This window comes from Streptomyces sp. NPDC058741 (assembly GCF_042746715.1).
Lineage (GTDB): Bacteria > Actinomycetota > Actinomycetes > Streptomycetales > Streptomycetaceae > Streptomyces.
The window spans coordinates 46,114-142,882 of sequence record NZ_JBHYQH010000016.1 but is presented as its reverse complement, the minus strand read 5'-3'; the positions used below and the strand labels follow the sequence as shown (position 1 = coordinate 142,882).

The following is a 96,769-nucleotide window of genomic DNA, read 5'->3' as shown; positions in this document are numbered from 1 at the left end:
GCGCCGGGGCCCGCGGGCCCCGGCGCGCAGGCCCCGCTCCTGGACACACGATGCTGTTGGTCAACCGCATCGGACACGCCGGGCCGGGGCGGGCCTGGACGGGCCGGGGCGGGCCGAGCAGGCCGGAGCAAGCCGACCAGGCCGGAGCAGGCCGGAGCAAGCCGACCAGGCCGGAGCAAGCCGACCAGGCCGGAGCAGGCCGGAGCAAGCCGGAGCAAGCCGGAGCAAGCCGACCAGGCCGGAGCAAGCCGGAGCAGGCCGGAGCAGGCCGACCAGGCCGGAGCAAGCCGGAGCAAGCCGGAGCAAGCCGGAGCAAGCCGACCAGGCCGAGCAAGCCGGAGCAGGCCGGAGCAGGCCGGAGCAGGCCGAGGCGGCTTTCCGCGCGGGGGCCTCACGGGCGCGGGAGCCCGTGGAGACTCCCCCGTTCCGCTCGCGCGTGTGCTGCGGCTTGCCTTGTCCGCACGTGCCCGGCCGTGACACTCGTGCCCGCCGTCCTCCCTCACCCGAACGGCCCTTCTCGCTGGTGGTGGGCCGGTCCGGGTGGTGCCGTAAGAGCACCGACCCGATCTTGGACAGCCGCGCCCGCCGGCCCGCCCGCCCGCCAGGAGGCACCCCGATGACCCACCCTCCGGCCGCCCGTGCCCTCCTCGTCTCCGTGCTGTCCGTGGCCGGTCTGCTGACCACCGCCGGATGTTCCCTCGACGACGGGCCGCGTCCCCGGTGGTTCTCGGCGTCCGCGTCCGCCACCGCCTCCGCCGCGTCGCCGGCGGCCGAGCAGCCGCCCGGCTCCGGGTCCGCCCTGACCCAGGCGCAGGCCCGGGCGGCGCTGATCACCGAGGCCGACCTGGGAGAGCCGTGGGGCCCGACACAGGGCGCGCGGACCTGGCGGGACGGCCTGCTCAAGGCGACCACCGAGGACCCCGAGTGCCAGCGGCTGCTCGACACCCTCTACACGGAGGAACTCTTCGGCGCCCCCCGGGGCCCGCAGGCAACGACCGGGTTCGACGCCGCCGACGCCGACGTCCAGCTGCACTACCAGGTGGCCGCCCACCCCCGTGCCGACGTCGACCGCGGTCTCGACTGGCTGGAGTCGCTGCCGGGCCGATGCGGCCGGTTCACGGCCGCGACCACCCGCGGCGGCGTCCAGGAGGTCCGGGTGGACGCGATGCCGTTGCCGCCCGTGGGCGACGCCCGCCGGGCCCTGCGGGTCACGCTGGCCGGCGAGACGGAGGACGGGGAGCTGACGTACCTGACGGTGGACCTCGCCGGCGTGCGCGTCGCGGAGGAGGCCATCACCCTCACCCACGCGGGCCTGGACGAGGTGTACGCCGAGGTCACGCAGCAGGTCGTGGGCATGGGGGCGGAGCGCCTGGCGGAGATCGGGGACCAGGGCAGGAAGCAGGTCTGAGGGGGCCGCGCGGCGGGGGGTCAGTCCCGGTCGAAACGCTTGCGGTGGGCGATCACGTCGCGCGCCACGTCCATGGCCGTGCCGCCCCGTGCGAAGGCCTCGCCCCGCAGCCGCGCGAGCGCGTCCTCGGAGCCGATGCCGAGCTGCGCCATGATCATGCCGACCGCCTGGTAGACCTCGTCGTGGTCGGCCGCGAGACCGCTCAGCCAGGGTTCTCCGTCCTGTGTCCCCGGCTCGTCCCCCCGGGGCAGGGCCATCAGGGCCATCGTCATGACCCGGGCCACGAACCCGGCCACGTGCAGCTGGCCGTCGGTGAGCCCGCCCGGGCTGTCGCGGTACAGGTCGAGCGTGCCGACGCACACCGAGTCGTTTCCGAGCGGCACCGCGTACACCGCCCGGATCCCGGCCGCCGTCGCCTGCTGGGCGAAGACGGGCCAGCGGCCCGCGTCCCGGCCCGTCGTCAGGTCGCAGGCGAGCACGGGCGCCCCGGCCTCCAGCGCGCTCTGGCAGGGCCCGTCGCCCAGCGTCGCCTGGATGTGCGCCAGGTGCGCGGCCTCCGCACTGCTCGCGCTCAGCTGCACGGGCATGCCCTCGCTGCGCAGCGACACGCTCGCGCCGGTCACCGGCAGCAGTTCGACCGCCACCTCGCACAGCCGTCCGGGCACCTCGTCGGGCTCGGCACCGCGCACCCCGTGGGCGATCACGTCGGCGGCCCTGGCACGGGCCCGGGCCAGCTCACCGCCCGGGAAGTGGTGGGGCCCGGGGCCCTCACCGGATGCCCCTGGGGGGTCGTCCCTGGGCCGCACGGCAACCGCCTCCTCCGACTCACAACGGCCCGCACGGTCGACGAGACTCCGGACCGGGCCGTGACCCGCCCGGCATCACGCAGGACGCCTGCCGGCAGCACACCTGGAACAACGCCCGGCACTCGCATCGCGCCACGGGCCCTCGAGAACGTGGCCCGACTACCCGTTGCCGCAGCGGCAAAACCCGGTGAAGACCCCCACGAGCCGGAGTCGCTCGCGGCGCACTTCGGCGTCGTCCGGCAGCGGGCGCACCACGCGCTGGACGACGCGCGCGTGCTCGCGGAGGCGCCCCCGGGGCGGGCGTCCGCGCTTCCCGCACGGGCTGTCCGGCTGCTCCGCGGGCCGGACGGAGGCGGGGTTCCGGCGGGGGCCGTCCCGCAACGCTGTGCGGGGGTCGTGTCCGTCCCGTACGGCTGTGCGAGGGCCGTGCCTCCTCACAGTGGGGGCTGTGCGGGCGCGGGCCCCAGGGTCGTCGTGCCGGGGGCCGTGCGGTGCCCGAGGCCCGTCCGGTAGGCGTCCAGGGCCGCCTCCACCCGGCCGGTCCGCCGCAGCAGGTCGCCCAGCAGCCGGCACAGGTCGGCCAGGTCGCCGGCCGCCCCGGCGCGCTCCAGCAGGCTCAGGGCGCGGACGCAGTGCTCCTCGGCGTCCTCGGTGCGGCGGGCGTCCTCGGCGATGACGCCGAGCAGCCGGTGCGCGGCCGCCGAGTGGACGGCGCCGCGCTCGGAGGACAGGTGCCCGAGGACGTCGTGCAGCAGGGCCGCGGCCTCGTCCGACCGGCCGCGCCGGTGCAGCACGTCGGCCAGTTCCACGGCGACCTGGCTGCTGTAGAGGGCGGCGCGCCGGGCGGACAGCATGCCGAGGGCCTCCCGCAGCTCCGCCTCGGCCTGCTCCAGCCGGCCGTCCTGGGCGTACACGTAGCCGCGCATCCAGTGGCAGTTGGCGAGTTCCGTGCGGATCTGCAGGCCCCGGTACAGCTCGGCCGCCTTGGCCAGCGAGGCGTCGGCCTCGGCGAAGCGGCCGTCGGCGACCAGGGTGCGGGCGACGGACCGGTGCATCCGGGCGACCAGGGCCGGGTCGCCGGACTGCGGGGCGAGGGCCAGGGCGAACTCGGCGGCCTGGGCGGCCCGGGCGTGGGCGCCCATGTCCATGTACGGGCCGATGGCGCTGGCGTAGAGCAGCAGCAGGGCGTCGGGGTCGTGGAGGCCGCCGCGGTTCAGTTCGTCGAGGGTGGACTCCAGCAGGTAGACGGCGTAGCGGAGTTCACCGGCGAGGTAGTGCGCGACGGCCCGGCCGCGCAGCGCCGGTACGCGGGCGGGCAGGGGCGCCTCGGCGAGACAGGCCTCGGCCCGCTCGAAGTACTGCCGGCCCGCGACCAGCTCGCCCGTCTCCAGGGCGCACTCGCCGAGCCCGAGGAGCGCGGCCGACCGCTCGGCGGCCAGGCCGTGCGCCTCGGCCTCGGTGAGCAGTGCGGCGTACTGCTCCGCCGCCGCCTCGCTCTCGCCGACCGCCAGCGTCCGCCGCGCCTCGGTCAGCCGCAGCCGCACCTCGGTGACGAGCCGCGCCGAACGCCCGGTCGCCAGCTCGTCGAAGGCGACGCCGAGCCGCTGCGCGAGATGCCGCAGGGCGTCGTCGGAGGGCCGCACGCGGCCGGACTCCAACGTGGAGATGTACGCCGGGGTGTAGACGGGTTCCGCCAACTGCCGCTGCGTCAGTCCGCGTTCCGCACGCAGCCGCTGCACCCGGCGGCCGATGGTCCCCGGATCGTCCCGCTCCCCCACGCCAACTCCCCCTGTTCCTCTTGCCGTTCGGCAGCTACAGCTCCTAGGTTAAACGGAGTGTTGAGCGCTGTGACCGCGGACGCTCGACATCCGCCGCCATCGTCACCGCCGCTGTTGCGGGGTCGCCGTGCTCGGACGCACACGCACCGCCGAGCGGTACGCCCGGAGCCTGACCGCCGCCCTCGTCGCCGTGGCGACGCTGCTGCCGGAGGCCAACGCGGGGCCGGCGCGGGCGGAGGAGCCGCGGCACGAGGAGCGGACGGTCGCCGACGCCCGCTGAGCACACCGCCGCGGCGGCTTGCGCGCGGGCCCGTCAGCGGTGACCGGGGCTCAACCGGACAGGACGCGTCTCAGCGCCTCGTCGAGACGCCGCGCGATCTCCGCGTCGGTCGGGCGGGGCCGGTCCGCGGGCCGGGCGCCGTACAGCGCGTCGAGTTCCGTGGTGAGGGTCTGGGTGACGGCCCCGTAGGCCGGGGTGCGGGGGCGCTGCACCGCCTCACGCAGAGCCGGGAGCAGGATGTCGCGGGAGTAGCTGAGCCCGTTGGCGAGCCGGTCGGGTGCCCTGCGGTCGGCGCTCTCCTCGTCCGGCGAGGCCGACGGGCTCGCCGAGTAGGCGGCGGCGTGCCGGCACTGCGGGGTGCCGGCGGGGTCCCCGTAGGCGGAGGTGCGCGTCGCGGCGAACCCTGCGCGCAGCAGGCAGCGCTCGCTGTCCGGATCGGTCAGGAACGCGATCAGCTCGGCGGCCTTGGCGGCCCGCGCGTCCGACGTCGACGAGGTGATCGCGAGGTTCTGCCCGCCGAGCACCGCCGTGCCGGGCAGCCGGGTCACGCCGAGGTCGTCCCCGAAGGTCCCGTACAGGCTCGGGTAGACGTACGGCCAGTGCCGCAGGAAGGTCGTGCGGCCCTCCGAGAAGGCGCTGAGCGCCTCCGCCTCACGGGACCGGTAGGCGTCCTTGAGGGTGTACGGCGAGACCGTGCGCTCGCGCAGTTCGGTCACGCCCGCCGTCAGCTCGGTCACGTCCGTGGCGTACGCGCCGTGCTCGTCGGTCAGCTCGAAGTCCGGCACGGCCGAGGCGAACGCCTCGATCGCGTTGACCGTACGGCCCTCGTAGGCGGCGAGCTGGGTGGTCCAGCCCGCCTCGTGCTCCCGGCCGACCAGGTCGAACAGGTCCTGCAGCTCGGCCCGGCCGACGCCCTCGCGCAGGTCCGTCCGGGCCGCGCCGGCGGCCCGCAGGTGGTCCTTGCGGTAGTAGAGCAGGCCCGCGTCGCTGTTGAAGGGCACCGCGTAGCGCTCGTCCTCCCAGTACGACGTCCTGTCGACGGACGGGACGAGGTCCTCGGGGGACTCCACCGCCGCGTCGGTCAGCGGGCGGATCAGGCCGGCGGCGGCGAACTCGGGAACCCAGGTGACGTCCAGGTTCACCACGTCGTAGGAGGCGCTGCCGGACTGCAGGGCGCCGAGCAGCTGGCTGCGCTGCTGGTCGGCGGAGCCGGGGAGCTCGACCAGCCGGGCCTGGTAGCCGTGCCCGCCCTCCTTGGCGTTCCAGGCGTCGATGAGCTGCTGCCGGATGCCGTTCTTGCCGGTGACGTCCTGGCCGCTGGCCACCACGATCCGGGACGAACCGTCGGCGGCGGTCGGCTGCTCCCGGTCCTCGCCCCCGGTACAGGCGGCCAGGGCCAGCAGCGACAGCGCGGCGGCCGCGAGGCGGCGGGTCAGCGCACGGGCTCCGCTCATTCCTCCCCCGTCCCGGTCCGGGCGACCTCGTCGTGCAGGGCGGGCACGAGGTCGTCCGCGGCGTCCAGGCAGCGGCCCCCCGCGGCCTCGGCGACGAGCGTGCCCGGCCGGTTCCTGTCGCAGCCGCCGCTGTTCAGCGTGACCATCGCCACGGGCACACCCGACTCCTTCGCCCGCTCCACCACCTCGTCGAGGTTGCCGCCGGCCAGCCGGGTGTCGTCCTCGCCGTCGGTGAGGTACACGATCAGCTGCGGCCGCTCGTCGTCGCTGCCGCGCTTCCGCAGGAACTCCAGGGCGTCCGGCAGGGCGGCGTGCGGATCGGCCTCCGCGTCCCGTACCTCGGCCTCCGCCAGGGCGCGTTGCGCCTCGGGGAGCCTGTGCGTGCCGAAGGGCAGCAGCTCGGTGTGCGTACGGCGGCCCGTGCCGTGCAGCGCCCACACCCCGTACTCGTCCTCTCCGCCCAGGCCCGTCAGGGTCCGCTCGAGCACGCCCGGACCGCCGCCGGGGCCGTCCCACCGGCCGGCCATCGAGCCGGAGCTGTCGAGGAGGAACAGCACCCGGCCCGGTCCGTGGGCGTTGCCGTAGCGCTTCAGGACGGACTCCAGGCGGGCCGGGTCGGCGGACTCGACGGGCAGCACGGACGCGGTGAGGCCCTCGGGCACCGGGTCCGCGTCGATGAGGTCCCGGGCGCCGGACGGGGACCTGAAGCCCTGTTCGCCGAGCACCGCGCGGCCCTCCTCGCCGGTCAGCCAGGTGCGGAACCGCTCGGCCTCCGCGTCACGGGCCTGGAGGTCCCGGTCGCCGTCCTCCCAGCGCACCCGGACGAACGTCGGCTCCAGACCGGGGACGTCGCCGGGGTAGACGGCGGTGCGCGGGGCGCGGTCGGCCGGGTGGCAGCCGACACCGCTCCTGAGCAGGAACTCCGGGACCAGCGCCGCGCTGCGGTCGTCCACGGCGTCGTCGGCGGGCAGCGCGCACAGCAGCGCGACGGCCGAGGGCTCGGGCCGTCCGGCCCGCGTGAGCGCCTGCTCGGCACGGCCCGCGTCGGCGTCGTCGCCGTACAGTCCGGTCGTCGCCAGCAGCGCCGAGCCGGTGAGCGCGGGGTCGGGCCGGTGCACTTCGGCCCCGGGCCGCGCCGACTCGAAGGCGGCGACCAGCTCGGACAGCGACGGCCCGGTGGGCTTCACACGCGTGGCGAGGCGCTCCGGCACGGCCAGCACGACCGGCGAGTACGCGAACGGCCCGGCGTCCGTCTCCAGCCGGGCGAAGACGCGGTTCTGCCGGGCCGCGGCGGCCCGTGCCCGTTCGGCGGCCGCGCGGGTGGCGGGGATCCACACGTCCGGCTGCGGGCCGATGTCCCGCTGCGGGTTGTCGTCCTCCCGCGGCTGCTGCCAGGCGTCGGTCCGCTCGCCCAGCGCTGTCACGACGCCGGCGGCCCCCGAGCCGTACACGGTGATGCCGCCGCGCCGGCAGCCGTCGCCGTCCAGGTTGTCCTGGGAGACGACGTAGGCGTCCGCGGCCCGGCGCATCGCCGGCTCCAGATCGGGATCGGTCAGCACCCGTAACTCCAGCGACGGCCCGCAGGGCGCCGTGTCGCCGATCAGCGCGAAGAGGCCGTAGCCCCCGGCCCCGGTGGCGAGCAGGGCCAGCAGCGCGCTGAGCACGAGACTCCCGAGCCGTTCCATGACGACCCGGACGCGGGCGAGCAGGTGGAGCCAGGGGTGGGAGTGCGAGTGGGGGTGGGCGTCCGGGGGGCGGGACGGCGCGGTCGGGGTGGCCGTGCCGGGGGCGGTGGTCGGGGTGGTCTTACCCGGAGTGATGGTCGGGGTGGTCTTACCCGGAGTGGTGGTCTTTGCGGGCGTGTTGGCCTTGCCGGGCGTGCCGGGCGTCGTGGTTGTGTCCGGCGCGGTGGCCTTGCCGGACGTGCCGGGCGTCGTGGTTGTGTCCGGCGCGGTGGCCTTGCCGGACGTGCCGGGCGTCGTGGTTGTGTCCGGCGCGGTGGCCTTGCCGGACCTGCCGGGCGTCGTGGTTGTGCTCGGCGCGGGCCCGGACCCGTTCACGGAGTCGGACCCGTTCACGGAGTCGGACCCGTTCCGGTCGGGCGTCGCCCCCGGTGTCTCGTCCGGACCCGTGCCCGGGGCCGTCCCGGAGCGCTGCCGCACCGGCCCCGCCCCCAGCAGGACGTCCGCGTCCGGGTCCCATGGCGGCGCCAGGGCCTGGGGCAACTGGTCGTCGTCGTCCTCCGCCTTGTAGCGCGCGTCGGCCATCCGCTGCTTCACGGCGCGATACAGCCGGGACAGGCCCACCTCGCCGCCGGCGTTCAGAACGGCCGCCACCTCGCGGGTGAACGGCGTGGCCTCGTCCGCGTCGCCGCCCAGGATGCAGCGGTTGGGCTGCACGCTCATCAGCAGCAGGATCTTCCGCTTGGCGCTCAGCGGGGCGTCGAAGCGGTGCCAGATCTCGGCCGCGTTGCCCGCGTAGCAGCAGTCGAGGATCACCAGGATCATCTCGGCCCGGCACTCGGCGACGCACAGTTCCCCGAGCACCTGCGCGAAGCTCACCGCACCCGGCAGTTCGCCCGCGACGACCCGCGCGGTGCGCATCTGCAGGTGCAGGGTGCGGCCGGACGTGGACGTGACGGCGTGCCCGGCGAAGTAGAGCAGCAGCAGCCCCTCGGTCTCGCGGACGGCAAGGCTGAGCGCCCCGTTGAACTCCTCGGCGGACGGCGACGCCAGCTGCCTGACCTCGCCCGCGCCGAACATCCCGCCCCGGTGCAGCGCGTCGGCCAGCACCTTGCGGTTGTACCGGACGGCGGGCAGCTGCCCGGTCACACCCTGCGGGTCCGGTGCCGTGTGGTCGTACTCGGACACGCCGACCAGCAGCGCCCGGTTCGCTGTGCCGCGCGGATCGAAGCGGCCCACCGGACTACGCCTCGTCGGAGTCCAGCGGGCGAATCTCGGAGTCGGGTTCGCCGCCCTGCAGCCGGCGGCGGTTGTTCTTCCACGTCTTCAGCGCGCGGTTGGTGTACTCGGTCAGCGCCGCGACCGTCGCGACATCGCTGAGCAGTTCGAGCACCAGCTCCAGGTCGGGCCCCAGCCGCCCCGGGGGCCCGTCGGTCCTGGTGCGCTCCTCGATGCGCAGATGCGGGCCGGCGAGCAGTTCAGCGAGCGGTTTGTCCCGCTCCAGCCACGTCTTCAGCGCTCTGACATCGTTTACCGTCGCGTCGGCGCCCAGCCGCACGCGTACGCCTGAGACAGCCACATGGTCCCCCTCTGCCATACCCGACATCATGACACCGTGTCAGTCTCCGCGGCAGCCCCTTGACATGACCCGCGCGAGCGACCGCACGCGCCCTTCACCCCAGGAGCACACGGCGCACGCGTGCACACCGGCGGAGCCGACCGGTGGGTGGGCCGGCGGCGCGCATCGATGGGCGGACCGATGGGGCAGGCCGACGGCGCGGACCAATGGCGCGGACCAATGGCGCGGACCGACGGGGCAGGCCGACGGCGCGGACCAATGGCGCGGACCGACGGCGCGGACCGGGTCAGCCCTGGGTCTGCAACTGGCTCTGCAACTGCCGCAACTGGCGCTGCACATGGTCGAGCGCGCCCTCGCGCCGCCCGGGCACCCGCTCCCGCAACGCGGCCAGCGCGGCCCCCAGCTCCCGGGCCCGCGAGGGGTCGTGGACCTGGCCCCACTGGTGGTGGGCGCGGTCCACCGCGGCCTCCACGGCCGGGGAGTCCGGCGCCTGCCCGGCGCCCAGGCGGACGGTGGCCACCGTCAGCCAGGTGTGGCAGCTGCGTGCCGCGTCCCCGGCGAACATCGCCACGTCGGCCCGGACCTCTGCCCAGTGCAGGGCCTCCTCGGAGGCGGGCCCGTGCGCGGCGGCGGCCGCCTGCTCGTGCCGGGCGGCGAGCGCGTCGGCGTCGGCGTGGCGGCCGGACTGGACGGCGGCGGTGAGGGCGGCGTGCGGGTCACCGGCGGACGGGCCGGGCGTGCTCAGCACGAGGTCGGTGCCCGCGCTCTCCGGGGCGATCCGGGCGAGCGCCTGCTGGTGCAACTGGTCGGCGGGCGGCCGGAATCCGCTGCGCAGGATGGTGGCGACGGCCTTCATGTACGCGGGTGCCGCGACCCTGCGCCGGGAGGGCGGGGGCGCGACGCGACCGTGCACGGCGTTGCCGCGCCCCGCGTCCAGCGGGGTGCTCCGCAGCAGCTGCCAGGTCTCGGCGTCGGCGTGCAGGTCGAGCAGGAGGGTGGTGGCCCCGGCCGGTCTGAGCCGCAGCTCCTCCCGGAACCAGTGCCAGGGGAACGCCGTGTAGCGGGCGGTGGAGGGCGTGGTGCGGGCCAGCGCGAGGTGCGGCAGGCGTTGCCTGCGGTCCAGCTGGAGCTGACCGGTGACGTACACGGTGAGCGGGCCCGGGGCGGCCGCGGCGGCGCGCAGCCGGGTGAGGACGGCCTGCGGCTCCAGCGGGTCGGCGAGTTCGACGACGTTCGCGGTGTCCGTGCCGGACAGCACCGCGGGCGGCACGGCCGCCAGGACGGGGAGCACGGAGGCGGCGTCCACGAGGCGCCCCTTGCCCACCGGCGAGGCCGCCAGCAGCAGCACGGTTCCGGGCATCGTCCCTCCCCCTGTGGCGATCACGTACGGCAGCACCGTAACTGCTGCGGCTGCAAAGGGGGGCATCAGGACCGCAAACGTCCGCCTTCGGGTGCTTCGCCCGCCGTGCCGGGCGCGGGCCGGCGCCGGACGGCGAACACCGTGGTGTCGTCGACGAGGTGCCCGCCGCAGTGCCGCAGCGTGCCGTCCCGTACGAGGGCGGCGAGGCGGGCCGGTTCGGCGGTGCCCGGGTCGGCGGCGAGGGCACGGGCCACGTCCTCGGCGAGCGGGTAGAACGCCCCGCCGCCGTCCCGGGCCTCCGTCACGCCGTCGCTGACCATCAGCAGCGTCTCGTCGGCGGCGACCCGCAGCCTGCGGACCGCGGGTGGGCCGGCCGGGCCGGAGACGAGGTCGCCGAAGCCGAGCGGCAGCCGGACCTCGACCGGCAGGGCGCGGACCCCGCCCGGCCCCACCGCGAGGGGCGGCTCGTGCCCGAACACCATGACGTCCACGGCCTCCCGCTCGTCGTCGGGGAAGCCGAGCAGGACGGCCGTGGCGAACCGGTCTCCGTCCGGGCGGCCCAGGGCGACCGTGTGCCCGCGGTGCCGGATCATCCGCGTCTCCAGCCGCTCGGCGACGGTCGTGAGGCGGGCCTCGTGGTACCCGGCCTCCCGGAACGTGCCGAGCAGCGCGGCCGCCGCCTCCACCGCGCCCAGGCCCTTGCCCTGCACGTCCCCGACCAGGACGCGGGTGCCGTGCGGGCCGGGCTGGATGTCGTAGAAGTCGCCGCCGACGCGGGCGAGGGCGTCGGCGGGCAGGTAGACACCGGCGTGGTCGAGGCCGCCCCAGCCCGGCGGCAGGGGACGCAGCACGGTGCGGCGGATGGTGTCGGTGACGTCGGCCATGTGCAGCATGCGGCGCTCGTCGCGCACCCGGACCGCGCAGGCCAGGGTGGCGAGGATCCCGCCGACGGCGACCAGCACGAAGTCGGGGAGCCCGGACTGGTACTCGTGCGGCCAGGAACTGTCCGCGAGGGCGTAGGCGAGGAGCGACAGGCCCGCGAAGGCGGCCGTCACCGCCACCCCGCAGAGCGCCGCGGCGATACCGGGCACCAGCACGATCCAGGAGAGCATGCGGAACTTGCCGGTGGTGGGGTAGTCGGCCACCACGATGGTGACGAGCAGCAGCAGCGGCGGCACCCAGGACACGCTGCGTCCCGCCACCCGCAGCGACTCCTGTCGCCTTACGACGTCCCGGTCGCCGGTCCCGGCGGGGTACCGGTCGAGCGGTTCGTACTCCCCGCGGTGGCGTCTCACGGCCCCAGAGAAACACGGTCCCGCGCGGGCCGCATCCGGTTGTGCGCGCACGGCCGACTTGCCCGCGGCCGTCCCCCGGTGTGCCCTGGAGAGCAGGGGCAGGAGAGAGAGGAGAGCTCTCATGGCTCATGCGGCACCCTCCTCACGCAAGATGCTGGTGCAGCGCCGCCGGCCCGACGTCTTCAGCGCGCGCACCCACGCGGTCATGAAGGTCGCCCTGCCCGTCTGCGCGGGGCTCGTCTACGGCTACTGGGCAGCGGCCAACCGGCGCTACGGCGGGCCCATCACCGGCTGGAACCTGCTGTTCGGCTTCGTCACAGCGCTGGTCTTCGCCGTGGCGTTCGCCGCCGTCTGGCAACTCGGGCCACGCCTGGGCCGCGAACTGCACGCGGCGGCCTGGTTCGTCCTCGCCGGCAGCGCGACCGGCTTCCTCTACAGCCAGACCAACGCGTCCGTGTACAGCTCCGCCGGCCTGGGCCTGGTCGTGGGGGCGGCTGTGATGCTGATGACGTTCTACCGCTACTACACCCACGAGGACGCGACCGGCCGCCCCCTCGGATGACCGGGCCCGGCACCGGCACCGGCACCGGGCCCGGACGAGCGGCACCACAAGGGCAACCACAAGGGCGCCACAAGGGCACCGCAGCCGCCCTGCCGGCACGGCGGCGCACAGCACGCGCTCCCGGCCGCCCACCCGGGCTCCGGGCGGGCACCACCGCACGGGCACCACCGCAACAGCACCGTCGCCGCCCTGCCCATCCACCGCTGCGCACAGCACACGCTCCCGGCCGCCCGCACCCAGACGGTGGCGCCCGGGCTGCCGGGATGCGCGCGGAGGAGAGACGACACGACGACGCCCCGGGCCGGACTGCCGGGGCTCGCACGGCCACCGGCCTGCGCCGCAGCCCGTTGTCCCCGGCTGCGATCAGCTCCGGCACCACCGCGCGGACCGCCCGCCGCCGACGAGGACGGCGATGCCCGGACGCATGGCCGAGCCCAAGCCCCATGACCAAGCCCAAGCCCCATGACCATGACCAAGCCCACGCCCAAGCCCACGCCCCACGGCCAAGCCACGCCCACGCCCACGCCCCACGACCAAGCCCCATGACCAAGCCCACGCCCCACGCCCAAGCCCCACGACCAAGCCACGCCCACGCCCAAGCCCCATGACCATGACCAAGCCCACGCCCAAGCCCCATGACCAAGCCCAAGCCCCATGACCATGACCAAGCCCACGCCCAAGCCCCATGACCAAGCCCACGCCCCACGCCCACGCCCCACGGCCAAGCCACGCCCACGCCCACGCCCCACGACCAAGCCCCATGACCAAGCCCACGCCCCACGCCCACGCCCACGCCCCACGGCCAAGCCACGCCCACGCCCAAGCCCCACGCCCCACGACCACGCCCACGGCCACGCCCCACGCCCCACGACCACGACCACGACCACGCCCCACGACCACGGCCCGGCCGCCCGGGTCCCGCCAGGCGGCCGGGGCACGGGTGGCCGTCGTCCGAGGCGTGGCCCGGGGCGGCGGGCCGGCTCCCTTCCCCGCTCCCCGTGCCACCTGTTCGGGCGAGCCCTCCACCGGAGGGCGCATCCCCATGACCGGGTCGTTTGCGCAGGTGGGATGGTCGGCAGGGGGGGCGGGGAGGGCCGGGCGGCGTCGTTGCGCTCGCGCGTCGGCCCGGCGGCGCCTTGTCTGGAAGGGTGTCCGAGCGCGAAACGGCGCCCGCATCCCGGACGGCGCCCTCACGGCTGCGGAACGTCCTGTCGGTCGTTCTGCCGGTCCTGGCGTGCCTGCTCCTGCCGCTCGGGGTGCTGGCGTCCTGGGCGGCGTACGGGCTGACCGACACCGGCCGCTACGTCCGCACGATGGCACCGCTCTCCACCGACCCGGACGTGCGGGAGGGGGTCGCGGACGCCCTCGCGGACGGTGTCCTGCGCGAGGCCGGACCCGAGCTCGGCGGTGGCGCCCTGCACGGTGCCGCCGGGGCCTTCGTCCAGGACGCGGCCCGCTCGTTCACACGGACCGAGGTGTTCCGCACCGCCTGGGACACGGCGAACGGGGCCGTCCACGCCGCCGTGCTGCGCGCCCTGCGCGACGACGGCGACCGCGCGGCACCCGTCACCGTCGACCTCGCCCCGGTCACCGACCGGGTCAAACGCCGGCTCGCCCACGACCACGTGCCGTTCGCCCACCGCATCCCGGTCACGCACACCCGCGTCGAGGTGCTCCCGGCCGAGGACGTGCACCGACTGCGCAAGGGGTACCACGTGCTGGACACCGCCGCCTTCTGGCTGCCGATCACCGCGGCCGTCCTGGCCGCCGCCGGGATCGGCGTCGCCGCGTGCCGCCGCCGCGCGGTCACCGCCCTCGGCCTCGGCACGGCCCTGGGCGGCGGCCTGCTCGCCCTCGCCGTCGCCGCCGGCCGCCGCCTCACCCTCGCCGACCTGCCCGGCACCCTGCACCGCCCGGCCGCCGGCGCGGTCTACGACGCCCTGACGGCCACCCTGCGCACGGTGTCCTGGGGGCTGTTCGCGCTCGGCCTCACGGTGGCGCTCGTCGCGTGGCTCACGGGCCCCCGCGGTCCCCGGCCCGCCGCTCGGCGACCCGCGCGAGGGTCCGCAGCGCCCGTCGCAGATCCGGCTCCGGAGCCGACGCGAGCCCCAGTCTGACCGCGTCCGGCGTGTGCCCGGGCGCCACGGCGAAGGCCGGGCCGGGCGTGACGGCGATGCGGTGCGCCGCCGCGGCGCCGTGAAGGAGCCGGCGCGCCACGGGGCGGGCAGCTCCCACCAGGCGAGGCAGGCGTGCGGATAGGACCGTACGGCGAAGCCCCCGAGCTCCTCGACGAGGATCCGCTGCCGCCGGGCCGCGTCGGCCCGCTTGTCCGCCACCAACCGCGCCACAGTGCCCTCCGCGGCCCACCGCACGGCCGCCTCCAGCGCGAACCGCCCCGCGTTCCAGCCGCCCGAGCGCACCGCGTCGGCCACCGCCGCGGCCCGGGGCGGCGGCACGACGAGGAAGCCCGCGGTCAGGCCTAGGGCGACCCGCTTGGACAGCCCGTCGACGACATGGGTCAGGGCCGGGGCGAGCGCGGCGAGCGGGTCACCGGACGGGTGCAGGAACGACCAGACGCGGTCCTCCACCACCGGCAGGTCCAGCCCGCGCACCAGCCGCGCGAGGTCCAGCAGCCGCGGACCGCCGGTCGTCAGGGACGTCGGGTTGTGCAGCGTCCGGGACCTCTCCCGGGACTACCCGCACCGCCGGGCCGCCGAGGGCCGTGGCCCGGAGGGCTCCGTCGTCCTCAGCCGCTTCCCGCTGCGCCCCGCGCCCGGCGTCACCGCCGCCCTGGGCATGCCTGCGGCGGTCGCCGACGTCGACGGACACCCGGTACGGCCGCAACTCGCCCACCCCATGCCCCCGCTGCCCGGCCAGGTGGACCTGTGGAAACGCGAACTGGGCGCGTTGCGCGACGCTGCCCGCGCCGACCGCGGCGCCCCGCTCGTGATGGCCGGCGACTCCAACGCCTCGCAGGACCACGCCGCCTTCGGGCGCATCCTCGACACCGGGCTGTACGACGCCGCCCGCCTCGCCGGCGTCGACCGCACGGCGACCTGGCCGGCACGGACCGCCCCGACGTTCGGTGCGCAGATCGACCACGTCCTGGTGTCGGAGCACTTCGCCGCGGACCGCGCCCGCACCCTGGACCTGGCGGACACGGACCACCGGGCGGTGGTCACGGACCTGACGCTGCACGAGGGCCGGTGACCCGGTCGGGAACCCGACACACACCGGTGCGGCCGCCCTGCGAGGAGCGGCCGCACCGGTGTGGGGGATCAGGTGGGGATCGGGGGGATCCGGGGGGATCCGGGGGGATCCAGAAGGATCCGGAAGCAATCGGCTTACCGGCGGCCGGACTTCTCCAGCGCCTTCTCCATCGCCGCCGCGAAACCGTTGGCCCACAGCTGGTTGACACGGGAGCGCTCGGTGGCGTTCGGGTAGGCGTTGGTGCAGGACGTGCCGGGCCCGCCCCCGGACATCAGCTCGCTGCACGGACCCGTGTAGTGGTCGGGCAGGCCGAGGACGTGACCGGTCTCGTGGGCGGTGACCCGCGTGGAGTCGTACTGCTGGTTCTGCGCGTAGTCGAGGAAGATGTAGCCGCTGCCGTGCCCGTCGGTCGAGGCGTACGAGCCGCGGGAGTCGTTGCCCTCCCAGTAGGTGAAGTCCGCCGACGACGCGGAGCCCGACTGGAGCTTCACGTTCGACACCGAGCTGTTCCAGATCTGTGCGCTGCGCGCTATCTGCGTGCTGAACGAGGGCGCCCGGGAGGCGTTGTAGACGACGGTGACGGCCGCGGTGGACGTGGGGTTCGCGGCCCGCTTCTCGGCGACGGACTTCAGGACGGCCTGGAAGAACGCCTCGCTGGCGTCGGACTCGGCCTGCTGGGTCGACGGGGCGACGAACCCGGCGTGCGCGGCCGGGGACGCCGGGACCGGGGACGCCGCGGCGGGAACCGCCGTACCGAGGCCGGCCGTTGCCAGGCCGAGACCGAGAACCGCCAGGGCGGACAGGGGCTTTCGCATCGAGGACTCCTAGGTGGGGGGATGAGTCGTCACCGGTGAGTCTCGATGCCCGAGCGGCGCCTGTGATGATGGCAACCGGGGATAGGGCAGAGCTATCGCCGGCCCCCTTCATGACCTTCGGCGGTGTTTTGTACGGCTGGTTAAAGCCGCGCTCCCGCCATAGCCTCACGAACCATGGAGCTCGAGGTGAGGCACCTCCGCGTGCTGTGCGCCATAGCCGACACCGGCAGTCTGCACCGCGCTGCCCGGCAACTGGGCGTCGCCCAGCCGTCGTTGAGCACGCAGCTGCGTCGCATCGAGCAGGAGCTCGGCGGCCGGCTGTTCCTGCGCACGCGCACCGGCTGCCGGCCCACCCCAATGGGCCGGCTGGTGCTGCACCGCGCCCGGCCGCTCCTGGCCGACATGCACGTGCTGGTGGTCGAGGCGAGGGCGGCGGCCGGCGGCACGGGCCTGCGCATCGGCTCGACCGCGAGCAAGGCCCTGCCGGGCTGGCTGCGCCGTCTGCGCGCCGACGGCAGGGAGCCCACCCTCCACATGAACGTCTCCGCCAACGCCCTGCTCCGCATGGTCGTCGACGGCCAGCTCGACGTCGCGTTCGTGCACGAGGTGGAGGGCTGCCCGCTGCGCGTCCCCGCGGACCTACGGCTGCGGGTCCTGCTGGAACGGGAGCCGCAGTTCGTGTCCCTGCCCGCCGACCATCCGGCGGCCGCGCGAGCCGAGGTGGACCTGCGCGACCTGGCCGGCGACCGCTGGATGATCGACCCGACCGTGGACGGCGAATGGGACGCCGTGCAGCGGATGTTCCGCACCGCCGGGGTCAGCCCCCACGTGCTGCAGGGCGACTACCACACCGCCGACGCCCTGGTCGCGACCGGCGAGGTCGTCACCGTGTGCCAGCCGACCCGCACGCCCCGGCCCGACATGGCGGTCCGCCGCCTCAAGGGCGATCCGCTCGGCGTACGGCTGCTCGTCGCGGCGCGCACCGAGACCGACCTGGACGGCGTCTACCCCGCGCTGGAGGAGGCGTACCGGGAAGCGGCCCGGCAGGCACCGGCGTACCGGGAGTGGCTGGACCGGCAGCGGCCGGCACCCGGTGGCCCGCACGCACCACCGGGCCCGGCCCTGCCCTGACTCCACCGGGCCCGGCCCCCGTGACGGCCTGCGCGAGGCTCAGACGCCGATGTCGCGCCCGTCCGCACGCCACACGGCCACGACGGCCGGACGGACGTAGGTGCCCGGCCCGTCGGGCCAGGTGCTGGCCGGCTGCTCCACGGACGCGCCGTCGACCTCGCCCGGGTGCTGCACCGCGACGAGCACGCGCCGGTCCTGGACGATCGGGCCGCAGGTCTCGGCGCCCGTCGGCACGGTCAGGAACTGCTTCAGCTCACCGCGCCGCTCCCCCCGCGTCGCCACGCCGAACAGGCCGTCGTGCGAGCCGAGCTGGGAGCCGTCGGTGGAGATCCACAGGTTGCCGTACGGGTCGAAGGCGACGTTGTCGGGGCACGAGATGGGGCTGACGCCGTCCTTCGGGAACCCGGCGAAGTAGGTCGCCGGGTCCTCCGGGTCACCGGCGACGAGGAACAGCGACCAGGCGAACCGCGTGCTCTCCGGCCGGTTCCACCGCTCGGTCAGCTCCAGCACGTGCCCGTGCTTGTTGGCGTGGCGCGGATTGGCCTCGTCGGCCTTGGCGTTGGAGCCGACGCCGCGGTTGGAGTTGTTGGTGAGGGCGACGTACACCTTGCCGGTCACCGGGTTGGGCTCGATGTCCTCGGGCCGGTCCATCTTGGTGGCGCCGACCTTGTCACCGGCGAGGCGCGTGAAGACGAACACCTCCTCGGCGCTCATCCCCTCCACGTGCGAGACGGCTCCCTTCGCGGTGGCCGTGGCCAGCGGGATCCACTCGCCGCTGCCGTCGAACTCGCCGTCGTCCGGGAGCTTGCCCGTGCCGTCGATCTCGATGGCCGGGGAGTCACCGGTGAGCCTGGCGACGTACAGGGTGCCCTCGTCGAGGAGCGAGAGGTTGTGCTCGCGCACCGCACGGGAGGTGCCGTGCCTCATCCGCTTGCTGCCGACGAACTTGTAGAAGTAGTCGAACCGCTCGTCGTCACCGGAGTACACGACGGGCCGCCCGTCGTGCGTCAGCCGCACGGTCGCCGCCTCGTGCTTGAAGCGTCCGAGGGCGGTGTGCTTGCGGGGCGTGGAGTCCGGGTCGTACGGGTCGAACTCCACCACGTACCCGAACCGGTGCACCTCGTTGGGTTCCTGGGCGACGTCGAACCGCTTGTCGAACCGCTCCCACTTCCGCTCGGTCGCCCCGGACCCGATCCCGTACCGCTTGTCGGTGGGCCGGCTGCCGTGGGCGAAGTACTGGTTGAAGTTCTCCTCGCCGTGCAGGGTCGTGCCCCACGGGGTGACACCGCCGGAGCAGTTGTTGAGGGTGCCGAGCACCTTGGTGCCGCCGGGGTCGGCGGAGGTCCGCACGAGGCCGGACCCGGCGACGGGCCCGGTGAGCCGGAACTCGGTGGTGGCGGTGACCCGCCGGTTCAGCTGGTGCCGGGACACGGCGGTGAGCTTCCCGGTCCTCCGGTCGCCCTCCACCACCACGGCCGACAGCCCGTGCGCGGCCCAGGCGATCTCGACCTGCTCGCGCGTGGGCTCGGCGGCGTCGTACCCGCGGAACATCAGCATCTCGTCGGTGTACTCGTGGTTGGCCACGAGCAGCTGCCGGCCGCGCTCCCCGGGGAGCGGGAGCAGGGCGAGGAAGTCGCAGTTGTACCCGAACTGCCCGGCCTGGGCCTTGGCCGTCTGCTTCTCCGGGTCGAAGGCGGGCGCACCGCGCAGGATGGGCTCGCCCCAGCGGATGACGACGTTCTGCCGGTAGCCGTCCGGCACGGTGACGGCGTCGGCGGTGTTGGGGGCGACGGGGGCGAAGCGCAGTCCGCGGGCGCCCCGGTGGGCGCGCCGCGCGGCCCCGGGAGCGGCGGCAGCGGCGCCCGTCGCGGCACCGGCCTGCGGCGCCCGGGCGACACCCACGGCACCCGCGCCCGCGGCGGCCACGGTCACGACGGCCGCGGCCCGCATCATCGACCGCCGGCTGAGGGCACCGGCGATCACGTCACCGACGTACTCGTTGGAGCTGGTGTTGGGCACCTCGTGGAAGCAGGCGTCCCCACAGCGGAAACGACAGGTCATGGCGGACCGCCCACCAGGGTGCGAACCGGACGGCGTTCCGATCAACGGCAGCAGCTTGCGCACTTTGCTCTCTCCTTGGATGCCCTGAGTCACAGCGCGACCGTAGGGGCACATATGTGCGGGAGCCGGGCGCCCCGGTGAACAAGGAGTGAACCCGGGGCTGCCGTACGGCGGTTGACCCGGTTCAGCAGGCGGACATCTGTGCAGGCCGGATGTGGCTCTTGACAGGGTGAGTCCCGCACACCCGACCCTGCCCAAGATCGCCCGAGAGGGCCGCTAACCTTACGTGTCCGTCCTGGCCAGGGATTGACGGGCTTCAACTCACGCGAAGGGTTGCGCGCACATGGGCATTCTCACTCGGTTGCGGAACGCGTTCGGCCGGTCCCGCAAGTCACGAACCGTCGAGGCGGAGAGTGCGGCTCGGACGACGACGGCCGAGGACCCGTCGACGACGGAACAGCCGAAGTCGACGGCGCCGGAGGAGACCTCGGCCGCCGTGGAGTCGACGGCGACGGCCGGTGGAGCGACGGCGGCGGGCGGAGCGGCGTCCGCGGGCGGATCGAAGTCGACCGGCGCGGACACCGCCGCCCGGCGGACGTCGACGGCCCCCGCGGCGGACCGGAAGGTCCCGCCCCCCTCCCCGGAACCGAACCCCACCCCGACGGCCGGCGTCCCCGAACCCCGCGAGGCACACGACCTCGTATCGGCGGCGTTCGACAACGTGACGGTCCCTCGCCCGACGCGGTCGACGGAGACGACGGTGGAGCCGCCGGAGCCGACGGAGCCGACGGTGGCGGAGGAGCCGACGGTGGCTGACAAGCCGACCGTGGCCGAGAAGCCGACCGTGGCTGACAACCCGACCGTGGCCGAGAACCCTGCGGCGGAGGAGCCGGAGATCGCCGAGCAGCCCGTAGCCGAGCAGCCCGTAGCCGAGAAGCCGACCGTGGCTGACAAGCCGACGGTGGCCGAGGAGCCGACCGTGGCTGACAACCCGGCCGTGGCCGAGCAGCCCGTGGCCGAGGAATCGGCCGTGGCTGACAAGCCGACCGTGGCCGAGAACCCTGCGGCGGAGGAGCCGGAGATCGCCGAGCAGCCCGTGGCCGAGAAGCCGACCGTGGCTGACAAGCCGGCCGTGGCTGACAACCCGACCGTGGCCGAGAACCCTGCGGCGGAGGAGCCGGAGATCGCCGAGCAGCCCGTGGCCGAGGAGCCGACCGTGGCTGACAACCCGGCCGTGGCCGAGCAGCCCGTGGCCGAGGAATCGGCCGTGGCCGAGAAGCCGGCCGTGGCCGAGAAGCCGACCGTGGCTGACAACCCGACCGTGGCCGAGAACCCTGCGGCGGAGGAGCCGGAGATCGCCGAGCAGCCCGTGGCCGAGGAGCAGCGGGACGAAGACGAGGTGCCGGTTGCCGAGGAGAAGGCAGCGGAGGCGGAAAAGCCGGCGGCCGCAGAGCCGACGGTGACGGAAGAGCCCGAGAAGCCCGAGGCGGCCGCCGAGGCCGAGGCCGTCACGGCCGAGAAGACAAAAGCCGAGCCGGAGCCGAAGACGACGCAGGAGCCGGAGCCCGAGCCGAAGGCAACGCAGGAGCCCGAGCCGAAGGCAACGCAGGAGCCCGAGCCGAAGGCAACGCCCGAGACCGAGCCGAAGGCAACGCCCGAGACCGAGCCGAAGGCAACGCCCGAGCCCGAGCCGAAGGCAACGCCCGAGCCCGAGCCCGAGGCGGCTGACCCCACCTCCGACCCCGACCCGGAACCCACAACCGCACCCGCATCCGCACTCGCACCCGCCGACGGCGACGGCGACCCGGCCCCACAGGGGCCACCCGCACCCGCCGACGAAAGCCGCACGGGTGGTGCGGGTGGGAACAACCCGGCCGAAAGCGAAGCCGAGCCCGAGACCGAGCCCGAGCCGACACCCGAGCCGACACCCGAGAGCGACGCCGCGCCCGCCCTCCCCCTCACCAAGGTCAAGTCCCGCGCCCCCGGCCTCACCACCGCCTACAAGGCCGCCGCCACCGCCCTCAAGACCCATGACCTCACCGGCACCCGCGCCAAGGTCTACCTCGTCCTCGACCGCTCCGCCTCCATGCGCCCGTACTACAAGGACGGCTCCGCCCAGGCCCTCGCCGAGCAGACCCTCGCCCTCGCGGCCCACCTGGACCCCGAGGCCACGGTCCCGGTCGTCTTCTTCTCCACGGAACTCGACGGCACCGGCGAGATCACCCTCACCGACCACGAGAACAAGATCGACGAACTGCACGCCGGCCTCGGCCGCATGGGCCGCACCAGCTACCACGCCGCCGTGGAAGCCGTCCTCGCCCACCACGACAAGACGACGGCAGCGACCGGTACCCCCACCACCCCCGCCACCCCCGCCCTCGTGGTCTTCCAGACCGACGGCGCCCCCGACGCCAAGACCCCCGCCACCCAGGCCCTCACCAACGCCGCCGAGACACACCCCGCCGTCTTCTTCTCCTTCGTCGCCTTCGGCGACCCGGAGAACAAGGCCTTCGACTACCTCCGCAAGCTCAGGACCCCCAACACGTCCCACTTCCTCGCCGGCGAGACCCCCCGCGAGCTCACGGACAAGGAGCTCTACGAGGGCGTCCTGGCGAACTGGCGCCCCTGACCCCCCGCACCACCCGACGGCCACCCGACGCCGCCCGCTCCCACCGCGTAGAAACGGGAGGCGGGCGGCGTACCCGTGTCAGCTACGATTTCAAGGTTCCGTAGACGACCGAGACCACGAGATCGTCACTCCGCGTAGCGACTTGGGAGCAGCCCGCGATGGCTCGACACCTCATCACCAGCGCCCTTCCGTACATCAACGGGATCAAGCACCTGGGCAACATGGTGGGGTCCATGCTCCCGGCCGACGTGTACTCCCGCTACCTCCGCCAGCGGGGCCACGAGGTGCTCTACATCTGCGCGACGGACGAGCACGGCACCCCCGCGGAGCTCGCCGCCAAGGAGCAGGGCGTGCCCGTGGACGCGTTCTGCACCGAGGCGCACCACCAGCAGAAGGCGATCTACGACGGCTTCAACCTGGCCTTCGACTACTTCGGCCGCAGCTCCTCCCCGCAGAACCGCGAGATCACGCAGGAGATCGCGCGCGAGCTCAAGGCGAACGGCTTCATCGAGGAGCGCTCGATCCGCCAGGTGTACTCGAACGCCGACGGCCGTTTCCTGCCCGACCGCTACATCATCGGCACCTGCCCGCACTGCGGCTACGACAAGGCCCGCGGCGACCAGTGCGAGAACTGCACCCGCGTCCTGGACCCGACGGACCTGATCGACCCCCGCTCGGCGATCAGCGGCAGCAGCGACCTGGAGGTCCGCGAGACCAAGCACCTCTTCCTCCTGCAGTCGGCCCTGGCGGGCGAGGTCGAGGCGTGGGTCGACGAGCGGGCCGACAACTGGCCCGTCCTCGCCTCCTCCATCGCCCGCAAGTGGCTCACCGAGGGCCTGCACGACCGCGCGATCACCCGTGACCTGGACTGGGGCGTCCCGGTCCCCGCCGACACGTGGCCGGACCTCGCCGCCGAGGGCAAGGTCTTCTACGTCTGGTTCGACGCGCCGATCGAGTACATCGGCGCGACGAAGGAGTGGGCGGACCAGGACCCGGAGAACCGTGACTGGCGCTCCTGGTGGTGGGAGGCGGACGCGGACGTCCACTACACGCAGTTCATGGGCAAGGACAACGTCCCCTTCCACAGCGTGATGTTCCCGGCGACCCTGCTGGGCACCCGCGCCCCCTGGAAGAAGGTCGACGTCATCAAGGCCTTCAACTGGCTGAACTACTACGGCGGCAAGTTCTCCACCTCGCAGCGCCGCGGCGTCTTCACCCACGACGCCCTGGAGATCCTCCCCGCCGACTACTGGCGCTACTTCATGATGGCCAACGCCCCCGAGTCGGACGACTCGTCCTTCACCTGGGAGCACTTCACCGCCACGGTGAACAAGGACCTGGCCGACACCCTGGGCAACTTCGTCAACCGCGTCCTGTCCTTCTCCCGCAAGCGCTTCGGCGACGAGGTGCCGGCGGGTGCCGAGCCGGGCGAGGCGGAGGCGAAGCTGGGCGAGGAGATCGCCCGGCTGCTCGCGGAGTACGAGTCCCAGATGGAGACCATCCAGTTCCGCAAGGCGGCGGCAGCCCTGCGTGCGCTGTGGTCGGCGGGCAACTCCTACCTGGAGGAGAAGGCCCCCTGGCTGGAGATCAAGACCGACCCCGAGGGCGCGGCCCTCACCCTCCGTACGGCGATGAACCTGATCCACCTCTACGCGGTGCTCTCCGAGCCGTTCATCCCGACCTCGGCGAAGACGATGCGCGAGGTGTTCTCCCTGGAGAACGACACGGCGCGCTGGGTCACGGCCGAGGAGGCGAAGTCGCTGGACTCCGTCCCGGCGGGCACGCCGTTCACCATCCCGCCCGTCCTGTTCGCCAAGCTCACGGATGACGACCTGGAGTCCTACAAGGAGCGCTTCGGCGGCGAGCCCGCGTAGTCACGGGCGTGACCCGCGACCCTCCGGCACCGCGCTCTGCCCCCGGTTCTCACCGGGGGCAGAGCGCGTTCCGCTGATCCCCGAAAGAGTGAACGCCTTCCCTCCGCCGGAAATGCGGCTCTCTGCTCGGTTCCATGGCCCTCATGGTCTCGTCAGCCCATGAGGGCAAGCACCGGATCCGGGCTGGAGAAGCTGAGACGACAGGGCTCCCTCTCCCTCCGGGACATGGCCCGCATCCGGGCCAGGATGGACAAGCGGCCCGACGACGAGCACGAGGACGAGGAATGGGCCCGGGGCTACACCGCCGGATACACGGCGGCATGGGCCGGGGCGGTGCTGCGGCTCCTGGACATGCGGGACATCGCTGTCCCCAAGGAGGTCTTCCGGCCCCTTCACGTGTGTCCGGACCCGGACACCCTCACTCGTTGCTTCGACCGCGCCATCACGGTGGACACACAGGAGTAACTGTTCACCGCCGAGCCCGGGCACGCCCGGCCCGCCGGCTCCTGAGCCGCTGCGGACCACTACCGCTGCGGCCCGGGGCCGGTCGCGGGGGATCCGCTCGATCGGGGTGCGCAGGGTGCGTTCGACCGGGACACTCATGGCACCACACATGAGGGAGACAACGATGGCACTGTTCGGCAACGCGCACACCGTGAGTCCGCAGTCGGCCCAGCAGGACTACGCCCGCCTCCTCGGCCACGGCGAACAGGTGCACGCCGCGTTCCTGCTGATCCGCGACACGATCCTGTTCACCGACCGGCGTCTGATCCTGGTCGACAAGCAGGGCATCACCGGCAAGAAGGTGGAGTACCACTCGGTGCCCTACCGCAGCATCACCCACTTCTCGGTGGAAACGGCGGGCACCTTCGACCTCGACGCCGAGCTGAAGATCTGGATCTCCGGCACCCCGGCCCCGATCGAGAAGACCTTCACCAAGGGCGTCGACATCTACGAAGTCCAGGCCATCCTGACCCAGTTCGTGGCACGCTGAGCACTTCGGCCGCTCCCTTTCAGTGGGTGGTGCAGCCATATCACCATCCCCCTTCCACCCGGTCTCTTACGATCGCAGCAGCAGTGTGTTCAGCGAGGCTGGGGGACGAGAACGGTGGCGCACGTCATGCAGGCGACGGAAGTTGAGGCTTCGCCCAGCTCACCTGTGCCGGCCCCGGGGCAACGAGTGACCGTACGCAACCGCCCCTGGGTGGTGACCGACGTCCTCCGCTCGACCGCCGCGAGCGATGATCCCGCCCGGGCTGCGGAAGCCGCTCCCAGCCACCTGATCACCCTCTCCTCGCTGGAAAGCGACGGCCGGGACGAGGAACTGCGGGTGGTCTGGGAGCTGGAACAGGCCACCGACGTCCACGATCAGTACGAACTGCCGTCGCCGAAGAGCGGCTTCGACGACCCCGGCCGTCTGGACGCCTTCCTGGACGCGGTGCGCTGGGGAGCCATCGCCTCCGCCGACAAGACGGCCCTCCAGGCGCCGTTCCGCTCGGGCGTCGAGATCCAGGACTACCAGCTGGACCCGGTGGTCCGCGCCCTGTCCATGCCCCGCACGAACCTGCTGATCGCGGACGACGTCGGTCTGGGCAAGACGGTCGAGGCCGGTCTGGTGATGCAGGAGCTGATGCTGCGCCACCGCGCCCGCTCCATGCTGATCGTCTGCCCCGCCGGCCTGACCCTTCAGTGGCGGGACGAGATGCGGGACAAGTTCGGCCTGGACTTCCGGATCGTCAACACCAGGATGTTGCGTGACCTGCGCCGATCGGCCGGGCTGTACGCCAACCCCTGGACCCACCACCCGCGTCTGATCGTCTCGATCGACTGGCTGAAGCGCGAGCGCCCGCTGCGGATGCTTCGGGAGCTGCTGCCACCCGTGCCGGAGTACCCGCGCGCCTTCGACCTGCTGGTCGTGGACGAGGTGCACACGTGCGCGCCCTCGGGCACCGGAAAGTACGCCGTGGACTCGCAGCGCACCCGAGCCGTGAAGCTGCTCGCGCCACACTGCGAGCACCGCCTCTTCCTCTCCGCGACCCCGCACAACGGCTACCTGGAGTCCTTCACCGCGCTCCTGGAACTCCTCGACGACCACCGGTTCGCCCGCGGCGTCAAGCCCTCCGAGGAGCAGCTGCGCCGGGTGATGGTGCGCCGCATGAAGTCGGACCTGCCACCGCTGTGGAACGGCAAGCCCCGCTTCCCCCGCCGGGTGCCGCACGCGCTGGAGGTCGACTACAGCGACGCGGCGCGGGAGGCGTACGCGAAGCTGGCGGCCTACGCGCGCTCGCGCCGTGACGGCCAGGGGGACGGGAAGGCCGGCCGGACGGCCGCCGACTTCGTGACGACCCTCCTGAAGAAGCGCTTCCTGTCGTCGCCGAAGGCGTTCGCGGAGACGATCAGCACCCATCTGAAGACCATGACGTCCCGCCCGACCCGGCCCGTGGAAGAACCGGCCCCGAGTGTCCGGGTGCTGCGTCCCCTGATCGACGGCGTCGAGGAGGCCGAGGAGGAGAACGAGCAGGAGCAGGCCGAGGCGGCGGCACGCGCCCTGACCGCCGCCCGCCAGGCCATGCGCCCCCTCACGGACCACGAGCACAAGCTGCTCAAGGAACTCGACGCCTGGGCCGTGGACGCCGGGAAGCGGCCGGACGCCAAGTTCGCCCGCTTCCGGGAGTGGCTGGACGAGATCGTCTGTCCCGACGGCCCGCTGGGCGACTGGAAGCCGAAGCGGGTGATCGTCTTCACCGAGTACCGCGACACCCAGCGCTGGCTGTACGGACAGCTCATCGCCGCCGGTTATCCGGCGGAGCGGATCGCGCAGCTCTACGGAGGCCAGGACCAGGACGAGCGGGAGCAGGTCAAGCAGGTCTTCCAGGAGAGCCCCGACCTGTCCCCGGTCCGGATCCTGCTCGGCACCGACGCGGCCAGCGAGGGCATCAACCTCCAGGCGCACTGCCACCGGGTGCTGCACTGGGAGATCCCGTGGAACCCCAACCGCCTCGAACAGCGCAACGGCCGTGTGGACCGGCACGGGCAGAAGGCCGACCAGGTCGACGTCTACCACTTCGTGCCGCGCGGCTGGCAGGGTTTCGACCCGGCCCACGACCACCACACGGACTCCGGCTATGACGACGGCGCCCTGGAGGACGAGCTGCACTTCCTCGCCGTCGCCGCCCGCAAGACCGAACGCATCCGTGAGGACCTGGGCAGCGCGGGCGAGGTGATCGCCGCGCAGGTCGAGCAGAAGATGCTGGGCCGGCGTTCGAACTGGACCACCGCGGACGCCGAGATCACCAAGCGGTCCGGCAAGGCCGTCCTCAAGGTCGAGCGCGACCTCGCCCGCGACCTGGAGCGCCTGGTCGACGCCCTCACGGACAGCCGCCACCAGCTCCACCTGACCCCGGAGACCGTCGAACGGGTCGTCCGCACGGGCCTGCTGCTGGCGCACCGCAAGGACCTGACCGAGGTCCCCGATCCCAAGCCGGAGCGCGGCGCCCGCTGCTTCCGGCTGCCCGAGCTGCCCGGCGCCTGGGCGCGCGCCCGCAACGACGGCCTGCGCCACCCGCTCACCGGCACGGAGCGCCCCGTCGTCTTCGACGAGGCGGAGACCCGCGACCGCACGGACGTGGTCCACATGCACCTGGGGCACCGCCTGGTGCAGATGTGCCTGCGGCTGCTGCGGGCCGAGCTGTGGTCGAGCGGCCCGGGGGCGCACCTGTCCCGGGTGACGGCCCGGGTGGTGCCGGACGGGGTGCTGCGACAGCCCGCTGTGGTCGCGCACGGCCGCGTGGTCATCACCGGCAGCGGCGGCACGCGGCTGCACGAGGAGGTCATCACGGCGGGCGGGCTGATCGAGGGTGGCAAGTTCGCCGCGGCGAAGATGGAGGACGTCGACGGGTGGCTGGCCGAGACCACGGAGGAACTGCCGGCCGAGGGAGTGCTCACCGAGCTGACCGGCCTCTGGGACCACTTGGAGGAGCGCCTGGCCCGCGCTCTGAACAACCGGGCGAACCGGCGCTTCCGCTCACTTGAGACAATGCTCGCCGAACGCTGTGAGCAGGAGGTCGAGGGCATGCGCGCGGTCCTGGAGGACCTCGGTCGCTCGATCCGGGCGCGTCTCGACGACACCGGGCACTGGCAGCAGGAGTCGCTCTTCGACATCGACGACGAGCGCCGCCAGCTGCGTGCCGACCGCGAGGCGCTCCTGGAGCGGCTGCGGAGGCTGCCGCAGGTGACGGAGACGGAGACCGCCGCGCTGCGCCGCCGCTGGTCCGATCCCTCGCCCCGCTGGTTCCCGGTCGCCGTGACCTTCCTCGTCCCCCGCTCCCTCTCCGCCACCGCCCGCCAGGAGAACCGCTGATGCCGACCGCCGCCCGCACCGCCGGGAAGGTCCCGCCGAAGGGCTCGGTCCCGACCCCCGCCCAGCAGCACGAGGACTGGCTGCGGCTGCTGCGGCCCGACGGCCCGTTCGTCTCGCTGCCGGTGCTGGTCAATGTGTTCCCGCAGGGCCTGGACACGATCCCTCCGGAGACGTGGGCGAGGCTGCGGCAGGCCTGGGCGGAGGTGCAGGAGGACCCGGCGCTGCTGCGGTCCGCCTGGGAGACGTTCGTGCTGGCGGAGCTGCTGGGCTGGCGGGCGCCCGGCCTGCGCGAGGGCGCGGCGATCCCCGAGTCGCTGCGGGCCGGCGCGAACACGCCCGACGCGGTCCTGGTCGGCCCCGGCCGGTCCGGCGGCCTGGCCCCGCGCGCCCTGTTCTTCCGCACGGACGACTGGGAGGGCCCGCTCAACCGCCCGCGCGGCGAGCAGCCGGGCCTCGCCGACCGCGCGGCCGAGCTGTGCCGTGCCCGCGAGGTGCCGCTCGCCCTGCTGACGAACGGCCGCGAGTGGGCCCTGGTCCACGCCCGCCCGAAGGAAGCGACGACGATCGCCGTCTTCGACGCGGACCTGTGGACCGAGGAACCGATCCTCGCCCGCGCCTTCACCAGCCTGCTCACCGCGGGCCGCGCGGTCCGCCCGCCGCTGGACGCCGACGGCAAGCCGACCGACTCGACGGCGGGCCTGTTCGCCCGCACCGCCGAGGCCCAGTCCGAGGTCACCGACACCCTCGGCCGCCAGGTGCGCGAGGCGGTGTCCCTGCTGGTGGCGGAGCTGTCCCGGCTGGACAGGGAGTCGGGCGGCGAACTGCTGCGGGGCGTCCCGGCCAGGCAGGTCTACGAGGGCGCGCTCACCGTGATGATGCGCCTCGTCTTCCTCCTCTACGCCGAGGAGCAGCGCCTGCTGCCCTCCGGGGACGAGCTGTACGACGCCTCGTACGCCGTCGGCCCCCTCCACGACGAGCTGGCGAAGGCGCAGAGCCTGCACGGCGACGAGCTGGGCGACCGGGTGGAGGCGACCTGGCCACGGCTGCTCGCCGTGTTCGCCGCGATCCACGGCGGCAGCACGCACGACCAGCTCTGGATCCCGCCCTACGGCGGCTCGCTCTTCGACCCGTCCCGCTTCCCCTGGCTGGTCCCGGCCAAGGTGACGGACCGGGTGGTGTACGAGATCCTCGACGCCCTCCTCACTCTGCGCGCACGCAAGGGCTTCAAGGGCAAGGAGCGCCTGTCGTACAAGGGCCTGGACGTCGAGCAGATCGGCCACGTCTACGAAGGTCTGCTGGAGTACGGCTGCCACTGGGCGGAGGAGCCGTACGTCGGGGTCTCCTTCGGCCGGGACCGCAAGTACGAGGCGGTGCTGCCGCTGGCCCGCCTGGAGGAGTGGGAGGCGGCCGGAACGCTCGCCGAGCAGGTGGCGGCGGCGTCCGGTACGAAGCCGGCCACGGTGGCGGCGGCCCAGGCCAAGTCCGGCACGGTGACGGTCGAGCTGGAGACGGCGTGCGGCAGCGACACGGCCCTCGTCGAACGGGCGGTCGCCTTCTCCGGCCTGTACGGCACGGACCTGCGCGGTGAGCCGAAGGTGTGGCCGGAGGGCTCGGTCATCGTGGTCCGCTCCGGCAACCGGCGGGACACCGGCACGCACTACACGCCGAAGGCGCTGGCGGAGGAGGTCGTGGAGCACACCCTCGCTCCGCTGTGCTTCTCGCCCGGCCCGGCGGAGGGCGCGGAGCCCGGCGTCTGGCGGCCGAAGAAGGCCGAGGAGCTGCTGAAGCTGCGGGTGCTGGACCCGGCGATGGGTTCCGGGGCGTTCCTGGTGTCGGCGTGCCGGTACCTGGCGGACCGGGTGGTGGAGGCGTGGCTCCGTGAGCCGGAGCTTCCGCAGGAGATCGCCAAGGACGTGAACCGGGACGACCACGAGCAACTGCACCAGATCGCACGGCGGTTGGTGGCCGACCAGTGCCTGTACGGCGTCGACCGCGACCCCATGGCCGTGGAGCTGGCCAAGCTGTCGCTGTGGCTGGTGACGCTGGCGAAGGGCCGGCCGTTCTCGTTCCTGGACCATGCGCTGCGGTGCGGGGACTCGCTGATCGGATGCCTCACCGCTGACCAGATTGAGGCTTTCCATCTCGTACCAAACGACGGGCATAGACTCAACTCTCGTCTCTCCGGCGAAATCGACAAGGTCATCGGCTCCCTGCTGTCACGGGCCGCAGAGCTGCGTCGGGACATCGAAGGCCACCAGGTACTCGACATCCGCGATGTTCGAGAGAAGGCCTCGAAGCTCGCAGAAGCCGACGCTCTGACCGAACGGCTGCGCCTCGCTGCTGATGCGGTCGTTGGCGCGAAATTGTCTACAGCAGTGACCAGGTCAGAAGATGCCTACAGCGACCGGCTGGCTTCCGTTGCAGATCTGGTCGGTAAGGCGCTGCGAGGGGAGGGAGAATCAGAAGCGGAAGCTCGGAGAATAATCGACAGTTGGCTCCTCGCCTCCAACAACGGTACGCGTACCAGTCCCCTGCAGCCGCTGCACTGGCCGCTCGAGTTCCCGGAAATTATGGCCGACCTCGCTGGAGGAGGGCATGGATTCGACGCCATAGTAGGCAACCCACCCTTTATCGGCGGAACTGAGATCAGCGGCCGCATCGGCAAAGACAGCTTGAGCTACATCGGGCAGGTCGTCTCCGATGGCTTCACCTCTGGGGGACGCGCCGACCTATGCACATATTTCCTGTTGCGCAACTTGCGCTTGACCCAACAGGGACGCATCGGGCTCATCCTCGTCAATACAATCGCCCAGGGCGATTCGCACGACGTTGGCCTTGCGAGGGTAGCCGAATATGGCGGCAATCTTGTCCGAGCGGTCAAATCCCATCCTTGGCCCGGCCAGGCAAGCGTTTCTGTTTCACTCGTATGGCTAAGTAAGAACACAAGCCGCGAGCGGATAATTCTCGACGGCACGGAAGTTTCAGCTATCACTTCTAGCTTGACAAGGCCTTCTCGTGTCGCCGGACGGCCTTACTCCTTGAGGACGTTCTCTGGGCAGGTCTCGCAGGGATGCAAGACCACCGGCACCGGATTCCTGCTCGAACCACGCGAGGCGCAAGCCTTGATTACCAAAGACCCTCGGAACGCCGAGGTAATTCGGCCCTACCTAATCAACGACGAGGTGAATAATCAGCCAGATTCTGCTGCACTCCGCTGGACAATCGATTTCGACGAAATGAGTGAGGACGAGGCGCGTACTTATCCCGACGTTTTCGCCATCCTAGAGGAACGAGTACGACCCGTACGCCAGCGAAAAAAGGCTGACGGCAGCTTCCAGTTGCGCAACCCGCTGCCTCAACGATGGTGGCTCTATGGAGACAACCGTACAGCTATGCGCAAAGCAATCGCCGGACATGATCGGGTGCTGGTGATCGGCCTGCACAGCAAATACGGCCTCCCAAGCATTGTGCCAGCCGGGCAAGTTTACTCCAACTCCTTGGCGGTCTTTCACACGCCCGATCAATCAGCCATGCTCGCACTTCTAACCAGCACGTGGCATTTCAACTGGTGGACAGTGAAGGGCGAATCAACGCTGGAAACCCGCCTCCGTTACACCCCGTCGGACGGGTTCGACACATTCCCCCAACCGGCGCTCACAAACCGCATTCGCAGTGTCGGTGAGGAGCTGCAGACGCACAGACGCCATGCCCAACTCTCGCGGACACCGCAGCTCGGCATGACTGATCTCTACAACGAATTCCATAACCCAGCGAACCATGATGCAGATATTCAGCGACTGCGAGAGATCCATGTCGAAATCGACTTGACGGTTATGGAGTCGTACCTGGCCCACCCATTGGTCGCGCGTCTAGGGTGGACACCGCTGAACTTGAACCGCGACTTCCACGAGACACCTCAGGGCCTACGTTGGAGCGTTGATCCCCGTATCAAAATGGAGATGAACGATCGCCTACTTGAGCTCAATCACGCCGCCTATGCCGACGAAGTGCAACGAGGTCTCCACAACAAGAAAACAGCAAAGAGCAGGAGGTCAGCAAGCCGTGACAACACCTCAAGTTCCACACTTTTCTGACTGAGTTGCAAGAACGCCTCGACGGCCCTAACCGCTGTCCATTGATTGCGCGGAGAACTGGGGCCGTTACGTCTCCGATGTGAGCACTTCGCCATGGAAAGTGTTCAGAGCAACACGCGTGTAACGCGCCAAGCGACAGCAGGCACGGGACGCGCCGGTTGCGAGTCAGCTCCTGGACGCGTACGCCACAAAATTCGCCCACGCCTCCGGCGCGAGGGTGAGGCGGCGGCTGGCGTCCCGGTACTTGGAGTCGCGGATGTGGATGGTGCCGGGGGTGGTGGCGACCTCGACACAGGAGTTGCCGTCGCCGCTGCTGCTGTAACTGCTCTTGAACCACGCCAGCGCGGAGCCGTCGCCGGAGGTGGGGTAGCCGCTCATGTCTCTCCAAGCATCTGCTCGATGAACGCCCGCGACTCTCGGGGCGTGAGCGCCTGGGCCCGGATCATGCTATAGCGCAGGTCAAGGATGCGGATCTGCTTCGGATCGGTCACCGGGCGGCCGTTGAACGCTCCCTCAGAGCGCCCTACGGCCGCAGCGTCCGGGAACTTCAGCACTTCGATGATTCCGCCGGTGCCGAAGTGTTCGTCCACGTCTGTCGGCATCACCTGGATCGACACGTTCCTCAACTCTGCCAGCTCAAGCAAGCGTTCGAGCTGTCGACGCCACACCATTCTGCCGCCGACCGGTCGCCGGAGCGTCACCTCTTCCTGGACAAAGCTGAGCGTCGGCGCGGGTGAACGCTCGAAGATCGAACGGCGAGCCATGCGCGCGGCCACCATGCGCGCTGTCTCCTCGTCGGAGTAGGCGGGAAGCCACGCGCCAAACAGCGCCCGCATGTGCTCCTCGGTCTGCAACAGACCCGCGATGTTGCTGTTCTCGTACACCCCGATCTCGACCGCCCGCGCCTCCATCTGCGCCAGATCCCGCACCTTCTTCGGATACCGAACCTTCGCCACATCCTCCTTCATCGCCGAGAGCAACCCACCCGCCCCCAACACCTCGTCCGCCCTGTCCAGAAACTCGGGCCGGGGAATCCGCTTCCCGCTCTCGATCTTGTAGACGAGGTCCTCGCCGTATCCGACGGACTTCCCGAAGTCGCCGGCGCGCATCCCCACGGCCTCGCGCCGCAGCTTCACCTGCCGCCCAACGGTGGCCACGACGGCCACGCCCCACTCGTCGTCCGGGTCCACCTCCCACCCCGGCTCGTCAGCCTCCGTCCTCAGCTGCCGAACCTCGCCGTCCACCGACATGCGCGCCCCTCCGTCGTACCGTCTCGTCCCAGCCGCGCCGTACCCGTACGCCCCGCCCTGACAAGCCCGGACACCACCGGACAAGCACTGGACAGTCACCGTACGCAACCGCGACGTCACTCCTCACGGTAGCCACATCCGGCCACGCTGAGTGACGTGAATCGGAAACTCCCCCAACCCGACGGTCCCGTCCGCAACTTCAGCGTGCTGCTGTCCCCCACACCCCGAGGCGCCCGCCTCGCCCGCCTGCTCGCCACGGAACAACTGCGGACATGGGGCCTGCCCTTGGACCCGGCGCAGCTCATCGTGGCCGAACTGGCCAACAACGCCGCGACCCACGGCCGCGTCCCCGGCCGGAACTTCGAGCTCCTGCTCTACGTCGTCGGCCAGACGCTCCGCGTCGAGGTGACGGACACCCGCGGTGACCGGCTTCCGCAGCGCCGGCCCGCCGGTCCGATCGAGGAATCCGGCCGCGGCCTGACCCTCGTAGCGACCCTCGCCGACCGCTGGGGAGTCGTCCCCGGCCTGCCGCCCCGCAAGACGGTCTGGGCCGAACTCACCTTCGCCGCACCGCCGTCACCGGAGCATGACAGTCCACGCTCCGGCCGGACCCGCGCTCCCTATGAACCACCCACTGAGGAGAAAGAACCCCACCAAGCCCCACCCCTCCCTCCCGCCCGGCAGGCTCACTCCCGCGAGTGAATATGCCCAAGTGAGCTGGATTCGGGACCGGTTGCCTGCCTTACGCTCAGCGCCAGCAGCACACCACAACCCCAGGCATGGGACGGCCCCCGCCGGGACTAGCGATCCCTGCGAGGGCCTGACCACCGAGGAAGTTAGGCCCTTCCTGATGGACACCGAGAACCCTAGCGCGCCCTCGCGCGCCCAGTCCCGTATCCGGGGCAAGAACCACCCCGCCGGGCACCGCGCCGCCGGCGTCGTCCACGACCACGTCCGCCACACCGAGAACTTCACGGTGATCGGCAACGACCTGGCCCAGCACCGCGAGCTGTCCCTGCTCGCCATCGGGCTGGCCTGCTACATCCAGTCGGTGCGGCCGGGCACCGCCGTCGACATCAAGACCCTCGCCGCCCGCTTCCCCGAGGGCCCCACCCGCATCGCCGCCGCCCTGCGGGAACTGGAAACCCACGGCTACCTGCGCCGCAGCCGCGAGCGCACCCCCACCGGCCGGATCGTCACCCGCACCGTCTCCTGCAACAGGCCCGGCCATCGAACCGCCGCCCGGGAGGCACCCGCCCGCAGGTCCGCCGCCCGGCGCACGACCCCCGACGAGCCCGCGCCACGCAAGCGCCTCCCCGCCGTCCCCCAGCCGTCGTACCCCGCCCCCGCCCTCCTCCAGACCGCCGTCGACGTGCTCGCCGGGCTGCGCCGCCACGACCCCCGCCTGCTCCTCTCCGCCACCGACGCCGAACACCTCGCCCCCGGCGTCGCCGCCTGGCTGGAGCGCGACCTCACCCCCACTGCCGTACGCCACGCCCTGACCGAGAACCTGCCGAACGAGCCCCTGATCCGCCCCGCCGCCCTCCTCGCCCACCGCCTGACCGCCCAGCTCCCGCCCCCGCCGCCGTTCAGGCCCCCGGCCTCACCGGCCCCCGAGCCCCGTCACCCCCTCCAGACCTGCGACGGCTGCGACCGCGCCTTCCGCGCTCCGACCCCCGGCTGCTGCCGCGACTGCCGAACCGGCCTCCCGGAAGCCGCCTAGCATGAAAGCGACGATCCTTTCCCCTGGGCACGGACGACGAGGAGCGAGCGCTATGACCATCGCACCGGGCAACGCGCGGCAGGGCGCCTCCCACCGCTACCGGGCCATGCGGGACTTCGTTCAGTCCGCGGACGACACCCTGCCCGGCAAGTTCGAGATCACCCAGGAAGGGATCGTCCACGACATGATGGCGCCCGTCGGCCCGCATGAGCTGACCACTGTGCACCTCCGGAGGCGCTTGGAAAGGGTGATGCCGGAGGAGATCGTGGCTCACACAGGCGAACCGGATGTCGAGGACGAGTCCCAGGGCCTCATGCGCCGACCTGACATCATGGTGATCACCATGGAGGACATGGATGTCCAGGGCTCCTTCGATCCCCGCACTCTCATCGCCGCCATCGAGGTCGTATCCCGCTCCAACCCGGACAACGACTGGGTCGCAAAGATGCGCGACTATCCCCTGATGGGCATCCCCGTCTACGCGGTCTTCGACCCCCGCACGGGCGAGGGCGCCGTCCTCACCGACATCCACACCACCCCCGACGGCCCCCGCTACGCCACCCGCAAGGACTTCGTCTACGGCGAGGACATCACCATCGCCGACTGGACGATCTCCACCCAGAACCTGCCGCTCTATGGCAGCTGCACCGGCGGACAGCACTGAGCGACTGTGCCCGGCGACAGCTGGCGTGAGCGCAGACGGGCGCGGCAGGCGCTATGTCGAGCGGCTGCGTGAGACGAGGCCCCGTGACCAGGAGATCATCATCTCGGGCCGCATCACCGAGCTCCGCGAGAGCGGCTGGGTGAAGGTCAAGACGGGCACGGCCAGGAACGCCCAGGCTTACGACGTCCACTTCGAGGAGCCGGAGGCACTGCTCCGCATGCGTCCGGGCCTCGGGGACAACGTGCACTTCCGGGTCCGTTTCCGTCAGCGCCTCGATGCGGTGGGCATCGCCCGGTCGACCGAGTACACGTACCTCGGCCCGGCGGCGGAGCAGTCGTCCCTGCCGCTTCAACCCTGATCAGGCGCCCGGCCGAGCGCTCTGGCCTGGGTCATGAGGGCAGGACGCGGTTGGGCCGTGAGCGGGAGTAGGCCCTCCTGCCGCGCAGGGCTACTCCGGCCGCGCCACGAAGCCCGTCACCCCCCGCATCCGCACTCCCGTGCCCCGCGGCTCCACGTTTCCCGTCACCGTGACCTCCCAGCCGTCCCGCCAGGCATCCGCGGCCCGGTCGATGTCCTCGGCACGCAGCTCCACGCGGACGCTGCGCTGACGCCGGTCCTCGTCGTGGAGGAACGAACCGAAGATCGTGGCCTCGCGCGGGTGCACGTCCCGGTGCAGTTTCTTCACCACCCCGTGCAGGACCGCGCCCTCCTCCCGGCCCAGCCGCTCCCGCAGGTCCTGCGCCACGGCCTCAAGCGCCATCGTGTGACGCCGGCTGATCGACACCGGCGGGGAGGGCTGCTCCACCGGGCGTTCCGACGACCACGCGAAGGACAGGGAGAAACTGCGGCGCTCCTCGCCCGCCATCTTCACCAGCGCCTCGCACAGGTTCGCGGACAGACCGGCGCTCGCCATGTGCTCCACGTGCGGCACGGAGTCCTCGTTCAGGGTCAGTTCGGCGGCCTGGTGCGCGCAGGCGACGCCCGCGTACAGCATCCGGGAGACCTTGCGGGCGAACGGCTCGGGCCGCTGCGCGGCCAGCGCCCTCTGCCGGGTCAGCTCGGTCTCGTCGAAGAGAGACCCCTGGCCACTGCGGTCCTGCCTGCCGTAGTGCCCCTCCGGCAGGGGGACATGAGCGGCGACGACGTAACTGCCGACGCGGGTCTGATCCAGCCGTACCGCTGCCACGTGGTCCTTCACCGACTGCGGCTTCTGCGCGGGCTGCACGGCCCGGGGGCCGAGCGCCGAGGACGCCGCCGCCGTGTGCAGGTCTTTCAAACCGGTGAGCGCCGCCACGAGGTCGACGAGAGGTGCCGTGCCCGAAGGGCCGGGCGGGACCAGCCGGAGGAACTGCCAGTCCACCGGCGGCAGCCGCATCTCACGCAGAATCTCACCTGCCGGCCTCGCCTCCACCACGGCCAGCGTCTCCAGGATGTCGGCGACGCGGCCGGCGTAGTCCCGACGTTCCCGCACCGGCACGAGTAGTTCGTACGGAGGGCCCGGCTCGTCGCGCGGCTTCCACTCCCACAGCTCGGCACCCGACAGGTCCCGCTCCGCGCTCCAGCCCTTCTCGCTCAGATAGCGCCGGACGACCTCGGGCTTGAGCGTCTTGGCCTGTTCGAACTCCCCGTCGGTGATCACCGTCATCACACCCCCACCAGCTCCCGGTAGTCCTCGGCGAACAGGTCGTGCAAGGAGTCGACGGTCAGCAGGTTGGCACGCGGGATGTAGACCGTGCGCGTACTCGAGCCCGAGGTGTTGCCGAGGGCGATGGGCTTCTGGTCGTGCAGGCACAGCCAGTACGCGGCATGACTCAGGCGCAGCCGCTCCTCGGTGGCGTGCGACCAGGCGAAGGGGTCGGCCGGTGCCAGGACGAGGAACAGGAAGCGGGGCATCTCGTAGTCGTTGCCGGCCAGCTGGTTGTAGTTCTTCACCTTGAGCGGGTAGCGGATGTGGTCGTCGTGGAGGTCCGGGGACGACGTGCACTTGACCTGTGCCTCAATGGCCGGATACCTACGGGTTCCCCTGCGTCCCGCGTACCCCAGCTGCCAGTCGACGCCGACCCGGTCACGCTCTTTGCGCGTCACGTCGAGGTTGGCCGCCGTGGCCAGCATGCGGATGAACTCCTCGCCGAAGGCACCGCGATGACCGTTGTCGCCGAAACCCTGCGCTCCCTGTAACCAGGCGGGCGGCGGCACAGGACCGCTCGACACAGCGGTCCTCGGGGCGAACAGGCGCTTCAACAGGTCGTTCGGCTGCTGGTGCGGGATACCACCCGTCGTGCTGTCCGCCATCTGCCCCCGCTCACCCCCGGCACCGAACGCGCGGCGTGCGCATGATTCCCATGCGCCTGCGTACCCTTCGCGCGACGCACGGTAACGAAGGTCACACCGGCGGCCAACAACCTTGATCGAAATCAGGCCGCACCGGGTCCACCGGCCGGCCCGAGAACAACGGGCCGCCGACCTGGTGATCGGTTGCCGTTCGGGAAGTCCGTTCACGATGTCAGTACACCGGCCTACTCTGAGCCCGTGACCCAGCAGCCTCTCGCCGGCCCTGACCCCGAGCCGACCTCCGACTCCGCCGCACCGGTGCTGTCCGCGCCCACGCAGAGACAACTGCGTGACAAGCTCGCCGAGCTGGTCGTGCGCGACCTCCTGGGCCCAACCGGCGACGAGCCGGAGGAGCTGTCGGAGGGCAACCCCCTGGATCACTACATCATGGGGCGGCTGGCACCCGGCGGTGTCCGTGACGAGGACAGCCCCGACCTGCGGACGGTCGGCAAGGTCGTCGAGCCCGAGACGCTCGAGGAGCCGGGCATGGCCCCCGAGCAGGAGCCCGAGGCCGGTGACCCGGACCCGTCCGCGCCGTCCATGCCCAGCCTGCACCCGTCGACGCTGGGACTGACCCTGCGAGTGGCACGCGACACCCAGGAGCTGAAGGTCGACTGCTCCTGGGCACGGTACGAACGCGCCGAGTCGGAGATCGAGGGGAACCACCGGCGGGTGTGGCGCCGGGTGCCCTGTTCGGGCACCGTCACCGTGAAGCTGGCGGAGGGCCGGCTCGCGGCCCAGCCGGTGCACCCCCGGGACTTCCCCCACGTCGTGGTGCGCGGCCGGGCACGGCTGCACGAGGGTTCCTGGCTGGTCTCGCTGTTCCTGGTCAACGGGCAGGAGAACAAGTCGGGGTGCACCCACTGGATGTTCCAGGCCTCGATGACCGTGAGCGGCCCGCCCGGGACCGCGCCGTTCCTGCCGCGCCGGGCCGTCGAACTGCCCGGTGACGACCACGACGAGCGCCGCTCGCTCGCCATGACCTACCGCTTCCATCCCGAATTCGCCGTCGGCCACGGCACCGGTGTGCACGCGGACACCGACCCGGCGGACCCCCGGCGCGCCGTGCGCCTGTCCACGACAGCCACCCCGTCGTACGAGATCCCCTTCACCGACGTCCCCGACCCCCGCCGCGACCCGCGGGACGCGGACCTGCCCGAACTGGCGGACCTCGTGCTCGACATGCGCGAGCTGAGCCGGCTGGAGGCACCTCCCCTGCTGGCCGCGCTGCAGCCGCTCGTCGACGGGTACCGGGCGTGGATCGAGCGTCAGCGGCGGTCCGTCGACGATCCGGCCGTCGGCCTCGACGCCTACCGGGCCGAGGCGCTGGAGAACCTCCGGCTCGCCGGTGTGGCCGCCGATCGCATCCAGGCCGGCATCGACGTACTGCGGGACGACCCCGACGCCCTCGACTCCTTCCGGTTCGCCAACCGCGCCATGTGGCACCAGCGGGTGCACACCATCGCGGCCGGGGACCGGCGCCGTACTCCCACGCTGTCGCTGGAGGAAGCGGTCCAGGCCGTCGACCTGCCGGAGAACCGCAGCTGGCGTCCCTTCCAGCTGGCGTTCCTGCTGCTCAACCTCCCCTCGCTCGCGGACCCCGCCCACCCGGAGCGCGCCGACGACCGCGGGGCGCTGGCCGACCTGCTGTGGTTCCCCACCGGTGGCGGCAAGACCGAGGCCTACCTGGGTCTGACCGCGTTCACCCTGGCCATCCGCAGGCGCAAGCCGCACCTCGGCGGGCTCGACGCCGAGCACGGCGTGGCCGTGATCATGCGGTACACGCTGCGTCTGCTCACCATCCAGCAGTTCCAGCGCGCGGCCGCACTGATCTGCGCCTGCGAGGTCATCCGGCGCGAGGAGCCCGCCCGCTGGGGCGACAACCCGTTCCGCATCGGGCTGTGGGTCGGTGGCAGGGTCACCCCCAACACCACCGAACAGGCGGACGACTGGGTCAAGGAGCGCAAGAAGGACAAGGGCTTCAGCGGCTTCGGGCGCACGGGGTCACCCCACCAGCTCACCAGTTGCCCCTGGTGCGGCTCGAAGATGGAGGCGGGCCGCGACATCACCGTGGAGCGCACTCTGCGCCGGACGCTCATCACCTGCCCCGACGCCTACGAATGCCCCTTCGGCGCCGCTGCCTTCGGATGGCCGGCCGAGGAGCGGGGACTGCCGATCCTCGTCGTCGACGAGGAGATCTACCGTCTCCCCCCGAGCCTCGTCATCGCCACGGTCGACAAGTTCGCCCAACTGCCCTGGCGAGGCGAGACGCAGGCCCTGTTCGGCCAGGTCTCCCGCCGGTGCACACGCCACGGGTACGTCACGCCGTCCGCCGTCGACAACGACTGGGAGTCCTCCAGCCACCCGGCGGGCAACGGCCATCCGGCCGCTTCCACCGTGGACGCGCGGCGTGTCCGTCCGCCGGACCTGATCGTCCAGGACGAGCTGCATCTCATCTCCGGCCCGCTCGGCTCCCTCACCGGGCTCTACGAGACAGCCGTGGACCTGCTGTCCACCTGGGAGCCCGAACCGGGCCGCAGCGTGCGGCCGAAGGTCATCGCCTCCACCGCCACCGTGCGTCGCGCGGACCGGCAGATCCACGATCTCTTCGCCCGCCGCACGGCCGTCTTTCCGCCGTCGGGCCTCGACACCGACGACACGTTCTTCGCCCGGCGCCGCGCCACCGCCGAGACGCCCGGCCGCCGCTACGTGGGCATCTGCGCCCAGGGTGTGCGCACCAAGTCCGTGGCGATTCGGGTGTTCGTCGCCCAGCTCGCCGCCGCCCAGCACCTGTACGAAACCTACGGTCCCAGCGAGCTGACCGACCCCTACATGACGCTGGTCGGCTACTTCAACAGCCTGCGTGACCTCGGCGGCATGCGGCGGCTCGTGGAGGACGACGTTTCGGCGAGGCTGCTGCGGGCCGACCGCCGGGGACTCGCCGCACGCCGCATCGGAGAACCCGCCGAGTTGACCAGCCGTATGGCCTCCGAGGCCATCCCCGACATCCTGGCCAAGCTCGACCTCACGTTCGGCCGCAGGCCCAAGGGATCACCCCGGCCCATCGACGTCCTGCTCGCCACCAACATGATCGCCGTAGGAGTCGACGTCTCCCGGCTCGGCGTCATGGTCGTCAACAACCAGCCCAAGTCGACCGCCGAGTACATCCAGGCCACGAGCCGCGTCGGCCGCCGCGCACCCGGTCTCGTCTTCACCGTTCTCAACTGGGCGCGCCCGCGCGACCTTTCGCACTACGAGACGTTCGAGTCCTTCCACGCCAGCATCTACCAGCACGTCGAGGCCCTCTCCGTGACGCCGTTCGCCGACCGTGCCGTGGACCGGGGACTGACCGGTGTCCTTGCCTCCCTCGTCCGCAATCTGAAGCCGGACTACAACCCCAACCGCGGCGCCCAGTGGGTGGACCGCCGCGGTGAGGTCGTCAGTCATGCCGTGCGCTCCCTGGAGCTGCGCGCTCGGGATGTGCTGGCTGACCAGCACGTCGTCAACGAGGTGCGGACCAGGCTCGACGCCCGCCTCGACTACTGGGAGCAGAAACGCCGCGCCCCCGGCGCCGTCCTCGGCTACCGGGCGGCCAAGCGGCAGGGCGACGTCGCCCCGCTCCTGCTGGAGCCGGACAGCGGACCGTGGCGGCTCATGACCTGTCCCACCTCACTGCGCGAGGTGGAACCACCGATCCGGCTGATCTTCACAGGCGGGACGGGACCGGAGCCCGACGAGGAACCGCCCTACGCACCGCGGGTTCAGGACGACGACCACGCCGGCGCGGCCGACGGTGACGAGGACCCCTGGGAGAGGACATGAGCAGCCCCACCACCCAAGCCCTGCGCGTGGGCGAACTCCGGCCCAGTCAGCTCCTGCACACCTACGGCATCGGAGCGGTCACCGACCTGCCCAACCTCTCCACCATGGTGCTGGGGCTCGACGACTGGGACCCGGTTCGCGCCCGCGTTCTGATCGAAGACCGGCTCCTGGCCGCCGTACGTCGCCGCCTCGGCGGCTCGGTCACCGCCCTGCGCACCCCGCCCCACCTGCCGGAGAATCCGGCCGACCCCTACGGCGACTGGACCAGGACAGGCGTGCCGGTCGCCCTGTTCCCCCGGTGGCTGCGCTGCTCCCGCGAGCGGTGCAACCAGCTGGCACCGGCTTCGAGCGGCCTCTTCCAGCTACGGCCCAACCTCTACCGACCGGAGAAGACCAAGTACGTCCACACCAACTGCGGCGGTCCGGGCAAAGGCCAGCCGACGGCGCTGCCCGCCCGCTTCCTGGTCGCCTGCAAAGACGGGCACATGGACGACTTCCCCTGGGTCTACTTCGTCCACAAGGGCGGCGCTGCCTGCGACAACCCGACTCTCAGCCTGACCGAGTCGGGCACCACCGGTGAAGCCGCCAACGTCTTCGTGCGTTGCACGTGCGGGGCGGTCCGCTCGATGGCCGACGCCATCGGTCAGGCCGGGGAGAGCAACCTTCCGGCCTGCCGCGGCCACCATCCGCACCTGGGCACCTTCGCCCAGGGCCGCTGCCGCGAGTTCGCACGGACCATGGTGCTGGGCGCCACCAACAGCTGGTTCGCCTCCCAGCTGAAGGTGTTCAGCATTCCGCGCGCCGAGGAGCCGCTCACCCAGGCGGTCAAGGAGCACTGGAAGCTGCTGTCCCCCCTGGCCGCTGTCCCGGCGGAGGCCGCGAAGATGTTGCTGCCCACCCAGGCATGCTGGCCCGAGCTGGAACAGTACGGGGCGGACGCGGTGTGGACGGCCATCACCAGGGAAGCCCAGGCAGTCACGAGAGAACCGGCAGAAGAGGACGAGGAGTTCGACCTCATCACACCCGAGTGGCGGGCCTTCACCCATCCACGCGATCACGCTCTGCCCGACTTCACCACGGTACGGGAACAGCGTGTGCCCGACGGGACGGCCGAGTGGCTGGACAGCGTGGTCCTGGTGCACCGGCTGCGCGAGGTGTCGGCACTCACCGGTTTCACCCGCATCGAGGCTCCCGAATGGCTGCCCGACGAAGAGTTGCGCACCCGCTCCGGAGCACCCCTGAGCCGGAACGACGCAACGTGGGTTCCCTGCGCCGAGCTGCGGGGTGAGGGCGTTTTCCTGGCGCTCAAGGAACGGCCGCTCGCCGAATGGGAGCAGCGTGAGGCAGTGCTCGCCCGGGAGAAGATCCTCAAGGACGCGCACCACGACTGGTGCCTGGCCCGCGGCGTGCAACCGCGCTGGCCGGGGATCAGATACGTGCTCCTGCACACCCTGGCCCACGTACTCATCCGCCAGTTCGCCCTGGACTGCGGCTACGGCGCCTCGGGCATAGCGGAGCGGATCTATGCCCGTTCCGGTCCCGACCCCATGTCAGGCATTCTCCTCTACACCGCTGCCCCCGACAGCGAGGGAACTCTGGGCGGGCTGGTCTCGCTCGGACGTCGTGACCGCCTCGGTCCGGCCATCACCCAGGCGTTTGAGGAAGCGAGGCTGTGCAGCTCCGACCCCATGTGCGCCGAGCACGATCCGCGCATCCATGCCCGGTTGCACGGGGCGGCGTGTCACGCCTGCCTGTTCGCGGCGGAGACGTCCTGCGAGCGAGGCAACCACTACCTGGACCGGGCACTGCTGGTGGAGACACTGGCGGACGACACATGCGCATTCAGGCAATGAGTCGTCCGGACCCGATACCCGGCCAGGACCGGCCGAGCGGAACGTCCCCACGCCGGGAAGGTGTCCCGGCCGCTCGCAGCGGTGCTTCCGCCACTCGCCTGCCTGCTCTTCTCGCCGCCCTCTGCGAACGTCTGACCGAGGACCGGTGTGTTGCTCTGGAGCGCACCCTGCAAGCGGCCACGGGACCGGACGACGCCCGGGTCGGCCGCTTCGTCGCAGACGAGGCAGCCGCCGGCCTGGCGCGTCAACTCAGGGACATCGTCCGTACCTGGCGGGCCGAGGCACCCGGTCTGACCGGAGCCGGACTGGCATTGGCCCTGGCCACGGCCCGGTCACTGCCACGCCCGGAACCGGCCCAGGTCGTGGTCAGCGGACCCCTCGGTGCCTCCGTACCGGCGCGGCTGACGAGTGGTGTCGCCGTGGAGGTGATCCGATCCGCAACCACGTCACTGCTGATCGCCAGCTTCGCCGCGTACGGTGCTCGAGACGTCGTACGAGAGATAGGGCGAGCGGTCAAGAGGGGTGTCCACGTGGACCTTCTGCTCGAGGAGTCCACACAAGCAGCGGACGCTTTCGCCGCACTGCCGCACGAGGTCCATGTCTGGCACCGCGCGGGGGCAGGTGGAGTACTGCACGCCAAGTTGATGGCGGCAGACCGGCACACGGCGTTCCTGGGAAGTGCCAATCTCACCGACCGTGCCTTGTCCGACAACATCGAACTCGGAGTACTGATGCGGGACCCCAAGCTGGTGAACCCGTTGGTCGATCACTTCCGCTGGTTACTGGCACCCGAGAACGACCTCATGCGCCGTGCTTAGTGCGTTCCGCACACGGCCCGGTTCCGGCTGCGAGAAAGCGCCCGGGCCCCACGAGGTCCCGGGCGCTTCGTTCGCCTGTGCGTGCTACTTCGGCTGCGGCTTGCGCACCGACAGGTGCAGTTCCTTCAGCCGTGCCTCCTCCAGCTCCGTCGGCGCGCCCATCATCAGGTCCTGGGCGTTGCCGTTGAGCGGGAAGGCGATGGTCTCGCGGATGTTGGGCTCGTCGGCGAGGAGCATGACGATGCGGTCCACGCCCGGGGCGATGCCGCCGTGCGGCGGGGCGCCGAAGCGGAACGCGCGCAGCATGCCGGCGAACTTCTCCTCGACGGTCTCGCGGTCGTACCCGGCGATCTCGAAGGCCTTGAGCATGATCTCCGGCTCGTGGTTCCGGATCGCGCCCGAGGACAGCTCGACGCCGTTGCAGACGATGTCGTACTGCCAGCCGAGGATGTCCAGCGGGTCCTGGGTCTCCAGGGCCTCCAGACCGCCCTGCGGCATGGAGAACGGGTTGTGCGAGAAGTCGATCGCACCGGTGTCCTCGTCCTTCTCGTACATCGGGAAGTCGACGATCCAGCAGAACCGGAACACGCCCTCCTCGAAGTGCCCGGCGCGCTTGGCGGCCTCCACGCGGACCGCGCCCATGATCGTGGAGACCTCGTCGAACTCGCCCGCGCCGAAGAAGACGGCGTGACCGGCGGCCAGCGACAGGCGCTTGGTCAGCTCGGCGACGTTCTCCTCGGTGAGGAACTTCGCGATCGGGCCGGTCAGCGAGCCGTCCTCGGTGACACGGACCCAGGCCAGGCCCTTGGCGCCCTGCGAGACGGCGAAGTCGCCGAGCTGGTCGAAGAACTTGCGGGGCTGCGCGGAGACGTCCGGCACCGGCAGGGCGCGGACGTGCTTGCCGGCGAAGGCCTTGAACTCGGAGGCCTCGAAGATGTCGGTGATGTCGACGAGCTCCAGCCGGGCACGCAGGTCCGGCTTGTCGGAGCCGTACTTCAGCATCGCCTCGCGGAACGGGATCCTCGGGAACGGCGAGGTGACGTGGCGGCCGTTGCCGAACTCCTCGAACAGCTCGGTCATCAGCTTCTCGACGGGCTGGAAGACGTCCTCCTGCTCGACGAAGCTCATCTCGATGTCGAGCTGGTAGAACTCGCCCGGCGAGCGGTCGGCCCGGGCGTCCTCGTCGCGGAAGCAGGGCGCGATCTGGAAGTAGCGGTCGAAGCCCGAGATCATCAGCAGCTGCTTGAACTGCTGCGGCGCCTGCGGCAGGGCGTAGAACCTGCCCGGGTTGAGACGGGACGGGACGACGAAGTCGCGGGCGCCCTCGGGGGAGGTCGCGGACAGGATCGGCGTCGCCATCTCGTTGAAGCCCAGCGCCGTCATCTTGTGACGGATCGCCGAGATGACCGCCGTACGCAGCATGATGTTGCGGTGCATGCGCTCGCGGCGCAGGTCCAGGAAGCGGTACTCCAGGCGCCGCTCCTCGTTGACACCGTCCTCGGCGTTGATCGTGAACGGCAGCGGCGCGGCCGCGCCGAGCAGCTCGACCTCGCCGACCTCGACCTCGACCTCACCGGTCGGCAGCTCGGGGTTGACGTTCTCGGCGCCACGGGAGACGACCTTGCCGTCCACACGGACGGTCGACTCCTTGGAGAGCTTGTCGAGGGCCTCGTACGCGGGGGTGCCGGGACGGGCCACGAGCTGCGTGATGCCGTAGTGATCGCGCAGATCGATGAAGAGGATGCCGCCCAGGTCGCGCCGATTGTGCAGCCAGCCACTCAGCCGGACGTCGGTGCCGACGTCAGAGGAGCGGAGCTCGCCGCAGGTGTGGGACCTGTACCGATGCATCGTCGTTCATCCAGTCTTCGCTGATCGGGGTCTGTGTTTCACGTGAAACGCAGACCCAGCGTACCGGGCAGGCGACGATCGACTCCCCCGAGTTCTCCGCAGCTGACGATCGAGCGCGCTTTCCACTCTCGGTGGCAGTGTCCGATCGCCTCTTCTTAAAGTAGGGCAATGCGCACTGGCGAACCCCTGCCCGCCGTGGGGGAGGCCCTCGCCGCCCTCGCGACCGGCCTGTGGCACTGGGACACCGCCGCCGGGCTGGTCACGGTCGACGCCGAGGCGGCACGGCTGCTCGGGCTGCCCGCCCGGCAGGTCAGCCTCACGGAGGCACAGGCCCGGGCCCGGCTGCACCCGGTCGACTGGAACGAGATCACCGGCGTCGTCCAGCTGGCCGTCGCCGAGGGCACCCTCGCCGAGGTGCGGATCCGGATCATGGACGAGCAGGGCCGGGTCGTCCGGGCCGTCCGCAGCCGCTCCAAGCCGACCTTCGACCGGGCCCGCAAGGCGTATCTGCTGATCGGCACCCTCCAGGAGGTCACCGAGCCCACACCGGGCACCCCCGCCGGGCGCAGCGCGGTCACCGGAGACTGGCGGCGCTCCCGGGAGGCGTTCCTGCTGGACGCGGGCCGGGCGCTGGCCGAGGCACGCTCCACGCAGGAGGTCCTGCGGGTGACGGCCAATCTGTCGATGCCCGGTTTCTCGCCGGACGGGCTGGCGGTGTTCGGCGTGGAGGGCGATCGCCTGACGGTGATCGGGCACCACGGGCAGCAGCGGGGCACCGAGAGCCCGTTCTCGGACATGCCGCTGGACACGGACTACCCGGCGGCCGAGGTGGCCCGGACCGGGCGGGCGGTGTACCTCTCCTCGCCCGACCAGTACAAGGCCCGCTACCCGCTGACCTGGCCGCTCGCCGAGCGCTTCGGCCGCCGCTCCTGGGCGTTCCTGCCGCTGACCGTGGCCGGCCGCACGATGGGCGCGTGGATGGCGGCCTTCACCTACCCGGTCGCCTTCACCCCCGACGAACGGTCGGTGCTGACAACCGTGGCCCGGATGCTGGCGCAGGCCCTGACGCGGGCGGGCGTGGCCGAGAGCGAGCGGGCCCTCACCGACGGACTGCAGCGCACGATGCTGCCGAGGCTCGGCCCGCAGCGCATCCCGGGCATGAGCGTCGCCGCCCGCTACGTCCCCACCGGGGGCGGACTGCAGGTCGGCGGTGACTGGTACGACGTGATCCCGCTGCCCAGCGGTCGGTTCGCGCTGGTCATCGGGGACGTCCAGGGCCATGACGTACGGGCGGCGGGCCTGATGGGCCAGCTGCGGATCGCCCTGCGGGCGTACGCCTCGGAGGGCCACCGCCCCGACGCCGTGCTGTCCCGGGCCTCCCGCTTCCTGCACGGCATCAGCGACGAGGACCCCTCCGACTCGCGCTTCGCGACCTGCCTCTACGTCGAGGTGGATCCGGCGACGGGGCTGCTGGACGTCGCCCGGGCCGGGCATCCGGACCCGGCGATCCGGATGGCCGACGGCACGGTACTGACCCGGCCGACGTCGGGCGGGCTGCCGCTGGGCATCGACCCGGACGCCGACTACCCCACGACCCGGGTCGTCCTGGAGCCCGGCGAGACCATGCTGATCTGCACGGACGGGCTGATCGAGACCGGCGGCCACGACCTGGACACCGGCTGGCGGCGGCTGCGCGCGATCCTGGAGGACCACAAGGGCGATCTGGAGGAGCTCGCCGACACGCTGGTGCAGGCGGTGCACGGGCCGTCGTCGCACCACACCACGGGTCCGCTGGTGGACCGCCGCGAGGACGACATCGCGCTGCTGCTGCTGAGCCGGGACGGCGGGGAGTACGGCTGCGGCGACACGCTGACCGGACGGGCGCCGGTGCGGCGCTCGGTGCTGACGGTGGCGCAGGACGAGCCGGAGCGGGTCGCGGTGGCCCGGCAGCAGTTGCGGGAGCTGCTGCACGACTGGGCCTCGCCGGACCAGGTCGACTCGGCGGTGCTGCTGCTGTCCGAGATGCTGACGAACGTCCTCGTGCACACCGACTCCGACGCGCTGCTCGTCGCCGAGATCGCCGGGGCGGAGGGCGAGCGGCGGCTGCGGATCGAGGTGACCGACGTGGGCGACGACCTGCCGCACAAGCGCAGACCCGGGGAGCTGGCGTCCTCCGGCCGCGGCCTGGTGCTGATCGAACTGCTCGCACACGCCTGGGGCGTCGACCCGAGGGGCGAGGGCAAGAGCATCTGGTTCGAGCTCCACGAGTCCCTGAACGACTCGGGAGACGGCTCCTGGTCGCCGTGACCGAGCCCTGCCCAGGACGACGCCGCGCGAGCGGCCGAGGCTGGACAGCTCCACCAACCCGGCGGGCGGTCGGTCAGGCGGCGGGTGTGAGTCGGGCAAGGCCGCGGAGCAGACGACGACCGTCATCAAGGGCGACCACCACGGCATCCAGGGCGGCTCCCACACCGGTGGGCAGACCTTCCACTTCTCCACCCGCCGAGCCCGCGCCGGTCGCCTCCGGCCCGTCCACCCGCGGCCGGCCCGTCCGCCCCCGGCCCGTCCACCCGCCGAGCCCGCGCCGGTCGCCTCCGGCCCGTCCACCCGCCGAGCCCGCGCCGGTCCCCTCCGACCCGTCCACCCGCCGAGCCCGCGCCGGTCCCCTCCGGCCCCTCCACCCGCCGAGCCCGCGCCGGTCCCCTCCGGCCCGTCCACCCCCGGCCGGCCCGTCCGCCCCCGGCCGGGCGGTCACCCCCGGCCGGTCCGCCTCCCGGCCGGGCGGCCGCCACGGCTCCGGCTGCCGGCGCCGCCTCGGCCGGCGGACGGACGCCAACGGTTGCCGTCCCTCGTCACCATGGACGTCACCACCGGGGAGAACCCGCGGGCGCGGTGACGCGCGTCAGTCCTGCGGACCGCTGTCCGTCATGCCGTGCACGGCCGGGACCGTGCCCAGGCGGCCCTTCTGGAAGTCCTCGAAGGCCTGCATGAGCTCGTCCTTGGTGTTCATGACGAACGGGCCGTAGTGCACCATCGGCTCGCGGATCGGCTGCCCGCCGAGCAGGACGACCTCGAGGTCCGGCGTGCGGGAGTCCTGCTCCTCGTCCGCGCGGACGGTCAGCGAGGACCCGGCGCCGAAGACCGCCGTCTGGCCCATGTGGACCGGCCTGCGGTCGGTACCGACGCTGCCGCGTCCGGCCAGCACGTACGCCAGCCCGTTGAAGTCCTCGCGCCACGGCAGGGTCACCTCCGCACCCGGCGCCACCGTCGCGTGGATCATCGTGATCGGCGTGTGCGTGATGCCGGGACCGGCGTGGCCGTCCAGCTCACCGGCGATGACCCGCAGCAGCGCGCCGCCGTCGGGGGTGGTCAGCAGCTGGACGCTGCCGCCGCGGATGTCCTGGTAGCGCGGGGCCATCATCTTGTCCTTGGCCGGGAGGTTCACCCACAGCTGCAGGCCGTGGAAGAGCCCGCCGGACATCACGAGGTGCTCCGGTGGGGCCTCGATGTGCAGCAGGCCCGAGCCGGCGGTCATCCACTGGGTGTCGCCGTTGGTGATGGTGCCGCCGCCACCGTTGGAGTCCTGGTGGTCGAAGATCCCGTCGATGATGTAGGTGACGGTCTCGAAGCCGCGGTGGGGGTGCCACGGCGTGCCCTTGGGCTCGCCCGGCGCGTACTCCACCTCACCCATCTGGTCCATCATGATGAACGGATCCAGGTGTCGGTAGTTGATCCCCGCGAACGCCCGGCGCACCGGGAAGCCCTCGCCCTCGAAACCGCTGGGAGCGGTCGTGACGGCGAGCACGGGACGTGCCACGGCGTCGGCGGGAGCGGTCACTCGGGGCAGCGTCAACGGGTTCTCGACGGTCACAGCAGGCATGTCGGTTCCTCCTTGTGTACGCCCAGTTTAGTTGAGCGTTGAACTTCTTGCTACCCCGAACCGGGAAAACCCCGCGGGCATTCCCCGGGTGGACGGCGCGGCGGACCGCAGGCCCCGACACGGCGGAAGGCCGGCACCCGCACGGGGTACCGGCCTTCGTTCGCACGGTTCGGGCGCCTCGGCCTAGCCGTACATCCGCCGCATCGCGAAGTCGACCATCTGCTCCACGGCCTTCGCGTCGAACACCATGCGGTGCTCGCCCTCCATGTCCAGGACGAAGCCGTAGCCGGTCGGCAGCAGGTCCAGGACCTCCGCGCCGGTGATCACGAAGTACTTGGACTCCTTGCCCGCGTACCGGCGCAGCTCCTTGAGAGTGCTGAACATCGGGATCACGGGCTGCTGGGTGTTGTGCAGGGCGAGGAAGCCGGGGTTGTCGCCGCGCGGGCAGTACACCTTCGACGTGGCGAACACCTGCTGGAAGTCCTCGGCGGCCATCTGCCCGGTGGTGAAGGCCCGCACCGCGTCCGTCAGCGAGGGCGGGGACGGCTCGGGGTACAGGGGCTGCTGCTGCCCGTACCCGCCGGACATCGGCTGCTGCGGAGGGGCGTACTGCGCTTGCGGGCCCGCTGTCTGGTCGTAGCCGTACATGAGCGCAAGCGTACCGAGAGCGGTGGGGCGCAAGCGGCGGTACGCCGGTCCGGGACGCCCCACCCGGCCGGCATGAGCCACGCGTCACAGATGACCGGATCGGGGTTGCTTCTTATTACCGACGGGTAGCATCATCGGAGATACTTGTTGGTACGTGAACTAGCGCGAGGATCCAGTGCCTCGCCGATCTCTCTACGGAGCCGGGAGCCGTCGCCATGGGGCACTACAAGTCGAATCTCCGCGACATCGAGTTCAACCTCTTCGAAGTACTCGGGCGCGACAAGGTCTACGGCACCGGCCCGTTCGAGGAGATGGACGTCGAGACCGCGAAGAGCATCCTGGAGGAGATGACCCGCCTCTCGGAGAACGAGCTGGCCGAGTCCTTCTTCGACGCCGACCGCAACCCCCCGGTCTTCGACCCGGAGACCAGCACCGCACCGGTCCCCGCGTCCTTCAAGAAGAGCTACCAGGCCTTCATGGACTCCGAGTACTGGCGTCTCGGTCTGCCGGAGGAGATCGGCGGCACCACCTCGCCCCGCTCCCTGATCTGGGCCTACGCCGAGCTGATCCTGGGCGCCAACCCGGCCGTGTGGATGTACTCCTCGGGTCCGGCGTTCGCCGGCATCCTCTTCGAGGAGGGCAACGAGGTCCAGAAGCACATTGCCAAGATCGCCGTGGAGAAGCAGTGGGGCTCCACGATGGTGCTCACCGAGCCCGACGCGGGCTCCGACGTGGGCGCCGGCCGCACCAAGGCCGTGCAGCAGGAGGACGGCTCCTGGCACATCGAGGGCGTGAAGCGCTTCATCACCTCCGGTGAGCACGACATGTCGGAGAACATCCTCCACTACGTGCTGGCCCGCCCCGAGGGCGCCGGCCCCGGCACCAAGGGCCTGTCCCTCTTCCTCGTCCCGAAGTACCTCTTCGACTTCGAGACCGGCGAGCTGGGCGGGCGCAACGGCGTCTACGCCACCAACGTCGAGCACAAGATGGGCCTGAAGGCCTCCAACACCTGCGAGATGACCTTCGGCGACCGCCACCCCGCCAAGGGCTGGCTCATCGGCGACAAGCACGACGGCATCCGCCAGATGTTCCTCATCATCGAGTTCGCCCGCATGATGGTCGGCACGAAGGCGATCTCCACGCTGTCCACCGGCTACCTGAACGCGCTGGAGTACGCCAAGGAGCGCGTCCAGGGCCCGGACCTGGCCAACTTCATGGACAAGACCGCGCCCAAGGTCACCGTCACGCACCACCCGGACGTGCGCCGCTCGCTGATGACGCAGAAGGCGTACGCGGAGGGCATGCGCGCGCTGGTGATGTACACCGCCTCCGTCCAGGACACGATCCAGGTCAAGGAGGCCGCCGGCGAGGACGCCTCCACCGAGCACGCCCTGAACGACCTGCTGCTGCCCATCGTCAAGGGCTACGGCTCCGAGAAGGGCTACGAGCAGCTCGCCCAGTCGCTGCAGACCTTCGGCGGCTCCGGCTTCCTGCAGGAGTACCCGATCGAGCAGTACATCCGGGACTCCAAGATCGACACCCTCTACGAGGGCACCACGGCGATCCAGGGCCAGGACTTCTTCTTCCGGAAGATCGTCCGCAACCAGGGCGCCGCCCTGAACTCCCTCGCCGAGGACATCAAGAAGTTCCTGGCCCTGGGCACGGGCGGCGAGGAGCTGGCGGGCGCCCGCGAGCACCTGGCCAAGGCGGCCGTGGAGCTGGAGGCGATCGTCGGCCTGATGCTCACCGACCTCGCCGCCACCGAGCAGGACGTCAAGAACATCTACAAGGTCGGGCTGAACACCACCCGCCTGCTGATGGCCTCCGGTGACGTCGTCGTCGGCTACCTGCTGCTCAAGGGCGCCGCGGTCGCCGCCGAGAAGCTGGAGACGGCCTCCGCCAAGGACAAGGCCTTCTACACCGGCAAGATCGCCGCGGCGAAGTTCTTCGCCGCCAACGTCCTGCCGGGCGTCACCCTGGCCCGCAAGGTCGCCGAGGGCGTCGAGCTGGACCTGATGGAGCTGGACGAGGCCGCGTTCTAGTCTCCTCACGTCCTCTCCCCGAGGGCCTGTTCCCCTGCCACGGGAACGGGCCCTCGTCCGTCGTTAAGGTGAACCCCATGAGCGAACCAGCCCGCTTCGACCGCGGCCACACCGACGACCTCATGACCTTCCTGGCGGCCAGCCCGTCGCCGTACCACGCCGTGGCGAACGCCGCCGAGCGGCTGGAGGAGGCCGGCTTCCGGCAGGTCGCCGAGACGGACGCCTGGGACGGGTCGAGCGGCGGCACGTACGTGCTGCGCGGCGGCGCGATCGTCGCCTGGTACGTGCCGGAGGGCGCCGCGCCCCACACGCCGTTCCGGATCGTCGGCGCCCACACCGACTCCCCCAACCTGCGCGTCAAGCCGCTCCCCGACAGCGGGGCGCACGGCTGGCGCCAGGTGGCCGTGGAGATCTACGGCGGGCCGCTGCTCAACTCCTGGCTGGACCGCGATCTGGGCCTGGCCGGCCGCCTGACCCTGCGCGACGGGTCCACCCGCCTGGTGAACGTCGACCGGCCGCTGCTGCGTGTCCCGCAGCTCGCCATCCACCTGGACCGCTCGGTCACGGCCGACGGGCTCAAGCTCGACAAGCAGCGGCACATGCAGCCCGTGTGGGGCCTGGGCCACGACGTGCGCGACGGCGACCTCATCGCCTTCCTGGAGGAGACGGCCGGCATCCCCGCGGGCGAGGTCACCGGCTGGGACCTGATGACGCACTCCGTGGAACCCCCAGCCTACCTGGGCCGCGACCACGAGCTCCTGGCCGGCCCGCGCATGGACAACCTGCTGTCCGTGCACGCCGGGACCGCGGCCCTGGCAGCCGTCGCCTCCGGTGCGTCCGACCCGGCCTCCATCCCGGTGCTGGCCGCCTTCGACCACGAGGAGAACGGCTCCCAGTCGGACACCGGCGCCGACGGCCCGCTGCTCGGCACCGTGCTGGAGCGCTCGGTGTACGCCCGCGGCGGCTCCCTGGAGGACCGGGCCCGCGCCTTCGCCGGCACGGTCTGCCTGTCCTCCGACACGGGCCACGCCGTCCACCCCAACTACGCGGAGCGGCACGACCCGACGCACCACCCGCGCGTCAACGGCGGCCCCATCCTCAAGGTCAACGTCAACAACCGCTACGCCACGGACGGGTCGGGCCGCGCGGAGTTCACGGCGGCCTGCGAGGCGGCCGGCGTGCCCTTCCAGTCGTTCGTGTCCAACAACTCCATGCCGTGCGGCACCACGATCGGCCCGATCACCGCGGCCCGGCACGGCATCCGGACGGTCGACATCGGCGTGGCCATCCTGTCGATGCACAGCGTCCGCGAACTCTGCGGCGCCGACGACCCGTTCCTCCTGGCGGGGGCGTTGGCGGCGTTCCTGCGGAGGTAGAACTCGCCATCACCGCATGGGTGTTCGCCTCGGGGGTACCCGGTGTGCGGGACCGGAACGACCGGACCGTACAGGGAGGCGACACACATGGGCCTCGGCGGATGCATCATCCTCATCGCCGTGGGAGCCATCCTCACGTTCGCGACCGACTGGGACATGCAGGGGGTCAACCTCGACCTGGTCGGAGTCATCTTCATGATTGTCGGACTGATTGGCGTCACGGTCTTCAGCAGCATCTACCGGCGCAGGCGCGTGGTCGTGCCCCCGGCGGCGGGCGTCGTCGAGGACCCGGCCGCCCGCCAGCGCCGCGACGGCTACCACGGCGGATACGGGGTGTGACGCCCGGCCCTCAGGCGGCCATCCCGGCCAGCACCAGGGACGGCCGGTCCGCCCCCGCCTCGGTGACCCGAACCGGTACGCCCCAGTCCCGCTGGTGGACGTGACAGGCCGGGTGGTCTCCCCCGGTCCTCGACCGGGAGGTGCCCCCGGCCGGGTCGGCGTCGCAGGACGCGGCCATCGCCGAGACGTGCAGCACACCCTCCGCCACGGCCGGGTCGGGTTCGGGGGTGCGGGACAGGGCCGTCCCGCACCCTCACCACCGCGCAGCAACTCGGGCGGGGTGGCCGAGACGAGCAGACGGGTCGAGGTGCCGTGGCGGTCGTCGAGCTTCTGCCCCGCGGGGGCCTGGAAGACGACGTCCAACCGCATTCGTCCCGGGGCGACTTCGGTGGCCTCGCGCCGCGTGCGGTGGGCGGCCTCGGGCACCCGCACCGCCTCCTCCGACAGCCTGAGCCGGGTCAGCCGGTGCCGGGCCGACTCCACGACCACGATGTCGCCGGCCACGAGCACCGCGTCGCCGGGCCGGCGCAGATCCGTCGCCAGGGTCGTCACCTCGCCGGTGGCCGGGTCGTAGCGCCGCAGGGCGTGGTTGTAGGTGTCGGCGACGGCGACCGACCCGTCCGGCAGGGCCGTGACGCCCACCGGGTGCTGGAGCAGGGCCTGTCCGGCGGCGCCGTCACGGTGACCGAAGTCGAACAGACCCGTGCCGACGGCCGTGTGGACGGACCCGTCGGGCTCGACCCAGCGCAGCGCGCGGACGTCTCCGGGGTGCGGGCGCGGGGGTGGGCTCCCGGACGGAATCGTTCATGCGTCCAGCCTGCCATCCTGGTGGGGACGACGTTTCACCTGCCGGGCGCGCGACCGGACTCAGCCCGTCGGCCTATCGGCGGCGTTTCGGAACCGGCGGCGGGGAAGCCCTGGTCTCATGAGATTCCTCGTGTACGACCGGCTCCTCGGCTTCGGTGACGACTACTGGATCGAGGACGACCACGGCAGCAAGGTGTTCCTCGTCGACGGCAAGGCCCTGCGGCTGCGGGACACCTGGGAGCTGAAGGACACCCAGGGGCGCGTCCTCGTCGACATCCACCAGAAGATGCTCGCGCTGCGCGACACGATGGTGCTCCAGCGGGGCGGGGAGCCGCTGGCGACGATCCGCCGCAAGCGCCTGTCCCTGCTGCGCAACCACTACCGGGTCTCCCTCGCCGACGGCAACGAGCTCGACGTCAGCGGCAGGATCCTCGACCGGGAGTTCGCCGTCGAGTACGACGGCGAACTGCTGGCGGTCATCTCCCGGCGGTGGCTGACCGTGCGGGACACCTACGGCGTGGACATCGTGCGCGACGACGCGGACCCGGCGCTGCTGATCGCCGTGGCGGTGTGCGTCATCCACCTGGCGGAGAAGGAGCGGGAGGGCTGAGGAGCGCCCCGGTCAGGGCCTGCGCGGGGGCTCGAGTCCCAGCACCCGGTCCTTCAGCGCCGGGAACTGCTCGCGGGTCGCCGCCACCTTGCCCGGGTCGAACTCCACCGTGAGGACCTCCTCGTCGGCACCGGCCTCGGCCAGCACCTCGCCCCACGGGTCGACCACGATCGAGTGGCCGGACTGGGGGATGCCGGCGTGCGTCCCGGCCGTCGCGCAGGCGAGGACGAACGACTGGTTCTCCACGGCCCGGGCCCGGGCCAGCAGCGTCCAGTGGGCGCGGCGGCGCTCCGGCCAGCCCGCCGACACCACGAGCGTCTCGGCCCCGGCGTCGACGAGCCCGCGGAAGAGTTCGGGGAAGCGGAGGTCGTAACAGGTGGCCAGGCCCAGGGTCGTCTCGGGCAGACGCACCGTCACCAGCTCGCCGCCCGCTCCCATCAGCACGGCCTCGCCCTGGTCGAAGCCGAACCGGTGGATCTTGCGGTAGGCGGCGGCCAGGTCGCCGGAGGGGGAGAAGACCAGGGAGGTGTTGTAGAGGGTGCCGTCCGGGTCCCGCTCGGGGAGGGAGCCGGCGTGCAGCCACACCCCCGCGTCGCCGGCCGCCTTGGCCATCGCCTCGTACGTCGGCCCGTCGAGCGGTTCGGCCTCCGTGCCGAACGCCTCGTAGGCGAAGGCACCCGTGGTCCACAGCTCCGGCAGGACGACCAGATCGGCACCGGCCTGCTCCCGGACCAGGGCGGCCACCCGCCGGCGGCGCGATTCGACCGATTCGCCCTCTTCTACGGCGATCTGGATCACAGAGGCGCGCACACTACCACCGTCCTGGCATTCGAGCCGTCCACACGGGCCTACGATCGTCACACGAAAGCACTGCCGGGGTGCCCCACAGCAGCGTAACTTAGCTCGCAAGACACCCGCCGACAGCCGCCACCTCCCACTGGCAACGCCGCCACCACCAGCCCGTGCACCGACCGCCGAGGGGTCCCGTTCCGTGAGTCTGCATCCCACCCTCCAGCCCTACGCCGACGCCTGGACCCACTCCATCGAAGCGATATCCGAGTTGGTCCAGCCGCTCGCGGAGGCCGAATGGAACCGGCGCACGCCGTGCCCCGGGTGGTCGGTGCGGGACGTCGTCTCCCACGTCATCGGCCTGGACTGCGAGATGCTCGGCGACCCGCGCCCCATCCACAGCCTCCCGCGCGACCTCTTCCACGTCACCAACGAGCACCAGCGCTACATGGAGATGCAGGTCGACGTCCGCCGTCACCACACGGCGCCGGAGATGACCTCCGAGCTGGAGTACGTGATCATCCGCCGCAACCGCCAGCTGCGGAACGAGTCGCGCGACCCGGGCACGAAGGTGCGCGGCCCGCTCGGCACCGAACTCACGCTGGAGCAGGCGATGCGCCGGCACGCCTTCGACGTGTGGGTGCACGAACAGGACCTGCGCGCGGCTCTCGGCCGCCCCGGCGACCTCGACTCCCCCGGCGCGCTGGTCGCCCGTGACGTGCTGCTCTCCGAGCTGCCGCGCGTGGTCGCCGAGGAGGCCCAGGCGCCCCGCAGCTCGGCGATCGTCTTCGACGTCCACGGCCCCGTCGAGTTCCTGCGCACGATCCGCGTCGACATCCAGGGCCGGGGCACCCTGGAGACCGCCCCGGCCCTCGGACCGGCCGCGACCCTGACCCTCGACTGGGAGACCTACGTCCGCCTGGCCTGCGGCCGGGTGACCCCGGAGGCGGTGTCGGACCGGCTGAAGACGGAGGGCGACCCGGAGCTGACGGCGGCGATCCTGCGGAACTTCAGGGTCACGCAGTAGGGCCCGGGGCCGAACGGACGCGGCGCGAGCGGGTGCGGCGACGCCTCGTCGCGCCGGGGCCGCGCTCGCCCGGCCCCGGCCCGGCACCGCCCGCGGCCCCGGTGAATCCGGTACCGGTCCGCCGTTGCGGCCCGAAGCGTCCCCCCACATGACCACCCCACCCCGCCCCACCCGTCTGACCTTCCACGGCCCCCTGTCCGAGACCCGGGCCGACGCCCTCGTACGGCGGCTCGCCGGGAACGGGCCGGCCACCGTCCTGGACATCGGCTGCGGCTGGGGCGAGCTGACGCTGCGCCTGCTGGCCGCCGCCCCGCGGGCGACCGGCACGGGCCTCGACCTGAACCCCGACGATCTGGCCCGCGGGCGGCACACCGCCGAGGAACGGGGGCTCGCCCACCGGGTCCGCTTCCTTCAGGAGTCCGCCACCGGTACCACCCGCGGCCCCGCCGACCTCGTGCTGTGCGTGGGCGCGAGCCAGGCCCTCGGCGGGGAACTCCCCACGGCGCTCGGGGAACTGCGCCGCCTGGTCACCGACCGCGGCCGGGTCCTGCTGGGCGAGGACTTCTGGCAGCACCCCGACCGGGTCCGAAACTGGCCCGCATGTGGCCGGGCGCCTCGGCCGACGACCACCAGGACCTGCCCGGGCTCATCGCGCCGGCGACGGACGCCGGGTTCCGGCCGGAGTGGACCGAGACCGCCTCCCTCGACGAGTGGGAGGAGTTCGAGCCGGCGTACCTCGCGGACACCGAGGTGTGGCTCGCCGAGCACCCCGGACACCCCATGGCCGAGGAGACGCGGCAGCGCGCCGACCGCCACCGCGCGGCCTGGCTCGCCTACCGCGGTGTCCTGGGCCTGGCCTACCTCACGCTCGTTCCCGTACGGGCCGTGTGACGGGCTACGCCGGGACGTGCACCGTCTCCACCCGGCTGGCCACCAGCCGCTCCCGCTCCCGCCGGGCCGCCCGCCGGCCCAGCCGCAGGATCTGGGTGACGCCGAGGGCCTGGAGGACGAAGACCGCGGAGAAGGCCACGGTGAAGTCGTCCCCGGTCGCGTCGAGCAGCACACCGACGGCGAACAGCGTGGTCATGGAGGCGACGAAGCCACCCATGTTGGTGATGCCGGAGGCGGTGCCCTGGCGCTCGGGCGGGTTCGCGGGGCGGGCGAAGTCGAAGCCGATCATCGAGGCGGGCCCGCACGCCCCGAGCACCGTGCACAGGGTGATCAGCAGCCACATCGGGGCGTGCGCGCCGGGGTACAGCAGCGTCGCCGCCCACAGCAGCGCCGTCGTGCCGACCGTGCCGAGCGCGAGCGGCAGCCGCGCTCCGTGGTGCCGGGCGACGACCTGGCCGTAGACGAGGCCGACGGCCATGTTCGACAGCACCACGAGGGTGAGGAGTTCACCGGCCGTCGCGCGGGACAGTCCCTGCGCCTCGACCAGGAACGGCAGGCCCCACAGCAGCAGGAACACCATCGCCGGGAACTGGGTCGTGAAGTGCACCCACAGCCCCAGCCGCGTCCCCGGCTCCCGCCAGGAGGCAGCGATCTGGCGCCGTACGTACGCCCCGCCCCGGTGCGCGGGCGGCTCGGGCTCGTGGCCCTCCGGGTGGTCCTTGAGGAACAGCAGGACCAGGACGAACACCACCGCCCCGGCGGCCGCGCTGCCCGCGAACGCCGCCGTCCAGCCGACACCGTGCAGCAGCCGGGCCAGGACGAGCGTGGAGACCAGGTTGCCCGCCATGCCGGCCAGACCCGCCAACTGGGCGACGAGCGGCCCGCGCCGGGCCGGGAACCACCTCGTGCCCAGGCGCAGCACGCTGATGAACGTCAGCGCGTCACCGCAGCCGAGGAGCGCCCGGGAGGCGAGGGCCGTGCCGTACGAGGGGGAGAACGCGAAGCCCAGCTGCCCGGCGGTGAACAGCACGGTCCCGAGGGCGAGCACCTTCTTGGTGCCGAGCCGGTCGACGAGCAGGCCCACGGGTATCTGCATGCCCGCGTAGACCAGCAGCTGGAGGAGGGAGAAGGCGGACAGGGCCGAGGCGCTGACGTGGAAGCGGTCCGCGGCGTCGAGGCCGGCGACGCCGAGGGACGTGCGGAAGATGACCGCGACGAAGTAGACGGAGACGCCGATGCCCCAGAAGGCCAGCGCCCGCCGCCCGCCCGGAGGGTCGCCCGGCGTCGCGGCGGTGCTCACCGGACCTCCCCGCGGGCCAGGTGCGAGAACCAGCCGATGTGCCGGTGCACGATCCCGACCGCGGCCTCGGCGTCCCCGGCGCGCAGCGCGTCGAGGATCTCCTCGTGCTCGGCGAGGGTCTTGGCGATCCGGTCGGGGTGGGAGTGCATGACGGCGACGCCCATGCGCAACTGGCGGTCGCGCAGCTGGTCGTAGAGGCGGGAGAGGATCGCGTTGCCGCCGCTGCGGACGATCTCGGCGTGGAAGCAGCGGTCGGTGACGGCGGCCCCGGCCAGGTCACCGGCGGCGGCCTGCCTCTTCTGCCGGGCCAGCAGCTCCTGCAGGCGCTCGATGAGTCCGGCGGGAGCGGGGACGGCCTTGCGCGCCGCGTGCTCCTCGACGAGCAGCCGCGTCTCGACGACGTCGGCGATCTCCTGCGCGGAGACCGGCAGGACGAGGGCGCCCTTCTTCGGGTAGAGCCGGATCAGGCCCTCGGCCTCCAGCCGGAGCAGCGCCTCGCGCACCGGCGTGCGGGAGACGCCCACGGCCTCGGCGAGCTCGCCCTCGGTGAGGAGGGTCCCGCCCTCGTAACGGCGCTCCAGGACGCCCTCTTTGACGTGCGTGTAGACGCGGTCGGCGGCGGGCGGTTGCTTCACGGCGAGGGTCATGCGGACACCTTAGATACAACAGGTACGCATGAACGCATCCGTCCAGTATGCGGAACCGCGGCGGGCCCGAATGTCACACATCAGTGGCAAAGCGCGGGCTTCCCTCGGCAACAGCACAACCACCTGTGCTAGTTACGAGTCAGACACGTGCGGCCCCTTTCCCCTCGTCCTCAACTCGGCCGCACCGTTGAGGCATTCGACGCAATCGGGGTACTTCACTTGATACTCGGCATTAAGGGCGCCCGTCTCCGCAGGGCCGCGGCCGCCGCCGTGACCACCGGCGCCATGCTCGCGACCGGAGCCCTCACCGTCGCGCCGGCGCACGCCGCCTCGGCGCCCAGCATCGCCGCCAAGGGCGGCTACGTGATGAACAGCGCGACCGGCAAGTCGCTCTACCTCAAGGCTGCTGACACGCGCCGCTCGACCGGCTCCACCACCAAGATCATGACCGCCCTGGTGGTGCTGAAGCAGTCGAACCTCAACCTGGACAGCAAGGTCACGATCCAGAAGGCGTACAGCGACTACATCGTCGAGAACAACTGGGCGTCCAACGCCAAGCTGATCGTCGGCGACAAGGTCACCGTCCGCCAGCTGCTCTACGGGCTGATGCTGCCCTCCGGCTGCGACGCGGCGTACGCGCTCGCCGACAAGTTCGGCTCGGGCTCGACGCGGTCGGCGCGCGTGAAGTCGTTCATCGGCAAGATGAACACCACCGCCAAGAACCTGGGCCTGACGAACACCCACTTCGACTCGTTCGACGGCATCGGCAAGGGCGCGAACTACTCCACGCCGCGCGACCTGACGAAGCTCGCCGGCGCCGCGATGAAGAACTCCACGTTCCGCACGGTCGTCAAGACGAAGTCGTACACGGCGAAGACGACCACCAGGTCCGGCGGCACGCGGACGATGGCGCCGTGGACGAACACCAACCCGCTGCTCGGCAGCTACTCCGGCGCGATCGGCGTCAAGACCGGCTCCGGCCCGGAGGCCAAGTACTGCCTGGTGTTCGCCGCGACCCGCAGCGGCAAGACGGTCATCGGCACGGTCCTCGCCTCGACCGACGCGACCGCCCGCAGGACGGACGCGACCAAGCTGCTCAACTACGGCTTCACCAAGTAGGGCGGGCGGGGCAGGCCACACGGGGAGGGGGGGGGGGGCCCCCCCCGGCGGGTCAGGTGCGGCGCCGGTGGTCCGTCACCGTGGCGATCCACCGGACGAAGTCGCCGGGGGCGGTGTTCGCGCCGTGGCCCTCGTCCCCGTGGTGGAGGTGGCTGACGTCGTCGCCGAGGGCGGCAGCGGCGGCGGCGAGGTTGGCGGAGACCGTGTGCGAGGTGTCGGAGTCGCTGGTGCCCGGGCGGACCCACGTGGTCGTCGCCGTCGGCGTCGGCCTCGGTGACGGTCGTCGTCAGGGTGGTGCAGCCGTCCTGGCCGAAGACCAGGCCGTCGGGGGCGGACGGGGAGCCGCCCGTGCCGCCCGACGCCCGCGCGTTCAGGGAGACCCCGCCGACGGCGGCCGCACCGGCGGCCGCCCCGAGCCCCCGCACGACGCTCCTGCGCCTGACCGTCCTGTGCTCACGGCGCCACCTCTCGATGCTGCTGCTCCGGTCCGGGCCTGCCCCGGCGAACGCAGCCGGTTGCCGACGGGACTGCCCGCTACCCTGAGGTCTTCATGGCCGGCTCACGGCTCCGCGGTGCACGCACAGCCGGCTCCCGCCGGCGACCCCGTCACCCGACGGGCCGTCAGATACCGCGGCGGGAAACAGGTGTTCCGGCCCCGGCCGGTCCCGGCGGTCGGGGCAACGGCACAGCCCCACGCGCTTGAATGGCCCCATGGCCCCCACGCGCGACCGCGCCCTCACCGGCTCCCACCCCCTGCTCCACGGACACGGCCTCAGTCTGCGCCCCTGGGACGCCGGCTCCGCCGACGACGTGCAGAGCTGGCTCCGGGGCATGAGCGACCCGGAGTTCCGCCGCTGGAACACCCCGCTGCGGCTGGTCACGGACCGCGGCAGCGCCCGCGAGTCCCTGCGGGCCCGGGCGCAGAGCGCGACGGAGGGCACCTCCGTGTCGTTCCGGGTCGCGGACGCCGCCGGCACGGTGCTGGGCCACATCGGCGTCAACGAGATCAGGTACCACCTGAAGGTCGCCCGCGTCGGCTACTGGGTGCTCCCCGAGGCGCGGGGCCGGGGAGTGGCCACCCGGGCCCTCCTCCTGACGGCCCGCTGGGCCCTGACCGAACTCGGCCTGCACCGGCTGGAGCTGGACCACGCGGTCGGCCACGAGGCGTCCTGCCGGATAGCCGAGCGCTGCGGCTTCTCCTACGAGGGCACCCTGCGCGGGGCGGTCTTCGAGGAGGGCCGGCACGACGCCTTCCGGGACGCCCACCTGCACGCGCGGCTGGCGACGGACCCCGAGCCGGGGATGCGGGGTGACGCGCGTCACCCCGCAGGGCGATGAGTTCGCCCCGCCCGACCGGTCATACCCGGCGACCACGAAAGAAGGGACCGCAGAGATGACCGCACCCGTGAAGGGCCCCGCGAGCTACTTCCCCTCCATCGAGAAGAAGTACGGCAGGCCGATCGCCGCATGGCAGGACCTCATCCGCACCTCACCGCTCACCCGCCACATGGAGCTCGTCGCCTGGCTCAAGGCCGAACACGGCCTCGGCCACGGCCACGCCAACGCGCTCGTGGCCCACACCCTCGCCGGGGACCGCGCCAAGTGAGGCCGCAGCGAGGGTGATCGGGAGGCGCCGGGCGGAGACCGGCGGCACCATGTCACGCCCTGCACCCGCGGATCGGCTATCCGTCCGGTCGCGGACGTCGCGCAGTACGACCTGGCGTAGGCGGACGTGGCCGGTCCCGGGCGACTGCGGGCGGTCGCGGGTGGTCCCGGACGGCCGGGGCGGGCCGGGCGCTCCCGCTCACGGCCACAGCAGCTCCCGCGACCAGCCCTCCTCCGCGCGCCGGTAGCGGAGCCGGACGTGGCGGCGCCGTTCGTCGCCCTGGAAGAACTCGACCTCCTCGGCCCGCAGCCGGTACAGCGTCCAGGAGGGCACCGCGGTCTCCGGGTCCCGGGCCGCCCGTTCCCACGCCGCCTCCGACTCCCGGGCCAGCTCCTCCAGCGAGCCCAGGGTCTCGCTCTGGCGCCCGGTCAGGGCCGCGGCCAGCGCCCCCGTCGAGCGGGCGTGGAGATCGCCCTGGGACTCCTCGGACGGGGCCGCCGACACCGGGCCGCGGACCCGGACCTGGCGGCCCAGGACGGACCAGTAGAAGGTGAGCGCGGCGTACGGGCGGGCCGCGAGCTGGCGGCCCTTGCGGCTGCCGCTGTGGGAGCCGAAGGACCACGCTTCGGCGTCCGCGCCGTGCAGCACCACGATCCGCGCGTCGGGCAGGCCCGAGGCGTCCGCGGTCGCCAGCGCCATGGTGTGCGGCTCGGGCTGTCCGGCCGCCACCGCGTCCGCGAACCACTCGGTGAACAGGGGGAGGGGAGCCGCCGGGGCGGTGGACGGGTCGAAGGGCCGCAGGTCAGTCCTGTCCGGGGCCCAGACCCGCAGGGACCTCAGCAGCTCGTGAAGATCGGTTGCCATCCCCCGATTGTCACCGGTGCCGGGGGACCCGCGAGGTCATCGGGGCCGCGCCGCACGGCCACGCCGCAGTGCCGCGCCACTCGGTCAGACCTGCCCGAGGTCCGACGAGACCCACCGTTGCGGCCGCATCCGCAGCACCACCTGCTCGCCGTGGTTCTTCCAGGCGAAGTCCACGTATGCGTCGACCTTCTCCGCCGGCAGGTAGCGGGCGGAGATCTCCCGGAGCTGCTCGCGCGTCGCCGGGACGGTCTCGACGACCGGGCCCTCCACCGACACGTACCGGATCGTGGGCTCCAGCCGGTCCACCATCAGCGAGAACCGGCCCGCCGCGCTGATCAGCTCGTTCTTGCGGGAGTCGAGGCCGGTCATGATCCAGAGGTCGCCGCCGGGCTCGTACTGGTACCAGATCGGCACCGTCAGCGGGGCGCGGCCCGCTCCCGCGTCGACCGCGAGCGCCGCGACGTGCGGCTCGGCGAGGAACTGTTCACGCTCTTCACGGGTCAGGGCCATAGCCGGTCTCCTTCGACAGGGCGGTCGCCGTTCGCAGCACCACAACGCCGTCGCCGGCACGCGGTGTTCCCGTTCCCGGCCCGGGGCGAGGTGCCGCCCGGTTCCGGCGCGTGCCGCGCGAGGGCACGCCGCACAACACGACAGGCGGCCGTCCACGCGAGTGGACCACCGCCTGCCAGACAGGACTTGAGTAAGAAGAGGGGGAGAGTGCCGCCGCCACCGCCTATTTCGTCGGCTTTCTTCCGGTGATGCCGAGATGGACCAACAGCGCCACGTTCGGCCTCAGTTCGGCCTGCTTCACACCCCAGGAGGTGAAGCCCTTCTGGTGCGAGGCGACCGCCGCGAGCATCGCGACCAGCGAACCGGCGATCGCCGCCGGGTTCACGTCCTTGTCGACCCGGCTCTTGGCCTGCAACTCGGCGACGGCGTCCGTCAGGGAGGTGTTCACCGAGTTGAGGATCTTCATGCGGAGCTTGTAGAACCGCTTGTCGCCCTCGGCGGCGCCGAGATCGACGACCCGGAGGATCGCGTCGTTCTTGCGCCAGAAGTCCAGGAACCCGTCGACGAGTTCCTGTGCCGTCTGCCAGCCGGCCTTGCCGGCCCAGGAGCGGCCCTCCAGGAGCTCGGTCAACGTGGCGCCCTCGGAGGCCGTGTGCTCGGCGATCTCCAGGACGGCGCCCTCGACGTCCGGAAAGTACTGGTAGAAGGTGGCGGGCGAAGTGCCTGCCTTCCGGGCGACATCGATGACTTTGACGTCCCGGTACGGGGAGGAGCTGAGCATCTCGCTGAGGCAGTCGAGCAGCTTCTGCCGGGTCGCCTGCCCACGCCGACCGGCCACGCGGCCGTCGACGGTACGCACTTGTCCTGTCATGTCGTCAGCTTACCGAGGCGTGATGGGGGCGCGATTCGGCCGACTGCAAATGGGGTGCGAGGGGGTGCGGAGGCTGGTGTGCCTGGTCTGCGGGCTGCGGCCGTCGCGGTTACGTTGGCGACATGGCCGAAAACAGGGCATCGTTGTACGCGGAGGGCGTCCCCTGCTGGGTGGACGTCCAGCTTCCCGACGTGGAGGCGGGCAAGCGCTTCTACGGCGAACTTTTCGGGTGGACCTTCGAGGACTGGTTCGGCCCCTTCACGCGGGCGCTGAAGGGCGGTGAACCGGTGGCCGCCCTGATCCGCAAGGTCGACGGCCGGATGCCCACCGTCTGGACGGTGTACTTCGCCACCCCCGACGCCGGGGCGCTGGCCCGGCGCGTGCGGGAGGCGGGCGGACAGGTCGTCTCGGCGCCGGTGCCGGCCGGGGAGCTGGGCGTCACCGCGCTGGTCACCGACCCGGAGGGCGCGGTCTTCGCCCTGTGGCAGCCCGGGGAGCACCCCGGCTTCGGTGCGCGGCACGAGCCGGGCACCTTCGCCCGGGTGCAGTTGTACGCCCGGGACACCGAGGCGGTCGACGGCTTCTACGGCGCACTGTTCCAGGAGGCCCTGTTCGGGCCGGACGCCGAGCCCGACTTCGGCCGCGCCCCCGTCTCCGACGTCTTCCCGGCCGAGATGCCGCCCCACTTCCTCGTGCACTTCGCGGTCGAGGACCTGCCGGCCGCGCTGGAGGAGGTGACCGGGCTCGGCGGGCGGGTCCAGGTCCCGCCGTTCGGGACCTCCTACGGCGCGGTCGCGGTCGTCAGCGACGACCAGGGGGCCTCCTTCGCGCTGCTGCACCGCTGAGTTGGCACCCTCCGATCTGCTTTTGTCCCTGTATGAACGCCAACATCCCAATGGTCACCGGGTTCGCAACCACGGCTCCGGCCAGGAAGAATCGGGGTGCGTGCCGCCATGGCGGTGCGGTGGTGAGACGCTGCACGGGGTCGCGTGGAACATGTGGCTTGGCGCGGCTCGTACGGGGAGGTGGCAGGCAGAGTGGTGGATCAGCTGACGCAGCACGATCCGCGGCGGATCGGGCCGTTCGAGGTGCTGGGACGGCTGGGTGCGGGCGGCATGGGGCTGGTCTATCTCGCGCGCTCGGCGTCCGGCCGGCGCGTGGCGATCAAGACCGTCCGGACCGAGCTGGCCGAGGACCAGCTGTTCCGGGTCCGCTTCACGCGTGAGGTGGAGGCGGCCCGGGCCGTCTCCGGCTTCTACACGGCCGCGGTGGTGGACGCCGACCCGCGCGCCGCCGTGCCGTGGCTGGCCACCGCGTACGTCCCCGCGCCCTCCCTCGAGGAGATAGTGAACGACTGCGGGCCGCTGCCGGCCCAGGCGGTGCGCTGGCTGGCCGCGGGTGTGGCCGAGGCGCTGCAGTCCATCCACGGGGCCGGTCTGGTGCACCGTGACCTGAAGCCGTCGAACGTCCTCGTCGTCGAGGACGGGCCCCGGGTGATCGACTTCGGGATCGCGTCCGGCGTTTCGAACACGCGTTTGACGATGACGAACGTCGCCGTGGGCACGCCCGCCTACATGTCGCCCGAGCAGGCCAAGGACTCCCGCAGCGTCACCGGTGCCAGCGACGTCTTCTCGCTGGGCTCCATGCTGGTCTTCGCCGCCACCGGCCACCCGCCCTTCCACGGCGCCAACCCCGTCGAGACCGTCTTCATGCTGCTGCGCGAGGGCCCGGACCTCGAAGGGCTCCCGGACGAGCTGCGTCCACTGATCGAGTCCTGCATGCAGATGGACCCCACGGCCCGCCCCAACCCGGCCGACCTCCAGGCCCAGCTCGCCCCGCACCTCTTCGGCTCCGGGTCCGACGACAGCGGCACGGCCTCCGCCTGGCTGCCCGAGCGGGCCGTCGCCCTGATCGAGTCCCGCCGCAACGGCCGCCCGGCCGGCAAGCCCGCCCCCGGCGCCGGCCGGGGCGGCGGACGCCCCGCCCCGGGCCCCGCGCCCATCCCGCCGCCGCCCCCGCACGACCCGGTCGTCCCGGCGCCCGTGCCCGCCGGCGTCGGCGGCCCCGACACCGGCCCCGTCCGGCTGGCCGGCGCCCCGGTGCCCATCGGCCCGGGCCCGCGCGTCGCCGACGTCCGTGCCGCCGCCGCCAAGGCGCCTCCGCCGGAGGCCGCCCTCAGCGCCTCCTGGTCCAGGCCCCGCCCCGGCGTCAACGGCACCGACCCCGCCGTGGGCCCCGCCGTCGCCGCGCCCCCGGTCCCGGCCGCGCCGCCCGAGCAGGCGGGCGGCTGGCGGCCCTGGCGCTTCCGCATGTCCAACGACGTCTGGGGCACGCCCTCCGTCGACGGCGACCTCGTCTACGTCACCTCCTTCGAGGTGCACGCCCTGGACGTGGCCACCGGCCGCCGTCGCTTCAAGACCCGGGACGTCGCCTGGTCCATGGCGGTCGCGGACGGCCGTATCCACGCCTCCGACGGGCCCACCCTGTTCGCGCTGGACGCGCGCGAGGGCGGCGACCTGTGGCGGCTGCAGACCGACGCCTGGGTCTACTCCCTCAAGGCCGGCCGCGGCACCGTCGTCACCGGCACCCGGGGCGGCGGCGTCCAGGGCTGGGAGGCCTCCACCGGCCAGAAGCTCTGGGAGATCACCGGCTGTCAGACCGACTTCGAGTCCCCGGAGGCCGGACCCGCCCTGCACGACGGCACGGTCTACGTCTGGCAGGACGCCCGGCTGCGCGCCCTGGACGCCCGCACCGGCGACGAGCGCTGGTCGTACCCCATCGGCGACGCGGCCTCCTGCGGCGGTGTCCCGGTCCGCCTCACCCAGGCGGCCGACGGCTACGTCTACGTCAGCGCCGGCACCCGCGTCCTCGCCCTGGACGTGGCCGCCGGGCACGTGAAGTGGCACTTCGAGGCCCCGGCGGTGTTCCTCTGCCCGCCCGCCTTCGTGCCGGGCCCCGCCGTCACCGGCGGCGGCATCTACCTGGCCGACTACCTCGGCACGGTCTACGCCCTCGACGCCACCGACGGCCGCGACCGCTGGCGCATCGCCACCGAGTCCCGCGCCTCCGTCGAGCCGGTCCTGGTCGCCGCCGGGCACGTCCACGTGGGCAGCGGCAAGGGCCTCTACACGCTGGACGCGGTCACCGGCACACCCAAGTGGCGCTTCCAGGCGGGCGGCGACATCGTCGGCGCCCCCTCGGTGGCCGAGGGCCGCATCCACTTCGGCTCCACCGACCACCTGCTGTACACGCTGAAGGCCGACGACGGACGGCTGCGCTGGAAGCTCGCCACCGGCGGCGAGATCACCGGCTCCCCGGTCGTCCGGGACGGCGTGGTGTACGCGTGCAGCAAGGACCGCTGCGTGTACGCCCTGGACGCGGAGAAGGGCACGGGCACGGCACGCACCGCGTAACGCGGCCCGGCCCGGCCCGGCTCGGTTTCGGCCCGGCTCGGTTTCGGCCCGGCCTCGGCTCGGCTCGGTTTCGGCCCGGCTCGGCCCGGCAGGCCTTCGCTCGGTCGCCCGGCTCGGCCGGGCTGGCCTCCGCCCGGCTGCCCGGCCCGGCTGGCCTCCGCTCGGCCAAGCCGCCTACGGCCCTCGGCCCGGCGCGACGGAAGGGCAGGGCCCGGGACGTCGCGCCGCGCCGGGGGACGGACCGGTCGCCGCGTCACGGTCACGGCGCCCTCGAAGCCGTCCTCGCTCGTCCGCCACGCCCCTGAAGCCGCCCTCGCCGGTGCGCCGCCGGTAACTACCCGCGGGCTACCCGATGGCGCCCGGCAGCGCCGGGGTCCCGGTGACCGACATCATCAGGGAGTACAGGACCGTGTCCGCGGCGATGAACAGGCGGTTGCGCCGGGCGCCCCCGAACCGGATGTTGGCGACCGTGCCGGGGACCAGCACGCGGCCGAGGAGCGTGCCGTCGGGGTCGTAGCAGTGCACGCCCCCGTTCAGGGCCGCGGCCCACAGGCGCCCCGCGTCGTCGAACCGGATGTTGTCGAAGGTGCCCCCGGCGCACGCCGCGAAGACGTCGCCGCCGCCCAGGGTGCCGTCCTCGCGGACGTCGAAGACGCGGATGTGGGCGGCGATGCTGTCGGACACGAACAGCCGCCGCTCGTCCGGCGAGAACACGAGGCCGTTGGGCCCCTCGAACCCGTCGGCGGCCAGCCGCACCTCACCGCTCGCGGGGTCGGCGCGGTAGACGTTGCGGGCGCCGATCTCGCTCTCGCCGCGCCGCCCCTCGTAGTCGGAGGCGATCCCGAACTCCGGGTCGGAGAACCAGACGGACCCGTCGGAGCGCACCACGGCGTCGTTCGGGCTGTTGAGCCGCCTGCCCTCGAACCGCTCGGCGATCACCGTCACCGAGCCGTCGTGCTCGGTGCGCGTCACCCGCCGGGCGCCCTGCTCGCAGGTGATCAGACGGCCCTGGCCGTCCAGGGTGTTGCCGTTGGGGAATCCGGCCGGGGACCGGAAGACGCCGACGGAGCCGGTGGTCTCGTCCCACCGCAGCAGCCGGTCGTTGGGGATGTCGCTCCACAGCAGGTACCGCCCGGCCGGTACGTACACGGGTCCCTCGGCCCACCGGCACCCCTCGAACAGCGTCTCCAGCCGGGAGTCACCCGCGTCGCAGCGGCCCGACCGGAACCGCTCGTCGAGGGTCTCGTAGAGGTGCGGCTGCTCACCGGGCATGGGGCCACCTTCGGGTCGGTGCGACTGCGGGTCCGTCGCGGGTCCGTCGACGGGGTGGTCCACTGTCGCGCGCCCCGCTGCCCGCCGTCCCGGCGACACCGCGCCAAGCGGTGGCCCTTCACCCAGGTGCGGAGAGAGTGTGCGAACCCTGTGGACTCCCGTGCGCCGCCCTGTGATCGGTGTCTCCCGCGGCTGACGTATCCGCCGCGCACAAGGCAAACTGGCGGGGTTGCTCAGGATGTCTAGGGGGACTGCATGGACGGTGTACCGCAGGGTGTACCGCGCGTACCGGAGCAGCGGCGTCCAGACTCCTCACCGGAGTCGCCGGGCTCTCCCGGACCCGCGGGGCCGGCGGCGCCGGTGCCGCTGTGCTTCAGCGTGCTCGGGCCCGTACGCGCCTGGCGGGGCGACGAGCCGATCAGCACCGGCTCCCCCCAGCAACGCGCCCTGCTCGCCGCCCTGTTGCTGCGCGAGGGCCGTACGGCCACGGCCGCCGAGCTGATCGACGCCCTCTGGGGCGAGGAACCGCCCTCGCAGGCCCTGGCGGCGCTGCGCACGTACGCCTCCCGCCTGCGCAAGGTCCTGGACGCGGGCGCGCTGGTCAGCGAGTCGGGCGGATACGCCCTGCGCGATCTCGCCGAGGGCGCCCTGGACCTGACCGTCGCCCAGGACCTGGCGACCGGGGCGGAGAAGGCCCGCTCGGCCGGCGACCTCTGCCACGCCCGCGCCACCCTGCGCAGCGCCCTCGCCCTGTGGGACGGGGAGACCCTGGCCGGGGTTCCGGGCCCGTACGCGGAGGCACAGCGCGTCCGCCTGGAGGAGTGGCGGCTCCAACTCCTCGAGTCCCGGCTGGACATGGACCTGGAGCAGGGCTGCCACGCCGAGGCCGTCTCCGAGCTCACGGCCCTGACCGCCGCCCACCCGCTGCGCGAACGGCTCCGCGAGCTGCTGATGCTGGCGCTGTACCGCAGCGGCCGGCAGGCCGAGGCCCTCGCCGTGTACGCCGACACCCGGCGCCTGCTCGCCGACGAACTGGGCGTCGACCCGCGCCCGGGCCTCAGCGAGCTGCAGCAGCGGATCCTCCGGGCCGACCCGGGCCTCGCGGAGCCCTCCTCACCGGCCCCCGAACCGGCGTCCCTCCCGGTCCGCCCGGCACAACTGCCCGCCACCGTGCCCGACTTCACCGGCCGGGCCGCCTTCGTCCGCGAACTCGGCGACATCCTGGCCTCCGCCGAGCGCCGCGTCATGGCGGTCTCCGCGCTCGCCGGCATCGGCGGTGTCGGCAAGACGACCCTCGCCGTGCACGTGGCGCACCATGCGCGCGCGGCCTTCCCCGACGGGCAGCTGTACGTCGACCTGCAGGGCGCGGGCGCCCGGACCGCCGAACCGGAGACCGTGCTGGGCTCGTTCCTGCGCGCCCTCGGCACGGCCGACTCGGCGATCCCCGACTCCCTGGCGGAACGCGCGGCGCTCTACCGCTCGGTGCTCGCCGGCCGCCGCGTGCTCGTCCTGCTGGACAACGCCCGCGACGCCGCCCAGATCCGCCCCCTGCTGCCCGGCACGGACGGCTGTGCCGCGCTGGTCACCTCCCGGGTGCGGATGGTGGACCTGGCGGGCGCGCACCTGGTCGACCTGGACGTGATGTCCCCGGACGAGGCGCTGGCGCTGTTCACGCGGATCGTGGGCGAGGAGCGGGTCGGGTCCGAGCGGGAGGCCGCCCTGGACGTGGTCGCGGCCTGCGGCTTCCTGCCGCTGGCGATCCGTATCGCCGCCTCCCGCCTGGCGGCCCGCCGCACCTGGACCGTCTCGGTCCTCGCGGCCAAGCTCGCCGACGAACGCCGCCGCCTGGACGAGCTCCAGGCCGGCGACCTCGCCGTCAAGGCCACGTTCGAGCTCGGCTACGGCCAGCTGGAGCCCGCCCAGGCCCGCGCCTTCCGCCTCCTCGGCCTCGCCGACGGCCCCGACGTCTCCCTCGCGGCGGCGGCGGCGGTCCTGGACCTCCCCGTGGACGACACCGAGGACCTCCTGGAGTCGCTCGTCGACACCTCCCTCCTCGAATCCGCCGCCCCCGGCCGCTACCGCTTCCACGACCTGGTCCGGCTCTACGCGCGCGCGTGCGCGGAACGCGACGAGCAGCCCCCCGGCGAGCGGGCCGCGGCCCTGTCCCGCCTGCTCGACTTCTACCTGGCGTCGGCGGCGGGGGTGTACGCGATCGAGCGGCCGGGGGACCGGCTGGTGGACCACCTGGCGGTGACCGACTACCCCGGGCTGCGGTTCGGCGACCGGCACGCGGCCCAGGACTGGCTGTACGCGGAGGCCATCTGCCTGCTGGCGTGCGTACGGCAGTCCGCGGGCCGCCCGGACACGCTCTCCCGCGCGATCGACCTGCTGTGGGCCGCCCACGACCTCTCCGAGTCGGGAGCCAACGCCCGGGAGTACGAGGCGACGGCCGAGGCGCTGCTGGACGCGGCCCGTGCGGGGGACCTCGGGCGAGCGGAGGCCCGGGCGCTGACGACGCTCGTCAACGTGCACCACGTGAGCGGCCGTTTCGAGCGGGCGGACCAGGAGGCGGAACGGGCCATCCTGCTCGCCCAGGCGGCCGACGACCTGCTGCCCGTGTGCTGGGCCCGCAACGCCCGCGGCATCGTCGCGCTCTACCAGAACCGGCACGAGGACGGTGAGGAGCACCTCTCCCGGGCCATCGAGCACTTCCGGGACCTGGGCGACCGCCCCGGCGAGGCCGCCGCGCTCTGCAACCTGTCCCGCATCCACCTCGCGACCGGGCGCACCCAGAGCGCGGTCGCCCTGGCCCGCGAGGGCATCGGCATCTACGACGCCATGGGCAACACCATGCGCGGGGCGAACGCCCGCTACGCCCTCGGCCTCGCCCTCACCCAGAGCGGCGAGCTGGACGACGCGGCCGCCCGGCTCCACGAGGCGCTGGAGGTGTTCCGCGACAGCAGGCAGCGCCTCTGGGAGGGCATGAGCCTGTTCCGGCTGGCCGAGGTGGATCTCGCGGCAGGGCGTCCGGCGCAGGCCGCGGCGAACGCCGAGGTGGCGCTCACGGTGCTCCGCGGCATCGGCGGGGAGTGGCGGCGCGGCAACGTCCTGACCGTCCTGGGCCGGGCGCTCAGCGGCATAGGCCAGACCGGCCGGGCCCAGGTCTGCTGGCAGGAGGCGGCGGTGATCTACGAGGAGCTGCGCTCGCCCGAGGCCGCCGAGGTGCGCGCGCTGCTGTCCCCGGTGCGCGCGGCCTGAGGGCGCCCGGGGGTACGGGACGCAGCGTTCATCATTCGTTTATCGCTCCCGGCCATGCTGTGCGTAGTCGATCCGTCGCGTCGGGGGGCAGACGGGTCACTGCACGGGCCCCATCGAGAATCAGGGGGAGGGGCCCGCGTGGGCCCGTCCGGACGGACTCGGGGGAGTGACCGGGCGGGCCCGCCGTCTCACCGCCTGATCCATGCGAAGGAGAGTTGATCATGGGTGACGAGCTCAAGCCGCAGGACCTGCACGCCACGGACGAGCCGATGGAGACGAACGACCTGCACGCCACGTCGGAGCCGCTGAAGCCGCAGGACCTGCACGCCACGGACGAGCCGATGGAGACGAAGGACCTGCACGCCACGTCGGAGCCGTTCAAGCCGACGAAGTAGGCCACCACCACACGGGGTACGGCCGCGGCGGCGCGGAGGGGGCGCCGTCGCGGCCGAGGCGTGTCCGCCGGCCCACCGCAGGCCGCTGCCCGGACCCTGGTCCGCTACCCCCGCCCCAGGAACACCGGATTGGTGAACGCCGCCATCGCCCCCGGCAGCGGCCCCGCCGCCGCCTCGTGCCGCAGCTCCGCCCGCACGTACGCCGCGTACGACGGTGTCGTCCGCCACTCCACGGTCCCCGCGCCCGACACCGGCAGCGGGGGGCTGGTGTGCAGGACGCCCTGGTCGGTGACGAAGCGGACCGTGCAGCGGGGGGCGCCCGTGACCTCCAGGCGGACGGTGACCGGGGTGCCGTGGTCCACCTCCAGCCGCTCGCCGATGCCCGCGTGCCCGCCCCGCCCGCCGGACGCCCGGAAGGACAGGGAGACCCGGGAGGACTCGGCGATGTACGAGCGGCCCGCGCGGATGCCCTCCTGGACGGCCCTGCGGGTCAGGTCGTCGGCCAGGACGACCGTCTGGGGGCTGCCCACCGCGTCGGGGGAGCGGTGCGCGTCGCTGCCGCCCATCGCGGGGAGCCAGTCGCGCCCGTCCCGCACGGACGCCACGAGCATGCCGTCCCAGTCGGCCAGGGCGACCTCGTCGTCGGGCGTGTACGGGCCGTTCCACACCTCCACCGCGTCGGCCTCGCCGAAACCGAACTTCCAGGTGCAGCCGACGCAGGTGGCGTGCGGGTGCGCCGGTACGACCAGGCCCCCGGCGCGCCGGATCTGGCGGGCGAACCGGCCGAAGCGGTTGTCCCGGGCCCGGTAGCGCCAGTCGACGAAGGTGCCCGGGTCGGTGCCGAGCGCCACGACGTGACCGTTGCGGGTGGTGACCTCCTCGCCCAGCAGGACGAGCAGGTCGTCCCCGGCCACGTCCGCCCAGTGGGCGTGCGCCGCGTGCGTGTTGTGCTCCGAGGAGTTGAGGAAGTCCAGCCCGGCCGCCCGGGCCAGCTCCCCGATCTCGGCGGGGGTGCGGCGGCCGTCGGAGAACCAGGAGTGCAGGTGGCAGTCGCCCCGGTACCAGGCCCGGCCCCGTCCCTTCGCCCGCTCCGGCGGGTACACGGGCCGGGCGGCCTCGCCCGGCTCCCCGTAGGTCAGCGTGACGGTGATCTCGTAGGCGAGACCCTGCGGGGCGACCGTGTACGGGCCGAGCGCGATGTGCCAGGTGCCCGGGCGCACCGGGCCGGGGAGGTACCCGGGCGTCGCGCCGTCGGCGCGCAGGAAGAACTCCGAGCGGGCCCCGCCCGACCAGCCGCGGAAGCCCCGGCCGCCGAGCTCGGTGCCGCGTTCGTCGAAGACGCCGATGTCCAGGGCGTTGCCCGTCGTGCCGGCCGGGACCGACGGCCGGTCGTAGGTGCAGGCGACCTTGAGCTCCCGGACGCCGGCCGGGACCTCCACGGGCACGTAGACGAAGTCGGGCGAGCCGGGCGGCAGGGTGCCGCGCAGCGTTCTGCTCTCCCGGCCCCCGTCGGCCGCCGAAGCGAAGCTCACGCCTCCCAACGTAAGCGCGGCGGCCGCTCCCGTCACGATCAGGGCCCGCCGGCCGGGTCCGCCGTGGTCGTCCTCGCACATGCTGCCGTTCCCGAGGGTGGCGTCCGCTGACCGGGCATGGGTGGTGCGGTGGTGCGCGCAACCCTGGTACTGAGCCGTGAACCCCCGTGCACGGGAGGGGGTTCGACGGGTTTCGCCGGAGCGGCGGCTGTGCGGCGCCGGCCGCCCGCTGTCGAATGCCGACCGGTCGGTATGGACAGTCGTCCCGCCCTCGGGTAGAGATGGGTCATGCGTATCGCCGTAACGATCTTCCTCACCGACGAGACGATCACCCCGACCCGGCTCGCCCGGGAGCTGGAGGAGCGCGGATTCGCCGGGCTGTACCTGCCCGAGCACACGCACATCCCCGTCGAGCGGACCACCCCCTACCCCGCGGGCGGGGAGCTGCCGCGGGAGTACGGCCGCACCCTCGACCCGTTCGTGGCGCTCGGCCAGGCCGCCGCCGTCACCGAGCGGCTCGGGCTGGGCACGGGCATCACGCTCGTCGCCCAGCACGACCCCATCGACCTGGCCAAGCGGATCGCGACGCTGGACCACCTCTCCGGCGGCCGGTTCACGCTCGGCCTCGGCTTCGGCTGGAACGTCGAGGAGGCCGCCGACCACGGCGTCCACTGGAGCACCCGGCGCGCCCTGGTCCGGGACCGGATGGCGCTGATGCGGGCCCTCTGGTCGCCCGAACCGGTCGCCTACGAAGGCGAGTTCGGCGGCGTCCGGGCCAGCCACGCGTATCCCAAGCCCGTGCAGCGACCGCGCGGCCCGGTCGTCGGCCCGCGCACACTGGTCGGCGGGGCGGCCGGGCCCCGGCTGTTCGCCCACATCGGCGAGTACGCCGACGGCTGGCTGCCCATCGGCGGCCGGGGCCTCGGCGAGGCCCTGCCCGTCCTGCGCACCGCCTGGGCGGAGGCGGGCCGCGACCCCAAGGCCCTCCAGGTCGTCCCGTACGCCGTCCACCCCACCCCGGGCAAGCTCGCCCGCTTCGCCGACCTCGGCATCGAGGAGGTCGTGGCGCAGCTGCCGCCGGCGGGGGAGGCGGAGGTGCTGAAGGCGCTGGACGGGCTCGCCGAGCACCTCTGACAACCGCTCCGCGCGGCAAGCCGATCGCCGCCCCCTACCAAACTGCGGGTCGGCAGTGAGCCGGCCGCGCACCGGTGCGCGGCCGACCACCGCGTCCCTCCCGGTGTGCCGCCCGGTTCGCCACCGCCACGGGGGAGAGCGCGTTGAGGTTCGTCTGGTTGTCCTGGTTCGCGCGTCATGTCGACGAGTACGGCTACAGCCAGGGGTTCTGGCGTGCGTCGATCGGCACCCTGGCCGTGCTCGTGACCGCCCTGCCGGCCTGGTTCGCCCTGCACCGCGGCAGACCGGACGCCGTGGCCGCCGCCGGCCTCGTGTCCGCCCCGCATCGGGTGGCCGGCCTTCCACCGACGGGACCGCCCCCGCTGATCACCCCACTCGTATGCTCGAAGGATGACGACTCCCGCGACCTCCGGAACCGGCCCCACCGAGAACTCCATGCGTCGCGCCCTGAAACGGGCCAGGGACGGCGTCTCGCTCGACACGGCCGAGGCGGCGGTGCTGCTCCAGGCCCGGGGGGAGCATCTGGAGGACCTGTCCGCCTCGGCGGCCCGGGTGCGGGACGCGGGCCTGGAGGCGGCCGGCCGGCCGGGCGTCATCACGTACTCCAAGAGCGTCTTCATCCCGCTGACGCGGCTGTGCCGGGACACGTGCCACTACTGCACGTTCGTCACCGTCCCCGGCAAGCTGCGCCGTGACGGCCACGGGATGTTCCTGTCCCCGGACGAGGTGCTGGACATCGCCCGCAAGGGCGCCGCCCTCGGCTGCAAGGAAGCCCTCATCACCCTCGGCGACAAGCCCGAGGACCGCTGGCCGGAGGCCCGCGAATGGCTCGACGCGCACGGCTACGACGACACCCTCGCCTACGTCCGCGCGATCTCCGTCCGCGTCCTGGAGGAGACGGGCCTGCTGCCGCACCTGAACCCGGGCGTCATGGGCTGGGCCGACTTCCAGCGCCTGAAGCCGGTCGCGCCCAGCATGGGCATGATGCTGGAGACCACCGCGACCCGCCTCTGGTCGGAACCGGGCAACCCCCACCACGGCTCGCCCGACAAGGAGCCCGCCGTCCGGCTGCGGGTCCTGGAGGACGCCGGACGTTCCTCCGTGCCCTTCACCTCCGGGATCCTCATAGGGATCGGCGAGACCTACCAGGAGCGCGCCGAGTCGCTGTTCGCGCTGCGCAAGGTCTCCCGGGCCTACCACGGGATCCAGGAGCTGATCATCCAGAACTTCCGGGCCAAGCCGGACACCGCGATGCGCGGCATGCCCGACGCGGAACTGGACGAACTGGTCGCCACGGTCGCCGTCGCACGGCTCCTCATGGGCCCCTCGGGCTGCGTCCAGGCCCCGCCCAACCTCGTCGACGACGCGTACGAGCGGCTGATCCGCGCGGGCATCGACGACTGGGGCGGCGTCTCCCCGCTCACCATCGACCACGTCAACCCCGAGCGCCCCTGGCCGCAGATCGAGCAGCTCGCCGAGACGTCCCGCGCGGCCGGGTTCGAGCTGCGCGAACGCCTGTGCGTCTACCCGGAGTTCGTGCGGCGCGGCGAGCCCTGGCTGGACCCCCGGCTGCGCCCGCACGTGGCCGCGCTGGCCGACCCGGAGACCGGCCTGGCCCGCCCGGACGTCCTGCCGCGGGGCCTGCCCTGGCAGGAGCCGGAGGAGGCCTTCACCGCTTCCGGCCGCACCGACCTGCACACCGCGATCGACACCCAGGGCCGCACCTCGGACCGCAGGGACGACTTCGACGAGGTCTACGGCGACTGGGACGCCCTGCGCGAGGCCGCCGCCCCCGGCATGGCACCGGAGCGCATCGACACCGACGTACGGCAGGCCCTGCGCACGGCCGCCGGCGACCCCACCAAGCTCACCGACGACGAGGCGCTCGCCCTGCTGCACGCGGACGGCCCGGCGCTGGACGCCCTCGCCCGGGTCGCCGACGACGTCCGCAGGTCGGCCGTGGGCGACGACGTCACCTACATCGTCACCCGCAACATCAACTTCACCAACGTCTGCTACACCGGCTGCCGCTTCTGCGCCTTCGCCCAGCGCCGCACCGACGCCGACGCCTACAGCCTCTCCCTGGACCAGGTCGCCGACCGGGCGCAGCAGGCCTGGGACGTCGGCGCGGTGGAGGTGTGCATGCAGGGCGGCATCCACCCGGACCTGCCCGGCACGGCGTACTTCGACATCACGCGGGCGGTGAGGGAACGCGTCCCCGGCATGCACGTGCACGCCTTCTCGCCGATGGAGGTCGTCAACGGCGCGACCCGCACCGGCCTGTCGGTCCGCGAGTGGCTGACCGCCGCCAAGGAGGCGGGCCTGGACACCATCCCGGGCACGGCCGCCGAGATCCTCGACGACGAGGTCCGCTGGATCCTCACCAAGGGCAAGCTGCCCGCCGCCGACTGGATCGACGTCGTGACGACGGCCCACGAGCTGGGCATCCGTTCGTCCTCGACGATGATGTACGGCCATGTCGACCAGCCCCGGCACTGGCTCGGGCACCTGCGCACCCTGGCCGGCATCCAGCAGCGCACCGGCGGCTTCACCGAGTTCGTGACGCTGCCGTTCGTGCACACCAACGCGCCGGTGTACCTGGCCGGGATCGCCCGCCCCGGCCCGACCGTGCGGGACAACCGCGCGGTCACGGCCATGGCCCGGCTGCTGCTGCACCCGTACATCCCCAACATCCAGACCAGCTGGGTGAAGCTGGGCGCGGAAGGCGCGGCCGAGATGCTCCGCTCCGGTGCGAACGACCTCGGCGGGACCCTCATGGAGGAGACGATCTCCCGCATGGCGGGCTCGTCGTACGGCTCGTACAAGTCGGTCAAGGACCTGATCGCGGTGGCGGAGGCGGCCGGGCGTCCCGCCAGGCCCCGCACCACCCTCTACGGGGAGGTGCCCCAGGAGCGGCAGCGGGCGGCCCTGGCCTCGGACGGGCACCTGCCAAAGCTGCTGCCGGTGCTGGACTGACCCGCTACCGGCCCCCGGCGTCGGCCGGCTGATGCGCCGTCAGGGCCCGTTCGGCGGCGGCGCCGGGCCGCTCCGGCGGCGGGGGCGGCACGCCCCGCCCCGCCCACAGCAGGACCAGGCCCAGGGCGCAGGCGAGCGCGGGCCAGTAGACGTAGCGGAAGTCCGTCGCGGGCATGATCGGCAGGTAGCCGATGATGTAGGCCGCCGAGCTGACGCCCAGCGCCCGGACCGGCAGCGCGAAGGCGCCCCCGCCCGGCCGGATCGCGAGGACGAGCGCCACGGCCAGCCAGAACCAGCCGCGGAACAGCCACCGCAGGTCCGTCGCCATGCTGTTGACGTACGTGCCGAGCATGTCCTCAAGCCGGGGGTGGGCCACCTCGACGCCCAGGTCGTTGCGGGTGATGCCCGCCTTGTACGTGTAGTCGGTCTCGAACAGCAGGGTCCCGAACAGCCGCAGCCGGTACTGGAGATACCCCGGCACGTGCCCGCTCATCTCCCGCAGCCACAGGGACGTCAGCGCGCCCGCGTCCCCGCGCAGCCCGTCGGCGGGGCGCTCGTAGCAGGCCCAGTAGGCGTCCGAGAGGGCGCCGATCCGGGCGCACTCCCGGGCCGAGGCCACGAGCCGGTCCCGCAGCCCGGGCCGGACGTCCGCCGTGCGCAGCTCCTCCACGCTCAGCACGTGCACCAGGTCGTCGAGCAGGATCTGCGCGCCCTGCCTGGTCTGCAGCGGCTCGGCGAACCGGGAGACGGCGGCGGCCGGCACGACGAGCCCGGCCACCAGGACCGCCGTGCACACCGCCCACGTGCGGCGCCCGGGCCCGGGCCGCAGCGCGAGGACGAGCAGGACGAAGACCGGGATCGCCGCGATGAAGGCGTTCTTGCGCACGAGCATGGCGTAGGCGAGGAACAGCACACCCAGCCCCAGCAGCGCCCACCGCACGGCGGGCCGGACGGGCCGGTCCCGGAGGCGCAGCCCGGTGAGCGCGACCGCGCAGGCGGCGAGCAGCGCGAACGCCGCGTGCACGTCCTTCCACACCACCCCGGCGAACGTGAGCACGAAGGGGGCGAGACCGACCCCGAGCACGGCGAGCGAACCGCCCCGCCGCCCGGTCGGCTCCCACACGCACCACGCCAGCACCCACAGCGCGCCCCAGAGGACGAGCGACTGCACCACGAGCAGCGACCCGACCGAGCCGGTCACCGCGATCAGCGCCCGCCACACCAGGCTCAGCACGGGCGGGTGCCAGTCCGTCAGGGGCGCCTTGCCCTGGGCCTGCCGGAGCTGGTCGAGACTGTCGGGGCTCAGGAAGCCGGGGGAGAAGACCAGGACCGTGCCCAGGCAGCAGAACGCGGCGACGGCGGCCAGGACCCAGAGCCAGCGCTGCTCACGCCGCCACATCCACACGGTTCGTCCCATATGCCGGATGCTAGCGGTTCGTCGGGCGCCGGCCGGGGCGGCTGCGAAGACGTAGCGCCGGTAGGTGTGGAAGCGGAACAGCGTCGCCAGCACCCAGCCGACGATGCGCGCGGTGTTGTCGCTGAGCGCCGAGTCGAGCCCCAGCAGCTGCCGTGAGGCGAAGACCGTCCCCGCGGTGATGACGAGCCCGACCCCGTTCGCCACCAGGAACAGCGCGAGTTCGCGGGCCATGTCCGCGCGGTGCTGGCGGCGGTAGGTCCAGTAGCGGTTCCCGACCCAGCCGAACAGCGCGGCGGCGGCCGTCGCGAGGACGGACGCCTGCACGGGAGCCGCCCGCATCACCCCGTCGCCGCTCTCGCCCGGCAGGCCGAAGACGAGCAGGTTGTAGCCGCCGTTGTCGACGACGAAGGCCAGCGCCCCGATGGCGCCGAACTTGGCGGCCTCACGCCAGACGCCCCGCACGGCGTCGCGTACGGAACGGGTGGGAGAGGCAGGAAACGGCACAAAGCGAGAGTAACCACCCGGCGCGCCCCCGCCTCAGGGGCTCGCGCGTATCGCATCATGTCCGACTATCCAACACCCGTATCGGCTCAGTCGAGGATCGAGGAGTGGGGCGTGGCAGTGGAACCGACGATCGCCTGTGTCGTGCCGTGTCACAACGAGGAGGCAACCGTCGGCACGGTGGTCCGCGACCTGCGCGCCGCCCTGCCCGAGGCGGTCGTCTACGTCTACGACAACGCCTCCACCGACCGCACGGTGGAGATCGCCCGGCAGGCGGGCGCGATCGTCCGGCGGGAGCACCGCAAGGGCAAGGGGAACGTCGTCCGCCGCGCCTTCGCGGACGTCGACGCGGACGCGCTGCTCATCGTCGACGGCGACGACACCTACGACGTCTCCCGCGCCCGCGACCTCGTCGACCTGCTCTTCGAGGGACCGTACGACCAGGTCGTCGGTGCCCGCCGGGTGACGGACGACGGGGCCTACCGCACCGGGCACGCGGTGGGCAACAAGCTGCTCACCGGCGCGGTGCGCTCGCTCTTCGGCAACGACGTCACCGACATGCTCAGCGGCTACCGGGTCTTCTCACGGCGCTTCGTGAAGTCCTTCCCGGCGCTGGCCCGCGAGTTCGAGACCGAGACGGAGATGACGATCCACGCGCTGCACCTGCGGCTGCCCACGGCGGAGGTCGTCACGGACTACCGCGTCCGCCCCGCCGGCGGCGAGAGCAAGCTGCGCACCTACCGGGACGGCTGGCGCATCCTGCGGGTCATCCTGGACCTGGCGCGCCGCGAGCGCCCCTCGCTCGTCCACACCGTGATCGCCGGCGTCCTGGCCCTGGTCTCGCTGGTCCTCGGCGTCCCCGTCATCGCGGAGTTCGTCGAGACCGGCACCGTGCCGCGCGTCCCCACGGCGATCCTCGCCGCCGCGATCATGACGATCGCCGCGCTGGTGCTGCTCGTGGGCTACATCCTGGAGTCCCTCACGCACATGCGGCAGGAGCAGACCCGGCTGGTGCACCTGGCCTACCCGGCTCCCGTCCGCTCACCCCACTACGCCGTCCACGGCGCGGGCACGGGCCCGGTGCCGGTCCGCAAGACGGCCGACGGGCCCTGAACCGTCCGGCGGGGGAGCCCCGGGCGCGCAGTACGATGATCGGAACCCCGGTGCTGTGCGGGGTCCCGTGACTGAGGAGATGCGTGCCGGTGCCTGCCCGACTTCCTTCGTGGGCCTGGGTGAGCGGACTGACCGTGGGAGCGATAGCCGCGGTGACGGCCCTGGCCGTGCAGGCGGACCGGGGCCCGCACCCCACCGCCTCGGCCGAGCCGACCAGCCCGGCGCCGGCGAGCGTACGGCCCACGCCCACGCCCTCCGCGCCCCCGAGGGTGCCGGACGGCTCCGGCACCGGCCGGCGCGTCGTCTACGCGCTCGGTGAGAAGCGCGTGTGGCTGGTCGACGCGAGCGAGGCGACCCGCCGCACGTTCACCGTCTGGCCGGGCACGGTCAGCCCCGACCCCGGCACCTACACGATCTCCTCCCGGAACGAGTCCACGACCGGCTCCGACGGCGTGCGGATCGAGCACATCATGTACTTCGCCGCACGGGACGGCGTCTCCGTCGCCTTCTCCAACGCGGTCGACGGTTCGTCCCCGCCGCCCGCCGCCTCCGGCGGGAAGACCGGCGGGGTCCGGATGAAGAAGGCGGACGGCACGGCACTGTGGGCGTTCGGCACGGTCGGCACGACCGTGGCGGTGGTCAGGTAGCCGACGTCTCCGTCCGCGGGGCCGCCAGGTGGTTGACGATCAGCACGACACCGCTGACCACGAACACCCGGGTCGCGGCGTCCAGCCCGTTCCAGTTCTTCGACTGCCACATCGAGAACCACTCACCGCCGATCGCGATGAACCCGGCCCCGAACAGCAGCATCACCATCAGCAGCCCGTACGTCGACATCCGCCGGGCGCGCACGGCGTCGTGCCGGGCCCACAGCCAGCTCCCGTGTATGAGCAGGAGCGCGGCGGCCGTCTCCCAGACGATGATCGCGACGTAGGCGGCGTCCTGGAGTGCCTGACTGGTGATCGCCCGCCACATCAGGTCCTCGTCCTTGAACGTGGTGTCCATCGCCAGCACGTGCCGGACGAACTGCTGGTTGGTCCCGAAGTCGGTGATGTTCCCGAAGGCGACCAGCGCCATGTAGAGGGCGACGGTCGCGGTGAGGAGCGTGGCGGCGAGGGACAGGGCGCCGCGCCGGGGGGTGGAGGTGGTCATGTCGATCATTCTGCCGACCGATCAGCTCCCCGTGGCGAACTCCAGGAACTCGGACCAGGGTCCCCCGGCGAAGGTCAGACGAGCACCGTCCTTGTGCTTGGAGTCCCGGATGTGGACGGCGAGTTGAGGGGAGGGGGATAGGGCGGCTTCGAGGCAGGCAGGACCGTCGTTGCTGCTGTAGCTGCTTTTGAACCAATCAAGCTCTGTGGTCACGTCTCTTCTCCCAGAACTTTCTCGATGAAGGCCAACGAGTCATGGGGCGAGAGGGCCTGCGCCCGGATCATGCCATAGCGCAGGTCGACGACCTGCACGTGCTTCGGGTCGCTGATCACCCGGTCGTACAGCTGGCTTTCCGTGTGGCCGAGTGCCTTGCCGCCCTGAAGCTTCAGCAGCCGGAAGGAGCCCATCACAGCCGCGTGGTCCTCCCTGTTGATCGGCATGACCTGGATCTCGACATGACGCAACTCAGCCACCTGGCGGAGGTGGAACGCCTCGCGGTCGAGCCGGCGGCACTCGGTCACGACTCCGTGAGGGTCGGCAGACCCTTCGACAGGGAAGCCGGGCTACGTGAGTTCGACCTTCTCGGCGGGCGTGGATCCATCGGTCTTCTCGCGCTGCCACGCCATGAGTGTGTCCATGTCTGCGACGTGACCTGGTACGGCTGACCGCAGATCCGCCCTCTGAGCCTGCCCCTCCCGTTCGATTACAGTGCTGGACGTCGTACGTATGGACGGCCCCTGGGAGGTCAAGGTGGGTGCGACTGCCGGTGCCGGCTGGGGGCGTGCGGAGCAGCAGGACTTCCGCAGCCGGGTACGCGGGACCCTGCTCGGCGTCGCCGTGGGGGACGCGCTCGGGGCGCCCGTGGACGGGGTGGGCGTCGACGGCATCCGGCAGGCCCACGGAGCCGAGGGCCTGCTGGACCTCGCCCCCGCCTACGGCAGACGCGGGGCCGTGACCCATCTGACCCAGCTGACGCTGTTCTCCGTGGACGGGCTGATCAGGGCCCAGGTCCGGCGGGACACCGGCGCCTGGCATCCACCGACCGACCTGCACCGGGCGTACCTGCGCTGGGCCGCCACCCAGCGGGACTGGGGGCCGGACGAGCGCCGCGCGGAGGACGGGTGGCTCGCGCGGGAGGAGTGGCTGTACGCGCGGCGGGACCCCGGCCGGGCGCTGCTCCTGGGGCTCGGTGACGAGACCATGGGGACGCCGGACGCCCCGAAGAACCCCGGCGAGCTCGGCCCGGAGGCCGCCGCGCGCTCCGCCCCCTTCGGACTGCTCGTCGGGTGGGAGCCGCAGCTGGTCGCGCAGCTCGCGGTGGAGTGCGCGGCGCAGACCCACGGCCATCCCACCGCGTATCTCGCGGCCGCCGCCTACGCCGTGATCGTGCACGCGCTGGCGCTCGGCGAGAGTCTCGACGGGGCCGTGCAGCGGGCCTTCGCGCTGCTCGCCGCCCGGCCCGGGCACCAGCCCGTGTCGGAGGCGCTGCAGCGGGCGCTCGGCGCCGTGCGGCAGGGCCTGCCCGGGCCCGAGCGGGTGAGCGAGCTGTGCGGGAACGGCACGGCGGAGGGCGTCGTCGGCGCCGCCGTGTACTGCGCCCTGGTCGCCGCCGACGTCCGGCACGGGCTGTGCCTCGCCGTCAACCACGACGGCTCGTCCGCCGCCACCGGCGCCCTGACCGGCGGCCTGCTGGGCGCCCTGCACGGTGAGACGGCCCTCCCCCCGGCCTGGCTGGCCGAGCTGGAGGGCCGTCCCACGATGCTGGAGCTGGCCGACGACTTCGCCATGGAGATGACCCAGGGCCCCGCGCTGCACGGGCCCGGGGGGTCGTCGCCGGGGTGGCTCACCCGCTACCCGCGAGCCTGATCGGGAGGCTGCTCACCGGTGCGGCGACCGGCCTCGGCGAGGGCCCGCTCGAGTTCCTCCCGGGCCCGGCGCTGGATGCCGTCGCTGTCGTGCAGGAGCAGTTCCCTCTCCTCGGGGGTGAGCGGGACGGGGGCCGGCCCCCGGTCGGTCAGACGGTCGAGGAGCCACCGGCATGCCCGGTCCTCGTCCGCGAACCGCTCGAACACCTCCCGGCTGCCGCGCTCGTGGACCCCGACGCACCACAGGCCGTCGCGCTCCTCCAGGAAGTACCGGTCGTCCGCGGACGGGCCGCCGGGGCAGCCGGGCACCTCGTAGTACGCCTCCGGCACCCCGGCCGCCCGAAGCGCCCGGCACAGCTCGAACCGGTCCATGGACTCAGTCTCCCACCTGCGGCGACGCGTGCCGGGACGTCACCGCGACAGCGCCTTCACGCCCTTCGGGACGACCTTCCCCTGCTGCTCCTGCTTCACGGGGGCCTGCACGCGCACCAGCGTCCCGTTGTTCACCAGGTCCGCGACGGAGGTGCGGGGGATGGTCGGGCAGAAGCTGCTCGACGTCACGTACTGGGGCGCCCCACCCGGCTGCTCGAACGCCGGGGCGGCGGGTCCCGCGCACACGGTGACGTCCTTGGCCAGCCTGTACAGGTGGTAGTTGTACGGGTAGCGCGGGTCGCTGGTGTTGAGGCCGGACGGCGGGATCGACCGCTGCCCGTACTTGGTGCCCGCCGCCGCGAGGAACCGCCCCGCCTCGTTGCCGAAGCGGTCGAGCATCACGTTCTGGCCCGCCCGGAGCAGCAGCGGCGTCGCGATCACGCCGCCCTGGGCGTCGTGCGCGAAGCCGTCGTCCGGCGGGTACTTCCAGTCGCCCTGGCCCGAGTCGAGGGCGGGGTCCCACCACTTGTCGAGGAACTGCGCGGCGGTGAGGCCGCCGAGCCGGTCGTAGCCCCGGAGGATGTCGCCCAGCAGGCCGTGGGAGGGCAGGTGCCGGGGGCCGAGCCGCCAGTCACCGCAGAAGTAGTACGAGCGGTAGGCCGGGGGGATGGGGTACGGCACCAGGCCCTCGCAGACACGCGGCCTGCCGTGGTCGTCCCCCGGTGCGGCGGGCGGCTCCGCGGACGCGACCGCGGGCGTGCCGGTCCGGACGTGCTCGGGGGCGCCCTCCCGGCCGCCGTCCCCGGTCTCGCCGGCCGCGGACGCGACGGACGCGCCCATGACGAGAGAACCGGCCAGGCCGAAGGCGGCCGCCATGCCGGCACGACGTCTCGACGATCTCACTGAACCTCCTCTGTGAAGGCACCCCGGACACAGGCCGCCCCGGGGCCGCGATGCGGCCTCGGGCCAGTCGGGATGGCGAGATCACTACAGCGAAGGAGACCGGCGAGTTCGAGCGGACGTGCCGCGCTGCGTCCGAATGAGTGCGGGCGTCCGGCCACCGGCGCGACACGGCCGCCCGTCCCGCACGGGACGCGGGGCGCGGCCGAGTCGTACGGGGCGGGCTCAGTCCGGCGCCCGCGTGCCCACCGCGCCGGGCGCCGGTGCCGGCGCCGGAACGGGGCGGCGGCCGCCGCCCCGTCACCGTCGGTGTTGATCCTCTCGATCGGCGCCGGCCGCTCCGGGGTCTCCTCGGGCTTGAGGCAGCCGATGAGGACGTGCGGGACCAGCGACACCGCCAGCGGGATCGACACCTGGTACGGGAGCGGCACACCGCCCTCGACGTACCAGCTGATCGGGTGGTTCACCAGCCAGAAGGCGAGCAGGCCCATCGACCGGCCGACCAGGGCCGCCGTCGGGCCGGAGCGGCGGAACGCCCGCAGCAGGCCCGGCATCATCGGGATCGCCATCGGGCCCGTCGGACCGGCCACCCGGCGGTGTTGGCCGGCGGCAGTGGTGGTCAGCGGGCGCGGCGGTCAGCGGCAGCGGCAGGCCGCGAGGCGGCCTGCCGTCATCGGGATCGCCATCGGGCCCGTCGGACCGGCCACCCGGCGGTGTTGGCCGGCGGCAGTGGTGGTCAGCGGGCGCGGTGGTCAGCGGGCGCGGCGGTCAGCGGCAGCGGCAGGCCGCGAGGCGGCCTGCCGTCAGCGCAGTTCCTCCGGGCAGGGCGTGCCGCGCGGGAGCTGGTACGGGGCCGCCAGGCGGTAGGTGCCCGGCTTCGGCGCGAGCAGTTCCGTCCACTGGTCGCCCTGGAGGTCCTCCTCCGTCTCCCTCAGACAGCCGTTGACGTTGACGTACGTCTTCGGCTCTCCCTCGGGGCGGCTCTGGGAGGCCTTCGTCTCCTGCGGCGCCTGAAGGCTCTTGCCCTCCGCGTCGACGAGGCTCAGCCAGGGCGAGTAGGGGATGCGGACCAGGATCCGGCCCGCCTTCCTCACCTGCAGGATCACCTCGCCCTGCTCGGCCCGGTCCACGACGGCGTTCGGCTCGGCCAGCGGGGTCGGGTCGGAGACCTCGAACAGCTGCCAGTTGGCGTCGCCCCAGATCTGGTTCAGATAGGGCAGACCGCGCTGCACCAGCGCCCGTTCCCGCTCACCGCCGTCGCCGTCCGGCTCGTCCTTCGGCAGGACGACGTAGTGGACCGCCCAGCGCTTGAGCCACTCGCGGTAGTTCGCCGAGTTGAGGGTGTCGTCGTAGAAGAGCGGGTTGCGCTCCATGTCGGCCTGGCGGTTCCAGCCGCGGGCCAGGTTCACGTACGGGGCCAGGGCGGAGGCCTCACGGTGGGAGCGCGCGGGGACGACCTCCACCCGGCCCTTCTCCGCGCCGACCTGCTGCAGTTCGTTGACCAGCGGCGCGAGCTCGCGGGACCAGGACGCCGCCGGGGCGGTGTGGATGATGTCGTCGACCGTCTTGAAGCCGATCCACACCGTGAAGCCGACGAAGGCCACCACGACCGTGTACCAGCGGCGGCTGCGCGGCACGGTGAACGGCAGCGCGGCGATCAGCGCGACACCGGCGAACAGCATCGCCAGACGCGTGATGTTCGAGCCGATCTGCGAGCTGATCAGCCACACCAGCACCACGGCCAGCCCGTACACCGCCGCCGTGAGCCGCACCGTCTTCCAGTCCCGCGGCACCAGCAGGAACACCAGCACGGAGAACGCGAGCGGCAGCAGGACCGAACCGAACCCCATCGGCTGGGTGCCCGAGAACGGGAACAGCCACGCCGAGACCGCCACCACCGCGCTCGGCGCCAGCCCCAGCGCCCAGGCCCCGGGGCGCCGCTTCTGCAGGAACAGCGCGGCGGCCACCAGCCCCGTGAACAGGCCCGCCACCGGCGACGCCATCGTGGCCAGCGCGGCCAGCGGCGCCGCGCACAGGGCCTTCGCCCAGCGCTTGTACCGCCACCGGTACGGCCAGCAGAACACGACCGCGACCGCGCCGAGCCCGAACATCGTGCCCAGCCCGAACGTCACCCGCCCGGACACCGCGTTGCAGAACAACCCGAACACGCCCGCCAGCGAAGCCCAGAGCGGGTTGCGGACCGACCGGCTGCGCACGAGGAGCAGCGTCAGCAGCCCGGCCGAGACGGTCCCGGCGATCATCATCGTCGTCCGCACGCCGAGCACCGACATCAGGTACGGCGACACCACGCTGTACGACACCGGGTGTATCCCGCCGTACCAGGCGAGGTTGTACGCCGAGTCCGGGTGCCGGCCGACGAACTCGGCCCACGCGTCCTGCGCGGCCAGATCGCCGCCGCTGTTCGCGAACGTGAAGAACCAGACGACGTGGAGGACGCCGGCCAGCCCCGTGACGGACAGCACCGGGTGGCGCAGCATGCGCTCACGCAGGGTCAGCAGGACGGGGTGCAGGCCGGACGCGCCGTGACTCCCGGACGCTCCGTCACCCCCGGGTGCTCCGTCACCCCCGGGTGCGCCGGCGCCACCCCGCGGGGGTCCGGTGTCCTCCCGCGGGGTGTCGGCGCCCTCCCGCGGGGTGCCTGCCGGCTCTGCGGGCTCGCCTATTCGCGGGCCCGACACCGGGCCCGGATCGGCGTCGTCTGCGCGTGTCGGCTCCGCAGTGGCCACTCGAAGGCACTCCCCGTGTCCCGTCTTCCGTTCAGGGTCTCGTCTGGGTCCCCATCCCCGGCCGCGTCCCGTTCGCCCCGGGTTCACGGCCGGGCCGCCGCGGACGGCGACCTGTCCCGTTTCGGGACGCTAGCACGCACCCCGCCGGTGGGCGCCCTCACGGGCCGCCACCGGCGGGACGCTGCCGTGCGGTGCGCTGCCCCGGCTCAGCCGAGACGCGTGAGCTTGGCCCCGAGGCCCGGCTCCACCAGGTCCGCCTTGAGGGCGACCGGGACCTTCACGGCGTTGGTGCTGCCGTCGCCGACGGTGAGCGTGCCGACCTTCGCGCCCGCCTCCGCCCGGTGCGGCAGCTCCTCCGGCGCGAACGTCAGCTTCACGGACAGGCCGGACCACCCGACGGCCGTGACGTCCTCGGTGACCGCGACCGGCGTCCGGCCGCCGAGACCGTCGTCCACGTAGCCGACGACCTCGCCCTTCTTCAGGATCGTCGCCGACTCCAGCGCGTCCTGCGCGGCCCGGATCAGCTTGTCGCCCTCGTACAGCGCGGCGCCGAGGATGGTGTTGTCGGGGCCGCCCGCGGGCTGTCGCACGACCGCGCCGACGATCCGGCGGGTCTCGCCGTCCACGTCCTTCTTCGCGGCGAACACGAGGTTGCCGAGCGCGGAGGTCGTGGTGCCGGTCTTGATGCCGACGACGTTGTTGGAGCCGACCAGGCGGTTCCAGTTGTCGTGCCTCTTCTGCTTGTAGTCGACGTACGACATCATCGCCGCGACCTCGCGGAACGCCGGCTGCTCCATGGCGGCCTTGGCGAGCTTCACCTGGTCCACGGCCGTGGAGACGGTCGTGTTGTTCAGGCCCGAGGGGTCGGTGTACGTCGTGTTCTTCATGCCGAGGTCCTGGGCGGCGTCGTTCATCTTCCGCACGAACGCCTTCTCCGACCCCGCGTCCCAGCGGGCCAGCAGCCGGGCCACGTTGTTCGCGGACGCGATCAGGATGCTCTCCAGAGCCTCCCGCTCGGTGATCTTGTCGCCCTTGGTGACGTCGACGGTGGACTCCTGGCCGGCGTCCGACTGGTCCTCGGCGGCCTGGTCGATCAGGATCTCCGGACCCTTCTCGCCGCTCTTGAGCGGGTGCCCGCGCAGGATCACGTAGGCCGTCATGACCTTGGCGACACTGGCGATCGGCACGGGCTTCTGCTCGCCGGACGAGCCGAACGAGCCGATGCCCTGGACGTCCAGCGCGGCCTGGCCCTCGGTCGGCCAGGGGATGTCCACCTTGTCGCCCTCGAAGGTGTAGCTGTCCTTCGCGGTCAGCTCCAGCGTGGGCGCCGGCAGCGGGCGCACGGTCTGCACGACCGCGAGGACGATCAGCAGCAGCAGGACCGGCGGCGTCCAGATCTTCACCCGTCGCACGGCCGTCCGCAGCGGGGTGTCCGGCGGCGGCGGGGTGTTCGTCAGCTCGGCCAGCAGATCCAGCGGGGGCTTCGGGGGGAGCGGCTGCTGGGTGGTGCGTTCGGGACCGACGGTGGGCACGGGGGCGGTGGCGTCGGCGGGCGGAACCGCCTGCCCCGCCCGGTCCCCGGACGCGGGCTTCCGCGTGCCCGGCTCGTCCAGCGGCTTGAGCGCGACGAACTTGCTGGTCCGCTCGGCCTCCTTCTCGGCCCCGGCGGGGGCCTTGGCGGCGGCCTTGTCGGGGGCCTTGGCGGGGGCTTCGTGCTCTGGGGAGTCCTTGGCGCTCTTCGGGGCGTCCTCCGGGGCGTCCTTCTCGGCGTCCCTGGTGCCCTTCGGGGAGTCCTTCGGGGAGTCCTTGGTGCGGTCACCGAGCTTCAGCATGGTGGTGGGCTGGTCGACGGGCGGCCGCACGGTCTTGAAGACGGCGGTGGGCTGGTCGACGGGGGGTGAGGCGTGAGGACCGCCGTCCTTGCCGGTGTCCGGGGCGCCGGCGTCCTTGCCGTCGTCCGAGGCGCCGGTGTCCGGCTTGGCGGTGCCGGGCTTGGCATCGGCAGGCTTGGTGGCGGGCTGGGTGTCCGACGGCTTCGTGTCTGTGGGCTGGGTGTCCGACGGCTTCGCGTCTGCGGGCTTGCCGGTGTCGGTTTTGGCGGTGCTGCTCTGGTCGGCAGCGGCCTTGCCGGTGCCGGGCTTGGCGTCGGTGGGCTCGGCATCGGCCGGCTCGGTGGCGGACCTGGCGTCCGCGGACGTGCCCGAGCCCGTCTCGGCGGCGCCGCTCTTGCCGGGGCCGGCGGCCCCACCCGTCTTGGGTGCGTCACCCGACTCGGTCGACTCGGGCGAATCGGGCGTGGCTCGGGTGCCGGACCCGGCGTCGGCGCAGGCGGCGTCGGCCTTGTCGCCGTCCACGGGCCTGCCGCTCGCGTCCTGCCCGGTCTCGGAGGCGGCAGGGGCCTTCTCGTCCTCGTCCTCGGCGCGAGTGGCTTCGGACGCGTCAGCCTCCGGCCCCTCCGCCTCGACGCCGCCCTCAGCGGCCGCTTCGGCCGCCTCCGGGGCGTCCGTGCCGCCGACGGCCGCCCGGGCCTCCTGGGCGCGCGCGTCGGCCTCAGAGGCCTCACCCGCGCTTTCGGGAGCCGCCTCCGCTGCCTCGCGGCCGTCGAGGGAGCCCGTACCGGCCTCCGCGCCCCCGCCGGCCCGCTCGCCGGAACCGGAGGCGTCCGCGGGCTGCTCCGGCGCGTCACGGGCGGCCGCGTCCTCACCCTGCTCGGCGTCACCGGCCCGGCCGGTGTCCCGTCCCGCCTCGTCCGTCCGCACGGACAGCACGCGGGTCGCCGTGTCGACACCTCCGCGCGCCGAGGACTTCTTCGTCTCCCTGACCATCGCGAGCCGCGGGTCGGCGGACTCGCTCCTGGCCTCGGGAACCGGACCCGCGCTCCCCGACGTCGGTTCTGCCGACGACTCGCGCTGCTTCGACCTGTCGGGGGACTCGCCCGCCACCGATGCCTCCTCCTCGCGCCGCACTCCCCGCGTGCGCGTACCGAACCGTGAACCGCCGACGCCCTGACACCGCTTTCCGGCGCTGTCCGAACCATGTACCAGTGTCCTGTGTGCGGACTGGAACCATCCGGTAGACGAGAACGACATACCTACCGGTTCCACTACGAACCGGTCACGCACCCTCGACAGACCAATGTGAGAGGGGTCACCCTGTCATTCATCCACGCGGGGAGGCATGGATGGGCAGGAGCCGCAGAACACTTCCGGAGGAGCTTCTGCTGCTGGCACTGGACCCGGCCACGGGTACCACTGCGCAGCCGCAGTCGCTCGACCTCGGCCTGGCCGGAGCACAGCTGGTGGAGCTGGCGCTGGCCGGACGGATAGCCCCAGACGGGGATCGTATCGCCGTGGTGGTACCACGGCCGACTGGAGATCCGACACTGGACTGCGCGTTGGAGTTGCTGCGAAGGCGTGGCGCTCCCGTGCGTGCCGTCCACTGGATCGGCGGGCCGCGCTTGGGGCTCCGCCAGACCTACCTCTCGCACCTGGAGCGGTGCGGCATGGTGCATGCCGTGGCGGGCCAGATGTGCGGAGTGCTGCCGACGACGCGCTACCAGGCGACGGACACCGAGATCAGCAGGGAGATCCGGGCCCGGCTGGACTCCGCGATCCGCACCGGCGTACCGCCGGACCCGCGGACCGCGGCGCTCGCCGCCCTGGCTCACGCGGTCGGCCTCGGCAAGCACCTGTACCCGGGCAACGAGGGCCGCTCCTCTCGTTCCCGGCTCAGGGACCTGATCAGGCACGACCCCATGGGCGGACTCGTCGCGCACGCGGTGATGGACGTCCAGAGCGGCGTGGCGGCCCAGCCGCGCCGCAACCCTGCCCCGCCCGGCCGTCAGGCCGCCGGCGGAGCCAGGCCCGCGTCGGAACCCGCCCGCGGTGTTCCGATGCAGCCGCACCGCGGAAACATGGCGCGCGCAGCGGTCCACTGAGCCGCGCCGCGCCGCACCGCGCAAGCAGGACGAGCGCCGCGGTCCACCGGGCCGCGCCGCACCGGCGGCACCGACGACCGGCGCACCACCACCCTCCGGGGCCCGGCGCGCGACGCGTCACGGGCCCCCGCGAACCCGGTCACGGGAGCCGCTGTCCGAGCGGGGCGGGGAGAGTACGCACTCTCCCCGCCCCGCTCGGCGTGCCGTGGGCCGAACCGGCGCGTACCCGCCGCATATCCACCGTTTCCCAGCGGTAGGAAGCACCTTGGTGGCAATCTGCTCAGCAGCAGATACGCAAAGTAAAAGTCGACGCACGCAGCCGGAGGTGCACGCCCCGTGGCGTCCAATGTCAATCCCACCGTCAGGCGACGCCGGCTCGGACAGGAGCTCCGCAGGCTCCGCGAGCTCAAGGGCATGACGGCCGAAGAGGTCGCCGAGCGGCTGCTGGTGTCGCAGTCGAAGATCAGCCGGCTGGAGAACGGCCGGCGCAGCATCAGCCAGCGCGACGTCCGCGACCTGTGCGGGGTCTACGAGGTCGAGGACCAGCGCATCGTCGACTCGCTGATGCAGATGGCCAAGGACTCCCGGCAGCAGGGCTGGTGGCACGCCTTCGGGGACATCCCCTACTCCGTCTACATCGGCCTGGAGACGGACGCCGAGTCGCTGCGGGTCTACGAACCCCAGATCATCACCGGCCTGCTGCAGACGCGGGCGTACGCCGAGGCCATCATCCGGGGCGGTTCGCCGGAGGCGTCCGAGGCGGACAACGACAAGCGCGTCGAGGTCCGGCTGCGCAGACAGGGCCGGATCACCGCAGAGACGGACCCGCTGCGCCTGTGGGTGGTCCTCGACGAGGCCTCCCTGCACCGGGTGGTGGGCAGCCGTCAGGTGATGCGCGAGCAGCTGGAGCACCTCATCGAGATGTCGCAGCTGCCCCACATCACCGTGCAGGTCCTGCCGTTCGAGGTCGGGGCGCACGCCGGCATCAACGGGCAGTACTCCATCCTCGAGTTCGCCGACGCGGCCGACTCCAGCGTGGTGTACATCGAGGGCGTCACCAGCGACCTGTACCTGGAGAAGCCCCTCGACGTGCAGAAGTACACGGTGATGTACGAGCACCTGCGCGCCCAGTCGTTGAACGTGGACCAGTCGCGGCAGCTCATCGAGCGTCTGGCGAAGGACTACGCCCGCTGACCCGCAGCCGGAGGACGGCCTTTCACCGGGCGAAGCGCAGAATGCTACACCCCTGGCACGCTTGACTGGAAGTCTCCCTTGGGATATGCCATCCGGTCGAGTGAATGAATGCTCTGACCGATGCAGCGGGCGAGTAGCGTCGATCACGCCAACCACCAGCACGGGTTGGCGTAAACGCAACTGGCAACGGAGCGAACATGGCAATTCGTCTGGGCGCCACGGAAACGTGGACGACGTCCTCCTACACCAACAACAACGGCGCCTGCGTGATGGTCAGGTCCACCTTCGAAGTGGCCCTGGAGCTAGGGGACACCAAGATCCCCGAGGGTCCCAAGCTGGCCTTCCCCGCCGACGTGTGGAACGCCTTCGTGGCCTCCGTCAAGGCCTGATCCGCCGTCACCACCCGCACCGGCAGCACCGCAGAGCCCTCTCGACCAGTATCGCCGTCCTCGCCGAGGGGGCTCCGCCGGTGCCCGGGCGGACCCCCGGCTCAGCGCACCGGGAACGCCACGTCACACACCGGGTCCTCGGGCCCGGCCTCCGCCCAGTCCGCGAAGTACACCTCCCGGCAGGGGCCGGACACCGTCAGGCCCTCCGCCGCCGTCCACGTCTCCACGGCCTCGATCGCGGCCAGGATCTGCGGGTGCGCTCACCCACGCCGGCCACGGCGCCTTCGTCGAGGTCAGCCCGCACCCGGTCCTCACCGGCCCGGTACAGGAGACCGTCGAGTCCGCCTGCGCCTTGGTGATCCTGGTGTACGCGAGCCGCCCGGCCGGCTCCACCCGCACCACCGTCTCCCACGCCCGTCCTCGCCCCTCCGCCCAGGCCCGCGCCGCCGCCTCGTCGGCCACCGGCACGCACGCCTCCGCCGGGCCGTCGCTCTCCATCGACACCTCGGCGTGGTACGCCACGTACGGCACTCCGGCCACGCCCCCGCACTCCCGGGCCGCCTCCTCCAGCCTGCCCAGCGCCGCCCCGATCCAGGCCGGCAGCTCGTCCGCCAGCGTGTGCCGCTTCTCGGTGATCACCACCTGCGCCGGCACCTCCACCGTCTCGACCGCGAACGTTCCGTACATCTCGGAGCTCCTCCCCGACAGCCGTCCACGGAGGTGGGCGGCGAGCGCCCGTTGCCCCGCCACCCGCGCCTCGACGTCCGCCCAGTACGCGCCGAGCGGTTCGGCAGCCCCGGGCCCGTCGCCCGCCTCGACCACCTCGGCGATCCGGGCGAGGGGCGTGTCCGGCTGCCGCAGCAGCGCCACGAGCCGGGCCCGCTCGACCTGGCCGGTGCGGTGGCAGCGGTAGCCGGTGGCCTCGTCGACGTGCGCCGGGGCCGGCAGCCCCAGCCGGTCGTACGGCCGCAGGGCCTTGGCCGACAGCCGGGCGCGCGCGGCGAACGGCCCGATGGTGAGCAGCGAGGAGTTCCCGCTGCTCAGGGACCGTCCGCTGGTCGGCGGTGAACCGACGGCGTACGTCTGCCGTCAGGTCCGTCTCCGATACGTCCACCACGGCATCCTCCGTCGTCGGGCGGCTACGCCCGCCGACGAAGAGGTCGCAGGGGGCTGTACCGCGGGGCCTGGT

Annotated in this window: 71 protein-coding genes and 6 pseudogenes; 41 read left to right on the top strand and 36 right to left on the bottom strand. The window is 72.6% G+C overall.

What is annotated here, in order from left to right; translation table 11 throughout:
• Positions 1-616: 616 nt before the first annotated feature.
• Positions 617-1,408, top strand: coding sequence for a hypothetical protein (locus ACFW6P_RS15985; protein ID WP_386356957.1), 792 nt, complete (start codon positions 617-619; stop codon positions 1,406-1,408).
• A 20-nt stretch (positions 1,409-1,428) separates the two neighbouring features.
• Here ACFW6P_RS15985 and ACFW6P_RS15980 read toward each other — a convergent pair whose 3' ends face one another.
• Both ACFW6P_RS15980 and ACFW6P_RS15975 read right to left on the bottom strand, forming a co-directional pair.
• The gene (locus ACFW6P_RS15980; protein WP_386356960.1) at positions 1,429-2,214 is read right to left on the bottom strand and encodes a GAF and ANTAR domain-containing protein; all 786 of its coding nucleotides are present in this window, start codon (positions 2,212-2,214) and stop codon (positions 1,429-1,431) included.
• 434 nt (positions 2,215-2,648) lie between these two features.
• The gene (locus ACFW6P_RS15975; RefSeq protein ID WP_386423959.1) at positions 2,649-3,992 is read right to left on the bottom strand and encodes a helix-turn-helix domain-containing protein; all 1,344 of its coding nucleotides are present in this window, start codon (positions 3,990-3,992) and stop codon (positions 2,649-2,651) included.
• Between the two features lie 127 nt (positions 3,993-4,119).
• Between ACFW6P_RS15975 and ACFW6P_RS15970 the strand changes: the two genes are divergently transcribed.
• The gene (locus tag ACFW6P_RS15970; RefSeq protein WP_386356964.1) at positions 4,120-4,272 is read left to right on the top strand and encodes a hypothetical protein; all 153 of its coding nucleotides are present in this window, start codon (positions 4,120-4,122) and stop codon (positions 4,270-4,272) included.
• Positions 4,273-4,322: 50 nt separating this feature from the next.
• Here the strand turns inward: ACFW6P_RS15970 and ACFW6P_RS15965 are convergent, their stop codons facing one another.
• The 5 genes from ACFW6P_RS15965 to ACFW6P_RS15945 form a co-directional block, all read right to left on the bottom strand.
• Positions 4,323-5,726, bottom strand: coding sequence for an extracellular solute-binding protein (locus ACFW6P_RS15965; RefSeq protein ID WP_386356966.1), 1,404 nt, complete (start codon positions 5,724-5,726; stop codon positions 4,323-4,325).
• Complete coding sequence (locus tag ACFW6P_RS15960) at positions 5,723-8,647, bottom strand: substrate-binding domain-containing protein (RefSeq protein WP_386423957.1); 2,925 nt, start codon at positions 8,645-8,647, stop codon at positions 5,723-5,725. The genes ACFW6P_RS15965 and ACFW6P_RS15960 overlap by 4 nt, the downstream gene beginning before the upstream one ends.
• 4 nt (positions 8,648-8,651) lie before the next feature.
• Positions 8,652-9,005 (bottom strand): hypothetical protein, encoded by a 354-nt coding sequence (locus ACFW6P_RS15955; protein ID WP_386356972.1) that lies wholly within the window; start codon positions 9,003-9,005, stop codon positions 8,652-8,654.
• A gap of 268 nt (positions 9,006-9,273) precedes the next feature.
• Entirely contained in the window at positions 9,274-10,347 is a 1,074-nt protein-coding gene (locus tag ACFW6P_RS15950; RefSeq protein WP_386356974.1) for a hypothetical protein, read from the bottom strand.
• 65 nt (positions 10,348-10,412) lie between these two features.
• Entirely contained in the window at positions 10,413-11,642 is a 1,230-nt protein-coding gene (locus ACFW6P_RS15945; protein WP_386423955.1) for a PP2C family protein-serine/threonine phosphatase, read from the bottom strand.
• A 121-nt stretch (positions 11,643-11,763) separates the two neighbouring features.
• Between ACFW6P_RS15945 and ACFW6P_RS15940 the strand changes: the two genes are divergently transcribed.
• Together ACFW6P_RS15940 and ACFW6P_RS15935 are read left to right on the top strand one after the other, a co-directional pair.
• Positions 11,764-12,204 (top strand): hypothetical protein, encoded by a 441-nt coding sequence (locus ACFW6P_RS15940; RefSeq protein WP_386356980.1) that lies wholly within the window; start codon positions 11,764-11,766, stop codon positions 12,202-12,204.
• Positions 12,205-13,352: 1,148 nt separating this feature from the next.
• Positions 13,353-14,321, top strand: coding sequence for a hypothetical protein (locus ACFW6P_RS15935; protein WP_386356982.1), 969 nt, complete (start codon positions 13,353-13,355; stop codon positions 14,319-14,321).
• Here ACFW6P_RS15935 and ACFW6P_RS15930 read toward each other — a convergent pair.
• Positions 14,218-14,879 (bottom strand): annotated as a pseudogene (locus tag ACFW6P_RS15930) (PLP-dependent aminotransferase family protein); the annotation flags it as partial. The gene ACFW6P_RS15935 and the pseudogene ACFW6P_RS15930 sit on opposite strands and share 104 nt — an antisense overlap.
• Position 14,880: 1 nt before the next feature.
• On the opposite strand from ACFW6P_RS15930, the pseudogene ACFW6P_RS15925 reads away from it, so the two are divergent.
• Positions 14,881-15,414 (top strand): annotated as a pseudogene (locus ACFW6P_RS15925) (endonuclease/exonuclease/phosphatase family protein); the annotation flags it as partial.
• 134 nt (positions 15,415-15,548) lie between these two features.
• Here the strand turns inward: ACFW6P_RS15925 and snpA are convergent.
• Positions 15,549-16,229: a snapalysin gene (gene snpA / locus ACFW6P_RS15920; protein WP_386356985.1), complete on the bottom strand. Its 681-nt coding sequence runs from the start codon at positions 16,227-16,229 to the stop codon at positions 15,549-15,551.
• Between the two features lie 174 nt (positions 16,230-16,403).
• Here snpA and ACFW6P_RS15915 point away from each other — a divergent pair, with 174 nt between their 5' ends.
• Positions 16,404-17,360 carry a LysR family transcriptional regulator gene (locus ACFW6P_RS15915; RefSeq protein WP_386356988.1) on the top strand — a complete coding sequence of 319 codons (957 nt, stop codon included), beginning with the start codon at positions 16,404-16,406 and terminating at the stop codon, positions 17,358-17,360.
• Positions 17,361-17,399: 39 nt separating this feature from the next.
• Here ACFW6P_RS15915 and ACFW6P_RS15910 read toward each other — a convergent pair whose 3' ends face one another.
• Positions 17,400-19,484 (bottom strand): PhoX family protein, encoded by a 2,085-nt coding sequence (locus ACFW6P_RS15910; protein ID WP_386423953.1) that lies wholly within the window; start codon positions 19,482-19,484, stop codon positions 17,400-17,402.
• A gap of 280 nt (positions 19,485-19,764) precedes the next feature.
• Between ACFW6P_RS15910 and ACFW6P_RS15905 the strand changes: the two genes are divergently transcribed.
• The 6 genes from ACFW6P_RS15905 (at position 19,765) to ACFW6P_RS15880 (ending at position 32,378) form a co-directional block, all read left to right on the top strand.
• Positions 19,765-22,050: a VWA domain-containing protein gene (locus ACFW6P_RS15905; RefSeq protein WP_386423951.1), complete on the top strand. Its 2,286-nt coding sequence runs from the start codon at positions 19,765-19,767 to the stop codon at positions 22,048-22,050.
• Positions 22,051-22,208: 158 nt separating this feature from the next.
• Positions 22,209-23,924 carry a methionine--tRNA ligase gene (gene metG / locus ACFW6P_RS15900; RefSeq protein ID WP_386356994.1) on the top strand — a complete coding sequence of 572 codons (1,716 nt, stop codon included), beginning with the start codon at positions 22,209-22,211 and terminating at the stop codon, positions 23,922-23,924.
• A 159-nt stretch (positions 23,925-24,083) separates the two neighbouring features.
• Positions 24,084-24,389, top strand: a complete 306-nt coding sequence (locus tag ACFW6P_RS15895) for a hypothetical protein (RefSeq protein ID WP_386423949.1) — start codon at positions 24,084-24,086, stop codon at positions 24,387-24,389.
• Positions 24,390-24,552: 163 nt separating this feature from the next.
• Complete coding sequence (locus ACFW6P_RS15890; protein WP_386357000.1) at positions 24,553-24,918, top strand: PH domain-containing protein; 366 nt, start codon at positions 24,553-24,555, stop codon at positions 24,916-24,918.
• Between the two features lie 186 nt (positions 24,919-25,104).
• Positions 25,105-28,284 carry a DISARM system SNF2-like helicase DrmD gene (gene drmD, locus ACFW6P_RS15885; RefSeq protein WP_386423947.1) on the top strand — a complete coding sequence of 1,060 codons (3,180 nt, stop codon included), beginning with the start codon at positions 25,105-25,107 and terminating at the stop codon, positions 28,282-28,284.
• Complete coding sequence (locus tag ACFW6P_RS15880) at positions 28,284-32,378, top strand: Eco57I restriction-modification methylase domain-containing protein (protein ID WP_386423946.1); 4,095 nt, start codon at positions 28,284-28,286, stop codon at positions 32,376-32,378. The genes drmD and ACFW6P_RS15880 overlap by 1 nt, the downstream gene beginning before the upstream one ends.
• A 165-nt stretch (positions 32,379-32,543) precedes the next feature.
• Here ACFW6P_RS15880 and ACFW6P_RS15875 read toward each other — a convergent pair whose 3' ends face one another.
• Together ACFW6P_RS15875 and ACFW6P_RS15870 are read right to left on the bottom strand one after the other, a co-directional pair.
• Positions 32,544-32,756, bottom strand: coding sequence for a DUF397 domain-containing protein (locus ACFW6P_RS15875; protein WP_386423944.1), 213 nt, complete (start codon positions 32,754-32,756; stop codon positions 32,544-32,546).
• Positions 32,753-33,628 (bottom strand): helix-turn-helix domain-containing protein, encoded by an 876-nt coding sequence (locus tag ACFW6P_RS15870; protein WP_386423942.1) that lies wholly within the window; start codon positions 33,626-33,628, stop codon positions 32,753-32,755. The genes ACFW6P_RS15875 and ACFW6P_RS15870 overlap by 4 nt, the downstream gene beginning before the upstream one ends.
• Before the next feature lie 156 nt (positions 33,629-33,784).
• On the opposite strand from ACFW6P_RS15870, the gene ACFW6P_RS15865 reads away from it, so the two are divergent.
• The 4 genes from ACFW6P_RS15865 (at position 33,785) to ACFW6P_RS15850 (ending at position 36,373) form a co-directional block, all read left to right on the top strand.
• Positions 33,785-34,330: an ATP-binding protein gene (locus ACFW6P_RS15865; RefSeq protein WP_386423940.1), complete on the top strand. Its 546-nt coding sequence runs from the start codon at positions 33,785-33,787 to the stop codon at positions 34,328-34,330.
• Positions 34,331-34,478: 148 nt separating this feature from the next.
• Positions 34,479-35,351: a helix-turn-helix domain-containing protein gene (locus tag ACFW6P_RS15860; RefSeq protein WP_386423938.1), complete on the top strand. Its 873-nt coding sequence runs from the start codon at positions 34,479-34,481 to the stop codon at positions 35,349-35,351.
• Positions 35,352-35,403: 52 nt separating this feature from the next.
• On the top strand, positions 35,404-36,015 hold the full coding sequence (locus ACFW6P_RS15855; RefSeq protein WP_386423936.1) for a Uma2 family endonuclease: 612 nt from the start codon (positions 35,404-35,406) through the stop codon (positions 36,013-36,015).
• Between the two features lie 25 nt (positions 36,016-36,040).
• Entirely contained in the window at positions 36,041-36,373 is a 333-nt protein-coding gene (locus tag ACFW6P_RS15850; RefSeq protein WP_386423934.1) for a hypothetical protein, read from the top strand.
• Positions 36,374-36,463: 90 nt separating this feature from the next.
• Here the strand turns inward: ACFW6P_RS15850 and ACFW6P_RS15845 are convergent, their stop codons facing one another.
• A complete protein-coding gene (locus ACFW6P_RS15845) occupies positions 36,464-37,660 on the bottom strand; it encodes a hypothetical protein (RefSeq protein ID WP_386423932.1) in 1,197 nt (398 codons plus the stop codon).
• Positions 37,660-38,307: a DUF4365 domain-containing protein gene (locus ACFW6P_RS15840; protein WP_386423930.1), complete on the bottom strand. Its 648-nt coding sequence runs from the start codon at positions 38,305-38,307 to the stop codon at positions 37,660-37,662. Before ACFW6P_RS15840 ends, ACFW6P_RS15845 begins: the two co-directional genes overlap by 1 nt.
• A gap of 237 nt (positions 38,308-38,544) precedes the next feature.
• Here ACFW6P_RS15840 and drmA point away from each other — a divergent pair, with 237 nt between their 5' ends.
• Genes drmA through drmC form a run of 3 tightly spaced genes read left to right on the top strand, consistent with a single transcriptional unit; the run spans position 38,545 to position 44,839 of the window.
• Positions 38,545-42,168 (top strand): DISARM system helicase DrmA, encoded by a 3,624-nt coding sequence (drmA, locus tag ACFW6P_RS15835; protein WP_386423928.1) that lies wholly within the window; start codon positions 38,545-38,547, stop codon positions 42,166-42,168.
• Positions 42,165-44,021: a DrmB family protein gene (drmB, locus tag ACFW6P_RS15830; RefSeq protein ID WP_386423926.1), complete on the top strand. Its 1,857-nt coding sequence runs from the start codon at positions 42,165-42,167 to the stop codon at positions 44,019-44,021. Before drmA ends, drmB begins: the two co-directional genes overlap by 4 nt.
• Positions 44,003-44,839, top strand: coding sequence for a DISARM system phospholipase D-like protein DrmC (gene drmC, locus ACFW6P_RS15825; protein ID WP_386423924.1), 837 nt, complete (start codon positions 44,003-44,005; stop codon positions 44,837-44,839). Before drmB ends, drmC begins: the two co-directional genes overlap by 19 nt.
• 84 nt (positions 44,840-44,923) lie before the next feature.
• On the opposite strand, the gene aspS is transcribed toward drmC, so the two are convergent.
• Positions 44,924-46,687: an aspartate--tRNA ligase gene (gene aspS, locus ACFW6P_RS15820; protein ID WP_386357023.1), complete on the bottom strand. Its 1,764-nt coding sequence runs from the start codon at positions 46,685-46,687 to the stop codon at positions 44,924-44,926.
• A 168-nt stretch (positions 46,688-46,855) separates the two neighbouring features.
• Between aspS and ACFW6P_RS15815 the strand changes: the two genes are divergently transcribed.
• Positions 46,856-48,994: a SpoIIE family protein phosphatase gene (locus tag ACFW6P_RS15815; protein WP_386423922.1), complete on the top strand. Its 2,139-nt coding sequence runs from the start codon at positions 46,856-46,858 to the stop codon at positions 48,992-48,994.
• A gap of 595 nt (positions 48,995-49,589) precedes the next feature.
• On the opposite strand, the gene ACFW6P_RS15810 is transcribed toward ACFW6P_RS15815, so the two are convergent.
• Both ACFW6P_RS15810 and ACFW6P_RS15805 read right to left on the bottom strand, forming a co-directional pair.
• The gene (locus ACFW6P_RS15810) at positions 49,590-50,567 is read right to left on the bottom strand and encodes a pirin family protein (protein WP_386357029.1); all 978 of its coding nucleotides are present in this window, start codon (positions 50,565-50,567) and stop codon (positions 49,590-49,592) included.
• A 183-nt stretch (positions 50,568-50,750) separates the two neighbouring features.
• The gene (locus ACFW6P_RS15805; protein ID WP_386357032.1) at positions 50,751-51,215 is read right to left on the bottom strand and encodes an SseB family protein; all 465 of its coding nucleotides are present in this window, start codon (positions 51,213-51,215) and stop codon (positions 50,751-50,753) included.
• A 215-nt stretch (positions 51,216-51,430) separates the two neighbouring features.
• On the opposite strand from ACFW6P_RS15805, the gene ACFW6P_RS15800 reads away from it, so the two are divergent.
• The 3 genes from ACFW6P_RS15800 to ACFW6P_RS15790 all read left to right on the top strand — a co-directional run bounded on the left by ACFW6P_RS15800 (position 51,431) and on the right by ACFW6P_RS15790 (position 54,972).
• A complete protein-coding gene (locus tag ACFW6P_RS15800) occupies positions 51,431-53,257 on the top strand; it encodes an acyl-CoA dehydrogenase (RefSeq protein WP_386423920.1) in 1,827 nt (608 codons plus the stop codon).
• A gap of 77 nt (positions 53,258-53,334) precedes the next feature.
• Positions 53,335-54,633 carry a M18 family aminopeptidase gene (locus ACFW6P_RS15795; RefSeq protein ID WP_386357038.1) on the top strand — a complete coding sequence of 433 codons (1,299 nt, stop codon included), beginning with the start codon at positions 53,335-53,337 and terminating at the stop codon, positions 54,631-54,633.
• 87 nt (positions 54,634-54,720) lie between these two features.
• Complete coding sequence (locus tag ACFW6P_RS15790) at positions 54,721-54,972, top strand: DUF6458 family protein (RefSeq protein WP_386357041.1); 252 nt, start codon at positions 54,721-54,723, stop codon at positions 54,970-54,972.
• Between the two features lie 10 nt (positions 54,973-54,982).
• On the opposite strand, the pseudogene ACFW6P_RS15785 reads toward ACFW6P_RS15790, so the two are convergent.
• Positions 54,983-55,734, bottom strand: a pseudogene (locus ACFW6P_RS15785) (alkyl hydroperoxide reductase); the annotation flags it as partial.
• A 163-nt stretch (positions 55,735-55,897) separates the two neighbouring features.
• Here ACFW6P_RS15785 and ACFW6P_RS15780 point away from each other — a divergent pair.
• Positions 55,898-56,389: an LURP-one-related/scramblase family protein gene (locus tag ACFW6P_RS15780; protein WP_386357044.1), complete on the top strand. Its 492-nt coding sequence runs from the start codon at positions 55,898-55,900 to the stop codon at positions 56,387-56,389.
• Positions 56,390-56,401: 12 nt separating this feature from the next.
• Here the strand turns inward: ACFW6P_RS15780 and ACFW6P_RS15775 are convergent, their stop codons facing one another.
• Positions 56,402-57,199, bottom strand: coding sequence for a carbon-nitrogen family hydrolase (locus ACFW6P_RS15775; RefSeq protein ID WP_386357047.1), 798 nt, complete (start codon positions 57,197-57,199; stop codon positions 56,402-56,404).
• Between the two features lie 181 nt (positions 57,200-57,380).
• Between ACFW6P_RS15775 and ACFW6P_RS15770 the strand changes: the two genes are divergently transcribed.
• Together ACFW6P_RS15770 and ACFW6P_RS15765 are read left to right on the top strand one after the other, a co-directional pair.
• Positions 57,381-58,205 (top strand): maleylpyruvate isomerase family mycothiol-dependent enzyme, encoded by an 825-nt coding sequence (locus ACFW6P_RS15770; RefSeq protein ID WP_386357050.1) that lies wholly within the window; start codon positions 57,381-57,383, stop codon positions 58,203-58,205.
• A 148-nt stretch (positions 58,206-58,353) separates the two neighbouring features.
• Positions 58,354-59,096 (top strand): annotated as a pseudogene (locus tag ACFW6P_RS15765) (SAM-dependent methyltransferase).
• Positions 59,097-59,100: 4 nt separating this feature from the next.
• Here ACFW6P_RS15765 and ACFW6P_RS15760 read toward each other — a convergent pair.
• Positions 59,101-60,396, bottom strand: coding sequence for a nitrate/nitrite transporter (locus ACFW6P_RS15760; RefSeq protein ID WP_386423918.1), 1,296 nt, complete (start codon positions 60,394-60,396; stop codon positions 59,101-59,103).
• On the bottom strand, positions 60,393-61,043 hold the full coding sequence (locus ACFW6P_RS15755; protein ID WP_386357059.1) for a GntR family transcriptional regulator: 651 nt from the start codon (positions 61,041-61,043) through the stop codon (positions 60,393-60,395). The genes ACFW6P_RS15760 and ACFW6P_RS15755 overlap by 4 nt, the downstream gene beginning before the upstream one ends.
• A 219-nt stretch (positions 61,044-61,262) precedes the next feature.
• Here ACFW6P_RS15755 and ACFW6P_RS15750 point away from each other — a divergent pair, with 219 nt between their 5' ends.
• The 3 genes from ACFW6P_RS15750 (at position 61,263) to ACFW6P_RS15740 (ending at position 63,768) form a co-directional block, all read left to right on the top strand.
• The gene (locus ACFW6P_RS15750; RefSeq protein ID WP_386357062.1) at positions 61,263-62,162 is read left to right on the top strand and encodes a D-alanyl-D-alanine carboxypeptidase family protein; all 900 of its coding nucleotides are present in this window, start codon (positions 61,263-61,265) and stop codon (positions 62,160-62,162) included.
• A 711-nt stretch (positions 62,163-62,873) separates the two neighbouring features.
• Complete coding sequence (locus ACFW6P_RS15745) at positions 62,874-63,500, top strand: GNAT family N-acetyltransferase (RefSeq protein WP_386347007.1); 627 nt, start codon at positions 62,874-62,876, stop codon at positions 63,498-63,500.
• Positions 63,501-63,555: 55 nt separating this feature from the next.
• Positions 63,556-63,768 (top strand): DUF4287 domain-containing protein, encoded by a 213-nt coding sequence (locus ACFW6P_RS15740; protein WP_386347005.1) that lies wholly within the window; start codon positions 63,556-63,558, stop codon positions 63,766-63,768.
• Positions 63,769-63,966: 198 nt separating this feature from the next.
• Here the strand turns inward: ACFW6P_RS15740 and ACFW6P_RS15735 are convergent, their stop codons facing one another.
• The 3 genes from ACFW6P_RS15735 to ACFW6P_RS15725 all read right to left on the bottom strand — a co-directional run bounded on the left by ACFW6P_RS15735 (position 63,967) and on the right by ACFW6P_RS15725 (position 66,001).
• A complete protein-coding gene (locus ACFW6P_RS15735; RefSeq protein WP_386347003.1) occupies positions 63,967-64,632 on the bottom strand; it encodes a pyridoxal 5'-phosphate synthase in 666 nt (221 codons plus the stop codon).
• An 84-nt stretch (positions 64,633-64,716) separates the two neighbouring features.
• Positions 64,717-65,142 carry a pyridoxamine 5'-phosphate oxidase family protein gene (locus tag ACFW6P_RS15730; protein WP_386347001.1) on the bottom strand — a complete coding sequence of 142 codons (426 nt, stop codon included), beginning with the start codon at positions 65,140-65,142 and terminating at the stop codon, positions 64,717-64,719.
• A 223-nt stretch (positions 65,143-65,365) separates the two neighbouring features.
• Positions 65,366-66,001 (bottom strand): TetR family transcriptional regulator, encoded by a 636-nt coding sequence (locus ACFW6P_RS15725; protein ID WP_386423963.1) that lies wholly within the window; start codon positions 65,999-66,001, stop codon positions 65,366-65,368.
• 134 nt (positions 66,002-66,135) lie between these two features.
• On the opposite strand from ACFW6P_RS15725, the gene ACFW6P_RS15720 reads away from it, so the two are divergent.
• Positions 66,136-66,858: a VOC family protein gene (locus ACFW6P_RS15720; RefSeq protein WP_386423916.1), complete on the top strand. Its 723-nt coding sequence runs from the start codon at positions 66,136-66,138 to the stop codon at positions 66,856-66,858.
• A 192-nt stretch (positions 66,859-67,050) separates the two neighbouring features.
• The gene (locus ACFW6P_RS15715) at positions 67,051-69,426 is read left to right on the top strand and encodes a PQQ-binding-like beta-propeller repeat protein (RefSeq protein ID WP_386423914.1); all 2,376 of its coding nucleotides are present in this window, start codon (positions 67,051-67,053) and stop codon (positions 69,424-69,426) included.
• Between the two features lie 345 nt (positions 69,427-69,771).
• Here ACFW6P_RS15715 and ACFW6P_RS15710 read toward each other — a convergent pair whose 3' ends face one another.
• The gene (locus ACFW6P_RS15710) at positions 69,772-70,698 is read right to left on the bottom strand and encodes an SMP-30/gluconolactonase/LRE family protein (RefSeq protein WP_386346995.1); all 927 of its coding nucleotides are present in this window, start codon (positions 70,696-70,698) and stop codon (positions 69,772-69,774) included.
• Between the two features lie 255 nt (positions 70,699-70,953).
• On the opposite strand from ACFW6P_RS15710, the gene ACFW6P_RS15705 reads away from it, so the two are divergent.
• Together ACFW6P_RS15705 and ACFW6P_RS15700 are read left to right on the top strand one after the other, a co-directional pair.
• The gene (locus ACFW6P_RS15705) at positions 70,954-73,956 is read left to right on the top strand and encodes a BTAD domain-containing putative transcriptional regulator (protein ID WP_386346993.1); all 3,003 of its coding nucleotides are present in this window, start codon (positions 70,954-70,956) and stop codon (positions 73,954-73,956) included.
• Positions 73,957-74,177: 221 nt separating this feature from the next.
• Positions 74,178-74,351: a hypothetical protein gene (locus tag ACFW6P_RS15700; RefSeq protein WP_386423913.1), complete on the top strand. Its 174-nt coding sequence runs from the start codon at positions 74,178-74,180 to the stop codon at positions 74,349-74,351.
• A gap of 104 nt (positions 74,352-74,455) precedes the next feature.
• Here the strand turns inward: ACFW6P_RS15700 and ACFW6P_RS15695 are convergent, their stop codons facing one another.
• Positions 74,456-75,964, bottom strand: coding sequence for a CehA/McbA family metallohydrolase (locus ACFW6P_RS15695; RefSeq protein WP_386423912.1), 1,509 nt, complete (start codon positions 75,962-75,964; stop codon positions 74,456-74,458).
• A 207-nt stretch (positions 75,965-76,171) separates the two neighbouring features.
• Here ACFW6P_RS15695 and ACFW6P_RS15690 point away from each other — a divergent pair, with 207 nt between their 5' ends.
• Positions 76,172-77,017 carry an LLM class F420-dependent oxidoreductase gene (locus tag ACFW6P_RS15690; RefSeq protein WP_386346988.1) on the top strand — a complete coding sequence of 282 codons (846 nt, stop codon included), beginning with the start codon at positions 76,172-76,174 and terminating at the stop codon, positions 77,015-77,017.
• A gap of 390 nt (positions 77,018-77,407) precedes the next feature.
• Complete coding sequence (locus ACFW6P_RS15685; RefSeq protein WP_386423910.1) at positions 77,408-79,993, top strand: bifunctional FO biosynthesis protein CofGH; 2,586 nt, start codon at positions 77,408-77,410, stop codon at positions 79,991-79,993.
• Between the two features lie 4 nt (positions 79,994-79,997).
• On the opposite strand, the gene ACFW6P_RS15680 is transcribed toward ACFW6P_RS15685, so the two are convergent.
• On the bottom strand, positions 79,998-81,914 hold the full coding sequence (locus ACFW6P_RS15680; RefSeq protein ID WP_386423908.1) for a GtrA family protein: 1,917 nt from the start codon (positions 81,912-81,914) through the stop codon (positions 79,998-80,000).
• 111 nt (positions 81,915-82,025) lie between these two features.
• Here ACFW6P_RS15680 and ACFW6P_RS15675 point away from each other — a divergent pair, with 111 nt between their 5' ends.
• Positions 82,026-83,024, top strand: a complete 999-nt coding sequence (locus ACFW6P_RS15675) for a glycosyltransferase family 2 protein (protein ID WP_386423906.1) — start codon at positions 82,026-82,028, stop codon at positions 83,022-83,024.
• 89 nt (positions 83,025-83,113) lie between these two features.
• Positions 83,114-83,671 carry a hypothetical protein gene (locus ACFW6P_RS15670; protein ID WP_386423904.1) on the top strand — a complete coding sequence of 186 codons (558 nt, stop codon included), beginning with the start codon at positions 83,114-83,116 and terminating at the stop codon, positions 83,669-83,671.
• Here ACFW6P_RS15670 and ACFW6P_RS15665 read toward each other — a convergent pair.
• The 3 genes from ACFW6P_RS15665 to ACFW6P_RS15655 are packed head-to-tail and all read right to left on the bottom strand — an operon-like array spanning position 83,664 to position 84,697.
• Positions 83,664-84,176 carry a DUF2165 domain-containing protein gene (locus ACFW6P_RS15665; protein ID WP_386423902.1) on the bottom strand — a complete coding sequence of 171 codons (513 nt, stop codon included), beginning with the start codon at positions 84,174-84,176 and terminating at the stop codon, positions 83,664-83,666. The genes ACFW6P_RS15670 and ACFW6P_RS15665 overlap by 8 nt on opposite strands.
• A 21-nt stretch (positions 84,177-84,197) precedes the next feature.
• A complete protein-coding gene (locus ACFW6P_RS15660) occupies positions 84,198-84,389 on the bottom strand; it encodes a DUF397 domain-containing protein (RefSeq protein WP_386346974.1) in 192 nt (63 codons plus the stop codon).
• Entirely contained in the window at positions 84,386-84,697 is a 312-nt protein-coding gene (locus ACFW6P_RS15655; RefSeq protein ID WP_386423900.1) for a Scr1 family TA system antitoxin-like transcriptional regulator, read from the bottom strand. The genes ACFW6P_RS15660 and ACFW6P_RS15655 overlap by 4 nt, the downstream gene beginning before the upstream one ends.
• Positions 84,698-84,926: 229 nt before the next feature.
• Here ACFW6P_RS15655 and ACFW6P_RS15650 point away from each other — a divergent pair, with 229 nt between their 5' ends.
• Entirely contained in the window at positions 84,927-86,042 is a 1,116-nt protein-coding gene (locus ACFW6P_RS15650) for an ADP-ribosylglycohydrolase family protein (protein WP_386423961.1), read from the top strand.
• Here ACFW6P_RS15650 and ACFW6P_RS15645 read toward each other — a convergent pair.
• From ACFW6P_RS15645 to ACFW6P_RS15625, 5 genes and pseudogenes are all read right to left on the bottom strand, one after another.
• Entirely contained in the window at positions 86,027-86,413 is a 387-nt protein-coding gene (locus ACFW6P_RS15645; protein ID WP_386346970.1) for a hypothetical protein, read from the bottom strand. The two genes, ACFW6P_RS15650 and ACFW6P_RS15645, sit on opposite strands and share 16 nt — an antisense overlap.
• Before the next feature lie 39 nt (positions 86,414-86,452).
• A complete protein-coding gene (locus tag ACFW6P_RS15640; protein ID WP_386346968.1) occupies positions 86,453-87,316 on the bottom strand; it encodes a TNT domain-containing protein in 864 nt (287 codons plus the stop codon).
• A 222-nt stretch (positions 87,317-87,538) separates the two neighbouring features.
• Positions 87,539-87,903: pseudogene (locus tag ACFW6P_RS15635) on the bottom strand (Na+:solute symporter); the annotation flags it as partial.
• Between the two features lie 213 nt (positions 87,904-88,116).
• On the bottom strand, positions 88,117-90,060 hold the full coding sequence (locus tag ACFW6P_RS15630) for an MFS transporter (RefSeq protein ID WP_386423898.1): 1,944 nt from the start codon (positions 90,058-90,060) through the stop codon (positions 88,117-88,119).
• Between the two features lie 206 nt (positions 90,061-90,266).
• Complete coding sequence (locus ACFW6P_RS15625) at positions 90,267-93,002, bottom strand: D-alanyl-D-alanine carboxypeptidase (protein ID WP_386423896.1); 2,736 nt, start codon at positions 93,000-93,002, stop codon at positions 90,267-90,269.
• A gap of 239 nt (positions 93,003-93,241) precedes the next feature.
• On the opposite strand from ACFW6P_RS15625, the gene ACFW6P_RS15620 reads away from it, so the two are divergent.
• The 3 genes from ACFW6P_RS15620 to ACFW6P_RS15610 all read left to right on the top strand — a co-directional run bounded on the left by ACFW6P_RS15620 (position 93,242) and on the right by ACFW6P_RS15610 (position 95,580).
• On the top strand, positions 93,242-93,997 hold the full coding sequence (locus tag ACFW6P_RS15620) for a GPP34 family phosphoprotein (RefSeq protein WP_386346962.1): 756 nt from the start codon (positions 93,242-93,244) through the stop codon (positions 93,995-93,997).
• Positions 93,998-94,333: 336 nt separating this feature from the next.
• Positions 94,334-95,191: a helix-turn-helix transcriptional regulator gene (locus ACFW6P_RS15615; RefSeq protein ID WP_059424099.1), complete on the top strand. Its 858-nt coding sequence runs from the start codon at positions 94,334-94,336 to the stop codon at positions 95,189-95,191.
• Positions 95,192-95,388: 197 nt separating this feature from the next.
• A complete protein-coding gene (locus ACFW6P_RS15610; protein WP_386346959.1) occupies positions 95,389-95,580 on the top strand; it encodes a DUF397 domain-containing protein in 192 nt (63 codons plus the stop codon).
• Positions 95,581-95,681: 101 nt separating this feature from the next.
• Here ACFW6P_RS15610 and ACFW6P_RS15605 read toward each other — a convergent pair.
• A pseudogene (locus tag ACFW6P_RS15605) lies at positions 95,682-96,624 on the bottom strand (MerR family transcriptional regulator).
• Positions 96,625-96,769: the final 145 nt, after the last annotated feature.

Coding starts and splice junctions, on each gene's coding strand:
- ACFW6P_RS15985 (WP_386356957.1), top strand. CDS start 617: ATGACCCACCCTCCGGCCGCCCGTGCCCTCCTCGTCTCCGTGCTGTCC.
- ACFW6P_RS15965 (WP_386356966.1), bottom strand. CDS start 5,726: ATGAGCGGAGCCCGTGCGCTGACCCGCCGCCTCGCGGCCGCCGCGCTG.
- ACFW6P_RS15955 (WP_386356972.1), bottom strand. CDS start 9,005: ATGGCAGAGGGGGACCATGTGGCTGTCTCAGGCGTACGCGTGCGGCTG.
- ACFW6P_RS15950 (WP_386356974.1), bottom strand. CDS start 10,347: ATGCCCGGAACCGTGCTGCTGCTGGCGGCCTCGCCGGTGGGCAAGGGG.
- ACFW6P_RS15940 (WP_386356980.1), top strand. CDS start 11,764: ATGGCTCATGCGGCACCCTCCTCACGCAAGATGCTGGTGCAGCGCCGC.
- snpA (WP_386356985.1), bottom strand. CDS start 16,229: ATGCGAAAGCCCCTGTCCGCCCTGGCGGTTCTCGGTCTCGGCCTGGCA.
- ACFW6P_RS15915 (WP_386356988.1), top strand. CDS start 16,404: ATGGAGCTCGAGGTGAGGCACCTCCGCGTGCTGTGCGCCATAGCCGAC.
- ACFW6P_RS15905 (WP_386423951.1), top strand. CDS start 19,765: ATGGGCATTCTCACTCGGTTGCGGAACGCGTTCGGCCGGTCCCGCAAG.
- metG (WP_386356994.1), top strand. CDS start 22,209: ATGGCTCGACACCTCATCACCAGCGCCCTTCCGTACATCAACGGGATC.
- ACFW6P_RS15895 (WP_386423949.1), top strand. CDS start 24,084: ATGAGGGCAAGCACCGGATCCGGGCTGGAGAAGCTGAGACGACAGGGC.
- ACFW6P_RS15890 (WP_386357000.1), top strand. CDS start 24,553: ATGGCACTGTTCGGCAACGCGCACACCGTGAGTCCGCAGTCGGCCCAG.
- ACFW6P_RS15880 (WP_386423946.1), top strand. CDS start 28,284: ATGCCGACCGCCGCCCGCACCGCCGGGAAGGTCCCGCCGAAGGGCTCG.
- ACFW6P_RS15875 (WP_386423944.1), bottom strand. CDS start 32,756: ATGAGCGGCTACCCCACCTCCGGCGACGGCTCCGCGCTGGCGTGGTTC.
- ACFW6P_RS15870 (WP_386423942.1), bottom strand. CDS start 33,628: ATGTCGGTGGACGGCGAGGTTCGGCAGCTGAGGACGGAGGCTGACGAG.
- ACFW6P_RS15860 (WP_386423938.1), top strand. CDS start 34,479: ATGGACACCGAGAACCCTAGCGCGCCCTCGCGCGCCCAGTCCCGTATC.
- ACFW6P_RS15855 (WP_386423936.1), top strand. CDS start 35,404: ATGACCATCGCACCGGGCAACGCGCGGCAGGGCGCCTCCCACCGCTAC.
- ACFW6P_RS15845 (WP_386423932.1), bottom strand. CDS start 37,660: ATGACGGTGATCACCGACGGGGAGTTCGAACAGGCCAAGACGCTCAAG.
- ACFW6P_RS15840 (WP_386423930.1), bottom strand. CDS start 38,307: ATGGCGGACAGCACGACGGGTGGTATCCCGCACCAGCAGCCGAACGAC.
- drmB (WP_386423926.1), top strand. CDS start 42,165: ATGAGCAGCCCCACCACCCAAGCCCTGCGCGTGGGCGAACTCCGGCCC.
- drmC (WP_386423924.1), top strand. CDS start 44,003: ATGCGCATTCAGGCAATGAGTCGTCCGGACCCGATACCCGGCCAGGAC.
- aspS (WP_386357023.1), bottom strand. CDS start 46,687: ATGCATCGGTACAGGTCCCACACCTGCGGCGAGCTCCGCTCCTCTGAC.
- ACFW6P_RS15815 (WP_386423922.1), top strand. CDS start 46,856: ATGCGCACTGGCGAACCCCTGCCCGCCGTGGGGGAGGCCCTCGCCGCC.
- ACFW6P_RS15810 (WP_386357029.1), bottom strand. CDS start 50,567: ATGCCTGCTGTGACCGTCGAGAACCCGTTGACGCTGCCCCGAGTGACC.
- ACFW6P_RS15805 (WP_386357032.1), bottom strand. CDS start 51,215: ATGTACGGCTACGACCAGACAGCGGGCCCGCAAGCGCAGTACGCCCCT.
- ACFW6P_RS15800 (WP_386423920.1), top strand. CDS start 51,431: ATGGGGCACTACAAGTCGAATCTCCGCGACATCGAGTTCAACCTCTTC.
- ACFW6P_RS15795 (WP_386357038.1), top strand. CDS start 53,335: ATGAGCGAACCAGCCCGCTTCGACCGCGGCCACACCGACGACCTCATG.
- ACFW6P_RS15790 (WP_386357041.1), top strand. CDS start 54,721: ATGGGCCTCGGCGGATGCATCATCCTCATCGCCGTGGGAGCCATCCTC.
- ACFW6P_RS15780 (WP_386357044.1), top strand. CDS start 55,898: ATGAGATTCCTCGTGTACGACCGGCTCCTCGGCTTCGGTGACGACTAC.
- ACFW6P_RS15755 (WP_386357059.1), bottom strand. CDS start 61,043: ATGACCCTCGCCGTGAAGCAACCGCCCGCCGCCGACCGCGTCTACACG.
- ACFW6P_RS15745 (WP_386347007.1), top strand. CDS start 62,874: ATGGCCCCCACGCGCGACCGCGCCCTCACCGGCTCCCACCCCCTGCTC.
- ACFW6P_RS15740 (WP_386347005.1), top strand. CDS start 63,556: ATGACCGCACCCGTGAAGGGCCCCGCGAGCTACTTCCCCTCCATCGAG.
- ACFW6P_RS15735 (WP_386347003.1), bottom strand. CDS start 64,632: ATGGCAACCGATCTTCACGAGCTGCTGAGGTCCCTGCGGGTCTGGGCC.
- ACFW6P_RS15730 (WP_386347001.1), bottom strand. CDS start 65,142: ATGGCCCTGACCCGTGAAGAGCGTGAACAGTTCCTCGCCGAGCCGCAC.
- ACFW6P_RS15720 (WP_386423916.1), top strand. CDS start 66,136: ATGGCCGAAAACAGGGCATCGTTGTACGCGGAGGGCGTCCCCTGCTGG.
- ACFW6P_RS15710 (WP_386346995.1), bottom strand. CDS start 70,698: ATGCCCGGTGAGCAGCCGCACCTCTACGAGACCCTCGACGAGCGGTTC.
- ACFW6P_RS15705 (WP_386346993.1), top strand. CDS start 70,954: ATGGACGGTGTACCGCAGGGTGTACCGCGCGTACCGGAGCAGCGGCGT.
- ACFW6P_RS15700 (WP_386423913.1), top strand. CDS start 74,178: ATGGGTGACGAGCTCAAGCCGCAGGACCTGCACGCCACGGACGAGCCG.
- ACFW6P_RS15695 (WP_386423912.1), bottom strand. CDS start 75,964: ATGTGCGAGGACGACCACGGCGGACCCGGCCGGCGGGCCCTGATCGTG.
- ACFW6P_RS15690 (WP_386346988.1), top strand. CDS start 76,172: ATGCGTATCGCCGTAACGATCTTCCTCACCGACGAGACGATCACCCCG.
- ACFW6P_RS15685 (WP_386423910.1), top strand. CDS start 77,408: ATGACGACTCCCGCGACCTCCGGAACCGGCCCCACCGAGAACTCCATG.
- ACFW6P_RS15665 (WP_386423902.1), bottom strand. CDS start 84,176: ATGACCACCTCCACCCCCCGGCGCGGCGCCCTGTCCCTCGCCGCCACG.
- ACFW6P_RS15645 (WP_386346970.1), bottom strand. CDS start 86,413: ATGGACCGGTTCGAGCTGTGCCGGGCGCTTCGGGCGGCCGGGGTGCCG.
- ACFW6P_RS15620 (WP_386346962.1), top strand. CDS start 93,242: ATGGGCAGGAGCCGCAGAACACTTCCGGAGGAGCTTCTGCTGCTGGCA.
- ACFW6P_RS15610 (WP_386346959.1), top strand. CDS start 95,389: ATGGCAATTCGTCTGGGCGCCACGGAAACGTGGACGACGTCCTCCTAC.